The following is a 115,343-nucleotide window of genomic DNA, read 5'->3' on the forward strand; positions in this document are numbered from 1 at the left end:
TTGTTAGTGTGAATCGGTTGGTGCGTATCTGTGCGTGCTGTTTTTCTGTGGGTTGTCTGACCCTCAGATCCTGCGAGAGATTTCAGGATCTGTGAAAGCAGAAATCAGCGTTAGCGACCAGATGCGTTTTTAAAGAGAGAACGTGTGACGTGCTCGGATGCATCATGCGGGAACTCGGAAGTGTCACTTTGTGGCATGGATGGTTTCTGTGCATGGGGCGAGTGAGCGCGATAAGGGCATTCGGTGGATGCCTTGGCACCAGGAGGCGATGAAGGACGTAGCACGCTGCGAAAAGCTACGGGGAGCCGCGAGCAGGCTTTGATCCGTAGATATCCGAATGGGGCAACCCACCCGCAAGGGTATCGTAGTCTGAATACATAGGACTATGAGGCGAACCCGGGGAACTGAAACATCTCAGTACCTGGAGGAAAAGACATCAATTGAGATTCTGCTAGTAGTGGCGAGCGAACGCGGAACAGGCCAGTGGTCTTTGGAAGAGAAGCAGAACACTCTGGAAAGGGTGGCCATAGTGGGTGATAGTCCCGTATGCGTAGCGCTTCTGAAGATCCTTGAGTAGGGCGGGGCACGTGAAACCCTGTCTGAACATGGGGGGACCACCCTCCAAGCCTAAATACTCCCTGGTGACCGATAGTGAACAAGTACCGTGAGGGAAAGGTGAAAAGCACCCCGACGAGGGGAGTGAAATAGACCTGAAACCGAATGCCTACAAGCAGTCGGAGCCTCTTATGGGGTGACGGCGTACCTTTTGTATAATGGGTCAGCGAGTTTCTGTTTGCAGCAAGCTTAAGCCGGTAGGTGTAGGCGTAGCGAAAGCGAGTCTGAATAGGGCGTCTAGTTGCTGGCAGAAGACCCGAAACCGAGTGATCTAGCCATGGCCAGGCTGAAGGTGCGGTAACACGCACTGGAGGGCCGAACCCACGCCTGTTGAAAAAGTCGGGGATGAGCTGTGGCTAGGGGTGAAAGGCCAATCAAACTCGGAAATAGCTGGTTCTCCGCGAAATCTATTGAGGTAGACCGTCAGGAATTTACCCCGGGGGGTAGAGCACTGGATGGGCTAGGGGGGCCCAAAGCCTTACCAAACCTAACCAAACTCCGAATACCCGGAAGTATTAGCCTGGCAGACAGACAGTGGGTGCTAAGGTCCATTGTCGAGAGGGAAACAGCCCAGACCACCAGCTAAGGCCCCTAAATCGTGGCTAAGTGGGAAAGGATGTGGGGATTCCAAAACAACCAGGAGGTTGGCTTAGAAGCAGCCATCCTTTAAAGAAAGCGTAATAGCTCACTGGTCTAATAGAAACCCTGCGCCGAAAATGTAACGGGGCTCAAGCCACGTGCCGAAGCTGTGGGTGCATATCTATGATATGCGCGGTAGCGGAGCGTTCCGTAGGTCTGTGAAGGAAGCGGGGTGACCCCTTCTGGAGATATCGGAAGTGCGAATGCTGACATGAGTAGCGACAAACAGTGCGAGAAACACTGTCGCCGAAAGTCCAAGGGTTCCTGCGCAAGGTTAATCCACGCAGGGTTAGTCGGCCCCTAAGGCGAGGGCGAAAGCCGTAGTCGATGGGAATCAGGTGAATATTCCTGAACCTGCCAGAAGTGACGAATGCAATATGTTGTCAGTCCTTATCGGATTGGACTGGCTTTTGGCGCATTCCAGGAAATAGCTCTGGCATATAGACCGTACCCGAAACCGACACAGGTGGACTGGTAGAGAATACCAAGGCGCTTGAGAGAACGATGCTGAAGGAACTAGGCAAATTACTCGTGTAACTTCGGGATAAGCGAGACCCGTTAGTGGGCAACCATTGGCGGGTGGCACAGACCAGGGGGTAGCGACTGTTTAGTAAAAACACAGGGCTCTGCGAAGTCGAAAGACGACGTATAGGGCCTGACGCCTGCCCGGTGCCGGAAGGTTAAGAGGAGGTGTGAGAGCACTGAATTGAAGCCCCGGTAAACGGCGGCCGTAACTATAACGGTCCTAAGGTAGCGAAATTCCTTGTCGGGTAAGTTCCGACCTGCACGAATGGCGTAACGACTTCCCCGCTGTCTCCAGCATCGGCTCAGCGAAATTGAATTCCCCGTGAAGATGCGGGGTATCCGCGGTCAGACGGAAAGACCCTATGAACCTTTACTGCAGCTTTACAGTGGCATCAGAGACATTCTGTGTAGGATAGGTGGGAGGCTTTGAAGCAGGGGCGCCAGTTCCTGTGGAGCCATCCTTGAAATACCACCCTGAATTTTTCTGATGTCTAACCGCGGTCAGTTAGCCTGATCCGGGACCCTGTATGGTGGGCAGTTTGACTGGGGCGGTCGCCTCCCAAAGTGTAACGGAGGCGCGCGATGGTGGGCTCAGGCCGGTCGGAAACCGGCTGCTGAGTGCAATGGCATAAGCCCGCCTGACTGCGAGAGTGACAGCTCGAGCAGAGACGAAAGTCGGCCATAGTGATCCGGTGGTCCCGCGTGGAAGGGCCATCGCTCAACGGATAAAAGGTACTCTAGGGATAACAGGCTGATCTCCCCCAAGAGTCCACATCGACGGGGAGGTTTGGCACCTCGATGTCGGCTCATCACATCCTGGGGCTGGAGCAGGTCCCAAGGGTTCGGCTGTTCGCCGATTAAAGTGGTACGTGAGCTGGGTTTAGAACGTCGTGAGACAGTTCGGTCCCTATCTGCCGTGGATGTTGGAGATTTGAGAGGATTTGTCCCTAGTACGAGAGGACCGGGATGAACATACCTCTGGTGCACCGGTTGTCGCGCCAGCGGCACCGCCGGGTAGCTAAGTATGGACGGGATAACCGCTGAAAGCATCTAAGCGGGAAACCCACCTCAAAACTAGATCTCCCTGAGAGCCGTGATAGACCATCACGTTGATAGGCCAGGTGTGGAAGCGCAGTAATGCGTGTAGCTAACTGGTCCTAATCGCTCTATAGGCTCACTCTCATACTGTCCCCTTAAAAGGACAGCCCGTGCACAGAAATCATCCATGCACGCGTCACACACAAAAAAATTCTCTCTTTACCAACCGCATCCACACCACCCCACTCAGGGTGGACTGGATGACCTGGTGGCCATGGCGGGGAGTGATCCACCCGATCCCATCCCGAACTCGGCCGTGAAACCCCCCAGCGCCTATGATACTGCGGCTTAAGTCGTGGGAAAGTCGGTCGCCGCCAGGTCTTCCAGTCTACCCTAATCAACACCACCGCGGGGTGGAGCAGCCCGGTAGCTCGTCAGGCTCATAACCTGAAGGCCGCAGGTTCAAATCCTGCCCCCGCAACCATATCCCCTACAAAGAAATCCAAACCCTAACCCGATGCAGAAATGCAGGCGGGAAATAGCGCTTTGGTTAAGGCCAAAACACACGTAGGCCTGCTGTAGGCGACGTAGGCTATGCTTCAAAGCTGGGCCCGATTGGTCAACAACATGAAAAATTCAGGCTTGAAACGAGCAAGATGCAGCGCAGAAATACTGCCTCACTGCCTTCTGATCCGGCTGCATCACCAAGGACAATAATTTACGGTATGAAAGAGGCTCTCTACTAAGCACAGAGTGATTTGGTGAAAGCCCTCAGAGGCATAGACGCATGCATAAGAGAGCGAAGAGTATTGCGGGGGACTCCTCTTCCTCGTAAGTCACTTCCTTCCATCCGTATCGCGAAAAGCAAACTCAGGTAGTGATGGTAACGAATAATGTGTCCTTCAAATTTGTTGTGATGTTTTAACATTCTGTTATGACAGAATGACACCAGCACAATAGAGCAGAAAGGGTGAAACGCTCGTTATGCGTTTACGTCAGATCGAAGTTTTCTATGCGATCATGTCCACAGGTTCCCTGCGTCGTGCTGCCGAGGTCCTGCATGTCTCCCAGCCCGCTGCCAGCAAGGTGCTGCGCTATGCAGAGCAGTCTTTAGGGTTTGCGCTGTTCGAGCGCACCGGGGGGAGGCTGGTGCCCACGCGGGAAGCGCGGATCATGTTGCCTCATGTGAACACGATCTTTGAGAAAATTTCTGATCTCAAAAGATTAACGGAAAACCTGCGTTATGCGCGGGATGGACACGCCATCAGCATCGGCTGTGTGCCAAGTCTGGGGCTGAGCGTGGTCCCGCGGGTCATTCAGCGCTATCACGCTGCCCATCCGGGAAACGAGCTGACAATCGATACCCTGCATGGGCCGGAAATTGTCTCACGCATTCTCAATCATGATCTTGATCTGGGGATTGTGTTTGGGACGTATGAAAAGCAGGGGCTCACGGCCAGCCATATTGCAGACGTCCCTCTGGTGCTGATTGATCAGGAGACGGTCGCAGGCCCGGTCGCGTTGGAAAACATTAATCCTGCCCGCTATATTGGTCTGAGCGAGAATGATCCTACTGCCCGCCTTCTGGATATGGTGTGGGAAGAGGCCGGCCTTTCGACCGTGCCAGTCGTGCGGGTGCGTACACATTATATGGCAGCGGAACTGGTCCGGCTTGGCGGTGGCTGCGCCATTGTGGACGGGTTGACGGCTTTGCATCATCCGGGTTTGCCTGTGCCGCTTCCGCTCAAGCCCCCTCTGGGCATTTCCTGCACGGTTCTCTTTCGTGCTGATTATGCACTTTCACATATTTCACGTGATATTTTAGAACTTCTTAAAGAAGAAATTCAGAAAGATCTTGCCGGCCTGCCAGCTCTGTAACGGCAACGGTATCCCTTAACCATTGGCTAATGGGTCATGACATTTTTGACATAGACAGATCCCGCTTTTCTTCTGATCATTCCGATATCGTATTTACGTGGTGATCGGACGAGAAGATGCATCCTCCCCCTTCTCTCTGTATGGTTGTCTCCCTACTGTTTTATGGCATGTACCATAAAAAATCTTTCTAAGGCTTTAGCTTTCCATGTTTCATTCAAACGTCTTCCTCACACTGCGGCAGCATCCCACCAGAATGAAACAGCGTGCAAACATCGCTATGCAGTGTGGCACGCTGGCTGCGCTGTTGATGGCGTTGAGTGGCACATCAGTTCAGGCTGCAACACCAGCTTTGCCTGATGGTCTGACAGAGCAGAAGATTGATGATGTTGTCAGCAGAGCGCAGAAGGCTTTTGATGTGCCGGGTATTGCCGTTGGTGTGATCCATGACGGTAAAATCGTTTTTGCAAAAGGGTACGGGCGCAGGGAAGATAATGAAAAAAGCGGGAAGGTGGATCCCAACACCCTCTTCGCCATTGGCTCCAACAGTAAGGAATTTACGGCGACCGCTCTGGCAACACTTGTGGATGAGGGTAAGCTGAAATGGACCGACCGCGTCATTGATGTCATGCCCGAGTTCAAGGTCTCTGACCCCTGGATTACACGCGAGTTCCGTGTGAGTGACCTGCTGACCCATCATAGTGGCATGGGGCTGGGGGCAGGCGATATGATGCTGTTCTCCCATAGCACTTTTACTCGCAAAGATGTTCTGGCCGGGCTTCCCTACATGCCATTCACGGGGCGCTTTCGGGCGGACTATGCCTATAACAATCTGCTCTATGTCGTGGCCGGAGCGCTGGTAGAAAAAATCTCTGGACAGACATGGGAGCATTACGTTCAGACGCATCTGATTGATGCGGCAGGTCTCCCGGCGTGCCAGAGCACATTCCCGGTTAAGGGGCAGACGGATGTTGCCGCAGGGCAGGGGAGTGATGGCGTTCTGCCGGACCGAGCCACGCTGGAACCGGTCGCCGTGGCACCCGCAGGTGGTGTGTGGTGCAGCGTGAACGGCATGAACCGCTGGGTGCAGACGCTTCTGAATGGCGGCAAGACCGTGGAGGGCCGCAAAATTATCAGCCTTGCTCAGCGTGATGCACTCTGGGCGCCTTCAGCGCTTATTCCGGTGCCCGACAGCGCCGCTAAAACGCAAAGCCACTTCCGTGCTTACGGCTATGGCTGGTTTATGGAGGATTTTTACGGTTTAAAACGCGTGTGGCACACAGGGACTATCAGCGGCATGGTCAGCTACGTCTCCATGCTGCCAGAGAAGAATAGCGGTCTGGTTGTGCTCACCAACCATTATGCGAACTCCGCAACCGCTTCCATCGCCCTGACTATGAGTTCCCTTATAGCCACCGGAAAAAGTGTAGACTGGGTCACATACTGGCAGGATGAGACTAAAAAGGCAGAGGATAAGGCAGCAAAAGGAGCGTCCACCACCGGGCCGGGCTCACCCGCGCGGCCCTTTATCGCTCTTCCGATGTCTGATCTGAAAGACTATGTCGGCCTTTATCATGATGCATGGCGCAGAGACATCCGCCTCTCTCTTAAAGGCAATGATCTGGTCATGACGTTTGGGAAGGCTGATGGTCTGTCCGGTACCCTGTCCGCCCTGCCGCATGATCTGTTTGTCGCAAAATGGCAGAACCGTGCCGAGGATGCAGAGGACGACAGCTACGTGCAGTTTGAGCGCAATACATCCGGCAAGGTCACGGGGTTCCATATGCAGGTGGTCGGGTCGGACTTCAGCTTTGATGCGCAGGATCTGCACCCGATCAAGGTTTCCGCTCAATGACAGTCTGGTTCCCTGCTTTCTCCCGTAGGGGTTTTTTGCAGGGATCATCTCTTCTGCTTGCACAGGCTGCTCTGTCCGCTTGCCAGGCGCCGCCTGAGGCTGACAGGTTTGTAAAAGCGGATGCGCTGATCCGGCAGGCGATCAGCAAAGGCGAGTGCCCCGGCGCAGTCTGGGGTGTGGGCCAGCAGGGGCGGCTGATTCACCGTAGCGTCTTTGGTGCGCGCAGCCTTGTGCCAACGCATGAGGCCATGACTTGGGATACCGTGTTTGATATGGCCTCCCTCACAAAACCGATGATCACCGCGCTGGCTGTCATGCAGCTTGCGGAAAAAGGGCTGGTTGATGTTAATGCGCCTGTAGCCCGTTACCTTCCGCAGTTTGCAGCCGCAGGCAAAGGGCAGATTACAATCCGGCTGCTGCTTACGCATTTTTCCGGACTGCAACCCGATCTGCCCCGCATGCCGGACTGGTGGGGGAAAGCCGCAGCAACGGACCGTATCATGCAGGCTGTTCCAAAAATCGCGCCGGGCAGCGGCTTTATTTACAGTGATCTTAATTTTATTGCCCTTGGTCTTCTGGTTGAAAAACTGACAGGCCAGACACTGGATGTGTACGCGCAGAATGCCATTCTTAGCCCGCTTGGTATGACGCAATCGGGCTTTCTGCCGCCCATTAGCGAACAGGCGCGTATTGCCCCCACGCAGTATGATGAACACGGCACGATGTTACGCGGTATAGTGCATGACCCCACAGCCCGCCGCATGAACGGCGTTGCGGGGAATGCCGGCCTGTTTTCTACGGCGGAAGATTTGGCCCGTTACGCACAGGCCTTGCTGGACAAACGGACCGGGCGACCCAGCGCATTTCCTCTCAGTCGCGCAACGCTGTTGATGATGACAACACCTCAGCAGCCAGCAGGACAAAGTAGCCTGCGTGGTTTCGGGTGGGATATCGCCTCGCCCTATGCCTCCCCAAGAGGAGAGCGGTTGTCCCATCATTCTTTTGGTCATACCGGGTTTACAGGCACGTCGCTGTGGATCGATCCGGATAATGATTGCTACGTTTTTATTCTGACCAACCGTGTCCATCCCAATGGTGGGCACAGTGTGGTGCATCTACGGCATGATGTGGCAACGGCAGTCGGGGAGGCGCTGGGGGTGCCGGAGGCTGGGCCGTAGGGAAGGACTGTCCGATTGGACTTAACCTGAGGTTAAGGGGGGCGGGCATTTTTTAAATGGCATGCCGGGGGATCTGTTTTTAGATTTTCTTCTGAGAAGATCCCGGAACATGGCATGCGCATGTTTGAGCGGGCTCATCATGATCATAAGGGATCGGTGGTTTTTATGCCTGCAAAGCGGACAATCACGGTAGTGGGTGGCGGCGTTATTGGCCTGACAACCGCTTATGCGCTCATTCAGGCCGGACACAGCGTGACGCTGGTAGAGCGGGAAGACCATGTTGGTGAGCAGGCCAGTTTTGGCAACGGCGGCCAGCTGAGCTACCGCTATGTGCGGCCCCTGGCGGATGCCGGAGTTCCGCTGGAAGCGCTCTCATGGATGCTTCAGGCCGACTCTCCCATTTCTCTCAGGCTTCGGCTCGATTGGAAGCAGTGGCGATGGCTGGCGGATTTTCTACTGGCCTGCAATGCCAGAACCAACAAGGCCAACGCAGCCAGGCTTTTGGCGCTCGCCCTGCAGGGGCAACAGGCTTTAAACCAGTGGCGGCAGGACGGGCTGGATGATTTTTTGTGGCGGAAGCCCGGCAAGCTGGTTGTGTATCGGAACGCCCATAAGTTTTCCAAAGCCGCCAAATCTATCAGTAACCCGCAGCAGGAACAGGTTCTGACCCCGGCGGAATGTGCGCAGGTAGAACCAGCTTTTGCGGGTCTTGCACCCACACTGGCAGGCGGCATCTTTTCTCCTGATGATGAAGTGGCAGATTGCTACCTGTTCTGTCAGGCGCTTCTCAAATCTCTTAAACAGAGCAAAGATTTTCAGCTTGTAAAAGGCGATGGCACACTTGAGGATGACCAGAGCGGCCGGTGCCGGGTACGGATCAACGGGGCGGTGTGGCAGACAGACCTTGTGGTTCTGGCGGCAGGACTGGCCTCCCGTGATCTGATGCAGCCACTGGGTCAAAGACTGCCTCTCTACGGGCTGAAAGGCTACAGTCTGACCGTGGAGGCAGATCCGGCCGTGCTGCCTGATGTGAGTGTCACAGATTATGACAACCGCGTTGTGTATGCCCGTCTGGGCGATCGGCTGCGTATTGCCGCCATGGTCGATATTGGCGCACTGAATGCCTTGCCTGATCCGCGCCGCATCGCCTCGTTGAAACATCTGGCAGAGGAAACGTTGCCGGCCGCCGGTCCTTACGCGTCCGCTGACACATGGGCGGGGATGCGGCCTGCCACGCCTACAGGGGTGCCTTTGGTGGAGCGGACGCAATGGCGTAACCTGCTGCTCAATATTGGTCATGGGGCTTTGGGATTCACGCTCTCCTGCGGGTCCGCCCTGACTATTCGGGACCTTGTTGAAGAGATGCAGCCGTAAGATGAGACACGCCTCCACGCTTACCCGTCGTCATGTTTTGCTGGGGGGTGTTGCTGCCGGTTTGGCAGGACTGACCTCCCGCGCTCTGGCCGGAAAAAAAGCAGCCTCCCGCATGGTGGGGCTGGAGGGACTAAAGGCCCCGGTTGAAGTGCTGGAGGACCAGTGGGGCGTGCCGCATGTGCGTGCCGCTTCCGTGCAGGATGCGTTTTTTGCAAATGGCTATCTGATTGCGCGGGACAGGCTGTGGCAGCTCGATTTTGAGTATCGCCGGGCTCTGGGCAGACTGGCGGAAGTTTACGGGCCTGATTGTGTGCCGTCAGATACGGCAAGCAGACTGTTCTTGTTCCGGGGTGATGCACAGGCAGAGTTTGCAGCGTTGCCGCCCACCGTGCAGGCCTGCGCCCGAGCCTATGTGGCGGGGATCAACGCCTCTCTTGCCCGAATCAACACGGGTGAAGAAAAACTACCCGAAGAATTCGATATTTTTTCCTATCATCCGCTTGAATGGGATGTTCTGGATCTGGTGCGTATCCGGGCGGAAGCAACGGGGAATACCAAAGCTGAAATCCGGCGTGCCCAGTTGGCCGCGCAGGATGCGCTGGACTATGATGCGCTGATCCAGCCCTTGCGACCCGCCCACACGCTTAGGGTGCCGGATGGGCTGGATGTTCATGCGGTTACGGAGCAGGATCTGGGCCTGTTTGGTGTTTTGCAGGATGGCCCCTCTCTTTCCGGCCTGCATGCGGTGCCGTCTCCCAGTGAGGGCGACCACCGGCGCGCCAATGAGGGTAGTAATGCGTGGGTCATTGCGCCTACGCGCACGGCTACTGGTCGGCCCATTCTGGCGAATGACCCGCATCTCAGTTTTGGCTCACCCGGGCCGCGTCATGTCATCCATCTGACAGCGCCGGGGCTGGATGTTATTGGCGGCGGGGCACCGGGTATGCCGGGCGTCATGCAGGGCCATAATGCGCATTTTGCTTTTGGACGCACTAATTTTCATATCGATCAGGAAGATCTGTTCATCCTGCGCACGCATCCCGACCATCCTGACCGCTATTTTCATAATGGGCGCTGGGTGGAAATGGAGCATGAGGAGATCTCCATTGCTGTGCGCGGTGGGCCTGCGCAAAACGTCACCCTGCGTTATGCAGCACAGGGGCCGGTTGTTTCCGCCGATGCTGCGCGAAACAGGGCAGTGGCAGTTTCCGCCACATGGCTCTATCCGGGTGCGAACGGCATGCTCGCCAATATCGGCATCAATCTTGCCAGCGACTGGGATAGTTTCCGAAAAGCTCTGAAACTTCATACCAGTCCAACAAATTTCACCTATGCGGATACCGCTGGAAATATCGGCTGGCAGGCCGCAGGCGGACTGCCGGAACGCCGCAACGGTTATGATGGCCTGCTCCCAGCACCGGGTGATGGGCGCTATGACTGGAAGGGCCTCCAGCCGTTGGATGCGCTCCCTAACAGCTTCAATCCGGCCCATGGCTGGTTCGGCACGTCCAATGAACTCAATCTGCCAGCGGATTACCCGTATAAGGAACGCTGCGTCAGTTATGAATGGAAAGATCCTTACCGTTACAAGCGTGTTGCAGAAGTCCTTCAGGACTCTCCGCATGCCACAGTAGCGGATAGCGTGGCGTTGCAGCATGATACGCTCTCTCATCTGGCTTTGTCCGTGGTGCAACTTCTGCCGGAAGTGCCTGCGTCCGTGCAGGCAGAAGCCGCGTTGCTGCGCCGCTGGGATGGGCGCGTAGAGGCGACAAGTGCTGCCGCCGCGTTGTATGAGGTGTGGTGGACCCGGCTGAATACTCTGTTCTATCAGGCTCTGGTTCCGGAAAAATTGCGTGCTCTTCTGCCTCAACCGCTTAATGCATCTGTTCTTCTGGCTCTCCTGCAAAAGTCCGATGGCCGACTGGGGGAAACGCCAGAGGCGCAGCGTGATGCCCTGCTTGTCAAAGCGTTTCAGCAGGCCGTGGAAGAGTTGCGCGACCGTCTGGGGCCGGTGGCAGCGGCATGGCAGTGGGGCAGTCTGCATACCGTGCGGCTTCGTCACCCGCTCCATGGCGTAAAAGCGGTAGCAGAAGCGTTTCTGCCCATAGGGGGAGAAACGGCCCGGAGTGGGGGAGACCCATACACGGTCATGGCGCGCTGGTATAATCCGGACGTATCAGAAACAGCGCTTGCGCAGGGCCATAATCCGTATGCTGTAACAGGCGGGGCCAGTTATCTGATGGTGTGTGATGTTGGGGCGTGGGACAACTCGCTGTTCCTTAACTTCCCTGGCCAGTCTGCGTTGCCGGACAGCGGGCATTATGCGGATGTTCTGCAACTCTGGCTTAAGGGCGCTATGCAGCCCCTTCCGTTTTCTGCAAAAGCCGTTCAGGCCGCAGCCAGACATCATGCTGTCTTGTATCCAAAAGGAAAAACGCTATGAAATTTAAAGTCTGTTCCGTTCTGGCTCTGGCGTTTTTCAGCACAACAGCTCTGGCGCAAACAGCGACCGATAAAAAAATGGATGCCGTGTTAACGCACGGTGAACGCCAGCCTCTGGCGGCACTGGCTGCCGTCAAGCTGGAACACGGTCAGCCTGTTTACCAGTATTATGGCGGGTTTGCGCGGCGTGATGGTGCCCAAACTGTTCCGGTTAAGCAAGAAACTCTCTTCCGTATTGCGTCCATCTCCAAGGTGGTGACCACTATCGGGCTGATGGAACTGGTTGAGCAGGGCAAGATCAATCTCGATCATGACGTCTCGGAGTATCTCGGTTTTCCTTTGCGCAATCCGGATTTTCCCAACACCCCTATCACCGTGCGGATGCTTTTAAACCATACCTCCACCATTCGGGATGGCGATGTGTATGTATTGCCGCCCGGTAAGTTGATGCGTGATTTCTTTGATGAAAGTCATAAACCCGGAAGCCAAGACTATCATTTCTCTTTTCATGATAGCCACGAACCCGGAACGTATTTTACCTATTGCAATCTGTGCTACGGGCTTGTCGGCACCATCATCGAGCGGGTCAGCGGGGAGCGGTTTGACCGCTATCAGAAGCACCATGTTCTGGAACCGTTGAAAATTGACGGTGGCTATAACGTCGCGGAGCTGGAGCATCCGGAGCGTCTGGCCACGCTTTATCAGTATGTGCCCTCAGGTTATGAGGCTGCAGTTGATAGCCAGCCTCTTAAAGTCTGGAGAAAAGAGGATTTGGCGTCCTACAAAATTGGCAGTAATGGAAGCGTATTTTCTCCACAGGGTGGACTCCGTATTTCTTTGCAGGGGCTCACACGTCTGGCACAATTCATGATCCAGCGCGGCACGCTTGACGGTGTCAGGCTTCTGGCTCCGCAAAGCATCGAGGCGATGGAAACACCCACCTGGACATTTAATGGCAAGAACGGCGTCTGCCCGTACCCGCTCAGCACCTATGGCCTGAGCCTGTTCACGCTGACAGGCACAAATGACACCAATGGAAAGCCTGCCAGCCCTTATGTCGGGTATCAGGGCGGCCTGCGTGGCCATCTGGGGGATGCATACGGGCTCCATTCCGGCTTCTGGTATAATCCGCAAAACGGAGAGGCCTATCTGTTTGCCGCAGACGGCTACCCTGACTATGAGCAGGAGAATCCCGGGCAGTATTCTTCTTTCTCCAGAGTAGAAGAAGAAATTTTCACAACTCTGGCGGGGAAATGACCATGATGATCCGTTCTGCCTTTGCCGCAGCCCTTCTTACTGCTGGTTTATACTCTGCCTCTCTGGCAAGTGCTGCGCCGCTTGATGAGGCCGGAGCGCGCCATCAGATCGCAGCACTTCTGTCCATGCCGTTTGCCACAAATCTAGTCGGAGCCAGCAACGCGAACCGGTTTGCGTGGGTGGAAAAACGCAATGGTGTGCGGAATATTCTGGCAGCGGATGCGGCAGGTACACCAAAAGCCCTGACCCATTTCACGCAGGATGACGGAACCAATTTATGGGGTGTGGCGCTTTCCCCCAACGGCAAGACGCTAGCCTATGTGCAGGGAGGGGATCCGGAATTTCCGGATGCCTCTTCTCCTAACCCAAACCTTTCAGAAACAGGAACGCATCAGAGCGTGAATGTAGTTCTGGAAAGCGGCAGGCAGATGCGGATAGGGGAAGGCTGGAATCCCACTTTCTCTCCAGATGGGGCGACGCTGGCGTTCTCGCGCAAAGGCTCTCTGTTTCTGGCCCCCGTTGGCAAGGTGGCAAAAGAAGTCATGAGCGTGCCGGGGAGCCTGACGTCCCTGCAATGGGCACCAGATGGCTCGGCGCTGCTCTTCACGCTGGACAGGGGCAGCCATGCGCTCATCGGTTTATGGCATGTCAAAACAGCGACCATGACATTTCTTGCTCCAGCACTTGGGCAGGATAGTCTTCCAACATTTTCTCCGGATGGCCGTTCTGTGGCGTTTGTGCGGGAGCACAGGCCGCTGACTGATAAGAAGACTGAAAAAGGCTCCTTCTGGTCTCTGCATGTTTATGATCTGGCTAGTAATACGGACCATGTGGTGTGGACACCCCCTGCCGGGACGGGGGCACGGTTTGCTGTGCCGGAGGGAAGCAGCCTGCTGTGGTCTGACAACGCCCATCTGCTCTTCCCGTGGGAAGGAAGCGGCTGGATGCGGGTTTGTACCGTGGCTGCATCCGGCACAGGGATCCCGACCTGTCTGACGCCCGATAAGGCGGAAGTCTCAGCCTATCGGTTATCTCAGGATCGCAAGACGCTTTTTTACACGAGCAATGTCGGCAATGTGGATTCCTGGCATGCATGGCGGCAGGCTCTGGATGGGTCTTCTCCCCAGCGTTTGACCCAAACTGAGGATATGGAAACAGACCTTGCTGTGGCTGGAGGAAAGGTGGGCGTGATCGCCGCCAGTGTCACACAGACGGCGCACCCGGTGGTGGTTGGGCCGGAGGACGCAAGCACCCCGCTTATTTCTCCGCAAGCGCCGTCAGATGTGCATTTTGTGACGCCGCAAGTGGTTGTGTTCCACAGCGCAGATGGCGTGGAGGTGCATGGACAGCTTTTTGTGCCGGAGGGCGATACCAAAACACTGCGCCCTGCACTGGTGTTTGTGCATGGAGGGCCACACCGCCAGACGCTCCCGGCCTTTAATGGTATGGACTATTATTCCAATGCCTATGCCATGAACCAGACCTTGGCGGCGCAAGGTTATGTTGTTCTGTCCGTCAATTACCGCAGCGGGACAGGCTATGGCGAAGCCTTTCGGAATGCTTCTGAAACCGGCGGGCGTGGAGCCAGTGAATATCGGGATGTCTTTGCTGCTGCTACGTATCTCAAAACCAGAGCGGATATTGATCCCGCCCGTATCGGCATCTGGGGTGGAAGCTGGGGCGGCTATCTGACTGCACTCGCTCTGGCTCGCAATAGTGATGTTTTTGCTGCCGGCGCGGATTTTCATGGTGTGCATGATATGATCGACCCCGACACATATGGCCTTTCTCCTGAGGAGAACAGAAAGGCGCATGAAGTGGAATGGCAGTCCTCTCCCGCGGCGGATATTGCCCACTGGCACGCGCCGGTTCTGCTGGTGCATGGTGATGATGATTATAACGTGGAATTTGAGCAATCGACCCTTCTGGCAAAACTGCTGTCAGAGCAGGGCGTGCCGTATGAGGAACATTCCTTTCCCAATGAGCGTCACACCTTTCTGCGCATGCAGGACTGGCTGACGGCCTATATGTGGATGGATACGTTCTTTGGCCGCACGCTGACGTCTCATAAGCCCTGATCAGAAAGGGTATCGTCTTAAAACGCTTATAGGCAGCACGGTATGGTGCATGACAGACCAGGTAGGAAAAAGATGATGAAGACGCTGAGAATTTCCATCGTTCTGGCAAAAGCGTTTTTAGCCGGAGTCGTCCTGCTGTCTCCTCTGGCCAGCGCGGCTTCTCCTGCGGCTACAGAGCCGCTGGCGCAGATCATGGCGAAAACTGTCACGAAGCAGCCGGGGCACTTTGCGGTTTATGCGGGGCGCAGTGGTCAGGCGCCAGATGTGTGCCTGAACTGTGATGATCTGATTAATGCGGCCAGCACCATCAAGCTGTTTGTGCTGGATGCAGCTTATGAAGCCTTTACAAAAGGTACCTTGCGCCCAGAGGACACCATGACAGTCCACAACCATTTTCATTCTCTGGTGGGGAAGGGGAGCTTTGCGCTCGAGCAGAAAGAGGATTCTTATGACCCTCTTTACACGCAGGCAGGCAAGCCGGTGCCTGTTTCAGAACTTCTGCGCGTGATGATCCAGTATAGCAGTAATCTGGCAACCAACCTGATGATTGAAAAGCTGGGGGTGTTGCCCATCCGCGCTGTCGTGAAAGCTCAGGGCCTTAACGGCATCGTTTTTGGCCGCATGATTGAAGATTTTGATGCGAACGATCAGGGAATTCGGAACCGGGTTTCAGCCCGCGGGTTAGGCGACTTTCTGCAAAAGCTGGATAGCGGTCAGATTGTGGGTAAGGCGCAAAGCCAGAGCATGATCCAGATTATGCTGGGGCAGAAATTTAATGACATCATTCCCCCCGGCCTGCCTGCAGGCACACCCGTGGCACACAAAACCGGCTGGGTTGATGGCGTGCGGAATGATGCCGCCATTGTCACCCTGCCAGATGGCAAACGCTATATTCTGGTGGTGCTGACGTCTGACCTGCCGGATGAGCAGGCGGGTATCAAAGTGCTGAATACACTGTCGCATCAGGCCTATACGTATTTTCTTAAAAGAGACTGAATTTGTAAAACTGCGGTTATAAAAACTATTTTAAATAGCGGCCGGTATAGAGTTTTACAGTCAGGCAGGATGCCGCCATACAGCTCGCTATTTTATAAGCCCAGACTGTTGAAAATCTTTCTACTTTTATTGCGAATGTGTGACATCAAACTGTCATTGTAACGTCATCAAACTACAACACACACACCAAAACAAGACGATAGGCTGCGCAGCGTTATCTAACCCCCTATTGGGAGCCTCGGCATGAGGGATCGCGCTGTATGAAACAGAATAAACTGCTGCTTCTGACAACATGTATGAGTTCCTTACTGTTTCATTATGCCAGGGCTGAAACTGTCTCAGCCACCACCCAGCCTGGAAAGGTTGAGCAGGCAAGCACCAAACCGGCAGCCAAAAGCAAAACCGCACAAGCTCCCAAAAAGGTAAAAGTGACATCCACACAGGACGATAAAGCTGAGTCCATTGTTGTCTTGGGTGCGGGGGCTGCCCGTGAGACGCAAAAGCTCTCCCACATGGCTCTGCAACAGGTGGCTCCCGGCACCAGCCCCCTGAAAACCCTGTCTAAATTGCCGGGCGTCATGTTTACGTCATCCGATGCGCTGGGATCTTATGAATGGTCCCAGCAGATCATTATCCGTGGGTTTGACCAGAGCCGCCTTGGCTTCACTATGGATGGTATTCCGCTGGGCAATCTGGCCTACGGGAATGATAACGGCCTTTCTATTGGTCGTGCTCTGCAAACAGAAAATAACGGAACGGCCACACTGGCGCAGGGGGCTGGCTCCGTAGGCGTTGCGGCCTCTAATGACCTTGGCGGCGCGCTCGAATTTACATCTATCGACCCGACCGAAAAATTTGGTGCGGATGTGGCAGCTACAGGCGGCTCCTACGGTACCTGGCGCACGTTTGCGCGCGTCAATAGCGGCACGCTTCCCGGTGGCGGCCGCCTGTATGTGTCTTATGATTATCAGGATGGCAACAAGTGGAAAGGGAAGGGGATTCAGCAGCAGCAGCAGGCTAACGCCAAATTCGTGCAACCGCTGGGTGATAAGGTCAAGCTGACGCTGTTTGGAGATTACAGCCAGCGCGCCGAAAATGATTATCAGGATATTTCAAAAGAGCAGATCCGCACAATCGGTTATAAACTCGATAATATTACCAATAACTATGGTCTGGCTAAAGATATCGCCAGAGCCTACCAGAACGGCACAGCCTTTCCTGCTGGGATCAAGGATCAGGATCAGTCCTACTACAACTCAGCGGGTCTGCGTGAGGACGTGCTTGGGTATGGCAAACTTGATTTCAAACTGACTGATCGCCTGAAAGGCTCCGCAACCGTTTACGGTCATACCAATACGGGTGAAGGGATTTACGCGACCCCCTACACGCCAACGCCTGAGTCTCTGGGCGGGTCTCCGCTTTCGGTGCGCACCACGGAATATGATATTCATCGTGAAGGCTTTATTGGCAGCCTGTCATACGAAATTGGTCATCATACGATTGAGGGTGGCTTCTGGTTTGAAAATAACGATTTTGAGCAGGCGCGTCGCTTCTATCCGCTGAGCGAAAGCGGTTATACCGGCAGCTCCGTCCACTGGTTCCGGGGTAATTCCTTCGCAACCCAGTGGCAGAGTGCATTCAATACCAAAACCTATCAGTTCCACTTGCAGGATACCTGGCAGATTACTCCGGCGTTGAAGCTGAATTATGGCTTCAAATCTCTGGTGGTGGATAACCGTGGCCGCCAGCTGGAAGGGAGCGAGATGGGCGTGCCGGTGGCGACGAATACCTATGCCGGTGGTTCCATTACGTCTGCCAATGGCTTCCTGCCGCAGATTGGTGCCAATTACCGCATTAACAAGCATAATGAAATTTTTGCAGATTTTGCAAGAAACATGGCGGCCTTTGATAACTCTTCCACCGGTGCAACCAGCCCGTTCGCCATGACGAGTGCGGCCTATGCCGCAACGAAAAATTCTCTGCGTCCGGAAATGTCTTATAGTGAGGAAATCGGTTATCGCTTCCATAACCGCCGTATTCAGGCGTCTCTGACCGGCTATTACATTGAATTTGAAAACCGCCTTCTGTCCATCACTCCAAATGCAACCAACAACGTGCAGGGGATTCCCAGCATTCTGGTCAATGGTGGCGGTGTGACAGCCCGTGGTATTGATGCCGCATTCAACTACCACTTTACCGATAACTGGTCCCTGTATGTCTCCTACGCCTACAACCAGTCGACCTATAATGATGATCTGACAACGGGAGGCGTTACCTACAACACGCGCGGCAAGAGCGTGGTGGCCATGCCGCGGAATCTGGCAAACGTTCAGATTAGTTACGATGATGGGTCAATCTGGGGTAATTTCGGCATGCAATATCAGGGCCGCCGGACTTATACTTATACCAACGACCAGTGGATCAAACCGAACGATATCTTCAACCTGAATGTCGGTTATCGCTTCCATAGCCAGAACTGGGCACTACGCGGTCTGGACATGCAGATTAACGTGACCAACCTGTTCAATAAACGCTATGTGGCGACTGTGGGGAGTGCCGGTTTCCGTCCGACCGATCCGACCGGCAGCCTGCAAACACTTCAGGCAGGTTCTCCGCGGATGGTGTTCTTTACCGTGCGTAAGCATTTCTAAAACCGTTTTTTACATTCTGTTTTATGTCTTCTGTGACGGATAATTCCATGCTTCGTGCCCCTAATCGTCGCCAGTTTCTAAAGTTTGGTGCGGCTGCAACAGCGGGGGCCGCCCTGCCGGAAAACCTCAAGCGGGCGCTTGCCGTGGCGCCCAACGCGGCAACCGGCACCATTCGGGATGTGGAGCATGTGGTTATCCTGATGCAGGAGAACCGCTCTTTCGATCACTACTTCGGCTGTCTGCAAGGCGTGCGTGGTTATGGAGATCCACGGGCTGAAAAACAGTCTGATGGAAAAAGCATTTTCGCGCAGCCTGACGGAAAAGGCGGCCACGTGCTGCCATTCCTGTTTAATACAGCGCACACTTCCAGTGCCTGTCTGGCCAGTCTGGACCATAGCTGGAAAAATACGCAGGCTGAATGGAATAACTGGGATACATGGGTGCCGCATAAAACGCCCATGACCATGGGGCATTTTACCCGTAAAGAAATCCCTTATTACTACGCTCTGGCAGATGCTTTTACGATCTGCGATGCCTATCACGCGTCCATTTTCGGGCCGACAAATCCGAACCGCCTCTATTTCTTCACCGGCACCAATGGCCTGGCTGTGGGCAATGCCGGCAAGCAGGCTATAGAAAATGTTGATGACGGCAACTGGTCTGCCGACATGGCGCATGACCGTGCCGATTTTAAGCCGTTTGACTGGACGACCTATCCTGAAAAACTTCAGGAGGCAGGTGTGTCCTGGAAAGTGTATCAGGAATACGACAACTTTGGTGATAATCCTCTGGCGTCTTTCGCGGCATTCCGCTCTGTCGGGAAGGATACGTGGGCGTATCGTGGGGCGCGCAGTATTGTAGACGGCTCTGGCCCTGCTGACATGCAGGATACAGAAGGACGCTATCTGATTACCGCGTTTGAGCACGATGTCGCGCAAGGCAAATTGCCTCAGGTTTCATGGATTGTACCGCCCACGGCTCTGAGCGAACACCCCAACGCGCCGCCGGGCTATGGCGAATATCTGATTTCCCAGCTGATGGATGTATTTGTTCGGCATCCGGATGTCTGGGCTAAAACGGTTTTCATTCTGAATTATGATGAAAATGACGGCTTTTTTGATCATGTTCCGCCCCCAGTTCCGGCGCTGCATGCGCAGCAGGGGATGTGCACGGTTTCGACTGATGGGGAAAGCTATTACGACCAGCCCGTCGGACTGGGGCCACGCGTGCCCGCTCTGGTTATCTCTCCGTGGACCAAAGGTGGGTGGGTCAACTCACAGGTTTTCGACCACACGTCCGTTTTGCGTTTTCTGGAAGCACGTTTTGGCGTCAAGTGCCCTAACATTACGGCATGGAGGCGCAGTGTGTGCGGGGATATGACATCACTCTTCGACTTCGCTCAGACCAACCGCCAGTGGGAAGCATCTCTGCCCCGCACGGACACCTATCTGGCAGACACACGCAAATCCTGCGCCTTGCCCAAACCGATAGTGCCTGCCCGGCAAACTATGCCAAAGCAGGAAACCGGGCAGCGTCCGGCCCGCGCTCTGCCCTATGTGCTGCATGCTAACAGGCGGGCTAATGGAGTGTTGGAGCTTGCTAATGAGGGCACGCAGGGCGTTGTGCTCCGCATCAGGAACGGCCAGACAGCCCGCCATTATACGCTTGCAGCAGGCCAGAGCCTGTCGGTGCCTCTGGAGGCCAAAGCGGACCAGCCGATAACGGTGCATGGGCCGAACGGGTTCTTTCGGGCGTTTTATGGTCAGGATCTGCCGGACTGTAGCCTGCGTTATGACCCCGCTCAAAACAGCGCCTTTCTCTCCTTGCGTAATCTCGGCCAGATAGCTCGCATGCTGCGAATTGAGGATGGTTACAACCATCTCAAGCATACCCTCACGGTGCCATCAGGGGCGGCAACAGAAACATCATGGCAGCTTGTAGCATCGGACAACTGGTATGATCTGAGTGTGTATGATGCGCATGATGGCAGGCTGCTTGTGCAGCTGGCCGGGCATATGGAAAATGGAAAACCCAGCCGCACGGACCCGCATATGGGCCGTTAAAGTATAAGCTGGGGGCGGCGGAGGGGCGCGTTGCGCTCTGCTCCGCCAGTTGCGCGTAGCCCCACGGTTGCAAGCGGGGCTACGGCGAAACGGTTTTTAGTCAATAACGACTGTGGCTTCATCCGTCAGAACGCGGAACAGGAAGCTTTCCTGCAGGTAGAGTTCCACGGTGGTGGCTGTGTGGCTCAGATAGCCGATGGAGAAGTCCTGCCCGATATCCAGTGCCAGATCACCCCCGCGCATGGAGATAAGGAACGCGCCCTCGATAGCCGGTGCCCAGATGATCTTGCCGTCAATCATGCTCTCAATGTGCTTGATGATCGGATAGCCATCATCCCCGCCGCCTGTCACGGCCTGATAGGCCTGCGCACCCAGAATGAGTGAATAGGGGCCATTCACGCCCGCAAGGCGCAGGCTGCTCAGCGCATCGGCCACCACACCCGGATAGTTCTTGGCAGATGTGGGTAGTTTGAGATGGGCGTTGGAGCTGCGTCCACGGATGCCGGCCATCCCAGCGGCTTCATAGCCATTGAAAATGGCGCGATCTTCAAAGAACGCAATTTTTTGCGCGGCATCTTTCACAGGCTGCCAGTCGGCATCCAGCGCGCCCCGTTCCACGGCGTCAATCTCCTCGCGGGAGAGGGTGAAGGGCACGCGCACTTCCACCGGCGGCAGAACTTCGCGCTTGACCGCACGAATACCATCGTCCGGCGTGGCAAGGGCGGTGGCCCGACCCGTGCCCACGCCAGAAAAGGCGGTGCCTTTGGGCTCGGACGTATCTACCACGCGGCGGCCAGCCAGATTGCGGCGGATGGTGCGGGCGGCTTCTTCCTCAATTTCCGCCCAGGCGGCGCTGGAGACAGGAGCCAGATGTTTATGCAGATTGTTCATCGTACGTGTCCTTACTTCAGGGAGCCAATGCCAAGAGAGCCATCCTGCGGGGCGGCCTCGGGCGTTTGTGTATCGGTCGGTGCGGAGGGGGCTGGTTCCGCGGCATCGGTTGCCATATCGGCGGCGTTATCGAGGAAGTCTGACGTCGGGATGAAAAACAGCGTCCCGGTGACAGCTGTGCTGACATCCAGCAACCTGTCGTAATTCCCGGCAGGTTTCCCCACAAACATGTTTTGCAGCATTTGTTCCGTGCGGGCCGGGGAGCAGGAATAGCCGATAAAGTAGGTGCCAAACTCGCCTTTGCCCACTTCACCAAACGGCATGTTGTCCCGCACGATCTGAAGCTGCTGGCCATTTTCTTCAATATTGGTCAGCACATTATGTGCATAGCTGGGCTTGGCGACGTCCTGCAGCTCGATATCAGAAACCTTCTTGCGACCAATGATATGTTCCTGAACTTCAGTGGGAATAGCATCCCATTTTTTCAGGTTGTGCAGATATTTCTGCACAATCACATAGCTGCCGCCTGCAAAGTCAGGGTCTTCATTGCCAATCAGGGTTGCAACTTTGGCAGCCTGACCTTCCGGGTTTTCCGTGCCGTCCACAAAACCAAGCAGGTCACGGGAGTCGAAATATTTGAAGCCATGCACCTCATCAATCACCACGGCGGCCCCTTCCAGCCGGGAGACAATGGCGGCGGCCAGCTCAAAGCACAGATCCATGCGGGTGGCGCGGATATGGAAGAGGAAATCGCCCGGTGTGGAAGGGGCGTGATGCACGCCGTTGATTTCCTGAAACGGGTGCAGCTCCTTGGGGCGGGGCTGGCCGAACAGGCGGTCCCACGCGTGGGAGCCAATGCCGGTAATGCAGCTCAGCCGACCATCGGGAATGCGGAAGCCTACTCCGCGCACGAGGGAGGAGAGGTCTGCGAGCAGGTCCACCACCTGCGGATTAACGGACTCATCCTCGTTCAGTGTCAGGACGAGGAAAACTGCGGCCTGAGTCAGTGTTGTATCAACGGGCTGCGGCGTGACCAATGGCTTGAAACTCCCTGCTTATGGCACCTGCCTGAAAAAAGCAGGTGTATCAGACCATAGGCAGATCGCTTCGTCTGGCAAGGGAGGGCAGGGCTGAAAAAGCCGAATGGGAGGCCAAAATAGGCCCCTGATAACTCAGGCTGATAATGCCATAAATCCGGTTGTCAGGGGGTGGATGCGACCCCGGTGGCGCGTCAGAGCTGCGCCCACTGTCTCAACAGGTTGTGATAGGTGGAGGTCAGCCCCAGCACGGCGGCGCTATCATCCGGCAGAAGTTTGCGGGTTTCTATAATGGAGAGGTCAAACTGGTAGAGCAGGGTGCGCTGAGTATCATCCGGCACCATGGACTGAGACCAGAAGAACGAGGCCCAGCGTGAACCGCGCGTAACCGGGCTGACACTATGCAGGCTGCTGGAAGGATAGAGCACCATATCTCCGGCCGGAAAGCGGACGCTCTGCACGCCAAATGTATCCTGAATCATCAGCTCGCCACCGTCATACTCTTCCATCTCGCTCAGGAACAGCGTGGAGGACACATCCGTCCGCATCCGGAAACCAGTGCCCGGCACGGGGCGGATGGCATTGTCCACATGGGCGTGGAAGCGCATGCCCTCATCATACCGGTTGAAAAGCGGCGGGAAGACACGCAGCGGCAGGGCGGCACTGTTGAAGGTGGGGTTGCGGCCAAGGGCACGCAGAATGATCTCGCCCAGTTCCCGCCCTTCCGCGCTGTCCTGCGGGATCTGAAGGTTGAATTTCGCCTTGGCGGACTGGTCCCCCGCCGTCACCTTGCCATCCACCCATTCGGATTTCTCCAGCCTGGCGCGGCAATAGGACACTTCTTCTGGTGTCAGAACATTGGGGATATGAACAAGCATGAGGGCGAAGTCCGTTCAGGAAGGTTGTCTGTTGCCGTGGCGGTGTGCGCCACCATCATGCTGCTGCGGGAGCAGACTAAGCAAAATGGCAGAGGCCTGCTGCCCACTGGCCGCAGCAATCTGGTCCAGTGTGTCGGTCGTATCATGGACTGTGTAGCCAGAGTGGGTCAGGCGTTCAACCAGCGCATCCGGGGAGCGATGCAGGAGGGGGGCCAGATCCGTCAGCGGAGCCTGCGTCAGCACAGGGAAGACCCGCATGGCCGGATTGCCGCCTCTGTGCCCGGAGGTCAGCATAAATCCCCCTGCGGCTACAAAGGAGAGCAGGCAGGCTGCCAGCATCGATTTATTGCGGAAATACAGCAAAAACTGTGACCAGTTGCGCCATAGATGCAAAAAGAATGGCAGCAGCAGCACCATGCTCAGCCAGATATGCATGGAATGGAACCAGCCGGACTGCCAGTGGAAAAACAGCGCTGTGCCGGAAATGGCGGAAACAAGAAACAGGCCCGTAATCAGCGGGGTCGAATATTTCTTAATGACCAGATTCATGGAAAACGTCATCCTGTGGGGGCATATACGCGGTTAGAGGGACAAAGGTGTATCAGCGCGCAGTGGCAGGCCGCGAGCGCTGGCTGGCCTGTTCTGCAATGGCGCGCAGGCGTGGGTCTGGATGATCCTGCAGCAGAGTTTCAAGAGCTTTGAACACATCACGAAATCCCTCTTCCAGAGCGCGGGAAAACCACTTTATGGCAGCTTCGGTGCGGCCGGAAGACAAATCGTTGCGGGCTAAGTTGAGATATCCCCAGCAATCTCTGGACTGGGCCGCGGCCAGAAAGAAATCCTGCGCTTTTTCAGGTTCAAGTTCGGGGAGACTGCCATTTTCCGCAATCAGCCCCAGCATGTTGAAAGCTTTTGAAACACCGTTCTGTGCGGCGGAAATATAAAGAGAGTAAGCTTTTCTGATGTTCTGAGGCACACCCTCGCCAGCCAGATACAGGTCTGCGAGGTTGAACATGGCCCATCCATCCCCATCGGCAGCGGCCTGCGTAAAATAGGCGCAGGCTGCTGCCGGGTTGCGTGCCACACCCCAGCCGCGTTCATACGCGCGGCCCAGCATGTTCAGGGCGCGCGGGTCACCCGAGCGGGACGCAACCTCAAACAGACTGAAGGCTTCCGCAGGTTTCCCCTTATCCAGACAGATCTGGCCTAAAAGCAACTGCATGGTGACAGGGGAGAGAGGGGCCGGGGAGGCGGAGGGAGAAGAAGCCCCCCTCTCCTTCGGGCGTTCAGCCAGAACCAGTGTCATAGGGTTAGAACGACACCCCAACATTGCCGATGAAATACCGCCCGGACGCCGGAACCACGCGGGAGCCGGAGAAGGAGGAAGAATAGTTCAGGCGGTTGGTAATATTGTTGGCATTGAAGGACACACGATAATGCTTGAAATCCCAGGACAGCATGCCGTTCAGCACGAAGTTATGCGGAATACGGGCCGTGTTTGTCGTATCCGGACCGGCCCAGTAAGCGGAAGAATACTGGGCTCCACCGCCAATTTTCAGCGTCCCCCACTCGGGGTTCAGAATCAGGCGGGAAAGGTCATAGGAACTCCAGACAGACATGGAGTTATGCGGAACCTGTGGCGCCGTCTTGCCATTATCCCCGGTGGTGCTGTGGGTCACAATGCCGTCCATGTAGGAATAGGAGGCAAAAACCTGCCAGTCCTGCGTGATCTTGCCAGTCGCACTCAGTTCCACACCGCGCACACGGCGTCCGCTACCGGAATCAGAAAAGCCGGTTTCCATATCGCCATTCACATCATAGTAGCGCGAATTGTTTTCGCTGATCTGGAAGAATGCAACCGTTGTGCCAAGGCGTTTGTGGAAGAAGTCTGACTTATTCCCGACTTCAAACAGATCGCTCCGCTGCGGGGAGAGGTTTACACCCTTTTGCGCCACGTCCCCGGCCTGCGGTTTGACAGTCACCAGAGAAGAGACGTCTGTACCCACCGGCTTATAAGACCGTGCAAAGGTGAAGTAGAAGGAGGTGTTTTTAAGGGGTGAATACATGATGCTGGCGGAGGGGCTCCAGCGATCAGACTTCTGCTCTGCACGCCCCTGCGATGCTGTCGAGCGTTTGTAATAGGTGCTGCTAAAGGAATCCCAGCGCCCGGTGCCGAACAGGGAGAGCTGTTTGGTCAGCTGAATACGGTCTGCAAAGAACAGCCCCAGATCACGCGCGTTTGCATTCCCATACCCGGAATCCGGGAAGCTGAGAGACGTGCCCGGAGAACTATAGCTGGGGTTGATAATGGTCTGGTTGTTGTTGCGGTTGGTAAAGCTGCCCGGCCAGCGGGAATCACTGGCATAGTTGATGTCAACACCAGCTTTGATGTCATGATGCATGAAGCCGGTCTTGAACTGTGAGCGTCCCATCAGCACGTTTTGCACACCCCAGCCTTCCTGACGATACGCCGCACCACCGCCTGCGCCATATGGCAGGGCATAGTTCTGGCCAGAAAGGATAGCGTTCGCACACGCGCCGGAGCAGGCGGCTGGTGTGGTGGCGGTATAATCACGGTCATACATGCTGAGCCGCGTATCGTTGGTGATGGTCAGCCAGCGAGAGACTTCCGACTTCAGCGCAGAGGTCAGCGTGTGGATATTGGAGCGGTCAAAGTCAAAACTGCGAGTGTAGCTGGTGTTGCGGGGCACACCATATTCCGTGATCGGGCGGTAAATGCCGTTCACCTGAATCATGCTGACGCCATAATCCGGCTTGCTGTCACTGTTCAGCCACTGCCACGTCAGATGCCAGGAGGTTTTGCTGCGCAGACCCACCCCGAAATCAACAGCCGCGCCGTAGCGGTTGGACGTAACATTGTTCCGGTCCACCACATCCTGCTTGTTGAACATGCCGTTCACACGAATGGCCATGTCATCATTGATCTGGTAGTTAATGTCCCCAACACCTCGGAACAGAGGTCCACTGCCAAAAGACTGATCGTAATTATAGGAATTTCCCAGATGCGCATGTTTCTGGCTCTGGTTGATCACGCCGCCGACGTTCCCCGCGCCAAAATACTCGCCTGATGGCCCTTTAATGACTTCCACGCTTTCCGTATTGAAAACATCGCGGGTGTAGGTGCCAAAATCGCGCAGCCCGTCCGTATAGATATCCTGCCGTGCCTGTAAGCCGCGGATGCGGAACTGGTCCCCGTTCAGGCCGCCCGCGCCTTCCCCGGTGGAGAGCGTAATGCCGGGCACGTTGCTGAGCGCCTGATCCAGCGTAAAGGCCCGCTGCTGCTTCATCAACTCCTGCGGCACAACCGTAATGGTCTGCGGCGTATCACGCACGGAGCCGGGCATACGGGAAATATTGAGTGTCTGGCTGTTGGTATTGCCAGCGCTGTAAGAGGCTGCGTCAGAATCGTCATGATGGCCGCCCACACGCACCGCTGGCAGTTTGATGGTGGTGTCGGTCGTTGCGGGCTGCGGGGGCTGAGTCGTATCGTCTGCGTGGGCTTGTTCTGTAGCGCCCAGCCCGACAGACACACCTAAAGCTACAGCAAGCTGAAGGCCAATGCCTTGAGATGGTGGAAGGGGCAACTCTGTGCGACTCATGCGTCGTGCTCCTGATGAACCATGCTGCCGGTTCGTATGGTGAAGATAAGAAATGCGGCCTTTTGATATGAGCTCAAACGTCAAGATGCAAATGATTATCAATAACTAAAGGGGGCGTTTTTCCGGTGTGTGGCGCAGTTGCCACAGGGGAGGGAGGGACACAAAAAAGTGAGCATTTTGAAGAGGGATTAGAAACATACGATATTTCAATAAGTTATATCGGATTTTTCATCTGGAAGTTCGTGCGCGTTGCAGAGCCTCGCTTTGGCAGAGCCCATCCGGGCGCAGATTTCTGTCTATATGATAGTGATTCTCACTTGCATGATGGTGGGAGCCTTGTTATCGCTGGCCTGATTGTCCCTGCGGGAAAAGCCGTCATCCGGCCCTTTTCCGCACGGTTTCCCGCCTGACATCGTTGTAAACGCGCAGGATTCTTTAATGCCCTCATCACCCGTTTCCGTCGTGAATGCCGTCTCTCTTTCTCCATGGGAGATGTTTTTGAACGCAGGCCCGGTTGTGCGCTGCGTGATGCTGCTTCTTGCCTTTGCCAGTCTGGTGACATGGACCATCCTGATTGCAAAAACTGTGGAAATTGTCCGTTTGCGTCGGGAACTTTCTGAGGCGGAAGACAATCTGGAGCAGGCTGAAACGCTGGAACGGGGCGAGGGTCTCACGCAGGACTGTCGCATTGCCCGCACTCTTGTTGTGGCAGCGGAAACGGAGCGGATGCGCTCTGTCGATATCCCGGATGATGAGGAGGGGCTGAAAGAGCGTATCGTCCTGCATCTGGAGCGGCTGGAAGCGGCAGAAGGCCGCCGCCTGCTGCGTGGCACCGGACTACTGGCTACCATTGGCGCGACGTCTCCGTTTATTGGCCTGTTTGGTACGGTGTGGGGCATTATGTCCTCCTTCACCGGGATCGCGGCAGCTAAGGCGACCAGTCTGGCGGTTGTGGCGCCCGGCATTGCCGAGGCCCTTCTGGCGACTGCGCTGGGGCTGGTGGCGGCCATTCCTGCTGTTATTATCTACAACCATCTTGCCCGCCAGTCTGCCGGGTGCCGTGCGCAGGTGGCGGATATTACGTCGCTCATCATGCGTCTGGTCTCGCGGGATCTGGGGCGTCTGCGCTCCCAGCGGGCGCGGGGCACGGTGGTGCGCTTCAGTCAGCGTGACCAGCAGGCCGTGGCGGAATAGGGGGCGCAGATGGCCATTCGTATCCGGCATGCGGACGAGACGCTGAAGGAAGCGCATGAGATCAACGTCACACCGTTTATTGATGTCATGTTGGTGCTACTGGTCATTTTCATGGTCACAGCTCCGTTGACTACCGTGAATGTGCCAGTCGATCTGCCCTCCTCAACCCAAAAGCCAGCCCCCCGGCCGGATGATCCGGTCTTCCTGACCGTCAAAGCCGATCATGGCCTTGCGGTGGGAGAAGAAGACGTCGCTGCGGAGGCCCTGCCGTCCGCACTGGCCAGTGTGACAAAAGGCAATAAGGACCAGCGTATTTTCCTGCGGGCGGACAAGACTGTGGATTACGGCACGCTGATGGGCGTGATGGATAAGCTCCGCTCTGCCGGATACCTCAAGGTCGCTCTGGTCAACCTGCAAGGGCAGGAGGAAGGGGCCGAAGCCGGGGCTGCCCCATGAGTGCAACCCTGACTGAGGGGAGCGGGTCCGTCAGCCCCCGCTCTGGCGCATTTGCCGTCTGGCGTGCGGAACAGATGCGCCGCGCACGGAAGGAAGAGCAGCACCGCTGGGGTGTCTCTTTGCTGGTGGTGTTGGTTGTGACTGGCGGGGGCGTGGGGGCCATGCTGCGTCTTCCTGCTGCTAAGGTGCCGGTTTCGGAACCGCCTCCCGCCGCGATTGCGATTGATCTGGCCCCCGAACCCGTTTCCACTCCGGCGCCCGTCTCCGATGTGCCGCCCGGTCCACAGCAAACGCTCTCCACGCCGGCCCCGGCGCCGGAAGACCCGCCGAAGGTTTCCGCGCCACCATCCCCCGCACCCAATCCGCCCGTTCCGGTGCCTAAGCCGGAAAAGCTGCATAAGGTTGTGAAGAAATCCAAACCCGCCCCGGTTTTAAAAAAGCCGGTTCCGGATAAAACACCGCCTGCGGATCAGACCACGGCTCCCCCTGCGGCGGAAGCGCCTCCAGCCTTAAATCAGGCGGCTCCTGCGCCGGGGGCGTCGTCCTCGCATGCGTCCCAAAGTCCGACAACATGGCAGGGGGCGCTTCTGGCTCGTCTGGAGCGGTATAAACGCTACCCGGCAGAAGCTATGGCGGACCATCAGGAAGGCGTGCCCATGCTGCATTTTGCCATGGACCGCCATGGGCATGTGCTTTCGGCCCGTATCCAGCGTGGCTCGGGCCATACGCTGCTGGATCAGGAAGCACTGGCGCTGGTGCGGCGTGCGGAGCCGTTGCCCAGCCCGCCGGATAGCGTAGCGGGAGACCCGGTGGTGCTGACGGTGCCGATTGAATTCTATATGGAGCAGGAGGGGCATTGAGGGCGCAGGCGGCCTGATCGCGCGCTCAATTCGGCGTCAGGGGAGGGAAGGGGATTCCTTCCGGGTAGAAGTGTCTGTAAAAGCACCTTTTAACCCGGGCATCCTGCCGTAATTGAGTGATCTGTTCCGTATGCCAGCATCTCCTACCCCGGTACGCCGTCGCACACAGGCTGACCGCAGTGCGACGACACGGACAAAAATCATTCAGGCGACTGTCACTCTGCTGCAAACACAGGGTTATGCCGCTACCACTATCCAGCGTATTGCCAAAGCCGCCGGGGTTAGTCTGGGGGCTTTGCAGCACCATTATCCGGCCAAGGCCCAGATTATGGCCATGGTGCTGCGGCATTATGCCCTTAAGCGCACGCGGCTGTATCGCCCGGCCATGCGGCATAAAAGCCTGCCGGAACAGCGGGTGGACGCCATGCTGGAGGCCATGTGGACTTTGGTGACAGAAGGCCCGGATTTTATTGCGACAGTGGAAATTGAGCTCGCCCGCCGGAGTGACCCGGAGCTGGCGGCGGCCACCGAGCCCGTGCTGGCCCGTATTGATCAGTTCATGACACGCTGGCTGTCTGGCAGGCAGCACGGCCAGCCAGACCCGAAATTTGTCACCCTGCGCCTGCTTAACTCGACGTTCCTGCGAGGCGTCGCCATTGAGATTGCGCGAGGCACCCCTCTGAGTGATCTGCAAGAGGCGTATCAGATCTGGTGCGGGTTCTCCCGCGCCGAACTGCTGAAGATCGTCAAAGAAACCGACTGACGGCAGAAAGCCAATAAATGCCTTGACGGCTCATAAACAAGTAGGTTGTATTGTTTGTTATGTAAGCTTCCGGGGCGGCCTTCCTGCGGGAAGGGCGGTCTGAACGCCAGAAAGGGTATAACGTGACGATGCCATCTTTGAGTGCTCATCAGGTTTCCAGTCAGGAAATTGCCGAACGGATCAAAAAGGTTCGGGAGAAGATGGAAAAAGCGGGTTTTTCTGCTTACATCTCGTTCAACCCCGATAACGTTTATTACCTGACAAATTTTGCAAATTTCGTGCATGAGCGGCCATTTGTGCTGGTGATTACCCCGACTGATATCACGTTTATTATCCCTCGTCTGGAAAGAGCGCATGTGGAGCGCCACAAGGTGGGGGATGAGCTGAAACTGGTGGAGTATGCGGAATTCCCCGCAATGGCTGGCACGCGCTGGTCTGACCGCCTGCAGGATGTGCTGCCGGCACAGGGCACGATCGGGATGGAGGGCGCATGCCCGGCTTACCTGAGTGCTCTGGTCAGCAACCAAACACAGGTTCTGAATGTGATTGATGTGGTGCGGGAAATTAAGTCTCCGCATGAAATTTCCCGCATCGCCTGGACCAGTGATGTCATGACAAACGCACTCGGCATGATGCTGGGCGCGGTCAGGAACGGCACTATGGTGGCGCAGGCCATTGCAGGTGTTACGCCGTATTTCTATCAGCGCTGCCTGACGGAAGCCCCGAATTATAACGTGATGTCCACCCACGCGGCGGGACTGATCCAGCCGCCAGCCTATACGGATGACCCCCACAACTTCTCCTGCCTGACCGCTCCGTGTGAACCGGGAGGCCCCTTCCTCGGGCTGGTTGCCGGAAAAATTAACGGCTATGGTGCAGAGATTGAGCGGACGTTCTTTCTGGAACACGTGCCAGAAGAGGCGCGTAAGCCTTTCGATACCATGATGGAAATGCGTCATAAGGCGTATTCCATGCTGAAGCCGGGCGCAGTTGGTTCGGAAATTGATGCGGCTTGTCTGGCAATTGCGAAAAAGGCCGGATATGACACCCCTCTGCACCGCACGGGGCACAGCTTTGGTGTCACCAGTCATGAAGCTCCTTTCCTGGCGATTGGTGGAGATAATATGATTGAGCCGGGAATGTTGTTCAGTATTGAGCCGGGTATTTACATGAGGGGTCAAGCCGGTTTCCGCCATTCCGACACCGTGCTTGTAACGGAAACAGGCTATGAAATTCTGACAAAATATCCTGATGAGAAAGAAGAACTGACGTTATCCTGAAAAGGAATTCGAGAAGTCTGTCTGCACTTCGGCAGGCTTCCCCTTAAGGTCAGCTTTACCCAAGTGTTCTCAATACTATTCCGGATCAAAATCATCTGTTGTGCGGAAAACTGTCTTCATATCGTTCTTCAGCATGGAAACTTTGCGCTACAACACACCGCTTTATGCCACGCCGTTTGATACGCGCTATGGTCGATGCGGCGTGCTCACCAATCAGTTTTCAGGGATGGGCGGCATTAAACACTCTCTCCTCTGTTCTGAGTGCAAACGCACCCCATATTTAGAAAGGATTGCTCAGAACAGAAGGAGCCAGAAGCATGAAAATCGGTATTATTGGCGCAGGTCATATTGGCGGCACACTGGCCCGTCGGCTGGTGGCAGTTGGGCATGAAGTCAAAATTGCCAATTCCCGCGGCCCCCAGACATTAGGGGATCTGGCGCGTGAGAGCGGCGCAAAAGCCGTTACTGTTGCGGACGCCGTCAAGGATGTCGGCCTGATTATTGTCACCATCCCCGAAAAGAATATTCCGGTATTGGGGCGGTCTGTCTTCGAGCATGTCCCTGCAGATGTGGTGATTGTGGACACCGGCAATTATTACCCGCGTGAGCGTGATGGCCGGATTGCTGCGATTGAAGACGGTATGCCGGAAAGTGTCTGGATGTCCGGGCAGATTGGCCGCCCTGTCATCAAGGTATTTAACAATATCTACGCGCAGCATCTTCTGGAAAACGGAAAGCCGCATGGTGCTGCAGGGCGTATTGCGTTGCCGGTTGCCGGGGATGATGCCTCGGCAAAAAAACAGGTGATGGCGCTTGTTGATCAGCTGGGTTTTGACCCGGTGGATGCTGGGAGCCTTGCAGAGTCCTGGCGTCAGCAGCCCGGAACGCCGGTTTATTGCGGAGATTTTGATGCCGCCGGTGTGCGCAAGGCTCTGGCGGAAGCGAGCCCGGAGCGGACTGAGGCGTTTAAGGCGCAAGCCTGAATACTCAGAACGGGTGGCAGGGAGAACTCTTCCTGCCACGCAGTCTGGATGTGGCTTTATTCAGGTGTTGGTGTGCACTGCGGCGTCAGTGGCTGGTCGGACATGACAGCTTTTGTAAAAGCCTCTGAATCTGGCAGGGACGCATTCACTGTCTGATCATGGTTCAGGCCTTTATAAATATGCGCCTGTACCACCGTTCCGGCCGCGCATGCGGCTTTGACCAGACCAAGCTGAAGCGGCGGCGGCACATCCTGATCGATTTCGCCTGTGCCGACAAACAGCGGCTGCTTTAGCTTCATGGTCGGATAAGCCATGGCGGCCAGCGCCGGAGCCAGAGCTTGCTGATAACCGGGTTTGAGGGCGTTGCTGAAGTTGAGCCCCTCGGTCCGCGCTTTGTCTGTCAGCGGATGCACACACAGATCAGCTGCTGCCTGATAAGCGGGCATCGCTTTGTTGGTAAAGACGGTTTCCGGTTTGAAGCTGGAATCGTAACCGCTCAGCCCCTGCGCCAGATAAAGCGTGTAAACAATAACCGGGTTAAAGCCTGTTTCCTGTGCGCCAGATGAGGTCATCTGCTGGAGCAGTTCCTGTGACACATAGGGCGCGCCTGTTGCTACGGTTCCGCGAATATTCAGCTCTGGCGCATAGTCCGGCGCGTAGGACGCAGAAGCAAACGCTGCACCGCCACCCTGAGACTGGCCAACAATCATAATTTTGTTTTGCAGGCCGGGCACGGAGGACAGGGCTGCCCGCACACCATCCAGCACGCTGTAGGCTTCTACACGCGTGTTCAGGTAAGCGTGGATGCCCGGTGTGCCCAAGCCCTGATAATCGGTGCCCACAACAGCAAAGCCGCGCTTCATCCATGCAGACATATACTTGCGATTACGCTCGGACCACGGATTGCAGGAGGGGGCGCAATGGTCCGCTACCCCACTGGTGCCATGCGCCCAGGCCACAATTGGCCAGCCACCCGGAGGAGCCTTGCCTGCGGGCAGGATGACTTCCTCAGTCACTGGAACCAGTCCCTTGCCGGTAATCCCGTTGGTGGAGAGATAGGTGATGCGCAGAGCGCGCCCGGCATCCGGCAGGCTCAAGGCTGCGGGCAGAGGGGCTGAGGCCGTCATCGTGCCGGGCTGGTCGGCTGTCTGCGTGGTAGCGGCATGGCCGGGGGAGGCCAGAGGAGGAAGGCTCAGACCTGCCATAAGACAGGTGCCAGCCATAAGAAGGCGGTTTAAGCGCATGAATAACCCTTTCAGAATGGAAACTTATTTTCTTAACATCAAAATATTCAAATTGACGGTGTTCAGATGATCGTCAGAGGGTGGGTTTGTCAAGCAATGTACGTGTATGGAAAATCACTATGAGAAGACGGCATAAATTTTCATAAAATTTTAACGGATTATAAAGAGAAAAACAGTTTTTTAGGATTTGTTATGACATGTTTCGCGGAATGCTTTTTCATGTCGGATATGAGGTGAGGGGGAGGCGCTAAAATTTCTTTTATGCGGTTGGGGTGTGGCATCGTTTCTTAAAAGAGACAGGGCTTTGAGATAGGTCAGGTTTTTTTGATGAAGTGACGTTCAGTGCAAAGAAAACTTAGTAAAATCCTGAACGGAAAAGTAGAGTTCTCTTTATAAATAATGATATCAAAGCATCATATTTTCAAAAATATGAAAATAAGAAAATGCTGCATAAGGTGCATGTTATGGCAGAATAAAAAGCGTTACGACGTACCTCACGAGCAATGCGGAAGTGTGTTCAGTTCTGACTGCTCGGCTGTGTCATATCAGCGCACCAGCAGAAGCAGATGGTCTTGTATGCCCTGCGTTCAGGTTGGCAGTCGGCGGGAAATTCGTTAAATCGTGCATTCTGAGGTCGAAATGGAGATGACGTTGTTCGTGACTAACACTGCTGTTATGCGCCTTGTTGCCAGGTCTGTTATGCATGTTTCTGTAGGTTCCATGCTGCTGGGCCTGGGCGGGTGCGGGTATTATGCGTCCCGCACAGCGCATAAGGCTCAGGTCACCATGATCGGCATGACGGAGCAGGATGTTCAGGCATGCGCGGGGATTCCAACCAAGACGCAGACTATTGATGATCACGTTAAAATTTTTGAATACCAGCGTGGCCGCAATATTGGCACTGCGACAACCTCCACATTGATCCCGGTACAGTCGGTTGTAAATATTGTCAGAGATGTTGGGGGCGGGGATGGCAATAGCTGCATTGCTGATTTCCGCATCGTCGATGGTAAAGTGCGGGACGTGTACTATAGCGGGGATGATGACATGCTGGTCGGCACAGATGGCGTCTGTTCCAGCGTTGTGCGCGGCTGTGTCCGTCGGGCTGTGCCAAGTGGCTCACCACCTAATTTCTGGAGAACATCGGCCTTCATCCAGCCGCAGCCTGCCAAACAGCCATTAGCTTCAGTCGCACCGGCTCCCGCTTCTGCGACGGATGCCATTTCCGGCGCGGCCCCCACAATGCCTACGGTAGCGCCGGGCACGACACTTCCCGTAAAAGTCCTGGCCGTAACCCCGGCGACAGTACCTTCTGGAACGCCCGCGCAGGTGCCCCAGACAAGTGCAGCGACTGTTCCGGCAACAAATGCGGTACCCACGCAGCAGAAATAACCTGCCATCCGGGTGGAGTCAGTCTCCGTCCGGATATCTCCTTGTTGCGTGATAAGGAATTATCAGGTCGTCCGAGTATATCTGGTGGTCTGACTGCATTTTTCCTAAAAATATTAGAGTGATGCGACTGCCTGCCCGACGCGTGGCATCCCACCTCATAACAGGATACTCTTGACGAGACTTATATCATAAGCCATATCGTAAGATACTAATTGCGCCGCGATAGTAGGCACATCCTGTTTTATAGAGAGTAAGGAAAAGAGTATGATGACGACTCAAGTCTCAGGATACGAAGGCCGCGCTCCTGAAATCCAGCGTGTGCGTCATGAACTTCGGCGGCGCAGTCTGCGTGTGGAGGCAGTTGAGCGCCTGACCCCGAATATGATCCGCATTACTCTGACCGGGAATGATCTGGTCGGGTTTGTGAGCGCCTCACCGGACGATCATATCAAGATTTTTATTCCCGGTCTGGATGGTATCATGACACGTCGGGATTACACGCCGCGCCAGTATGATGCTGAAAAAGGCCTGCTCGTTCTGGATTTTGTTAATCATGATGGAGGGCCTGCCGCAGCCTGGGCGCGGGCGGCGCAGGTGGGCGATACACTGGAGATTGGCGGCCCTAAAGGCTCGCAGGTTATGGCTGGGCCGGTTGATCGCTGGCTGCTGATTGGCGATGAAACCGCTCTCCCAGCCATTGGTCGGCGTGTGGAAGAACTGCCCGCACAGGCCTGTGTGACAACGGTGATTGCCGTGCCGGGTGTTGAGGATGAGCAGACTTTTACCACGTCAGCCCGGCATAGCGCCCATTGGGTTCATCGCCCGATGGATGCGGCAGATCAGGCGCAGGACATCCTGAAAACCCTCGATACAGTAAGTATAGAAGACGGAACTTTTGTCTGGGTTGGAGCAGAAGCCCGTGTGGCAAAAGCCGTGCGCCAGTATCTTCTGGAAACTCGCAAGGTGCCGCTGCAATGGATCAAGGCATCAGGGTATTGGGTGAAGGGGCAGGCTGATGCGTCCGTGAAGGATGTCGGAACGGCCTGACGTCGACGGGCCACGCTTCCAGCTATCAGGCTGCTGGAAGTGTACCGAGCGGGAGTGAGATATGGGCGCGCAGGCCATGTGGCTCAATATTGCTGAGCAACAGCTGGCCATTGTGGCGGGTGATAATGGCATCGGCAATGGAGAGCCCCAGTCCCAGGCCGCCATCCGAGGCCCGGGCAGGGTCCAGTCGGTAAAAAGGCAGGCGTGCGGAGGCAAGCAGGTTAGCCGGAATGCCGGGGCCGTTATCGCTGATATCAATCAGCGCGCGGCGTCCTTCTGTGCGGAGGGTGATTCTAACTTCCGTCCCATATTTCAGGCCGTTTTCAATCAGATTGCTAATGGCGCGTTCCAGCGCCGTGGTCTGGCAGATGCAGATTAACTGCGTGGGGCCGGTGTAGTGAATGGTATGGCCCACCACATTGAATTCATGGCACAGGCTTTCCAGCAGGGAGGCGAGGTCAATCGCTTCTGCTTTTTCAGCATCTGTTTGTTCCCGTAAAAAATGTAGGGCACCGTTCAGCATTTTTTTCATCAGGGTGAGGTCATGCTTCATGGCGGCGGGGGAGGCTTCCTCTCCGCCCAGTTCCAGTCGCATGAACAGGCGGGTGAGTGGGGTGCGCAGATCATGCCCGATGGCAATGAGCATCCGTGTGCGTTCTTCCGCCGAGGCCGCAATGCGGGCCTGCATGCGATTAAAGGCATGCGTGAGGCGCCGTACTTCTGTCGGGCCATGCTCGGGCAGGGGGTCTGGCGCAATGTCATACCCAAATGCATCGGCCTGCGTCGCAATGTTTCGCAAAGGGCGGCTGATATGCCAGATGCTCCAGAATGTGAGCGAGAGCGTGATGGTCAGCAAAGACACCAGAGACACCGTGAGCGGCATGGTCCAGCGCAGCATGTGGCCAAGATGATGGTTGGGGGTGTTGGAGACCAGAATGCTGATGTTATCGCGCGGTAGATAGAGATAAGAGATCGGCATGCCAGCGTCATGCGGCGCACAGCTTTTGGCGCGCAGGGCGTGGCGGGTCACATTGCCCCGGTAGACCAGCATGCGTTGCAGAAAGTCCGTGATATGGTCGGTCGGCACCGCCACGCAGGGGGCAGGCTGACCGACAATAAACGTGATTTCATTGCCGGATATTTTCTGGGCAATGGCTTCCCGGATCTGGGGTGGGGCGGCTTGCAGGGCCTCAATTCCGGTTTCAATCGCCAGAATATTTGTCCACGGTCCGGCTGGCAGTGGCGGCACCAGAGGCCGGAACGCATACAGCAAAAAAGAGGTGATGCTTAGCGTGAGAAACATGCACACGGACACCAGCATGACCATCTGGCCATAGATGGTGCGGGGGTAGAGCCGCGGAAATTTCTTCATGTGTTGCCGTCGTCAGGGTCGAAAATATACCCGCCCCCGCGAATGGTGCGGATCAGTTCCAGCTGCCGCCCTTCATGCGACAATTTGCGACGCAGGCGGCTGATCAGCAGGTCAATGGCGCGGGGGTCCACATTCTTCTCATCACCATGGATGCGGGCCAGCAGCTCTGTCCGGTTAAACACATGGTGAGCGTTCTGGCAGAAGACTAACAGCAAATCTGTTTCTGACCCTGTCAGCGCCACGCGGATGCCTGTTTTGCCGTAGAGCGCGCGTTTAGCGGGTTCAAACAGCCAGTTATCGAAGCGGTAATGCTGAACGCCCTGGCTTTCAGGCTGGGCAGCTTCAGGCTGAGCGCGTCTCAGCACGGCGCGGATGCGCGCGGCCAGTTCTTCCAAGTCAAATGGTTTGGAGACATAGTCATCCGCGCCCAGATCCAGTCCGGAAATGCGGTCATGAATATCATTCAGTGCGCTGACCATGATGATGCGCGTGGCGGAGGTCTTGCGGAGATGCTGGCACAGCGTGCGGCCATCTTCCTCCGGCAGCATGAGGTCGAGCAGGGTGAGGTCAACAGGGCGGCGCTTTTCTGCGGCATCAATGCCTGCGCGGTTAAGGGCTGTAGAGACCTCATAACCCAGCCGCTGAAGGTAGCGCTGCAATAACCCGCAAATTTCGGGGTCATCTTCCACAATCAGGATATGGATAGCCTGCGGGGTATCTGTCATGGCAGCGTGCGCTTCTGATGGTGTCGGCGAAGGGGAGGTGGGATGTGAAGACAAATGTGCTGTTCTCGTATCAGTCAGGCCTCATGAATCCGTCTATTAAGACGCTGCTTTTATAAAGGAACGCAAGGGAAAAACCGGGCAGCATGCAAAAAGGCACTTCCGGAGAAGTGCCTTTCTGTTTCATGCGCTCAGAACCAGATTAGTTCTGGTTGTCGCCGTTGTTCTGGCCGCCGTCACGGTTGCCATCGCGGCCTTCACCACCGCGGTTGCCACCATGGCGGTGCTCACCACCGTTCTGGTTGTCACCCTGATTGTTCTGATTATCAGAGTTGGAAGAAGAGCCGCCGCGATGGCCGCGATGCTCACCACCATGGCGGCGGTTGCCGTTTTCTTCACCATCATTGCTATTCTGGTTGTCAGAATTGCCGTTGTCGCTGTTCTGGTTGTGGTGGTGCTTGTGTTCTTCCGCATGAGACACAACAGGTGCCACAACACCCAGAGCAGCGGCGAGGAGAATAGCTTTTTTCATCATCATAAAACCCTTTATGCAGAGCGGGAGAAAAAGACTCTCTCGCCTGTCTGGGAGGAAACATAGGAGGAATTTTTTTTACTAAAAGGGGCAAAGCTGCAAATAAATGTAATATGTCAAATATGAAAAATAATAAAAATATACGATAAATATTATAGGATGAATAAGGTAAAAAACCCGCTCATATTTGCTTGAGGCCGCATGTAAACCTTGTGCCGGCCATAAATTAGCCTTGGTTTACAGGCGTCGGTCACACGCCGGTGTTCAGGGCTGGATAGAAACCGGGCGCTGTGCTGCGCGGTGCGCTCATTGTTTGTGGGGTACAGTATTTTTCAGGAAGCGTATCAACCTGCATGATCGAGCGCCGGATTTTATAATCCTCCTTATAGAGATCCATGATTTTCTCTTTCTGGAGGGGGCTGAGCTCTGTAGTGAAACGCTGTGTGGTGTTGATTTTCTTGATCTCGCCCGCATGCAGGCCCGGAACAAACGGATAGATCCGGTCAATATCCTTGAGATCAAACAGCATTTTCACGGCCATGTCACCGTGGCGGTCGGTCAGATACCAGTATTGCGGGCGCAGGACATGGTCCAGCTGATAGATGGAGGTTGTACCTTCCACATACTCAATCATGCGGTCCAGAGTGGTTAGGTCTGCATAGCGTTCTGCAAAGCCGGGATGCAGGCTGACATGGCTGCCACCGCCATTCCGGATGAAGTCATAAGAGGAGAGGAAGCGTTCAACCGGGTCCCGCCACAAGGCAAAGCTGGGCATGGTGCCGCACAACATCTGGCGCGTGCTTCTGATAATACCGGATGCTTTCATGCCGCATGCTACAGCCGTAAAGTTCCTGAGAGATGGCTGTTCCGGCATTTTTGGGCACATGGATAAACAGAACACCCGCGTTGCGGATAATCTCCAGACGCTGCTGCCTCTTTTTGCTCAGCGGGAGGGGCAGTCTCCAGTCTACATACCGTTCCTGCAGGTCTCCATGCAGGGTGACACAACATAATTGTTCCATTGTCTTCTTGCGGGTTTCCTGAATCTGTTCGCGCAGAGTGGAAAAGGCAGAAGACATTGCGGGGATCCAGTAACCAAACGTAGCACGCTACGCATCACGTCATTTCATGAGGCCAGAAATGAAATGATAGAAAAATAAACGATCTATTGAGAATCGTTTTTAAGCACAGATTTCTGGCTCTGGAATGCACAAAAATGAGAATTATCTTTTTATTTCAGTTCTGACAAAAAGACGACCAAAATAAGATGCCGCCGCAAGGACTGTTTAGCAATCGTACCAGCCCAATGTGCGCAGGGTTTCCAGCATGGTCGAGGGTAGCCAGCCCTCGTTTTGCATGTCTTCAATCATCCAGCCGCAGGAGGCCCCCATGTGCCCGTTCTGCTCGCCAAACCTCATGGCGTCTGCCATGGCGCGGGAGCCGGGCATCACGGCTTTCACAGCCTCTTCCGGCAGGCCCAGCCCGTTGGCGTTGAGCGGCCTGCTGAGCAGGTGCGTAATCTCGGGTGCGTGGGCCGGGTCATTACACAGGGCAATGGCCTCGGTCAGAGCAGCCCGTAGCCGGGCCGGGCCGTCAGGGTTCTGGCTTTTCCAGAGTTCTTTCAGCACCAGCATTTTTTCCAGATGGCCGGGTGCAATGGACGCAGAGCCTGCCACAATAAATGCCAGATCTTTCAGATGTGCATCTGCACCCCACGGTGGTCCTGCGCAAAATCCGTCAATCTCACCAGCGGCAAGAGCCTGGATCATGCGGGCTGGTGGCATGATGACAATTTCGGTTTCCGTATCACGGGAGATGGAGAGACTTTTAAGAAAGCGCGACAGAATAAGGTAGTGTGTAGAATAGAGGTGAACCACACCAAGGCGCGGCTTGCGGCCTAAAGCATTTTTCCAGTTGTCAAAAGCCCGGTGTTTATCCGCTTGCGCAGCCCACTGCGTGTGATCGACTTTCTGCCCGCGCAGCACAATTGTGTTGCCACCACGGCTAACCGGAAAGCCCGGACGCAAACCAATAGCCCGCCCGCGCTGGCCAAGAGCCGTCATAATAGCCAGCGGTGGGAACATCAGCGCGCCATCCAGCCCGTTCCAGACCAGCCCATCCGCAATATTGGCCCAGGAGGGCACCACCACGGCCTCAACATCCAGCCCGTGCCGGGTGAAAATGCCCATGCTGCGGGCCACAAGCACAGGGGCACTATCCGCCAGTTGCAGCAGGCCAATGCGGCAGGAGGTGCTCATTCTTTCGGGTTCCTGTTCTGGTGAGCAAGATAATCTGAGGCAACATCAATAATTTTTCGCGCCTGTTGCATGGCCTGTTTGCGGAACCAGCGATAGGCTTCATCTTCCTTACAACGTTCCTGCTTCATAAACAGGAATTTGGCACGGTCTATGGTCTCACGTTCTGAAAGTGTTTTTCTGGCCGCAAGAAGTTCTGCATTGGTATCCCGAAAGCGACGATACAAAGCAATGGCGGCGCGCAGCAGGGGTTTGACGTTTGTAACGGGCGCATCCAGCACATTGTAGGAACAGACGCCTGCGGCAAAGGCATCTTCCATCAGGCTTTCGTCATCTTCATCCACAAACAGGGCGACAGGCCGTTCCAGCCCGGAGGCGGAGAGGGCGCGCACGCTGTCCAGCGCATCACGGTCGGCACGGCTGATATCCACCAGCACAATATCCGGGGCATGACGGCGCACTGCATCAATCAGGCTGGTGTCCTCTTCCACCAGAATGACGTCCAGCGTTGCCTCGGCTTCCAGCAGGCGGGCCAGAGCGCCAGCACGGTGAGAATTTTCATCAGCCAGAAGGACTTTCATGCAGTCCGTCCTCCTTTCGTTCAATACACATCCCGCAGATAACGACCGCTACGGGTGAGGCCCGCCATAAAAGCGTCTGCCTGCTCACTTGTCATTGATCCATGTCGTGCGACAATCCTTTTCAGGGCACCGTCAACATCCCGCGCCATGCGGGCGGCGTCCCCACAGATGTAGACATATGCGCCCCGGTTGAGCCAGTCCCAGAGCATGGCGCCGTGTTCTTCCATGCGGTCCTGCACATAAATGCGTTCAGGCTGATCGCGCGAGAACGCAGTGTCCAGCCGCGTCAGGCAGCCTTCCGCCATAAAGGCTTCCAGTTCTTCACGGTAATAAAAGCCCGTGCGTTCATGCCGTTCCCCAAAGAATAGCCAGTTCGGGCCAGAAGCCTTTCGGACTGAGCGTTCCTGCAAAAAGGCACGGAAGGGCGCAATGCCGGTGCCCGGCCCGACCATGATAACGGGCATCGTTTCATCCGCAGGCAAATGGAAATGCGTTGTGGGCTGCACAAAAACGGGCACAGCGTCACCCACGTTCAGTCCTGCCAGCCATGTGGAGGAGACACCGGGGTAAGGGGAGGTGTTCACACCCACGGTCAGATGCACGCTGTCCGGGTAGACTGTGGGGGAGGAAGAAATGGAATAGAGCCGCGACTGCATCTGCCGGAAGAGTGCCGGCAGATCCTCCGGTGCCACGGGGGCAGGCAGGGTTGCGATGAGGTCTGGCAGATAGCCGCTTTCCGTGCAGCCCAGACGTTCCAGTAGCTTTGCAGACGGGCGGGAGAGGTCAAACCAGCGACGCAAAGCTTCGCCCAGCGGGGTGGGGCCGTGGTGGCGGAGCGTCAGGATGGTTTCTTCGGGCACCTGCAGGGCGGCCAGAACCTGCTGCACAACGCTTTCATTATTGCGCGGCCAGACGCCCAGCGCATCGCCTGCATGATAGTTTACGCCTGTGCCGGAAATATCCAGTGCAATGTGGCATGTTTCCTTATCGGGGTTATTACCGGTCAGGCGGGTCACGCTGGCAAGGCGCGCCAGTGCTGGGCTGGTGCGGGTAATGCCGGGGGCCAGAGCCGGGGCGAGCAGGGCAGGGCTGGTTTCAGATGGAGCCGGGCCGCCCAGAGCGGCCAGCAGATGGGGGCGCCAGTCTTCTACAGCGTCCTCATAATCCGGTTCACAGTCCATGCGGGGCAGGAGGGGGATGCCGCCGAGGGCGCTCAGCCGTTCATCCAGCGCGCGACCAAACCCGCAGAAGCTGGCGTAAGAGGAATCCCCCAGCGCCAGCACTGCATAGCGGAGGGCAGGCAAGGTGAGGTCCTGTTCCTTGAGTGCCTCCCAGAACGGAGCAGCACTGTCCGGTGGGTCGCCATCGCCAAAGGTGGAGACAAGGAAGAGCGCCGTGCCGGAGAGTGTGGCCGGGTCACACGCACTCAGTTCGGCCAGACGCACGGGATGTCCATTTTCCCGCAGCCAGAGCGCGGTTTGCGCGGCCAGTGCTTCCGTGCGGCCCGTCTGCGAAGCCCACCAGAGAGTGAGAGTGGGCGCAGCGGCATCCGTGGATGGAAGGGCCGCTGTTGCAACCGGCGTGCGGGAATACAGCCCGGCCAGTAGTCCATTAAGGTGCGTCCTCTGTGCGTCAGAAAGCGGGGCGGAGCCCGGCACTACCGGCACGCTGTTCTCTGGCGGGGCCATACGCAGACCATCCAGAAAACCGCTGAGCCAGCCAAGACTTTCCCCGGTAAAATCAGGTACTTTCTGTGTGCTGAGACCCAGATGGCGGGCAAGCTGCTCTGTGGGCATGGTCTCTGTGCTTTCCTGTGCGGGAGGGGCGGCAGTCTGAACACGCGTCAGGGAGACAGCGCAGTGTTTGATGCCGGGCTGGAGAGAGACGGGGTCAATCGCATCCGGTGTGACGGCATTGATGCAGAGTGCCTCGCCAAACCGGTCATTCCAGTGGAAGGGCGCAAAGCAGGTGCCGGCGGCAACACGCCGGGAAATACGAGCCGGGAGTGTGGCGCTCCCCCGGCGGGAGCGGATTTCAACCGTATCATTCTCGCTAATACCAAGACGTTTGGCGTCATCCGGGGTGAGTTCAAGAAAAGGACCGGGGTTGAGTTTGTTGAGCTGCTCGACCCGGCCTGTCTTGGTCAGCGTGTGCCACTGATGTTGCAGGCGGCCGGTATTCAGCAGGAACGGATAATCTTCATCCGGTTCGTCGTCCCGTGGCATCCATGGGCGCGCAAAGAACACCGCTTTGCCTGAGGGGGTGGCAAACACAGGCGGCGCGTCCGGGTTCGGGCGGTAGCGGATGGGATAGCGGGGGGCTGTATCGCCTGCCGGGGCGGGCCATTGTACAGGACCATCTTTCAGGCGGGCGTGGCTGACGCCGGAAATATCATAACCCGTCACAGGGTTTGCAAAACGGCTGGCCTCAGAAAAAACATCGGCAGCGGACGTGAAGGAGAACCCTTCCGCAAACCCCATGGCGCAGGCGACGCGGGCAATAATCTGCCAGTCCGGCATGGCATCCCCCGGAGGGGGCACGGCCTGACGGGCAAGGGTCATGGTGCGGTCAGAATTGACCTGCACGCCATCACCTTCCGCCCACAGCGCACCGGGGAGCAGGATATCGGCATAGGGGCCGGTTTCCGTATCTGCATAGGCATCCTGCACAATGACAAGCTCGGCTTTTTCAAGCGCGGCCTGAACCCTGCCACGCCGGGGCACGGTGGCGACGGGATTGGTGCAGATAATCCAGCAGGCCTTGATGTGCCCTTCCGCCATGTCCTGAAACAGGGCGATTGCACCATCACTGTTTGCATCCCTGATGGTGCCGGGGGGCAGATGCCATTGCTCTTCACAAAACGCACGGTCCTGCGCCGAGAGCGCGCTGCGCTGGCCGGGCAGACCGGGCCCCATATAGCCCATTTCCCGCCCGCCCATGGCGTTGGGTTGGCCGGTAAGGGAGAACGGCCCGGCCCCCGGTTTGCAAATAGCCCCGGTGGCCAGATGCAAATTGCACAAGGCATTGGTATGCCATGCGCCGGAGGTGCTCTGGTTGAGCCCCATGGTCCACAAAGAGAGCCATTCGCCCGCTTCAGCAATCCAGCGAGCGGCGGTGCGGATATCGTCTTCCGCAAGGCCCGTCAGACTGGCGACGCGTTCTGGCGTGTAATCAGCCAGAAAAGCAGGCATGTCCTCCCAGCCGGTGGTGCAGGTGGCGATAAAGTCCGTATCAAGCGCACCATGTTCCACCAGAAGGTGCAGCAAGCCATTGAGCAGCGCGAGGTCCGTGCCGGGGCGGATTTGCAGGAAGAGATCGGCTTTGTCCGCTGTGGCAGTGCGGCGTGGGTCCACCACAATCAGCTTTGCACCGGCCCGTTTGCGGTCCATCAGGCGCAGGAACAGGATGGGGTGACAATCCGCCATATTCGCCCCGATGACGAAAAACAGATTGGTGCAGTCAAAGTCTTCGTAAGAGCCGGGGGGCGCATCCGCGCCGAGGGAGAGTTTATACCCCGTGCCAGCGGCTGCCATGCACAGGCGGGAATTGGATTCAATATGCCGTGTGCGGAGGTAGCCTTTCACCAGCTTGTTGGCGAGGTATTGAGCCTCCATGGACATCTGGCCGGACACGTAAAGCGCAATGGCGTCCGGTCCATCGGTCTCAAGAATATGACGCAGCCGTCGGGCTGTTTCCGTAATCGCGGCGTCCATGGAAACGGGGGCCGGCGGTGTTGCGCGGTCTGGCCGAAGCAGGGCGCAGTCCAGTCGGGCGGGGGACGTGACCGGTTTGTCGCACGAGCTGCCTTTGGTGCAGAGCCGTCCGCCATTGGCCGGGTGCGCGGTATCCCCCCGCACCCGGACAATTTTCTTGTCTTCCACCTCCATCACAATGCCACAACCGACACCGCAATACGGGCAGACAGACCGGATTTCTTCCGCGCAGGCCATGCGGGTTACGCCATGGCGGCTTCCGCCGGGGCGGTCACTTTACGGGCGCGGATTTCTACACGGCCCTTATGCAGCCGGGCATCCCAGGCGTGGATGGATTTGGATGCATCTTCCAGACAGGTGCCGTCCTCCAGATTGAAGTGCTGCTTGTAAAGTGGGGAGGCTACAACCGGCTGCCCGTGGATATCCCCCATCAAACCACGCCCCAGCACATTGGCGTGGGAGAAGGGGTCATGATTATCCACGGCAAAAACCCGGTCTTCACCCTGATCGTCAGGCAGATAGAACAGGGCAATCTGCGTGGTGTTATAGAGCGCGACCACGCCGGAGCGGGGTACAAGGTCACTCTGCGCGCACAGGTCAGTCCAGTCTGCCGGGCCTGCGGAGATTGGCTGCTCCGGTTGATTATCCGCAGGTTTGACCTGATCGCGCTCCGGCACGGTGCGAATATTGGGGTCTGGGCGCGCATCATTCACAAAGGTGCGGAAGCGTTTGAGCTTTTCTTCATCCGTCAGAGCGTTTTTCCATTCGCACTGATAGGTATCTACAACAAGCTGCATCTGCTGCTCCAGCTCGTCACAGATGCCGAGACTGTCGTGGATGATCACATCTTGCAGATACTCAAGGCCACCTTCCAGATTTTCACGCCAGACTGAGGTGCGCTGGAGTTTATCGGCGGTGCGGATATAAAACATCAGGAAGCGGTCAATATATTTGACCAGTGTTTCCGCATCGAGGTCCGTTGCAAACAGTTCCGCATGGCGCGGGCGCATGCCGCCATTGCCGCAGACATACAGGTTCCAGCCATTTTCCGTGGCAATCACACCAACGTCCTTGCTCTGGGCTTCCGCGCATTCCCGCGTGCAGCCAGAGACTGCAAATTTCAGCTTGTGCGGAGATCGAAGACCTTTATAGCGGTTTTCCAGATCCAGCGCCTTGCCCACACTATCCTGCACGCCATAGCGGCACCATGTGCTGCCGACGCAGGATTTTACCGTGCGGGTGGATTTACCGTAGGCATGCCCCGTTTCAAAACCAGCATCCAGCAGTTCCCGCCAGATATCAGGTAGCTGATGCAACTGCGCGCCAAACAGGTCCACGCGCTGGCCGCCGGTAATCTTGGTGTAGAGGTTATATTTTTTAGCAACCTGCCCCAGAACAATCAGCTTGTCTGGCGTAATTTCACCCCCGGCAATGCGCGGCACAACGGAATAGGTACCGTTCTTCTGCATGTTGCCCATGAACGTATCGTTCGTATCCTGCAGCGGGATATAGAGCGGGTCCGTAATGGGTTTGTTCCAGGCAGAGGCCAGAATGGAGCCGACGGCCGGTTTACAGATATCGCAGCCCAGACCGCCATTGCCATACTGGGCCATCAGCTCTTCAAAACTGCGGATATTATGCACGCGGACGAGGGAATAGAGTTCCTGCCGGGTGTAGGAGAAATGTTCGCACAGACTATGGTCAACCGTAATGCCGCGTGCCGTGAGTTCTGTTTCAAAAACGCTTTTCAACAGCGCGGAACATCCGCCGCAGCCGGTGCTGGCTTTTGTATCTTTCTTGAGCGTGGCAAGGTCCGTGCAGCCCTGCTCAATGGCAGTGCTGATCGCCCCCTTGGTCACGTTATGGCAGGAGCAGATGGTGGCGGTATCCGGCAGGGCGTCTGCGCCAAGCAATTCCGCGCCTTCACCGCGAGGCAGGATCAGCACTGCCGGGTCAGCCGGGGGTGCAATCTCGTTCTGCACATATTGGAAAATAGTGTCGTAGTAGGAATTATCGCCGACCAGTACAGCGCCGGTCACGCGGCTACTATCCGCTGAAAGCACAAGGCGGCGGTAAGAGCCGTCTGCCTCACCAATAAAGCGATAGCTGGTGCAGCCCGGTTCCCGCCCGTGGGCGTCGCCAATCGAGCCGACATCCACGCCTTGCAGCTTCAGTTTTGTGGACATGTCCGCGCCGGTAAAGGCGGCTTCTGCATCCCCGGCCAGCAGCGCGGCCACGGTGCGGGCCATGGTATAACCGGGAGCGACGAGGCCGAAAATCTGATCTTCCCACAAGGCGCATTCGCCAACGGCAAAAATATCCGGGTCGGACGTGCGACACTGGTTATCCACTACAATGCCGCCACGCGGGCCGATTTCCAGCCCACAGGCGCGACCCAGAAGATCTTGCGGTTTGATCCCTGCGGAAAAGACAACCATGTCGGTTTCTAAGGCGGACCCATCAGCAAAAATCAGCTTATGGCGGTGCGTGGTGCCGGGTACAATTTCCTGCGTCTGGTGCAGGACGCGCACATCAATGCCGAGCGCCTCAATCCGCTTTTTCAGGGCGCGTCCACCCTCTTCATCCAGTTGGGCGGACATCAGATGCGTGCCAAGCTGGATCACACTCACATCCAGCCCCAGCACCTTGAGCGCGTTGGCTGCTTCCAGCCCAAGCAGGCCACCGCCAATTACTGTGCCATGCTGTGCCCCTTCGGCAGCAGCGCGGATCAGGTCCAGATCTTCCAGTGTGCGATAGACCAGCCCGGCCGTGCCGGTATTGCCCGGAACAGGTGGCACAAACGGCGTGGAGCCAGTTGCGAGAATGAGTGTGGTGTAAGGCAGGCTCCCGTTTTCTGTCGTGACGGTTTTTGCCGCACGGTCAATGTCAGTAATACGGCTGTTCAGGTGCAGCGTAATGCCGTGCGCGGTATGGAAGTCTTCCTGATGCAGCCGCAGGGCCAGCGCATCCTGCCCGGTCATGTAGTCGGTCAGATGCACACGGTCATAAGCGTGGTGTCGTTCTTCACCAAAGATGTGAATCTGGTGGGTTTCGTGCAGGCCGTGCATGACGAGCTGTTCCGCACAGTAATGGCCAACCATGCCGTTGCCGACAATAATGATGTTGTCTTTGGTGGTCATGGGTTTTCTCCCCTGCCTTTAAAACTTGAATTCGAGCGTCTGCATGTAAAGCGCGCCCTCTTTGGCGCCGACATCCCGCATCCCGCGGGAGAGCAGGATGCCTTCAATATCGTGCGTCCACGCCCAGTGCGGTGCAAAATTCCAGGACAGCTGGGTGTAGGGCATCACACCCGTAAAGCCGCCATGCAGATTATTGCGCCAGCTATAGATTTTGCCGTTTCCGCCATAAATGGCGTCCTGCGTGCTGGCACGCCAGAAGACGGGCACATGCAGCTTGAGATGCAGGGTAGGGAGCATGGTAAAGTTGGCGATGGGGCCAACACCAATCAGGTTTTGTGAGGTCAGAGAGAGCGAGAGGTCATTGTAATAGGGCAGCGGCACAAACGGCGTGGCAAACGTGCCGACGGCACCGCCCTGACTGCGGTCAGACCCGCCGGAGAACAGATCCCCCTGCACACCAAAGCCCGGCTTGCCAGCCCAGTCCGAGCGTGTGTACGTGATGCTGCCATTCACGGCATAAGCGCGCACAGAGCGGGTGCTCTGGGTAGTTTTGGCCGGGCGGAATTCACCGCCCTGAAAAATACCGGTCAGACTGGTGCTGAAAGGCCCGACATTGCCCCACAGCCGCATGCCCACATTGTCCCGCCGGGTGGAACCTTTCTGGGTGCCGCCAGTCGTTGCTGTGGGGATGGAGGCTGCTGCTCCGCCATACAGATAGCCGAGGAAAAACAGATCCGCGAACATCTGGCTTTTCTGCCCCATGAATTTGAAGGAGGGCAGAGCCGTGGAGCTGTAGGCCCCATACAGGCGGGCATTATAATTGGTGCCGTCTGCAAAAACCTTTTGTGGCAGCTTGTTGGTCTGCATGAAGTCGAACAGGTCAAGCCGGAACCGGTTCCAGACAGCATAGCCACGGAAGCCGTCCCATGTTTGCTGCACGTTGGTCAGATCGCGCGGGGATTGCATGGAAACCGGAGCATCCAGAAAGACCTGTCGGCCACCAATCACACCCATCTGTGCGCCGAGCAGTCGCCCTTTGACTTCCAGAAGCCCTTGCTGGAGGTCCAGACTTTCACGCTGGGTGCCGGTCTGGTAGCCGTAAGTATTGGACCCGCCTGCTACGCCATACAGAAATTCCGCATAGGCGCGCACATGTTCACCCAGATGCAGGTCCGCTCCATACTGGTTGCGCAACAGGACACGGCTGGCATCGGTTTTGCCAGCCTGCCCCTGCATGGGCTGATTTTCAAAAATATAGCGCAGGCGCTCTTCGCCGCTAAAGCTCATCCAGATGCTGCCGCTGTCATTCAGCCGCACATATTTCAGGCGATTGAACCAGTCATTTTTCCGAATGCTGGAGGGCGTGCGGGCCAGATCACTCCAGTCTTCCGACCACCGGGTCTGGCCATAGCCATTCACCACACCAAAGCCGGAGGCGGCATTGTTTCCGGCGTTAAAAATCTGCCAGTCCGGGTGGTAGAGAGAGCCTTTGAGCATTGCCTTTTTGTCCGGGATAGCCAGAACAGGCACAGGCACCACGGGGGCCAGCGGTGTGGCTGCTGCCGGGGGGACTGGTTTTTGCGCTTTAGGCTGCTTCTGGTTGTCTGCCCAGGCTGTGCCGGTGAGGGCGACACTCAGAACAAGGCTGCCTGTAACACGTTTCATTGAGCGTTCTCCGTCCAACGGCGATGACACGCCGTGACGCACCCGCAAGCAACGAGACAGACAAGTGCGAAGGTTAAAAAGCCGGGCCCGTAAGAGCCCGTCATCTGGCGGGCGGCCCCGAGGGACGAGGCGAGGTAAAACCCACCTACACCGCCAGCCATGCCCACAAGTCCTGTCAGAATGCCCACCTGCTGCGGAAAGCGGATGGGTACCAGCTGGAACACGGCCCCGTTGCCAAGTCCCAGTGTGAGCATGCCCAGAAAGAATGCGCCGAATGCCAGATAGACAGACGGCAGGCCGGTCGCGATCAGCAGGAAGATGATCCCGGCGAGCCCGTAGAGCAGCATCAGCGCCTTTGTGCCGCCCACGCGGTCCGCCATGGCGCCCCCAACCGGACGGATGAAGGACCCGGCAAACACCACAAAAGCCGTGCAGGCCCCGGCAATGGCGGGGGGCAGGTGATACTGGTCATTGAAGTAAATGGTCAGGAAGGCAGCCAGACCGACAAAGCCGCCAAAGGTGACGCTGTAGAAAAACATCAGCGCCCAGCAGCCGCCGGATTTCAGGATCGGTCCCCACGCAGCAAGGCTGGGCATGGTGGGGCGGGCGGCAGGCTCCCGTGCCAGAAAGAGGAAGGCAATCAGCACGATGACGAGCGGAATGGTGGCCAGCCCCAGCACATTCAGCCAGCCCAGCATGGCGGCCAGACCGGGGGCGAACAGGGAGGCAAGGGCCGTGCCGGAATTCCCCGCCCCGGCAATGCCCAGCGCAGTGCCCTGATAGCGCGGCGGGTACCATACAGAAGCCAGCGGCAGCGCAATGGCGAAGGAGGCTCCGGCAATACCCAGCACGAGTGCGACCCAGAACATGCTGGCGTAGGTGTGCGGGGCCAGAAACCATGTCAGCCACAGGCCAAGAATAACGCTGATCTGTGCGCCAATGGCGACCCGGCGGGGGCCGAACGCATCCACCAGCGCGCCGGCCAGCACGCGCAAGCCTGCGCCTGCCAGAACCGGGGTGGCGACCAGCAGACCTTTCTGGCCTGCATTCAGGTGCAGGTCATGCGCGATGGAAATGCCCAGCGGCCCGAGCAGAACCCAGACCATGAAGGAAACATCAAAATACAGGAAAGCGGCGATGAGCGTCGGGGTATGGCCGGCTTTGAGGAACCCTTTATCCACAGAACGTCTTCCAGATGGTCCGCCAGTTCTGCGCGGAAAACCATCGCTCCCATGAGCCAGCGAACCGCCGTTGATTCGCCCTGTGTGCCGTCTCTGCCTTTGGATAAGGCGCCGTGCCACCCCGCCGCCGTTGACGGAATGGTGAATATATTAAGATAGTAGGATCGGAATAATCCGAAGTCAAAATGATTTCGTAAAGATAAACGGATTTTTAGGAGAGGTAGTGCATGCGTAGGCTTCTGACTTTGACAACCCTGCTGGCAGGGCTGCCGCTGGCCGCCCCGGTCTGTGCGGAACAGGTGTTCTCCTTCCAGCGGGCGGCGGGGCAGTTGCCGAAAACTGTTGTGCCTGTCTCTTACGGTATCAATATCTCAACGGATACAGATAACCTTAAACTGACCGGGCAGGAAACCATTCAGGTTGATGTGCGCACGCCTACAGAGGATGTCACACTCAATCAGGCAGGCCTGCATCTGGCCGGGGCTGTTCTGGATAACGGTGTGAAAGCCACCATCACGCAGGACGATACGACCGAGACCGCAACCCTGCATTTTCCGGCAAAGGTCAGCAAAGGCGCGCATACGCTTGTCATCACCTATTCCGGGCCGATCCTGAAGACACCGAACGGCATTTATGTGGATGACTATACAGCCCCGTCTGGCGAGACAAAGCGGATGCTGGTCACACAGTTTGAGGTGGCGGATGCCCGCCGTATGTTCCCCGGCTGGGATGAGCCAGCCTTTAAGGCAACTTTCCAGCTGAATGTGACGCTGCCTAAAGAGGCTGTTGCCGTCAGCAACATGCCGGTGACGCAAAGCACGCCAGAGGGCACGAGCCAGAAGCGCGTCTCTTTTGCCACAACGCCGCGGATGTCCACCTATCTGCTGGCCCTCGTTGCGGGGGATATGAAGTCCGTGCAGGGGCTGGCGGATGGCACGCCGCTGGCGGTCTATGCACCGTCCGGTCTGGAGGGGCAGGGAGAGTATGCCCTGCATGCCTCGGAAAAAATTCTTCCTTATTATAACAGCTATTTTGGCGTGAAATATCCTCTGCCCAAAATGGACATGGTGGCCATTCCCGGTAACTATCAGGCCGGAGCGATGGAAAACTGGGGTTTGCTGACCTATATCGACAACGTCCTGCTGTTTGACCCCAAAAACAGCACACCGCGTACGCGTGAGCTGATTTATGAAGTTGTCGCGCATGAAATGGCGCATCAGTGGTCGGGTGACCTCGTCACCATGGGCTGGTGGGACAATATCTGGCTGAACGAAGGCTTTGCCTCCTGGATGGAGATCAAGGCGACGGACAAGATGAACCCGGACTGGGACATCTGGCCGCGCCAGCATGAAACGCGTGAGGAAACCATGGGCACCGACGCCCTGCCGTCCACGCACCCCATCCAGCAGACCATTCATAATGTGAGTGAAGCCAACTCAGCTTTTGACAGCATCAGTTACGGCAAGGGTGAACTGGTTATCCGCATGCTGGAAGGCTGGCTGGGTGAAGACCATTTCCGTGATGGGATGCGTCTTTACATGAAGTCTCACGCCTATAGCAGCACCACCAGTCAGGATTTGTGGCAGGCACTGTCTAAAACATCAGGTCTGGATGTTGGGCCTGTCGCTCGCAGCTTTACCGAACAGCCGGGTATTCCGCTGGTCAATGTGGCGTCTGCCTGTAAGGCCGGGAAAACAGTTTATACCCTGACACAAAGCCGCTTTACCATTCATGACCCCCATCCGGCGGCCCAGACATGGAGGGTGCCTGTTGTGGCGGGTGGCCCGGGTCTGGCAACGCAAAAGCTGGTTCTGGGTAAAGCACCGCAGACGCTCAGGGTTGCAGGGTGTGATGCGCCGCTCAAGCTGAATCTGGGGGAAAGCGGGTATTATCGTGTGCAGTATAGCGCCCCGGCCTTTGCATCTCTGCTGAAAAACGCAACGCATTTTGCACCGGTGGATAGGGCCAACCTGCTGGGGGACCAGTTTGCCCTGTTCCGTTCCGGGCAGGCGCCGCTTTCCGCTTATATGGATCTGGCAAACAGCCTGCTCTCTGCTCAGGAAAGCGATATTGCTGTTCTTGAGGAAATTATTGGCCGGTTTGAAACGCTGGACCAGTATCTGAAAGGTAGCCCGGACCGCGCAGCCTTCCGCGCCTACGCCCGTAAGCAGCTTGCCCCCGTTCTGGCGCGTCTGGGGTGGGACCAGAAAGTGGGTGAAAACGTGCTGGACACCATGCTGCGTCCGTCCGTTATTTCTGTAATCGGCAGGTTTGAAGATCCGGCAGTGGTGGCGGAAGCAGGGAAGCGCTTTGCCCGCTGGCAGGCTGACCCGGCTTCTTTAAAACCTGATCTGGTGGGTGTTGTGGCGCGTATTGCCATGACGCATGCGGATGAAAAAACCTATAAGGCCATGGCTGAAAAAGTTCGCACCACGCAGGCAACAGAGGTTAAGCTACGTCTGTTCAATGCGCTTGCCGCGGCGACAAATCCGGCTCTGATTGAGAAAAACGTCGCGCTGGCTTACAGCGGTGCTATTCCGAATGGCCGGATTGCCATGGCGCTGGGCCGTGTGGCGGATGAGAGTGAAAACCCGGATCTGGTCTGGCAGCTGGTCAAACAGCATGAGGCAGAGATCAGGACGCATCTCGCTCCCTGGTCTCAGGATGGATTTCTGGCGGCTATTGCTGCCTATTCTGATAATCCGGACGTAGCGCGTGCGCTTGAAGCGGACCCGTCTTCCAGCAAAACGACGGGTGGTAAAATTGCTACTGCAAAAGCACTGAGTGAAATTGGTGCGCGTAAGGAGGCCATGCAGGCGGCTCAGTCCCAGCTGCAGACCTGGCTGGGTGCGCAGCACTAAACGCTGACGCACCGACCGTTCTTGTAACGCTGTCCTCTGCCCATGAAGAGCATTCTTCTGGGCAGAGGTATTTGCGGGCTTTACAGAGCAGACAAACGTTCCACAATCAGGTCGTACACGCCGTCCACGTCAACTTCCCGCATGAACAAGGCATTTTTCTTTTTATCGGTGATGCCCCACCAGTCTACTACGCTCATGCCCAGCGTGAGTGCGCTGTCGGTCTCAATTTCGACATTGACCTGACGGCCACGGTAGAGTTCGGGTTTAAGGAGCCAGAGCACGGTGTTGGGGTCATGCAGCGGGCCGCCGTCCGTACCGTATTTTGTGGCTTCAAAACGTTTTTCAAACCGCAGCCATGCGGCCACAATCGGGCCAATCCGGTTGGGGATCGCTTCAATACGGTCAAGCCGCGCCTTGCTGGTATGGAGCTGATGCGTGACATCCAGCGGGAACACCACAATTTTCACACCGGATTCAAACACCATGCGTGCAGCATGCGGGTCCACATAGATATTGAATTCCCCGGTTGGGGTAATATTTCCAACCTCGGAAAACGCGCAACTCATCATGACAATCTGCCCAATGCGCTCACGCAGGGCAGGCTCTTTGGCTAGTGCCAGGGCGATATTAGTCAGTGGTCCGATTGTGCAAAGTGTGATGGCACCCGGCGGGTTTTCCATCACCGTGCGGATGATAAAATCAACCGCATGGCCGGGCGTTGCCTCACGGCTCGGCGGGGGGAGATCAACCCCTTCAAACCCTGTTTTGCCGTGTACATGCGTTGCCGTCACACCCGGGCGAATGAGGGGGCGATCCGCACCAGCATGAACGGGAATATCCGTCCGTCCTGCAAGATCAAGAGTCTTGAGGGCGTTTTCAGTCGTTTGCGCAACGGGCACGTTCCCGGCAACCGTCGTTACACCCAGAAGTTCAATCTCCGGGCTGGCGAGGGCCAGAAGGATGGTCAGGGCATCATCCTGCCCGGGGTCGGTATCGATAATAATCTTCATGTGGAGTTCCTGCAAAAGTCTGTCTGATAATGCGCGTCAGGCCGGGTTTTCGTCAGCGCCCGTCTCAAGGTTTTCAGGGCCGAAAGAATGGGGCAGGAGGGCATGAAGGTCGTCTTTAAACAACTCCGTGCCGTTTTCATCCACCACCAGAACACAGGTTCTCTGTGTTGCAAATTCACGGATTTTCTGGCGGCACCCACCACACGGCAAACAGGGGGCAGGCCCTTTGCCAGCGACCATAATTGTCGCAATCTTGCGGGACCCGCCTGCGGCCACCATGGCGGAAATCGCCCCGGCTTCCGCACACACGCCTTCCGGGTAGGCAGCATTTTCCACATTACAGCCGGAAAAAACCTGACCGTCTTCTGTGATTAAGGCAGCGCCCACGAGAAAACGAGAATAGGGCGCGTAGGCATTGCTGCGGGCCGCCAGTGCTTTCTGCGTCAGGGTTGCTACGGTTTTCTCATCCATGAGATGCGTCCTTTTTCTCAGCAGCGCCATAAATCAGGCCAGCCAGATCGGAGGCGGCAGCACGGAATGCGCTCAGGATATCATCCGCAATAGCGATGTCGCCGCCCGCCTGCCGGATGAATCCTTCCACCATGGCGTTTTGTAACAGGCCTTCCGAGTGTACGATCATGCTGTCTGCATCCAGCCAGCGCACTCTGGCCCCGTTGTGCGGGCGCTCTTCTGTTAGCGGTGTGTGCCAGGCCTGCTCAAAATAGGTCTGCACTTTTTCATGGTAAAAGCGGCCGTCCACCGTGTAGCCCGCCATAGGCTTGTTCTGGGCGGCCATATAGCCAATTTCCACGGCGGTGCCGGGGTCCATATCCGCAGCGCGGCGAAAGGGATCGATGCAGAAAAGGGCGGCGTCACACTCATCCATCAGGCCGCGATCCAGCCGGGCTATCAGCAGGCTGGTTTCTTTGCCGGGCGGCAGGGCCTCGACCTCATCCTGCCCATCAAAAGGCGAGACACCGTGCAGGCGGACGGCCAGACAGATCTCTTTAAAGGCTTTGAAAAGCTGTTGTGCGTTTTTCCTGAAGACAAGGTCTCCACCAAGGTAAACCTTGGGGTAATCCTGAGTTTCCGTCATAAAGTCTTCCCTGTTCAGATGGTCGTGCTGCTGTTCTGGCTGGCGCAGAGTGTTATACAATTTATGAGAAACAATACGTTTCCATTATAAAAATCATAGACACCGCACACGATGTAAGCAACACTAATAGCTTTGCACATCAGCAGGATAGCGCTTTTTCCTTTCCCCTTTCTGCGCAAGGATCAAATAGATTATGCGGGCAGTACAGTTTCTTTTTTCCGGCATGATGGCTGCCTGTTTTCTGCTGTCCGGGTGTGCTCAGCATCCTTCCGCACCGCCTGCGGGTGGGGCGGGGGATCTCTCGCTCACAGCGCCCCGGCATGGAGATTTTGGGCATTATACCCTTGCCCTCACATGGCAACCGGGCTTCTGCACCGGGCCGGAAGGGAACAGCTGTCGGGCCGATCAACCTCAAACGCCGCTTATCGGGTTGCATGGGCTTTGGGCGTCCCGGCCGTCTGACCTGATAAGGGCGCAGGTGCCCGTGACGACATGGTGGCGCAAAGGGTGCAGTCTGTATGACGGGGATACAGCCTCCGCATCTCCCACACTTTCCGATGGCTTGTCACATCGTCTGTCAGAGGTGGTGGCCCATACACACTCCAGTCTGGTGGCGCATGAATACACCAAGCATGTGCAGTGTTTCGGGATGGAAGGAGAGCAGTTTTTTTCCGTCGCGTCCCGCCTGCGGGATCGGTTTGCAGAGCTTCCCTCAGCACAGCATCTGAATGCCGAGGCTGGCACGCGCGTTACAAAAGCCGAGCTGACCAGCCAGATTGAAGCAGATACCGGCCCTCTGCCGGAACGGGGTGTGCAGTTCCAGTGTAACAAGACGCCGCAGGGGGAGGCCGTTCTCTCTCAGATCTGGTTCACCCTCAAACCCGCTTCTCTGGACACATTCCCAAAAACGGATGCTTTCCTCAGTAGTCCTCAGATGCAGGATAACTGCCCTGCGCAGTTCCTTGTTCCTCAATGGGCTGCTGCGGGTGCGCATCAGTAAAAGCCTGCTGCACGCACGCAAAGCAGGCACGTTTTTTGTCATCATGGGCTCAGGAAGTGTGGAAATGCAGACCTTGAGAGAAGGATCATTCAGTGCATAGTCGTGGATGCCTCGGTATTCTCCTGCTTCTGGGTATTGCGGTCTTGTTTTCAAAAGACCGTAAAAATATCAGCCTCCGCACGGTTCTGAGCTGCCTGCTGGCGCAGATTGCGATTGGTCTGCTTGTCCTGCGTGTGCCTGTGGGGCAGCAGATTTTGTGGTCTCTGTCCGAAGGTGTGACAAAAATTCTCTCCTGCGGAGATGAGGGGGCGCGTTTCCTTTTTGGCGCACTGGCCAGTGACAAGATGGCGACCGTCTTCCCGAATGATGGCTTTGTCTTTGCCTTTAGGGTGCTGCCCTCGCTGGTGTATGTCAGCGCGCTGATTGCCATCCTGTTTCATGTCGGCGTCATGCAGATTTTTGCCCGCACAACAGGAAAGATCCTGCAAAAAATTCTGGGCACCTCGCCGGTTGAATCTTTTGGGGCGGTCATCACCATTTTTATCGGTCAGAGTGAGTTGCCGGTTGCGTTAGGCCCTTATCTGCGGACAATGGCCCCGACGGAACTGTTCAGTGTGCTGTGTAGCGGTGTGGCCTCCGTTTCCGGCGCAACGCTGGTTGGCTATGTCGGGTTAGGGGTGCCGGCTCATTATCTGGTGGCGGCGTCTTTCATGGCCATTCCGGGCGGGATGATGTTTGCAAAGATCCTCGCTCCTCGCGCAGCAGGTAGTGCGGTGGATACGCTGGCCGCCGGGCGCTCCTCCTATAATCAGGCTTTTTTTGAAACCATTACCGAAGGCGCTTTGAAAGGCACCAAAACGGCCGTCGCCGTGGCGGCAACACTGGTGGCCTTTATTGGGCTGATTGCTCTGATCAATAGTGGGTTTCAGGCGGTGGGGCAGGCTATTCACAAGCCTTTTCTCTCGCTGGAATATCTCTTTGGCCTGCTGTTTTCCCCCATAGCCTGGCTGCTGGGGGTGCCTGCGGGGGAATGCACGATTGTTGGCTCTGTGTTGGGGCTGAAGCTCGTTATTAACGAATTTGTCGCTTATCTGCATCTCGGTCCGTCGCTGCAGAATGGAGCGCTTTCCGCCCGCAGTGGAGCGATTGCGACGTTTGCACTCTGCGGCTTTGCCAATTTGAGTTCCATCGGCATTCTTGTTGCCGCCTTTGGGAGCCAGTGCCCCGAGCGCCGCGCAGAACTGGCCCAGATCAGCGCCCGTGCGGTGCTGGCAGGGATGCTTTCCAATTTTATGAGTGCTGCGATTGCCGGGATTATTCTTGCGTAAGGTGGCACACGCCGTTTTCTGAAAAAAACGGGAGCGGCAAACGCTGAGAAACTCAGAGAAATTAAGGCTTTTTGCGCATCAGGCGAAAGGCCTGAGCAAAAAGCGTGCGGCTTTTCGGTCCATTTTCATGGATCTAAAATCGTCGCGTTAATTTTGGAATTTTTAGTAAACTAGCCAGTGTATCTTCAGAGAAGATATGGCGTCCCGTACGGGATTCGAACCCGTGTTGCCGCCGTGAAAGGGCAGGGACAAATAGGCAATTTCAGGCAGATGGGCGCAATTATGCACAACTTCTGGCAACACCAAAACGGCAGAAAACAGCTCCGCGCAACTGTTTAAAGGTCCCACTGGACCACAACGGTTTTCCTGCACTTAGCGTCCGCTTCATGCCTTGGTCGACAGGGCCGCCATCATCTGCTGCGCACAAAATAGACCATAAATTTGAAGGAAACAGGATCATGTATGAAAACCGCGAAATGCGCGAAGAGATTCGGGCCGGAATGAAAGGCCGCATCCGTTTTAACGCCGGCACGGATGCGATCGAAGTCATCGTAGGGGAAGATCATGAAGTGCCCAGATGGCAACCGATCAACCGGCACACGATGGTTCAATACCTGCCTCCACTGGTCATAGAACGTCTATGGGACATGTTCGCCGATGCTGCCGGGAGCGCCTATTATGCCGATGATCGTCTGGCGGGCGTAAAATTTCTTGGCGTGCATCGGGTCGCAGAGTTCATTGAGCAGGAAGGATGCTTCCAGATAGAGGAAGACAATGTGCCACCGCTTTCCCTCCCTTCGCAGAAGGCTGTCAGTGTTGAGAGCTTTCTGTCCGGGAAAATGAAAACGACACTGGCAGAAATCGCAAAGAATGTGATTGACCCTCCCTCAGAAAAAGATCTTGCAGAAATCCTCAAAAATGCAGGATGGGAGTCACGAAGGACCGCCACCGGGCGCTTCTGGGTGAAAACCAGGGGGTGAATAGCCGACATCGGATACGCCCGTCCGGCTTGGAGGGGCGTACCCGTTGAGAAGCCCATCCCTCGTAGGTTCCGTGCCTCAGCGAAAGTCGGCACGACTGTCACGAAGGATAATTTGAAGGCGCTTGGTGCGGACCGACTTGCGGACCTGCTTGTCGAACTGGCAGGGCAGGACACCGCAATGACCCGCAAGCTTCGCATGGCGCTGACAGCGGTTCACGCGAAGGACAAACTCAGTAAGGAGATCGAAAAGAGGCTGCGCACGATCCAGCGTTCCCGTGGGTTCCTGCCATGGGACCGGATCAAACCTCTCGCAGCCGAACTCGATACGCTGCGGCAATCCATTGTTGACGACGTTGCTACCGCCGATGTCGGGCAGGCTATTTCAGCCCTGCGGCTGCTCGTGGAGATTGCCCCATCCGTCTACGAGTGCTCGGACGACAGTTCCGGATACCTGTCGGACGTCTTCCTGGAGGCCGCTTCTGATCTCGGCGTTCTCTGGGGGCGACAGGCAAACCGGGATCCCGCAATCGTTGTCACAGACCTTCTCGCGCTTCTCGATCATGACGGGTATGGTACCTGCGATCGTCTGCTCGCCGCATGCGGCGCGGCATTGAGCGAGGCGGGCGCAGCCATGCTCAGAACTATCCTTCTGGCACGACTGCATGACCTTCCTGCGTCAAAGGGGAATAGAGATTATCATATCGACATCGCGCGTATGCAGGTGATCAGGCACCTGTGGGATCTGGCCGATGCCATGGGTGACGTCGATGCGTATAGTGAGGCTGTCAGCCTGAGTGACCGCCAGTATGCCTATACCGGCGACGTCGCACGCCGCTTGCTGGACAAGGGGCGCGCCCGGGAGGCACTTGACTGGCTCGACCGGGAAACTGAGGAGGATTCCCGCTTTTACAAGGAAAACGACGATCTGCGGATTGAAGGCATACGAGGCCGTTGGAGACAGAGACAAAGCCCAGGCCCTGCGATGGAACGTCTTTCGGGAACGCCTGAGCCTGCCGCACTGGAAAGCCTATCAGCGTCATCTCAGCGATTATGATGCGATCGACGCCGAAGAGCAGGCGCTCGATCACACCTGGAATTTCCCGAATAGAAGCGCGGCCCTGTCTACTCTACTGGAGTGGCCCGCGCTCGACGAAGCTGCCCGTCTCGTACGGCATCATACAGCGGAACTGGACGGACGGGATTACGAGACGCTGCGTCCGGCAGCGGAACGTCTATCTGAATCTTATCCCACTGAGGCAACCCTGCTTTATCGCCTGCTGGTCGAGGCTGTGCTGGAGAGGGCGCTTTCCCGTTACTACGCCTATGCTGCGAAAGATCTTGCGTGCTGTTGCCTGCTTGCACCCATGTTGACCATGGCAGAGGGCCTGGAATCCCACGAAACCTTCATGACCCGTCTGAAAGCTGCACATAAGCGCAAACTGGGATTCTGGTCATTGATCGCTGTGCCCTGAGAGCAGGCTTGGGGGAAAATGGTCTTGCCAGTATGGCGAGCGAATTCCATTGCTACCCGGCAAGAGTTTGGATATACTATCAGTATATCCAAATGGAGGTTAAGATGCTCACCCGCACGACGCTCTTTCTGTCCAATCGCTCCCAGGCCGTGCGTCTTCCCAAAGCGGTTGCGTTTGACGTCAGCCTGAAAGACGTCGTGATCATCCCGGACGGTGCGCGTCGCATAATCGCGCCTGCGAATGCCGCTTGGGACGATTTCTTTGCCGCTCCGGGCACTCCACTGCCTGAGCGCGATCAGCCGAGGATGCAGGAACGCGAAAGCTTCTGATGCTTCGTTATCTTCTGGATACAAATTTTTGCATCCGCGTCCTGCGCGATCGTCCGCAAGGCTTGCGTGAGCGTTTCAATGATAACGCCGAGGCGCTCTGCATCTCGGATGTCGTGCTTTATGAACTGCTCTACGGAGCCGAAAAATCTCACGATCCGGTAAAGACGCGGCGTGAGGTCGAACATTTTGCCGCGCGTCTGTCTGTTTTACCGTTTGATGATGACGCCGCAGCCCATACAGCGGAAATCAGGGCAGATCTGGAAACGCGTGGCTGTGTCATCGGCCCATACGATTTGATGATTGCCGGGCACGCTCGAAGCAGGGGGCTTGTCGTTGTGACCGGAAATCTACGAGAATTTACGAGGGTAGATGGGTTGCGATCTGAGGATTGGGCGGCCGGTTAAGGGATAAGTGGAGCTTCTGCTTCTGCCTCATGTCAGACGTAACAGGAATTGCTGGAGTTTTCTGAAAGCAGGCATATAGCGAGATGATAATATGCACATGGAAATGCGCATAAACATGTGCTATGTTTCAGTTCTCATGTAAATAGGATCAAAGCCATGGTTCGTGTGCACTCCACCAGCCCGTCACGTCGTCCCACTAATGTGACGTTACCTGCTCAGTTACTCGAAGAAGCCAGATCGCTTGATCTCAACATATCGCAGGCCTGCGAACAGGGGTTGAAGTTAGCGATTGCTTCGGTTCGTGCTCAACAATGGCTCGCAGAAAATCGCTCCTCCCTTGAAGCATCCCGACAGTATGTCGAAAAGAATGGTCTTCCTCTGGCGGATTATCGGAACTTCTGAATGGCCCGTTTTGATGTGTATTGTTTGGCCGGACGAGGGGAAGCGCGTTTCGTTTTAGATGTGCAGGCAGACCTGCTGGACGAGTTGGGCACCCGCATCGTGGTGCCTCTTTTGTCACAGAAAGTGGCACCCAAACCGGCAAAGAGACTGAATCCGGTTGTTGTAGTCGATGACCAGTCGTTCGTTATGATGACACAGTTTATGGCTGCTGTATCTGACCGTGATCTGAAAAAAGTCGTGACGTCATTGTCTCTTTATCAGGATGAAATCACTCAGGCTATTGATCTGCTTTTAACTGGTTTCTGAGAAACGGCTTTAGTCGGCTTCCGCCCTCATTCTGAACAGACAGCGGTACAGATCGTTTTCCGCAAAGCGGACACGACAAATGCGAGCGTGTGTTGCAACACCTCCACCGATCGCAAACAGGCATGCAGACACGGTTTTCCATCGTGATCTTTACGCCCGGTTAAGCAAGAGTAATTTGAGCCGGCGTCCGATCGCCGAAGGCAAAGTTCTCACACATAATACCAGTATGGGTAATTCTAAGGGTATGCTATTTTCCGCTCACATCTATCAGCGTTTTCGGTGAGGGTTCAATGCGCCTAACGGGTTTCAGAGTGACGAATTTTCGCTCAGTTGTGGATAGCGGATGGATTACGGCATCGGCGGTAAACGCGCTGATCGGAGTCAATGAATCAGGTAAATCGAACCTTTTACTGCCGTTATGGAAGTTAAACCCCGCGCGTGACGGTGACATCCAGCCGACTTCCGACTACCCGAAGACGCAGTATGCCTCCATCAAAGATGATCCTACGTCTGTAGTCTTTATTGAAGCAGAATTCCTGGCCGAAAAGCTCGGGGCAGAGATCGCCGAGTTGACAGGGCGCCCCGTAACCGAGATGGAACGTTGCCGGGTCACGCGTTCGTTCTCCGGTGACTACTGTGTCTCATTCCCTGATTGCAAGGTAGTCCGCACGTCCGAGCCTTCAGCGCTGCGAAGCACACTCGAAAATGCCCGCAGGGAACTCGACGGAATGGCTGGTAGAAGAAACGAGGTTGCATTTAAAGCCGCGCTTCTTCGAGCGATCGACGACGCCATAGCTACGCTGGAGACAAAAGATCATGTCACTTTCGAGGCCGTCTCAGAGGTGTCTGACCAAATAATTAACGCATTATCTACATTTAGTGACCACGGCGGATCGCTGCGGCAACGTTATACTGAGCTAATTGAAGAAGTAGAGGAGATGAAGGCCGGTCTGGATTCAACCCCGCCCGAGGACGTTGACGGCGTGAGCGACCTAATCATCAGAGGCATGCCGAAGTTCGTCTACTATTCGAATTACGGCAATCTTGATTCAGAAATCTACCTGCCGCATGTTGTGGAAAACTTGGGCAGCAGGAAGCTCGGATCTAGAGAGGAAGCCCGAGCACGCACATTGCGGACGCTGTTTAGCTTCGTAAGACTCAAGCCGGAAGAAATTCTTGAGCTTGGCCAAGAGGTCGAGATGACGGGGAAGGCGACGACAGACGAGGCAGAGATAGCACGGGTCGCCACACGAAAGCGCGAGAGGACAATCTTGTTGCACTCCGCCGGGGCGGACCTTACCCGCAAGTTTGCGCAATGGTGGAAGCAGGGCGATTACGTTTTCGACTTTCAGGCGGATGGTGACCATTTTCGGATATGGGTAAGCGACAGCCGACGTCCGGCCAAAGTAGAACTCGAAGACCGAAGCACTGGCTTACAGTGGTTCCTTTGCTTCTATTTGGTCTTCTTGGTCGAGAGTGAAGGCGCTCACAGCGGAGCTGTGCTTCTGCTCGACGAACCAGGCCTTTCCTTACATCCGTTAGCACAGCGCGATCTCTTCAAGTTCTTCGAAGGGCTTTCGGCCACTAACCAGATATTTTACACGACGCATTCACCGTTTCTTGTCGATGCCGACATGCTTGATCAGGTCAGGAAGGTGTATGTTGCGGAGGACGGTTCCACAAAGGCATCGGCGGATTTGCGACGAGGCAATGCGGACCCACGCGGGGCTGGTGCTGCCTACGCCATTCACTCTGCTCTAAATATGAGCGTTTCTGAAAGCCTACTCCTAGGCTGCCTTCCTGTGATTGTAGAGGGTCCCTCGGACCAGCATTACTTAACCGCCATCAAACTCCTTCTGATCAGTCAGAAGCGGATCACGCCTCGGCGAGACATTGTATTCCCACCTTCACATGGTGCAGCAAACGCTAGGGCGATCTCAAGCATACTGGCCGGCCGAGATGAGGATGTCCCATTGGTATTGCTCGACGGTGACGCTGCGGGGCGGAAAGCTGCCCGCGAACTGCAGAACGGTGCGTATCAGTCGAGCAAGGAACGGGTTCTCTCGACGGATACTTATTCTGAGATTGACGGCTCGGAAGTTGAGGATCTCTTTCCAGCAGCTTTCGTCGCAAACGCGTTAGACCGGATGTATCGCGGACGCACGAGTGATTTTGCTGACGTCCTACGCCCGGGCGAGCCAATCGTACCACAGATGGAAGCTTGGGCTAAGGAACAAGGAATAAAGCTTGATCCCGGCTGGAAAGTAGAGCTGTCGAAGTTGGTCAAGAGCAGATCGCTCGTCGCCCAGCCGGATACTTTCGATGAGGCTTGCCTAGCGCGATGGGAGAAACTGTTTGTGAATCTATTCGGGAACTAGAGAGCGATAGTGAACAGCGGAAGTAAAAAGGAGGCCTCAGCTTTTGACATATCTCGTGCAAAAGCGGGCCTTCCCATTGCGCTTTCATGTCGGTCACAAACGAACCTGTTCATAAATTCCGAACAACGGACTATTTTTAATGTAAGACGGTATCTTGAAAAAGAAAAATACATGCTTAGTTTGGCAAGGTTGAAAAGTCGTAGGATACTACTATTGCAAAATTGAAAACAGATTTTTATAATTGAGTGATGCCTAATATTTTCTCTGACCCAGATGATTTTTCCGACAGCATAAAGTCCTTTTCTTCGTATTCTGTCGCGATAGATTACTCGTTTAAGATACTAGAACGCACTGCTCTTTTAGTTCCTATATTTGCATTTTGGCAGAAAGGGCATAATTATTTTTTTCTTTTAATAGGAATTATTTTCGCGTCTCTTCTTATTTTAGATCTTTGGATTAAATTTTTTTGTAAAACGATCAATTACCCACATGCTCATATGAAAGGTTTTTTCTTCTCTAGATTTGGAAGAATTGCCCAATTTTTAATTTTGAGCGTTTCAGCTATTGCAATCATGTATTTTGGTTCTCGTTTTCTTGCTCTTTTTATTCAGTTACAAATAAGAAGCTGAATATCATGCATCGCGCTCTTGTTGGACGTAAAAAATCCACTTAATCGCGATAAAAGTGCAGAAGTTAATGATGAATCTGCCAATCAAGCAGAAGCTCCGTCAACCACGCGGACAGATCCAGACATTCCGCTTACGCCCTCTTGTCGGTCGTTCAGGGGCCAATTTACGTTTTCCGAAAGCAGACATGCACTACTGCTCAAAGACCAGGGATGTGGTCATCGAAATTCAGGATAGGCCCTCGATATGGACTGGTTAACAGAAAGAACCTGATGTAACGCTGACGCATGACTCCACGTGTTCACAGTTCAACTTACCTGCTGGCCTTCTGGCCTCTCGTATTGCTTGCACTGATTGCACGCCTGACATTTGGCGGAATTGCTTCTCCTGCTGCACTGATCGACGATCCCCTCAAAACTCTTACAAAGCTGAGTATTCTTTGCGACGATCAGAGTACATTGCCTGAGCCAGACGGACAGCACCATCGCTCAACCGCCCCCGATGATGACGGCTTTCTTCTGTCTGAGGCATTTGATCTGCTTATTGTAAGCATCGTTTTCTGCCTTTTTGTGGGACTGTGTGTTGCTGGCATTCGCCAGGCATGGATGTTCACATCCATCCGGGGCCCGCCAACACCGAAACGGACTTCTCTCTGTCCTCAGGGACCTCCTGCCTGACCTGAATTGAAAGAGTCGCTCACCTGCCATGCAGGTGAGCTTTTTGTGCTATCTTTTCAGGTTTCCTCACATGTTTCGTACTGCTTATTTTTCACTCCCGTCTTACGGGATACTGACGGCTGCCGCCATTTTCTCGGCTACCACTGCGCACGCTGCCGTCGGTGCGGGTAAGCCCCGTCCTCCTTTGAGCCTGCGTGCTCTTCCTGTGTCCAGAACCCAAAAAACTCCCGTCAAAACCGAACAGATTCTTGTAACGGGATTAAGCCGGTCTTCTGCTCTTACACGTCCTGCAGGCCAGACGACATATAGCTCGGACAGGCGTGATTTCGCGAACCAGATTGGCCAGAGCGTTGCGGATATGGTGGTGACCATTCCCGGCGTCAGTTTCACTCAGGGGAACGGTCCCCGTGATACGGTGGTATCCGTCCGGGGATCGGGAGACCGTCAATCCTATGGCCTTAAGAATCTGCAGGTGCTCGAAGACGGGTTTCCCATGACCCAGCCCGACGGGACTGCCCGGGCCGATCTGATCGACCCCCATGCCTATCAGGGGGTTGATGTTTTCGAAGGGCCGGCCTCCACCCTTTATGGCAATTACGCCATTAACGGCGCGATCAATTTCCACACCCGAAAGGGAGAGGATATCCACGGGCTGGAACTGGGCTCCGATTTCGGCAGCTTCGGAATGTTCAATAACTATGCAACCCTCGGCTTTGGCAACAGCCACTACGATCTGATGGTCTTCGGCAGCGATGTGCGCGGAAACGGCTTCATTCCCAACAGCCCTTATAATACCTCGACAGAAAATGTGCGGCTTCGCGTCAATCTGACGTCGTCCGACCGGCTTATTCTGAAATTCGTCAACAACGTCACCGATGCTTTCCTGCCGGTAAGGCTGTCACTCAACCAGTATCGCGCCAATCCTTATCAGCAGGGCTGTTACAATGCGTCCAGCGATGCAGCCGGTTGTGCGTCTGTCAATCTGCTGGTTAATGGCCGCTATGGCGCGAAGGTCGCCATGAGCCCTGAAGCCGCCGGTCTCGGGCGGTTTGATCGGCGGACGGTGGTTGGCCTGCGCTGGGAGCATGATTTCAACAGTCGCACAACGTGGCGCAACCAGTTCACCTACGATCAGCGTCATATCGATCAGCCGACCTCTCCCACGGCGTATGTCGGTCCGTATAATTCCTATAATGTGAGCAGTGACATCACCAGCCATGCCCAACTCGCTGGCAGAACGTTGGAAACGTTTGCTGGCGTCAGTTTTGATTATCTCGATTTTGGTTCCCAGACCTACAACATCATGCCTCTTGGCGGTGCAACACGAGGGGCCATGAGTTCCGAAAGCTATGGGCACCAATGGAATCTTGGCGCGCGCTTTCAGGAAGACTGGCATTTCGCACCTGACTGGCACATCGTGGTGGGGCTTGGCGGCACGTATTCCGATATTGGCGCAGCCGAAGCGCTTTATGGCTATTCCGCTACCGCAAACACCCGGCGCGCTATCACGGCCAACCGTTTCTATTTCAACCTCGCTCCGGAGGGAGCGCTGATTTATACACCATCAAAAGACTGGACGCTGCATACCCGGGTCGGCACGGCTTACGGCACGCCATCATCTTCCAATCTTTTCATTACCCCACAGGGAGAATACGGGAACAACACACAACTGAAAAGCCAGACAAGTGTCGGCATTGATCTGGGCGCTGACTGGCATCCCTCTTCCACGATCAGCATTCAGGCAACGGGTTTTTACGAGTTTTATAAAAATGAACTGGTCAGCCAGTCTGCCGGCGTCAACACCGTTGGCTCCTACACCTTCAACGCACCTGCGTCCGAACATCGTGGTGTTGTTCTGGGTGTGGAGTGGAAGCCGTTGCCGAAACGGCTTCCGGGCGGTCGGATCAAACTGAGCTATACGTACGATAATCAGGTTTACACTAATTACAGCGAGGTTCTTTCCAATAGCACGCTTTCACGCAGCTTCAGCCGTAAGGGGCATTATATTCCCGGGGTCATTCCCAATTTCCTCAATGCCCGCTTTCTTTACGACCAGCCTGACGGTCCTCTGGAGGGACTGGGCGGATACGCGGAAGTCACGTGGCGGGATTCCTACTGGCTGGATAACGCCAATCGCCTGAAAGCCCCGGGTTACGCGCTGCTTAATCTTGAAATGCATTATGATCCCCCCGCCCGGTTCGGCTGGGCGCATCGTCTGCACTGGTATTTCGAGGTGCAGAACGTCGCCAACCAGACCTATATCGCGGGTGCCACAAACATCAGCGATAGCCTGCAGGCAAATGGACACCAGGCCGGTGCTGCTACACTCATGAACAACACAGGCTCCATCTACGCAGGTTCACCCCGCGCCTATTTTGGCGGCGTGCGGATCAGGTTCTAAGAGCCCTTTTGGAAATTCATTATCCAACGCTGAACCGGCCTCACGGAGCACATACATGACGCTCTGAAATGCCGGTTTTTGGCCATTCTCCTCTTGATGCAGAGAACTGCTTCCATACTCATTTCGAGACTCTAAGCCATTTCCAAAAGGGTTCTAAGGAATATTGTGATGACCACACATACTGCCACTCTCTGGCCTGATCGTCGCACGCTCTGGCGCTGGCATTTCTTCGCAGGGCTGTTCTGCCTGCCTTTTGTGGCTTTTCTCTCTCTGACCGGAGCGGTTTATCTCTTCAAACCCCAGATTGATGACTGGATTGACTGGCCATATGACCATCTGCCCACAGCCGTGTCATCCTCTCCCACGCGCGACGTTCAGACAGCCTTGTCTGCAGTGCCGCAGGGGGCTTTTCTGGCTTATGAACTTCCCCGGACGTCGCAGAGTGCTGCGCGTGTCCTTGTCAGCAGGCCGGACGGGGAAGCCGTGCGGGTCTATGTGGACAGGAACACCCATACCGTTCTGAAAACTGTTCTGGAAGAAAGCAGATTTGAGCGGCTGGTTTTTCGGCTGCACGGTCAGTTGCTGTTAGGCAATGTGGGTTCTGTCATTATGGAAATGGTTGCATCATGGACCATTGTGCTCATCGTGACAGGCCTGCTGCTCTGGTGGCCACGCCATCAGTGCGGACTGGCTGGCGTTGTCTATCCACGCCTTGGAACAAAGGGACGAACACGCTGGCGGGATCTGCATGCTGTCACCGGAGTGTGGACGTCAGTGTTTCTGGTGCTGTTTCTGGTATCCGGTCTTCCGTGGTCCTTCGTCTGGGGACATGCCCTGCAATCGGTCGAAAACACGGTTGGCCGCCTGACCTCTGTCAAGGACTGGGAAATTGGCGCGGTTCCAGCCGCCACGGTCATTGCCGGACACCCGGTCGGGCAATCACAGAAGCAGCCCGTAACAGGCGGCATGGATATGCCCGGTATGGACAGGCCTGCCGTCACCACCTCTTTTCCTGACGGAGACTTCGTAAGCAGTCTGGATACTGTCGTACAGACTGCGAGCACTCTCTCCCTGCCTGCTCCGGTCATCATTACGCCGTCTGGTTCCATGTGGACTGTACGTTCCGACACGCAAAACCGACCTTTGCGGGAAAGTGTGACGGTGACACCCAACGGCCATGTGATGACACAGGCAACCTTCGCCGGAAAAGGCCTTGTGGATCGGATCATTGGCTACAGCGTTGCGGTGCATGAGGGCCAGCTCTTTGGCGGGATGAATCAGGCTATCAATCTTGTAGTGACAATGGGTTTACTGATGATGAGTAGTGCGGCAACAGTATTGTGGTTTAAACGCAAGCCTGCGGGCTCCTTGGGTGCTCCGCCCGCCTTGCGCTCTCAGAAATATGGGGTTGTCGGTATTGCAACCCTCATCATTCTGGGGCTGCTTCTGCCAGAACTGGGGGCCGCATTACTTGTTCTGGCTCTCGCAAACCGAATGTTTGCGAAATTACGACTGACCTGACATCAGGAGGATGGTAAAAGCCGTCTGAGTTCGCTTGCAATCTGAGTGGCACTGGCATCGACGGGAATCATGTCAACCAGATGGTTTTGTCCATCCATGAGATAAAGAAGCGAACTATGATCGACGAGATAGCCTGAACCATTGGGGGCATGACGCCGTGCCGAGACATGAAATGCCTTCATAACCGGCTGAAGCTGCATTTCGGATCCAGTCAGACCGACAATACGAGGGGAGAAACGCTCAACATACTCCTGTAAAATTTTAGGGGTATCACGTTCGGGATCAACTGAAATAAACACGGGAATAATGCTTTGTCCCTGCTTGCCAAGCTCATCAAGAGCGGCTGATACAGTCGCAAGCGTCAACGGGCAGACGTCCACACAGTACGTATAGCCAAAATACAGAAGCGTATAACGCCCCTTAAAAGCCGCCTGAGTGACCGTCTTCCCCTGACCATTAACCAGAGTGTAAGGCCCGCCAATCTGTGTATGCTGCTGCGACGTCAGAAATATCCTCAGTCCCGCAGCACCAGAAAACAGAAGCAAGACGATGCCAAGCAGAGGAAATATCTTTTTCCACTCCTGCCGTCTGGGAAGGGACGCTCGCTCGGTTGATGCAATTTTTATGGGCTTCTTACGATTCATCGTACCATCATAGCAAACGGTATGCCGAACGACAGCAATACATCCCCTTTCAATTTCCGCGGCTGCTTTTTATTGCATTCAAACATAAAGCCGACCTTCCGTTCTCCCCCCTTGGCTGGCATTGAAAAAGTCGAGATGAACTTACCAACCCGTATTCTGCTCGATACAAACGTTTGGAGCGCCTTCGCCAGAGACGGATTAGGGTCTGACTTATTCCGTGCTGTTAAAACCGCCGATGCTACCTTGGTTGTGCCTCCTTTAGTTCTTTACGAGGCGCTAGCGACGCCCTCTGCAGAGTCGCGACGGCGCCTCGTTAGTCTGCTGACAATGCGAACTTGGAAGCGCCTTATGCCTGAGGGATATACCCAATGTTTGGAAATAATTTCGGAAATTAAAAGACTTAGACCCGAATGGCTGCGGTCACACCCTGACATGCAACGCTTCACGAAGCAGCGTTATGATTGGACGAGAAAAACTGGCGGCCTCTGGGAACGTGCTCGCTTTCACACTGAAGAAACGCGGACCTTTTTAGGTATCAGTGATGGTTGGTCCCGTGCACTGCTCGAACAAGCTCGGTGGGGTTCACAAGAACAGCGACGTCTAGTTCATAGTCAGGGTATTAGGGCGATCGGGCCCCTCAAAAATTTCACCGCTACATTTCCCGACAATTCCCCCGAGGGGATAGGAAATGAGCCTTTCCAGCTATGGCGGGTGAGCACATGGAGTTGCACCAGAAAAGCATTGGAAATTCCAAGACATCCCTATCGAGATTGGCTCGAACCTCTTTTGAACTTTGATCTTATCGAATGCTCCGAGACATCTTGGAACCGGTTTTGGCTACGTGAGATTGCTGAAGCTGAAATGCCGCGCCTTTGGCTACAGTGGGCTTTCGAAATGCTACAGTCTACCCAGAAGGTAACACCTGGGACACCCGGCGACGCTGCACTGTCAAACTACCTACCAGAATGCGACCTCGTCATATCTGCGGATGCTAACTTCATCCGCAATGTCGCGCGTATCAGGGACGATGCGCCTTCCTATATTCCAGACGCGGCACACGTGCCCGCAGGGTCAGGGATGGTCGCAGAAACACTTACGCTCATCGGCGGTCGGAAGCATCAAAAGCCGAAGGCATCCCTCTGAATAAGTGACCTGCAAACCTATGTGCCAGAATATCGTCGACGTCTGCTGTCGTGCTATTATTGTCAGATAGCCGATTTTCCGCTTTTTCCCCAAAAACATTGGGCATCCTGCACTTCACCAAACTTGGGATCTAATGTTTGCGAAACTGGCCGCTAACCTCTTGCTGTAAAATAGCTATTTTGAGCTTCAATCTTTCGCGCTTGCACTCACAGAAGATCGAGTAGGAGGTCGTTGCGAATATCCGGGTCGAAGCCCACCTGATTGTCGCTCGACCAAGCTCCAAAAAAATCTTCGACTAGCCCCTCAGTTGCCATCCCAACGAGTGCTACCGGTCCCGTATATTTGCTGTGGAAGTAGCCGACGCGGTGATAATCGTCATCATCGATAAAATCCTGTGCAGCTGTCTTGTATCGTAGTGTGTGCCACATATCGTCGACCTTCGGGATAGAGAACGCATCAGACGTCTTCTTACTTATCTCCCCTTCGAGGCAAGCTAGGTTTAATTGGGCAAGTTCGGTGAACAAACGCGCGATGTCGATCGCGACGTCGAGATCGACAAGGCTCGCACCAAATAGTGACAAGCCGGTTGCTGGGAATCTGTATGAGAATAGATTGCGCTGCCCTTGTGCTATGCGGAGGATTGAGCCGCACCGCCGTTCCTCATTCGCGCTCAAACGCTTCAACTTATCGCTCGCGATGTTGAGGATATTGCTGTGCGTCGCTTCGATCGTTGCCTGACCCTTCCAGGGCACACACGGTAGGGTAAAGATGAAGGCCCGACAGCAATTTAGCATGAGATAGTAGCTGAGATAGGGCCTGACTGCCTGTAGGTTGTGGTCGCGGGCATAAAGAGCCGTATTGGCCAGCAGGGTGGAGGCGAGGATGAGCTTCAACGCGAGATAGCTTCGGATAAACCATTCGGCATTGCGTTCATCATTGAAACCGGTTGCGATCGGAGCCGCCAGTGAGCGAGTTCGTTCTATGTATCGTCGTATCTCGGCGTCGCTGGACTTGGAAAGTTCCTTATAACGATATTCGAAGTCGGAGCCCGTCAAGCGAGCAATATCGGCAGCATTTAGTTTAGTGGCAGTGCACATGTGCGTCGAGTCCGGGATCAGATTATTGGTCAAAAGCGCTTACGGTTTCTATGGGTGATACGAGTGATCCTGTTGGGCTGGATCCGTTGTAAGATAGGAGTCGTTATGAATGTGAGCACTACTAATGGCAGATTCTGATCAAGCCTCACCTATAGCAGACCTTCCTCTCTCCCCCGATCTGCCTGTCTGCTCAGCGATACAAGAGCAGACAGGCAGCACTCACCTCATCCCGGACGTTGATGATCTTTACTCGCTTTCTGCATAGCGGACATCGTGGTTCAAAGATCTACCGCCGAGTTGGAACCGCTTTCAGAATGGCAGTTCTCTGCTACCTCGGGAATACAAACAGGCAACACCCTGCTAAAATTTGGAATAGTCTTTGCATCGCACCCGCAGGCTAAAGATCCCCTGACGCGATCTGCGTCAGACGCCTTCCCTGTAGTCTCATTAGGTAGAGAGCCTATTTTTTACCTCCGTGACGAAGCGGGACTGATTAGCATAACCATACATAAGATGAACTTCGTGCCGAGCACGCGTGAAGCCCACATAGAAAAGCCGACGCGCCTCCCGAATATCTGCTGCGTTCGCGTAATTGCGTGGTAGTCGCCCCTCTTCCATGGCAAAGAGGATTACCACATCAAATTCACGGCCTTTTGCACTATGAAGCGTAGATAAATTCAAACGATCGAGACCAGAGCCGATGCCGGCAAATTCGCCGAGTGGAAAATCATCGACGTTACCAGTTGGCCCAAGGCGATCAATGAAAGTGTTCAGTGTCTCAAATTCGTCGGCTAGGGACCGGGCCTGAATCATACGCGGTTTGATGATTTTGTCTCGGAGAGCAGTGAGCCAGTCGTGGAGGCTGAAAGCTTCATCGCGACAATCCCATAGCGTTGCGATCAGATCGCGTTGGAATTCCAGCCGATCGTCATCGGTTGCAAGCAGTTCGTGGAACAGTCCGGCACCTTCGCTGATCACGCGCGAGACGCGTGGCTGCCCAGACCGCCAGCCGCCACAGCACCACATTGCGCATTGTTCTAGCCAGCGCATCAGACGACTACCGCGCGGGTAAAGCGCGTTGCCGTCTGTGCGGATCACGCCATAGCCGTGGCTCATCGCGGCAGTGGCGACTTCGTCCCCGATAAAAGCTGCGGGATAAAGGATGGCGATTTCACTGAGATTCAGACCAGGACGCCTGGCAAGTATCTCGGGGATCAACTGTTCCATCAGATACCGCGCTTGTCCTGGATAACCGCCGGTACACGGATGAAAATAGATTGTACCTCCATGGGCACCGTCGGGTGTCCGGTATCCGCGTACTTCTCCTAGGGCATATTCCGAGGCGGTGACGATCTGCGAGCCGCAGCGATAGTTTAGCCCGAGCCGAACGGTTTCGACATCGTCTCGCTCGGATAGTTTGCGCAACAATTCGGGGTTTGCGCCGGTAAAGCCGTATATCGATTGATCGAGGTCGCCGACCGCAAACAGGCGCATGCCGGCGCTGAAGCACAGCCCCATCACCATTGCGTGCAACGCCCGACCGAGATCCTGATATTCGTCTACCGCCAGGATCGGATATTTGGCGGCTATGGCCTTACGCAGCCAGGCATGATTAGCAAGCGCACACAGCGCAAGCAGGGGCATATCGTCGAAGTCGATCACGCCCATCTGCCGCAGTTCGGCTTCATAGGTTTCGGCGAGCTTGGTCAACTGCGGGTCGGCGGTTCTCCAGGCGTCGACATCACGATTGAGAAACCGCCGCCTGTGCTGACCGAGCCGGAAGTCCCAAGTCTGCGGGTTCTCAGGCCCTTTGATTACCTTGGCATGAGCATTTTCGAGCGCGATACGCGTCTGGCGACGAGTGGCCACCTGGAAATTATCAGGTAGACCAAGCTTGGCGACTTTCGCGTAGGGCAAGAGAATTTGCGTCAGCGAGAAGCTATGTACGGTGCCGATGAACACGCGGCCTCCCGGTGCGATGCCGAGGGCATCAAGCCGCGTCTCAAGCTCGCGGGCGCATTCATTATTGTAAGTAATGCAGGCGATTCCGCGGGGTTCCTCGACATCCTCGCAGAGCATTCGGGCGAGTTTGACCGTCAGCGTCTTGGTTTTGCCGCTGCCTGGTCCGGCCAGCAGGACGCAGTGGCCGACCGTTTCATACGCCTGCCACTGTTTGTCATTGGGCCGCAAGTCTTCGGCAGCCTTCAGATAGAGCGCCCGATCAGACAAGGCCGACCACATAACTGATAGCGTCAGCGATATAACGCGGCACTTGCAAGCCAGCTTTGCGTGACGCGAGACGCTGCGCAAAGCGGCCCTTGCCCATCTGCTCGATCATTTTGATCAGGATCTCGTCGTCGACATCGGACGGCTTAGCCTCCCATGTATCGAGAAGAGCCAACCGCTGAGCGCCGAAATTATGCTCTCGCAAGGTCGCGATCATTGCTTCGGCATAGTCACCGCCAAACATTTCGGTTTCCAGCGTGCTGTCGTTGACGAACAGGCCGAACTCTTCAAATTTATCATAGGATTTAGCGTAGCTATCCATGGCCTTGATGTCGTCGATTAAACCATCGGTATCCGGTCCACCGCGCGCGGTATCAATAATCCGAGTAAGTTTCAGGCAGCGTTTATAGGATCGCGGGGTGCCGTTGATGTCGTCGAAATCCGTAATCACGGCGAAAGGAATGCCTAGGGCACACAACAACTTGACATACGGCTGAAAATTGGTACCCGCCACAGAACAAACTGACACTCCATGCTCGTCGAGCGATATGCCCAATTCATCAGCGAATGCAGGAATGAGAAAGCGTTCGGCATCACCCTCAACGAGAATTACACCACGAGCAAACACCATCTCTGCGCGCGTGACGTCAAGATAACGGCTTAAATCCTCTTCTTCCGATCCGGAGAATTCGGTAGCCGCAGTCGAATAGCCCTTTGTCCCATGATTGACGTCGGACCTTAACAATAACAGAGATTTCAGTGGCGCGACGCTCGCGATATGAGGCGAATGAGTAGTTAGAATAACCGATATAGGCTCGCCGCTGTCCGTGTCGGCTTTGTCTGCGCTCTCTACGATCGTTTCGAAAAAATGCTTGTACACCTGCCGTTGAAGATGAGGATGAAGGTGCGCCTCAGGTTCCTCTATAGCGAGTAACGAATGGTCACGTTTATTGTTCTCAATTAGCCGCTGAAGGTCTAACAGCTTGAGCGTCAAGAAAATGAGATTGGCCGACCCCAAGCTGGCATCGGCAATGCCGCGCCGCCCCTCATCTATGAGCAGTCGAATCTGTCGGTTGATGCGGGCGGCATCAGTAGGCGAGAAACCGAGTGACGGCTTCACGTCTTGCTTGGCCCCGGCCATTGCAAGGAACAAGTCCGCAATGCGGCCTTCGAGCGTCTTCACCTCACCGAACTGGATCGCGGCTTTACTTGCCTCCGCAATCTTTTCACCGATCTCTTCGAGCTTTGTGGCATCAATAGCGACGAACGCGTCCTCGACTAGAGGCCGAAGGGGGGAGCGTCGCCAAGCGGCAAGATCACCTTCGGCGTCACGTAATGCGGGTAATAGATCCATCGTAACCCGCCGCCGCAAATCGTGACCGAAACGCTTTGCCTCGCTATCCCCGCCAAAACAGACAAACGAAAAATCATCATCGCTGGTTGGTGCATTTTCGAGACTTGGCGATGCCTTCAATTGATAGGTCAGTCGGACAGTGTTGGGATCATCGTCGAGTCTAAAATCGGTCAGAACGGCTAGGACATCAGGATCACTTTCGAAATCTTTGATCTCGACGGAGATGCTAATCGCCGCATCCGCATCGATCGCGTCTAGCCCATCCCAGAAATCAGAGAGCCCCAATTGCCGACTGCTGTCCGGCAAAGAAGGATCAAAGATGAGTCGCAGTCCGAAGAGAAGGTTGCTCTTTCCGACACGGTTTTCACCGACAATAACGATATTGCCACCAAGAGCGACATCGAGATCGCTAAAATTTCGAAAATTTCGAATCGTTATCCGCGACAAATACATGACGACTTCCCTCTTCTGAGATGCCTATAACGCACATTGATTGCTCGTAGCAGGGGGCTTCCTCGGGATGCTTTAATTGGAGGCAGTATCGTGCGGAACATTGCGCGGCAGCCCTTTATTGCAAGAAACTCGCAACTAAGGGACCGACCGCTTTCAGAACTACACGTTACCGCGAAGCGGTTGACACGGGGCGTTGCGGACAACACCGAAGACACCGGAAATAGCAGCTTTCTAGCCTCATCGTCCAATAACAGACCTTCCGCTCGCCCCCCTTGCAGTCAAATAGAGCTATTTTTGCAGCATCATTTCGGCCATCCCGTCCAGCCGTGCCTTATGGCGTTCCCAGTCCGGCATCACGCGCTCCAGAAGTGACCAGAAGGCAGGTCCATGGTTGTGCTCCTTTAGGTGACACAGTTCATGCAGGATGACGTAATCAATGCAGTCACGCGGGGCTTTGATCAGATGCGGGTTCAGCGTGATAGTGCCGCCCGGTGAGCAATTGCCCCATTGTGTCTGCATCACCTGAAGCTTCGGAACTGGAGGTGTTCTGACCCACAGCGTTGTGGGGAGGAGGGCAGACAGGCGATGGCGGAACACCTCCTGCGCCCGCGCAAAATACCAGAGTTCCAGCAGCTTCTGAATCCGCAGAGCGTTGCGCTCCTGCACGGACACCTCCAGCCGCCCACGCAACATCCGTACGGTCTCAGGCGCATCAGGCTGATGATGCACTTTCAGCAGATGTCGTCGCCCCAGATAGAAGTGGCTTTCCCCGCTGACATACGTACGCGGCGTGGCATGTTCCTGCACCGCCCGGAAGTCCCGCAGTTTCTGCCAGATCCAGCGGGTCTTCTTTTGTAGTGCCTTGTCCAGATCAGCCTCTGTTGTGCCATCTGGGACAGAAGCCTCCACACGCAGGTCAGGATGCACCTTGATTCGCAACGTCGTGCTGGCGCGCGCTCGGGGGATCAGGTTTACGCAGATCCGCTCCCCTCCATAGGTCAGGACGCGAGTGGGAGTTTCTTCCATGCTCAGCCGCGTAGGGTATCAGCAGGACCAGCCCGCATGATCTGGATGACCTGCTCAATGATCTCCTGTGCCTTGTCCACACCAAAGCCCGCTTTCTGGCCCGTGCTGAATAGAAGCGGCAGCAGTTCTTTCTTGACCGCTTTTTCCATGTCCGGGCGACTGAGGGAGTTCTCCCGCACGGCCTTGTCCACCACTGTGTCAATCTGGAACGCCAGATCAATCCAGCGCTGGTTCTCCTCATCCGTCTGCTTATGGTTGAAGATGGCCGCGAGTGTTTTCAGGAACACGCCATAATAGGCCTGTGCATGGCGGTGCCCGTCAAAAACAGACGGAATATTTTCCAGCTTGCGGTTGGCCACCTGTTCCTCAAACTCCTGAAACAGCATGAACTGCTTGAGCGGATGATCGAACAGGCTTTCCACTTCCGCGATGACCTTGCGCAGCAGGGCTGAGAACGCTTCCTTCGCATACGGATCGTCCTGCATCTCGTGGTCGATCATTTTTGTCACACGGGTGCGGATCAGGTCCGTCTCGTTGCGGGTTTTCTCCTCGGTCCAGTTTTCTGGCTCGTTGTCGTCCGGCTTCTGGCCCATCTTGCCGACCGCATAGAGCCCCTGGGAGTCATGGACCTTCACACCCGCCACATGCCGGTCCAGCAGTTTCTTGACCTGTTCGGCATACTGGTCGAAATCGACTGTTTCCCCCGTATCCTGCATCACCATCTGGCGCAGGCTGGTCAGTTGCTTCAACGTCTCCTTGTAGGTGGCGCGGTCTTTTTCCGTGAAGCTGGTGTCCTCAAAGAACGCCACGGATTGCAGCGCCACTTTCAGGCAGGCGGCAAACTTCGTCAGAGCCTCATAGAAATCATCCCGGCGCTTGAGGTTCACGTCCACCATCTGGCCGTGCTCCTCCACCATGCGCGGCATCAGCACGGCGCGAAGCTGCTGGAGGTCGCTTCTGTTCTTCACGCCCTCAAAAATGGCCCACAGCGCTTTGTGCAGGGCCGGGAGTTCGCGGTATTCCGTGCTCATCTGGCTATAGAGCCCGGCAATATCCTTCGGATCATATCCGCCGACATTTTCGGCGGCCAGTTCGTCATAGCGGGCCAGAGTGGTGTCCAGCTCTGCCAGAATGCCGCGATAGTCGATCAGTAGCCCATGCTTCTTCTGGTCATGCAGGCGGTTCACGCGGGCAATGGCCTGGAGCAGATTGTGCTGCTTCAGCGGCTTGTCGATATAGAGCACCGCGTTCTTTGGTTCATCAAAGCCGGTCAGCAGCTTGTCGACCACGATGATCAGCTTCAGATCCGGGTCTTTTTCGAAGCGCTCTATGATGCCGCGTGTGTAGTCATCCTCGCTCTGGCTGCCAACATTGTCCCTCCACCAGTCCTGAATCTCGGGCTGTTTGCGTTCATCCACTTCCGTATGGCCTTCGCGCGTATCGGGCGGGCTCATGACGATGGCGCTCTCGAACAACCCGACCTCATCCAGATACTGTTTGTAGCGAATGGCGGAGAGCTTGCTGTCACAGGCCAGCATGCCCTTAAGGTCTTTATCAATATTGTTGTCAAAATGCGTTGCCAGATCCATGGCGATCAGCCGGATGCGGTCATCCGCCTTGTAAACTTGATTGGCGCGGGCAAAGCGCTTCTTGAGGTCCGTAATCTGCTCCTCGGTTAGCCCCTGTGTGATGCGCTCGAACCAAGCATCAATGGCTTCATCATTAACGTTAAGATCGGGCTTGCGTTCTTCATAGAGCAGGGGTGTCACGGTCTTGTCCGAGACGGCCTGCTGCATGGTGTAAGAGTGGATGATCTTGCCAAAGCGGTTGGTGGTCTCGCTGCCTTTGAGCAGCGGCGTGCCGGTAAAGGCGATGAAGGCGGCATTGGGCAAAGCGTGCTTCATGCGGGCATGGTTCTCACCGCCCTGACTGCGATGGCCTTCATCTACCAGCACGATGATGTCCGCGCTGTCATTATGACATTCGGGTAGAGTGGTGGCGGTGTGGAACTTGTTGATGAGCGAGAAGATGATGCGTTCCTGCCCATGCCCGATCTGCTGCGCCAGACGGCGGCCAGAGGTGGCGAGTGCTTCTTCCTTGTCCTTCTTGTCTGCTAGCTCGCCCCCCGTGGAGAAGGTAGTGCTGAGTTGACGTTCCAGATCCTTGCGGTCTGTCACGACAATAATGCGACATTGCTTGAGATCGTCATCCAGAATGAGGGCGCGGCTGAGGAACACCATGGTGAAGGACTTGCCAGACCCCGTGGTGTGCCAGACCACACCGCCCTCACGCCCGCCATCGCTGCGGCGGGACTTGATGCGCTCCAGCAAACGCTTGATGCCAAAGACCTGCTGATAGCGGGCGACGATCTTGCCTGCCTTACGGTCGACCAGCGTGAAGTATCGCGTCATTTCCAGTAGGCGCTGGGGAGAGAGCAGGCCAATCAGCAGCCGATCCTGATCAGAGACATGCAGCGGGCGGGAGGCCCAGTCCTCGAACCACGCCCGGTCAGACGCCTTGCGCTCGGCAAACAGCGCGTCTTTTTGCGTACCCGAAAGCGGCGTGTTCTTGAGCGTCTCCATCCGGCTTTCGGGAATGTCCTCTTCCTTCCAATTGGCCCAGAACTTCTTGGGCGTGCCACAGGTGCCATAGCGTCCGTCATGCCCGGTTATGGAGAGTAGAAGCTGACTGTAGGCAAAAAGTTGGGGGATTTCACCCTTGTTCTGGTTGCGAATACTCTGGGAAATCCCGGCGTCCACGGTCGGGCCTTTGCCCGGCTGGCCATCGGGGCGCTTGGCCTCGATCACGGCCAGCGGAATACCGTTGACGAAGCAGACAATATCCGGCCTGCGGGTCTGCGTCAGATCCGTGCGCAGGACGCTGAATTCTTCGGTAAAGGTGAAACTGTTGTTCTCCGGGTTCTGCCAGTCGATGAGGGCGATGGTCGGGTTGGCTTTGCGCCCGTTGATGAACTCGGTAATAGCAATGCCGAACAGCAGATGCGTGGTCATCTTGTCATTGGCATCCCGCAGGCCGGACACAAAGTCCGGATGCATGACGTGTGACACCAGCGCATCAATGGCCTGATCGGACAGGGCATGCTCCTGACCTTCAAACGTGAAGCGGCGTTTTTTCAGCTCCGCCCGCAGGAGTGAATCCAGCACCACGGCACTCTGCTTGCCGCTCCGCAACGCTAGCGCCTTGGATGGGGGTAGAAACCGCCAGCCGAGGGTGCTGAGCAACGCCAGTGCCGGAAGTTTGGCGCTGTATTCTTCCTGAAATTTCGGGGTGGAAACCATAATGTTCAAATATCCTGTAGCTGAAATACCTTAATCGACCTTCACGCGGCGCTTGCCCGTGAGAAGCTGCTGCATCAGGGCTTTCTTTTCCTGACGCAGGCGGGCTAGGTCGGATTCAAGGGTCGTGATTTCTTCGTCTGCTGTGCTCAGGACAGCAGCGATGGCTTGCTGTTCAGAAAAATCACATGGGATTCTAATTTTTGTTGCTAAAAAAGGAGAAATTTTTACAGCTTTTCTTTCCATTAAAGTACCTTCTATCATCGAAGAAAATTTTTCGATTTGGAAAGGACTCATAAGATACTGATATATTAGATCAGGGAAAAACCTTTCTATGTTGTTCACATAAAGCACTTCATATATTGGAGAAACAACAACTTTATGAGGAATGCGACTGTAATTTATAGCCCCCCATCGTAAATTAGCTGGATTGTAGACGAGATCTCTTGGGTAAACTACTTTATATTTTTTTTCATTTTTGTTTTTAACTAAAAATTCCCTATTATATCTATCTGTTTTTGATGTAATTCCACCATCAATTGTCAAAGAAAATAGCGGGATTTTATTTGATGGAAGCGACTTTTCTTTCCTAACATTTAATATATTTTCTAATGTATAATTCTTCCACTCCCCTGAGAACCCCGGCAGGCGCTTTTTGCCTGTGAGGAGTTGCTGCATGAGGGCTTTTTTCTGCTGCTGACTGTTGGCCAGAAGCTTCTCCATCCCCTCAATCGCACGATCCCACGTCGAGAGGATCGCCGCGATCTTCTTCTGTTCGGGGAGAGGGGGAAGTTTTACCGGAAAATTAAGAAAAGAATTAGTGTCAATGCTTTCGACGGTTGTTCCGTCTTTTGCACATACATTTAGAATTTCGCTGTTGAAGCACAGAATGTAATTATAAACGTATTCTGGAGAAAATTGTTTGTCATATGGTAAAACTTTGAGATCCTGATTAACTGTTACAGGTGATTCTGCGATAGCAACAGGAAGTTTTTTTCGTAATATACCGCTTCGAGTAACAATCATGACTGATCCAGAAGGATATAGTCGTGTTGCCGAATTTTTTATCGCTTCTGGCGTAATATAATCTTCGGTATCGCAGATTTTTCCAGAAGTCATATCTTTGGGAGAAACCCAGGGAATTGTCCCTCCCATCCAAAAAGAATCATTTGCTTTGGATGGGGTTCCACCACCTGTCCATTTGCCAATTGATCCAAAATCACCAAGTTTCCACCCATTAGGAAGCATAACCCAGCTCCTTCAGATAGACGTCCATCTGTGCTTCCAGCTTGCTCAGTTCCTCCTTGATCTCTGCCCGTTCCTTGCGCACGGCGTTCAGATCAATCTCTTCTTCCTCCTCAAACGTATCGACATAACGCGGAATGTTCAGGTTGTAGTCGTTTTCTTTGATTTCATCCGGCGTGGCGAGATGGGCGTATTTGTCCACGTCCTTGCGGGCACGGTAGGTGTCCACAATCTTCGTGATGTTTTCTTCGGTCAGCACATTCTGGTTCTTGCCCGCCCGGAACTCGCGGCTGGCATCAATGAACAGCACGTCCTTCGTCTTGCGGTCCTTGCGGAAAATCAGGATGGCGGCCGGAATCCCGGTGCCGAAGAACAGCTTTTCCGGCAGGCCGATCACGGCATCCAGCAGGTTTTCCTCAATCAGCTTCTGGCGGATTTTCCCTTCCGAACTGCCCCGGAACAGCACGCCATGCGGCACCACCACGCCCATGCGACCCGTGCGGTCTTTCAGGGTGCTGATCATGTGCAGAATAAAAGCGTAATCGCCCTTGGTCTTGGGCGGCACGCCACGGGCAAAGCGGTGATGCACATCCTGCTCAGCCTCGTCATGCCCCCATTTGTCGAGGCTGAAGGGCGGATTGGCTGTCACCACGTCAAAGCGCATCAGGTGGTTTTTATCATCCAGCAGCTTGGGGTTGCGGATGGTGTCGCCCCATTCAATGCGATGATTGTCCTCGCTATGCAGGAACATGTTCATCTTGGCAAAGGACCATGTGGAGCCAATGGCTTCCTGTCCATACAGGGCGTAATCCTTGCTGCCCTTGTGGTTCTGCGTCACCTGCTTGCCGCACTTCATGAGCAGGGAGGCCGAACCACAGGCCGGGTCACAAATGCTCTCACCCGGCTGCGGGCTCAGAATACGGGCCAGCAGTTCACTGACTTCCGGCGGGGTGTAAAACTCCCCGGCCTTCTGTCCGCCGCTGGCAGCGAAGTTCTTGATCAGGAATTCATAGCCGTTGCCGATCACATCCAGATTGCCGACGCGGGAAGGGCGCAGGTTCAGGTCCGGCTTGGCAAAATCTTCTAGCAGATGCCGCAGAATGGTGTTTTTCTGCTTTTCATCGCCAAGTTTGTCAGAGTTGAAGCTGATGTCCTGGAAGACGCTTTTGCCTGCGTCCTTCAGCTTGGTGCCGTTGGCTTCTTCAATGGCGTGCAGAGCCTTGTCGATCCGCTCACCATTTCCGGGAGCGTTGCGCTCTTTATAGAGCGTATAGAAATCCGCCCCCCTGGGCAGAACAAAGCGTTCCTGCGCCATCATCGCTTCGATCAGATCGGGATTGTCCCCATATTCCTTTTTGTAGCCGTCATAATGGTCCTGCCACACATCGGAGATGTATTTCAGGAACAGCATGGTCAGCACGTAATCGCGATAGGTGTCTGGGCTGACAGTACCACGGAAGGTATCGCAGGCACTCCAGAGTGCTTTGTTGATAGTGTCTTGTGAAATCTGCTCGGTCACGAACTTAAATCCTGTTTCAAAACGTCAAGGGAGTGTCAGCCCGCCAGAAGGTCTCTGGCAAGTCCGGTCATGATCTGCTGGTTGGTCTGGCGCAGGCGGTGCAGAAGCTCTTCCTCGCGCTGCATGGCGTTGGCCAGACTCACAATCTGTTCCTGTCGGGACAGGGGAGGCAGCACGACGGGCGTGGCCTCCAGTACTGGCCGGGCGATGTTGCGGACCAGGGTCGAACTCTGGGCGTTCTGCTCCAGATGCCGCTGTGCTGGCTCCTGATTGAGCCACCATGCCAGATAAGCAGGCAGCACATCCGGATGCATTACGCGCAGAAGAAAGAAGTGCGGGGCCGCAACGGCCTGAAGGCTGCCGATGTGTGCATCGATCAGAACTGCCAGTGACAAATTGCCACGCGCAGGGAAAAGAATATCGCCCGGACGCAGCCAGTCTGGCTCACGCCGTCCGGCCACCTCGGTGCGCACGCAGGACGTCCAGTCCACGCCCGAAGGCGAAGTGTCCCGCATCTGCACGACAGCTGTTTCCGCACCCGCAACGGGGTCAATCCGTCCTCTGAACGGGTGCCCCGCCGAGATGCTGGCGACCGCCATCAGATCCGTTTTTTGTGCGCCATTTGGTTTCATGTGATTTAGGTAAGCGATCGGGAGAGAGTCGTCAAGGACATTTTACCATTGCCTTTGGTGCAAAGAAATACTCCCGTAAATTTTATCTTCATGGGGTGGTGATGCCGTCATGACGGTGTCATGTGGGTGTCATTTCTATCGCACCTTTGGTGCTCCCTGAGGGGCCGGGATGACGGTGTCATGACGCCACCTTAAATGGTGTCATGGGGCCAGTGACACTGGCTGGAGCTGTCACTGCAACTGTCATGACGGGGCCATGACAGGTGTCACGCAAAGTGTCATTGGCGTCATCATTTCTGGAAAATGGCAGAAAACAGCCGTTTTTCCTTTTTCCGGCGTGTTCCGGCTTTGGTGGATGTGAAGGCACGCTACCTCAATTTCATATGCATGCTGCGCAAGCCTATGAAATCGCTACGTTTTTTTCTTTTCTATCGCGGCATTTTTGCGACGCAAAAATCAAAGCCGCTCTTTTTCTCCACTTCCACTGCTCTTGCACCTGCGGTGCGCCCTGATGACGGGTGTGACGGTGTCATTTTTCGGGGTGGGCGTTGTGAGGCGCATGACCCTTATTGCCCCAGGGGAGGTCGGTTGCTCCGGCTTCGTTTCTGTCTTGGCGTAGGTCGTGGCGTCTCATCCTTATCCCTCAATCGGAAAGACCCCAAACCCATGTGTAAATCTCATATGCCCTGTGACGTCTTCGATGCGCTCGCCCTCCATCGCATCGAGAGCTTTTTGCTGTCGGAACTGCTGAGTAGTGGCAGCCCGGATCTCGCGCTGATCGAAGGGCTCGTCATCCTCAGCCGCGAGGTTGACCGCAAACTTGGGCAAGCCCTGAAAGTGGATCAGGATCCTGCGGTCGGTTAAGCGCATCGCCCGACAGCTACGTCTCCTTCTTCATTCGTAATTAACGGCCCTGAATGCCGTTTTTATCCTCCGACATGATGTGGGGCAGTGCCCCGCGTCATGACGCGACATCAGGAACCTCTCATGTCATCGATATCGTCTTCGCAGTATTCTACTCGCGCATGTGAAATGCGTGGAAAGAACGACTTTTTCCCGGATCATGCCGATCTTCAAACCTATTACGATTTCGCCGTGGAACTGGGGGCACCCCCCAACCACCAGATGTGTCGCTATCGGGGTGTGCGGGCCCAGCACCTCGTCTTCCTCGGGGAAAGTGGCACGTATGCCTGGGCGCGGATGGACGCCATGGCCCGGCAGCGCTGGCCAGACCTGCCGGTGGCAGGAAAGGTCGCCGCTGACAAAACTCTTCTGGCATCGCTACCAGAGCGGATTATTTATCAGTTTCTAACTGCTGGCCGGTTTCCTGGCGTTGCAATTGACCTCCATCAGCCCATCGACGACAGATCGGATGATTTTCGTGCCGATATTACGCTGCGGTGTCGTGATGCCGCCCATTTCATCGAAGTGGTGGGCTGTTGTGCCAGAGACCGTGTTGTAAGGAACGCCATTGAAAGACGTGGTCTGATCAGAACGGAACTGCGCGAAAAATTCTATGAAAGTCAGGGCATCCAGCCCACCTTGATTTTTCTTGATGATTTTGCTCACCCGGAAGAATTGAGGGGCTTGTGTACTGCGTTGATCCAGCGTGTCAGGGAGGAAGCCGTGCAACTCCCCTATGGCCCCAATAGAGGTCTTTAGAAAAGAAGAGGCATTTGTAACGAGGTGGATGGCGGATCATGCGGGTAGCTTTTTCCGAAATGCACCTGTCGTTCATACCGGCAATCGTCCAACGGCCGGAGAAGGTCCTTCACTTTGATATCGTGAAAAGTTCTTTTTCAGTGTTTTTGTCGGAGCCAGAGTTACTGGAATACTATCAGATTATAGTCATTCCAGTGGCCATGTGTGTATTTCGTGAGCGATCAGCCATCAAAGAGTCCATTAGCAAGATTACTAATAGCGTAATTATCGCGTTTTATGGTTGTTTGTGTATTGAAAGCGTTGTTGATCTTGTTAGTATGATGCTTCCTGTCCAGATGAAACGGATTATCCCGAATGCGCAAAACACCAAGAGCGACCCAATCTGCGGCGAGGGAGGAAGATGAGCAGAAAGCCGCCGTGCGGGCCGTTATCGGCGCTGCTATCAGGAAGGCCAGAATAAATGCAGGCCTGCGTCAGCCTGAGCTTGCGGCGTCGCTTGGCGTCAGTGTGACCGCAGTCAGCGAATGGGAACTTGGCAAGAAGCAGCCCTCATTGGCACGGCGTCAGCAGATCGCCGAGCGACTTGGTGTGGAGCCAGAGACGCTTGGGCCGGCAGTTTCACAGATTGACGCGACATGGTCGCACGGGGACACGAATTTTGTGCGGCTGAAAATGGCTGACGGCAAGACCAGAACGGTCGTGATGGGACCCAACGAAAAACAGACAAGCACTTCGGTACCATCATCTGAACGCTCTTCTTCCTTTCTTGTCGAGGCAGGGAGGCTACAAGGTCTATTAAGTGCCTGGAATGATGAAGAAAAAAACCTTCTGGAGCAGTTGGAAAAAGGGGATGATATAACTTCGTCACAACGCCGGGATATCATTCAGAAACTTCAGCAGAGCAGATCTCGGCGGGAGAAGGCAGTCAGCGAGTTTATTGCTAAGCTCGCATAAGATTATTTTAAGCGAAATAATGCTTGAAACCTGAAAAAATAAGCCATATATAATCTTTCAGTGGTTTGCTGGAGGAAAGCATGTCTTCATCGATCTCTTCCCTGGCTGAATTCATTACCGTCAGGCGACTGATGACGGTTCAGGAGGTAGCAGGCATTATCTGCTGTGATGTGGAAACGGTTCGGCGTTCCATTCGCAATAATCAACTGGCTGTCTACAGGGTCGGGGGGTGTCTTCGCATCGCCTACGATGACCTGATGGCCTATCTGGAGGCTATGAGGTGCCCCGCATCCGCAACGACAAACCGCATCTTGAGAAAAGGCGTGGCAAATGGGCCATTGTCTGGTGGGCAGACGGTAAACGCCGAAGACTTTCGACGGGAACGGATGATGAGAAAAATGCTCGACAAGCCTTAGTTGATTTTGAAAATGCGCTTGAAAAGCAACCGCTCAAAATGTCGCTGTCGACGGCTTTTGAGCGGTATGTGGCCTCGCGTAGCGGAAAGATCTCGGATCTGAAGCGCCTGCAAGAAGCCATTGTGCCGTTGAGTCAGGCAATGGGTTATCTGCGTGTCGATCAGGTCGATCAAAGGGCTTGGGACACTTATGCAGCAAACCGCTTTAAAAAAAGCGGACGATCGGAAGCCGAGAATATTCCGGTTTCGCCGGGGACATTGAGGCGCGAGTTCAATGTTTTGCGTGCGACCATGAGGCGGGCGTGGAAAGATGGCTTTTTGCTCAGGCCGCCTGAAATTGAGCCGCCACGGGATTCTGCGCCGCGGGATCGGTTCCTCACTAAAGAGGAAGCTCGGCGTCTGTTGGATGCGTGTGAAACGCAGCATGTTCGTACTTTCATGGCAATCGCGCTTTTTACAGGGGCACGTAAGGGGTCAATCCTTGCCCTGACCTGGGATCGTGTGCACTGGAAAACCGGACTAATTGATTTCCAGGAACCGGATCGGCCTATTACCAACAAGCGCCGTGCGGTGGTGCCAATGACTCGAACATTGAGAGAGGAATTGGAAAAGGCTCAGAGTATGGCGAACGGGCCGTATGTCGTGCATTGGCACGGTAAGCCTGTTCCCACCGGTCTGCGCTGGTCATTTGCTAAGGCCTGCGCACGTGCAGGGTTAACATGGAAGCCAACGCCACATCACATAAAGCACAGCGTCGCATCGTGGTTTGCCATGGATCGAGTCCCAATCGATCAGGCCGCAGACTGGTTGGCCACTGACCCGACGACTCTTCGCCGAGTTTATCGGAAGTTTGATCCGGCATATTTGCGGGAGATAGCAGATGCCTTTGAACTGTAGTGGTCCATGTGGACCAGTAAGCCATCTGTGGATAAGTAAAATTATCCAGCAAAATCAATGGCGTCCCGTACGGGATTCGAACCCGTGTTGCCGCCGTGAAAGGGCGGTGTCCTAGGCCTCTAGACGAACGGGACAAGAGGCTGCGTTGGGCCTTGATCTAGAGGGGTTTTCGGGGACCGTCAAGCAAGATTTTCAGATTTTTTGATTTTTTTTATGGAGCGCGAAAAGGGGCCGCAGAAAAGCCGGGAACAGTGGGCTTCTCCCGGCCCACGTGCGGCCTTGCCAGGATCCGTCAGACAGTTGGGGAAGATGTGCCGTGTTTGGTCGGTCGGCACGGGAAGGGCCGTTGTGCCGGAGAATAAGGGCAGAACCGCATCGTTATGGTCAGTCTGCACAGGCTACGCTACGGAGGGGACATTAACCGGTTGGGAGAGAAAGCCATGCAGCGCACACGAAAGGAACGAAAACGCCCGCTCTATCGGCTTCTGGTGTGCATAGCGCTGTGTGGGGCGTGTGCGTGGGGGGAGGCCGGTCTGGCGGCTGAGAGAAATGATGTGGGCGGTACCATGAAGACCCCCGGAGGCATCGCCCGGTGTGACCTGACAACCGGGCGTCCGGCATTCTGTGATGGCCCCTATAGCGGGCGGGCTATTCTGCCGCAGGACGGCGCTTACCATCTGTGTGATGTCACGCTCGGCACAGCCCGGTTCTGTTACGGGCTTTATACCGGGCGCGCTGTGGTCCGGCAGGCGCGCGGAGGCTATGCGCGGTGTGACCTCACACTGGGGCGCATTACGTTCTGCGAAGGTCCGTACACAGGAACGGCGGTTATTCCGCAAAGCGCAGAATAACCGCCGTAAGACACCCTGAGGGCAGGGCCTTAGTTTTTGGAACCGTTCAGGCCACGGAACGTCAGCATCGGGCCGATATCCGGGTCCTTGCCATAGAAGGCGCGGAACATCGGGCCGTAATCCTGCGTATGGCCGCGGGAGAGGATCATGTCACGGAAGCGTTCGCCATTCTTGCGGGTCAGGCCACCGTTTTTCTCGAACCATGCGAACGTGTCATCATCCAGCATTTCTGTCCACAGGTAAGCGTAATACCCAGCTGAATAGCCGTTGGACCAGATGTGCAGAAAGTAGCTGGAGCGGTAGCGCGGCGGCACCAGATCTGTTTCCAGCCCCATTTTGCTCAGAGCGGATTTTTCAAACACATCCACATCCTGCTTTGGCGCATCGGCACCAAGGCTGTGCCAGTCCATATCCAGCTCTGCCGCGCTCACGACTTCACCCAGACGGTAACCCTGATTGAAGGTTGCAGCCTTTTTCAGCAGCGCTACCAGATTTTCCGGCATCGGTGCGCCGGTTTTGTAATGGTGGGCATAGTGGGCCAGCACCGGGGCGTTCAGCGCCCAGTGTTCGTTGAACTGGGAGGGGAATTCCACAAAGTCCCGCGCCACGGAGGTGCCGGAGATAATCGGATAGGTCTGTTTGGCAAACAGGCCGTGCAGCGCATGCCCGAATTCATGGAACATGGTGGTCACATCATCAAAGCTGATCAGCGCGGGTTCGCCCTGAGCCGGTTTGGTGAAGTTGGCCACGTTATATACAACAGGCTTGGTGCCCAGCAGAGCAGACTGCCCCACAAAGTTGGACATCCATGCGCCGCCGTTCTTGTTGTCGCGCTGGAAGTAATCGAAATAGATCAGGCCGAGTTCGGACCCGTCTTTATCGAACACTTCAAACACCATGACATCCGGGTTGTAGGTCGGAATATCCGTGCGGCGCTTGAAGGTGACGCCATACAGGCTGTTGGCGGCAAAAAACACGCCGTCCTGCAGCACTGTATTCAGCTCGAAATAGGGTTTGACCTGATTTTCATCAAAGTTGAGGCGCGCCTTGCGGACCTGACCGGCATAGTAGGGCCAGTCCCACGGCTTGAGCTCAAAGGACGCACCGCTTTTGGCAATGGTCTTCTGAATGTCGGCGGCTTCACGCTTCTGTTCCGCGGCAAGGGCCGGGACAATCTGTGCAATAAAGCTGTGGACGGCTTCCGGCGTTTTGGCCATCTGGTCCGCCAGCACATAGGCAGCATAGTTCTTGTAGCCAAACAGGGCGGCTTTCTGGGCGCGCAGCTGGGCGATGGTGGCAATGGTGTCACGCGTATCGCCGTCACCGCCTTTTTCCACACGGGTCCAGGACTGCTCGAACAGGGCCTGACGGGTTTCACGGTCCGTCAGGGTTTCCATGGCGGGCTGCTGCGTGGTGTTCTGCAGCGGCAGGAGCCATTTGCCATCCAGCTTGCGCTCGGTGGCAGCTGTCTGCGCAGCCGTAATGGCGGCGGCATCCAGACCGGCCAGTTTGGCTTTGTCCGACACAACCAGAGCGGAGGCTTTGGTGCCTGCCAGCAGCTTCTGCTGGAACACGGTTTCCAGCTTGGACAGGCGGGTGTTCAGGTCGCGCAGCTTGGCTTTGTCATCATCAGAGAGCTGAGCGCCGGCCTGCACGAAGTTCTGGTAATAGACGTCCAGAGCCTGCTTCTGTTCTGCGTTCAGCCCCAGCGTGTCCTTGCGGGCGTGCAGATACTGGATTCGTGCAAACAGTTTGGGATTGAGGAAAATGCTGTCTTCATGCGCGGACAGTTTCGGCCCGACCACTTCCTGCACTTTATCGAGCACAGGATTGGTGTTGGCGGAATACACACCGCTGAAGGTTTCCAGCGTGCGGTCCAGCAGGCGGCCGGAGCGTTCCATGGCGGAAATGGTGTTTTCAAACGTCGCCGGTTCGGAACTGTTGGCGATTCGCTCCATCTCTTCAGCCTGCTCGGCCATGCCCTGCTCAAGCGCGGGCTGGTAGTCCGTGTCCTTGATCAGATCAAAGCGCGGGGCGTGGTAGGGCAGGGTGCTTTCTGCGGCAAACGGGTTGGACGCCGGCAGGGTGGCGGCAGTGGCGTCTGTGCTCCAGCCTGCGAGGCAGGTTGCGGCTGTCGCGGCGTAAAGCCAGGGGCGACGGATCATTCTTTTTCTCCTCGAATGCCCCCGGAGCGCGCCAGAATTCCACCGTGCCAGAGGGCTCTTACTTTCACGGTTAGGGGGCGCGGGAGGAGCGAGTCAAGAAAGCTCTGTGGCATCTGGGTGACAGAAAGAATGGATTCAAAACGATTTTTCTTTTCGGAAAGAAAACATTGAATCAAAAGATATTTTTGATCGATTTGAGTCGGGTTTCGGAAACAAAGTGACATCGTTACGATAGTGGTGTGTTTTTAATGCCGCATATTTCGAGAAAAGGTTTTTGTATCGAAATTTAAGCGTGACACGCGCAGAGCTGTTTCTTAATTCGGAGATACTAACGTAATCAAAATGTAATATCGCGCAGGAAACACCTATGTCCCATACTGATCGCAGAAAGAAGCGCCTGCCGCTCTCTTTCTCCCTCCTTTATGCGTTGCCGGTTTTTGCTGCGGTGTCGCCTGCCATAGCTCAGGCTGCGGATGTTGAAGCAAAAGCTGGCAAGACAACGGTTGCCAGCAAAACAGCTCCCCGCACGACTTCCAAAACAACAGCACAGCCTGTTGCCCGGAAAGTAACGGCCACCAAAAAGAATGGTGCGACACTCAAAAGCGTTGCCGATACGTCCCCCAAGGAATCCAACAGCCCGGAAAACGTGGTTGTGACCGGCTCCGCCCTGCGCTCTGGCCGCTACAACCCCAACCCGGTGCAGACGGTTACGGCTAAAGAAATCCAGCAGACGTCTGCTACGACCATTGGTGATTATCTGCAGCGTCTGCCCTCCATTGGCAGCAGCGGCACACAGAACACCACACAGAATGGCGGCGGCGGCATGTCCTGCGCGGATATCCGTAACCTTGGCTCCAGCCGCGTTCTGGTGCTGATTGACGGCAAGCGCATGATTCAGACCATGGGCAATGGTGCGGCCTGTGCGGATCTGAACAACATCCCGTCCGACATGGTTGAGAGCATCGAAATTCTGAAAGATGGTGGCTCTGAACTGTACGGTGCTGACGCTGTGGCGGGTGTGATCAACGTCAAGCTCAAGCATAACATTCAGGGTGGCAACATCACTGTGCGTGGTGGCATCACCGATGTGGGCGATGACCGCACCGGCAAGATTTCCGGCCATTACGGGTTCAACTTCGATCACGACAAGGGCAACATCTCCGTCTTCGGTCAGTATATGACGCAGGGCGGGATCATGCAGAAAGACCGTGATTACCTGTCCAAACCCTGGGCGACAGACCCGGCGATTGGCAGCAATCCGACGTACGGGTCCGGTATTACGGCTGGCTCCCGCATCATGAATGACTCGACAGGGCTGGATGTTGTGGCCAACGCCAATGGCAACGGCACACATCCTTTTACATCGGCTGATCGCTATAACTACGGCAGCACGTCATCTCTGCTCAGCTATCTGGAACAGGGCTCTCTGAACGGCGATGCGCATTATGATGTGAACGAACATTTCAAGCTTTATGCCAATGTTCAGTACACCCATAAGGCCTCTTCCCAGATGATGGCGGGCATGCCGGTGACGGGCAGTGTATACCCGTCCAACCTGGTCAATCCGCTGACCATGCCGACCAACGCTCCGTATTATGACAGCTCCTGGGGTGACAACTCCTATATGTATCGCCGTTACACTGAACTGGGCGGTCGTGAGAGCAATCAGGCGTCTGACACCTATCAGGTGACGGCTGGTGCCAAGGGCAAGATTGTCGGCAACTGGGAATATGATGTTTCCATGAGCTACGGCGATAGCCAGACGACGTACAACACCCTCAATCAGATCAACTACAATCATCTGATGCAGGTCTATGGCATTCGTCAGCTGGACCCCACGAGCTCCAGCAGTGCGGTCACGTATGACCCTTCCGTCTGTCAGGCATCTGCTGGCTGTGCGCTGGCTGACCCGCTGCAGAATCTGACGGGTAAGGCCAAGCAGTACGCCACGTTCAACGAGCATGATCATGCAGACTACCAGCTGCGTGACTTCAACGCCCGCGTTCACAACGATAAAGTTGTGAAGCTGCCTTACGAGCATGGTGGCACGATTGGTGTTGCTGGTGGTATCGAACACCGCAGTGAGCAGGCCAGCTACCATGCTGACCCGCTGACCATGAACGGCGATTCCGCAGGGAACTCCTCCTCCAACACTGGTGGCGGGTTCAACGCGACGGAAGTCTATGCAGAAGCAAAAATCCCGCTGCTGCGTGACGCTTTTCTGGCAAAAGATCTGTCTGTTGACGGACAGGGCCGCTGGTCTCACTACAACACCTTCGGTAGCACCCAGACTTGGAAACTCTCTATTGACTGGGCACCGGTGCGTGACATCCGGTTCTATGCAACGCTGGGCACGTCCTTCCGCCAGCCGAGCGTGAACGAGCTGTATGGTGGTCAGGGAATCAGCTACGACACGGCGAATGATCCCTGTGCACAGGCATCCTCCTACGGTTCACAGTCTGCTGCTGTTACGGCGTACTGCCAGAAGATGGGCATCAACACTGCAACCTTCAAACAGCCAAACAACCAGATTTCTACAGTAACAGGTGGGAACTCGCACCTGTCTCCGGAAACGGCACGGACCTATACCATCGGGACGACTGTTACCCCCCGCTGGATTCCTGGCCTGACCGCAACGGTTGATTACTGGCACTACACGATCAAGAACATGATCGGCACGCTGCCGACGCAGTACATCGTTGATTCCTGTGCAACCGGTAATTCCTACCAGTGCCAGTTTGTGAACCCGCGTAACTCGACGGGTCAGCTGACGACGGTGGATAATATCTATCAGAACGTCGGTGGCCTGCGGACCAGCGGTATTGATTTTGATCTGACCTACCGCCTGCGTCTGGGCTGGCAGGACATGATTGTTCTGAACAACAACTTCCAGCAGCTGGTGTCTTACCTCCAGCAGAACGAGCCGGGTGGTGAGTGGAACAACTATGCTGGTCGTATGTTCTATCAGGGCTATGGCTCAGGCCAGCCGCGCGTGCGTGACTATGCGACGGTCACCTGGAACCATAACAACTTCCGTCTGACCTATATGATGTCCTACATGGGCGGCATGAAATGGAATGACGGAACGAGCGATGTGTCCTGCTCCACGTATGCCTATTGCAAAACGCCTGGTATCTTCACGCATGATGTTACGGTTGGCTACACCATGGGCCGCTGGAACCTCTCTGCTGGTGTGAACAACATTCTGGACAAGAAAGCCCCGTTTGTTGCTGACGGCGCAACCAACACCAATGCTCAGCTCTACGGGTCTGAAATGATTGGTCGTTATGTGTTCATGCAGGTTGGGGCAGACTTCTAAGCTCTGGCCAGCCGGAGCGGGTTTTCCCGCTCCCACGGACATAAAAAAAAGCCTCCTTCGTTAAGAAGGGGGCTTTTTTTATGGCCGAAGAGGTTTTTAAAGCCCCAGTAGCGTCAGCTCTTTCTGCAAATGGGGCGGCAGGTTTGAGCTTTGTGTGCCGGAAAGATCTGGCGGGGCATCGGCAGGTTTCAGGTAGCGCCACCCCTGAAAGGGGCGCATGGCGCGGGGTTCAACCCGGATGATCTCTGGGGAGAGCAGGATGAGCGTGCCCTGTGTGCCATCTGCCCGCGTTTCGGTTTGCAGGTCCAGCACCTGCTGGCGGCACTGAATCAAACCGCTGATAACCCGATAGAGAGAGCCACCCTGCAGGATTCCCTCACTCTGGCGGGGGAAGGTGCGGGTATGCACCACCGGCAGGCGCGCGCTGTGGTGCGGGTGCTGCCGGGTGTTGTGAGGGTCTTTCTGCCGTTCCGCCAGTTCTTCAACCGAACTGACACCGACAACCAGTTTAATGAGGTTGAGCATGCTGCCAGCCTACAGCAAGTCGAGCGGATTTTGAAAATCCGGCTGGCAAGGGCGGCAGGGTGTGGGGCTTGCCAGCACACCCTGCCAGCGTGAAGGGAAGGGCTTTACAGACCCTGCGCCTGCTTCACGAAGTTTTCCTGAAACTTCTCAGCATCAATTTTCTGCACCAGTGTTACTTCCCGCACGCCCATGGCAACCGGGGCCAGATTTTTGGGCCAGACATGGGCGTGGCCGTAGCTGTAGCCTTTGGCGGTTTCCACATCCATGTAGGCTTTGACGGACTGTTTCACGAGGGACGGGTCAGCCGCAATGGCGGCGGCCATTTCATCCCACAGCGGCAGCGGTGAGAAGTTACGGCTCATATAGCTGGTCACCGGCGTGTTTTTGCTGGCAATGCGGGCCATGTAGGGCTTTGTCATCATGATGTCGTTAGAGACATTCCCTACCACGGTGATGGACGGCCATGCGGCGGTCAGCGTGATGTGGGCGGCTTCCGGGTCAAAAATCATGTTGAAATCAGACGCGAAATTCGCACTGCCGGTGATGGACATCATGCTGGTGTCAATCAGCCCACCCATAAACACCAGCTGCTTGGCGGTAGCGGCAAACGTCGGGTCCAGACGGATGGCCAGTGCCAGATTGGTCATGGGGCCAGCTTCAAAAATCGTGACCTGATGCGGGTGCGCATGCACCATGCGGATCAGGAACATGGCGGCCGGTTCTGCAATGGCCGGGGTTTTGGGCGCGCCTTCTGTAAATTTGGGCAGCGGCGGCTGGATGGAGGGCACATTGTCCATGGAGCCGGGGCCACCCCATGCGCCTTTCCACGGAATGGCACCATATTGCTTCTCCCGCAGGCGCATGAGTTCCACGCTGTTAATCAGCGGATACACAGCGCCGTCAGCAACCGGAATATCCTCATGGTGGGCAATTTCCAGAAAGCGGCGGAGGTGAGCGGATTCCGCATTCTCCCAGTCATCCCCCGCGCAAACGGTAAAGCCCAGAACCTTGATATGCGGGTTGGCCAGCAGCGGGATGGTGGACTGAATGTCTGACCCGCCCGGGCCGAGAAAATCGTTGTCTTCAATCACCAGTTCCGGGGCGTCGGCTTTCTCGTCCGCACGGGCATGGGGGGCGGCGCACAGCACGGCCAGCGTTGCGGCAAGGGCGGAAGTCAGCCGCAGAAGAGGGCGATGGGTGGGGGGACGCTGACGCATGAAAAGCCTCGGTTGGTTAAGAAGAGCACCCGGGTGGGTAACATGCCGCAAGCGTATCGTTAAATGGAATGGGAAGGGAATATGGCAGTTCAAAAATTCTGCCAGATAAAGCGCTGTCGCCCCGGTCTGTGGCCGGCTGCCTGCGTGGCAATAAAGCCGCTTTTTTCCAGCAGAGCCCATGAAGCCTGATTTTCAGGCCGACATTCCGCAATCAGGGTTCGGTGCGGGAAAAGGCTGCTGAGTTTGGCCAGAAGTGCAGAAAGAGCTTCCCGCGCAATGCCTTTGCGGTGTTGCTGCGGGTGCACCCAGTAGCCGATTTCAATCTCGTCGTTGTCCCGCAAATGGACGCCCATGACAGCCACCATATCGGGCTGACCATGGAACCAGACGCCGACAAACCGGTCCTGCCCGTCTGACCGGCCTGCAATCAGCTTTTGCGCATCCTGCACGGAAAAAGGCGTGGGCAGGAAATGCACGATCTCGGTGATTTCCGGGTGGTTTGTCAGGCTTTGCAATGCCTGAGCATCCACATCTGTCAGCCCCCTGAGGAACAAACGCGATGTCTCAAAGGACGGGAAGGAGGTCAATGTCTCTATCACGCAGGCTCCATAGTATGGGGCTTCGCTTACAGCACCAATGCCCCGAGCAGGGCTTCCAGTCGCAGGCGGCCTTCCGGGGTGGCGCGGAGGGTTTCGGCGGTTTGCTCCAGATAGCCTTCTTCAAGTGCTGCTTCCAGAATAACCGGGTCCAGCGCGTCGTGCAGGCTCAGGCCGGTGCGGGCGGTAAAGCGGTGGGCGTTGATGCCTTCCGTGACGCGCAGGCCCATCAGCAGCATTTCCCGCGCGCGGTCCGTCGGGTCCAGCGCATCCTGCGAGGTCTGGCCGGTACCGGTGCGTTCCACCAGATCCGCCCAGGGTTCCGGCGCACGGTGGCGGCGGGTGGCAAACAGGGCGTCACCTTGCGTGATGCGTCCATGCGCGCCGGGGCCGAGGCCCAGATAATCGCCATAGCGCCAGTAGGTCAGGTTATGGCGGCTTTCACTGCCGGGGCGGGCGTAGTTGGAGACTTCATAGCCCGCCAGACCGTGCCGTGCAGTAACCTCGCTGGTTTCCTGATACAGTCGGGCGGCGGCGTCTTCATCCGGCAGGGTGAACGCGCCGGTGCGATACAGGGCTTCAAATTTGGTGCCGGGTTCAATGGTCAGCTGATAGAGCGAGACATGGTCTGCCACCAGACTGAGTGCGGTATCCAGTTCGGCCTGCCAGTCAGCCAGCGTCTGGCAGGGGCGGGCATAAATCAGGTCAAACGTAATGCGGGGGAACAGGCCACGCGCAATCTCAAGCGCGGCGAGGGCCTGCTTGGCCGAATGTTCCCGGCCCAGAAACTTGAGCGAGGCATCATCCAGCGCCTGAATACCTAGCGAAACCCGGTTCACTCCCGCCTGCCGGAAGGCGCTCAGGCGGCCAGATTCTACGCTGGTCGGGTTGGCTTCCAGCGTGATTTCAAGGTTGGGCAGCGGCTCGAAAAGCGTTGTGGCATCGGCAATCAGCGCGGCCACACTCTCGGGAGCCATCAGGGAGGGCGTGCCCCCGCCAAAGAAGATGGAGCCGAGTTTGCGGCGGCCCAGCCGCGCGGCCTCATGCGCCAGTTCCGTGCGCAGGGCAGCCGCAAAGCGAGCCTCCGGCATCCGTTCCCGCACGTGTGAGTTGAAGTCACAGTACGGGCATTTGGCCAGACAGAATGGCCAGTGGATGTAGAGCGCGAGAGGCTCGGCGCTTGAAGGTGCGAGGGCGGTCAGATGGCCACCTTCACGCCCAGCTGCACCACGCGGTCCGGCGGAATACGGAAAAATTCCATGCTGGAGGTGGCGTTGCGTGCCATGAACAGGAACAGGGACATCCGCCAGTGCGAAATGCGCGGCACGGAAGAGCGGGTAATGAGTTCGCGGGATGTGAAGTAAGAGGCCTGCAGGGCGTCAAAATCCACGCCGTTGGACTTCAGGTCTTCCAGTGCGCGCGGGATGTTCGGCATTTCCATAAAGCCGTACCGCAGGATGACGCGGTAGATATTGGGGGCCAGTTCTTCCACCGCCACGCGGTGGCCACGGTCGGCTTCCGGCTGGTCAAGGTTCTGCACTGTTACAAACAGCACGTGGTCATGCAGGATCTTGTTGTGGCGCAGGTTATGCAGCAGGCAGGGCGGCACAAAGTCCGGCGTGCCCGTCATGAACACGGCCATGCCCGGCACGCGGATAATGCGGGACTGCGGCAGACGCGCAATGAAGGAGCCCATGGGCAGGCTGTCCTGCCGCTGGCGGGCCACAATCAGGCCGCGGCCCTTCTTCCATGTGGTCATCATCAGGGTCAGCACACAGCCCAGCAACACCGGCACCCAGCCGCCATCGGGGATCTTCAGCGCATTGGCGGCAAAGAAGGTGCTGTCCAGCGCCAGGAAGCCGCCAAACACAAGGGCCACCTGCCAGACAGGCCAGTTGAAGTGTTTACGGAACACCACAATGGCCAGAATGGAGGTGCAGATGAAGGTGCCTGTCACGGCAATGCCGTAAGCCGAGGCCAGAGCGTCGGAACTGCGGAAGGCCACAACCAGCAGCACGGCGCCCACGGCAAGAAAGCGGTTGAAGTCCGGCAGATAGATCTGGCCTTCTTCTTCCGCATTGGTGTGGGTAATGCGCAGGCGCGGCATGTAGCCAAGCTGGATAAGCTGACGGCAGATAGAGAAGCCGCCGGAAATCCCGGCCTGACTGGCAATAACGGTAGCGAAGGTGGAAAGCACCACCATCGGCCCCTGCATCCAGTGCGGGCACATCAGGAAGAACGGGTTTATCAGCGCTTTGGGATCAGCAATGACCAGCGCGGCCTGACCAAAATAGTTCAGCACCAGCATGGGCAGCACAAAGAACAGCCAGGCGTAGCGGATGGGTGCGCGGCCAAAATGGCCCATATCGGCATACAGCGCCTCCGCCCCGGTGACGCACAGCACCACGGAGCCAAGGGCGAGGAACGAAAGCCTGCCGTGATAGAACACAAATTCCAGCGCATAGGTGGGGGAAAGCGCCATCAAAACCCCGGGGTGATGCAGGATCTGCACAACGCCCAGCGCCCCCAGCGTGCCGAACCACAGCAGCATGACCGGCCCGAAAATGGTCCCGACCTTCCCGGTGCCGATCCACTGCACGCTGAACAGACTGATAATGACCAGAATGGCAATGGGGATCACAAAGTCATGCGCGGCAGGCACGCTGACTTCCACCCCTTCAATAGCCGAGAGCACCGAAATGGCCGGGGTAATAATGCCATCCCCAAAGAACAGACAGGCCCCGACAATGCCCACCAGCCCAAGTGCCCATCGGGTCCTGGGGTTGGTGGCCATACGCTGGGCGAGGGACATGATGGCAAGAATGCCGCCCTCGCCATTATGGTCGGCCCGCATGATCAGGATAACGTATTTGACCGTCACGATGAGGATCAGCGTCCAGAAAATAAGACTGGCGACCCCCATAATTTCCCACGGGGCGACGTTATGGTGCCCGGAAATCACTTCCACTGTGGAGCGGAAGGCATAAAGCGGGCTGGTCCCGATATCCCCATACACAACGCCCAGCACACCCAGCAGAGCGGCAAAGCCCACAGGGGCGGCCGCATGTTGCGGGTGGTCGGCGTCAAATTCCGTAATCTGTGGCTTTTCAGCCTGAGCCGGAGCGGGTTGTGCCGCGGCGTGGGGTGGGGTGCCAGACTGCGGGTCTGTTCCGGGGGTTTTAGCAGGGTCTGTCATGTCAGTTCTGGCTCCACGTCGCTCGTGGGAAAATGTGTCCCGGCGTTTGCATAGGGGGTGTAGCCGGGGAATTGCAAGTTATCTGGTCTCCGCCCGTCAGGCGGTGGGTGGGCGCGGGCCAAAAATGGCTGTGCCCACGCGCACCAGTGTCGCGCCCTCGGCAATGGCAATCGGGTAATCGGCGGACATGCCCATGGAGAGCACGGGCAGGCCATGCGTCTGCGCCATGCTGCGCAGCAGCCGGAAATGTGGGGCGGGGTCTTCTTCCGCTGGCGGGATGCACATCAGGCCCCGCAAACTGGTGCCAAAACGCTGGCGGCAGGTGCGGATAAAACTGTCGGCTTCTTCTTTCGGGACGCCAAATTTCTGGGGTTCGTCGCCCGTGTTTACTTCAATCAGCAGTTCGGGCATCCGGCCCACACTGTCCGCTGCGCGGGCGAGGGCATCGGCCAGCGCAGGGCGATCGAGGCTCTCAATCATATCTGCAATGCGTACGGCGTCTTTGGCCTTGTTGGTTTGCAGGCCGCCGATCAGATGCAGGCGCAGCGCCGGGTTGTGCTCCCGCAGGGGCGGGAATTTGGCGGCGGCTTCCTGCACGCGGTTTTCACCAAACACCGTCTGGCCTGCGGCAATGGCCTCCTGCACGCTGCTGGCAGGGTGGAATTTGGAGACCGCCACCAGAGTGACAGAGGCAGGGTCTCGCCCGGCATCGTGCGCTGCTGCGGTGATGCGGGCGCGGACATCAGCAAGCCTGTCCGCAAGAGAGGAAGATGGGGCCATAAAAAGCGAAGCTTCTCAAAGAGAGGGATCAGATCTCTTCTTGTAGCGAAAAAAGCCCCATGAGGGGAATGGCCGTGCGGGCATGGCCCCATGAGCAGCCTCGCACGGGCCGCGCATCAGGCTTTTGGGTCGGGCACCAGAATAATGCGGCCCAGATGTTTGTTGTCTTCCATCATCTGGTGGGCTTCTGCTGCTTTGGAGAAGGGCAGGACGGTATCAATCCGCGGGCGGATGGTGCCGCTGGCCAGTAAGGGCCAAACCTGCGCGTGCAATTCCCGCGCAATGCGCGCTTTGGTTGCGGTATCCCGCCCGCGGAGGGTGCTACCGGTGACGATCAGTCGCCGGGTCATGATGCGCGCCAGATCAGCCTGTTCCGCCTTGGCTCCGCCTTGCAGGGCGATAATCACCAGCCGCCCGTCCATGGCCAGACTTTTGATGTTGCGGTCAAAATACGCGCCGCCGATCATATCCAGAATGAGGTTGACGCCATTGCCATCCGTCAGCTCCCGCAGGCGGGCGGCAAAATCTTCCTCATGGTAGTTGATGGCAATGGCCCCCAGCTTTTCACACAGGGCGCATTTTTCCGCACTGCCTGCCGTAACGTAGGGAATGGCCCCAAAGGCCCGCACCAGCTGGATGGCCGTCACACCAATGCCGCTGCTGCCGCCGTGGATCAGCACGCGCTGGCCCACAGCCGGAGGGGCGGGCATGAACAGGTTGGACCACACTGTAAAGAAGGTTTCCGGCAGGGATGCGGCCTGCACGGCATCATACCCTTTGGGCCAGGGCAGACATTGGCCGGCAGGCACCAGACAATATTCCGCATAGCCGCCACCATTGGCCAGCGCGCAGACGGTGCTGCCAATTTCCGGCATGGGGGTGCCTTCCAGCGGCGCACCACAGCCCACAATCTCCCCGGCAATTTCCAGACCAAGGCGCGGATTGGCTCCGGGCGGCGGGGGGTAAAGTCCGGCACGCTGCATCAGGTCTGGCCGGTTTACGCCTGCGGCCTGCACGCGTACCAGCACCTCGCCCCGCCCCGGCTGTGGGATGGGGAGTGTTTCACAATGCAGCACGTCCGGCCCGCCCGGCTCTGCAAAGCAAATGGCCGTCATGGTGCTGGACTGAGTGGGGCGGTGGGAAGCTGTCATCAATGCGCCTCGCGGAGGAAAAGCCATGAGGCAGCATGAAGCCCGATTTCTCAATCCGGCAAAAGAGGGGGGCACTTCACGTCTGGGATAGGCGAAGGCCGGGCACCGGTTTTCCGCCAGCGCCCGGCCAGCGGGATTACAGACCCAGAACCCGCTTCAGGCCCGCGCAGTATGCATCAGCAAAGCGGCGGGAGAGTTCGGCGTCCGGCACATACATGTCGAACACATGATAGGCCCCGGGCACGACCATGACTTCTGTCGGCACACCTGCGGCCATCAGCCGTTTGGCGTAATCCAGATCTTCACACAGGAAGAGGTCCATGGAGCCGACCCCAATAAAGGTGGGGGGCAGGCCTGTCAGATCCTTCGCACGGGCGGCGGACGCATAAGCCGGGGTGTTGGCGCCCCCGGCGTCGTTCCCCAGATAAGCCTGCCATGCAAATTTATTGGCGGAGCGGGTCCAGACAAATTCGCCAAAGTCTGCGGCGGGGTCAGACGTCGTGGCCGTGCGGTCATCCAGCATGGGGTAGATGAGCAGCTGATACGCCAGCTTGTACTCCTTCTTGTCCCGCGCCATCAGAGAGAGGGCAGCGCTCAGGCCACCGCCAGCGCTTTCCCCGGCCACAACAACCTTTTCACGGTCAATGCCCAGTTTGTCGGCGTTTTCATGCACCCATTTCAGCACAGCATAGCAATCTTCAATAGCGCCGGGATATTTCACTTCCGGGGCCAGACGGTAATCGACGGAAAAAACCTTGAAGCCCATCTTGCTGGCCAGCTGCTGGCATTTTGGGTCATCCACTTCCGGGTGGCCGGACACAAGGCCGCCGCCGTGGATATAGATCATGGCTGGTGCCTTGGGGGCGGGTTTGCGGGGGCTGTAGGTCAGAATACGCACATCCGGCGCGTTGTTCAGGCCGGGCACATACTCTTCCTGTGCTTCCACATCCGGCAGAGGCTTGCCTTCTATAAGGCGCACGGAGGTCAGGAATGTTTCCCGCACTTCCGGCAGGGACATGCCCGAAAGACCATCAAAAGACGGCATTTTTTCAAGCACAGGAAGGAATTCGGGATTTACGACAGATTTCGGCATGGTGCGTCATCTCCTTTTAACAAGCGACATCACAGATCGTCTTGCTGAAAGAAGGTATAGCGTGCGTGTTACGTTTTTTATTTGATGGAAGTCAAACTAAACAAACGTATTTTCAATATGAACTATAGCCCTAGAAATTTTTATTATGTGACTAATAAAGAAGTTCTATGTCTAATCGTCAAATTTCTTACTGCGCCCCTGCTTGATGCTGGAGCGGCGGGATTTGCCGTCCAGCCGCCGCTGGCGTGCGCCTTTGCTGGGGCGGGTAGGCACCCGGTAGGCCTGCTTATGCGCGGCCTGCCGGATCAGTTCGGCCAGACGCTGGGTGGCGTCTTCCCGGTTCTGCTGCTGGGTGCGGTAATTGCGAGCAGTGATGACAATCACCCCGTCCCGCGTGGCCCGGCTGCCTGCCAGTGTGAGCAGGCGGGTGCGCACCCGCTCGGGCAGGGAGGGCGAATTGGCAGCATCAAACCGCAACTGCGCTGCGGTGGCGACCTTGTTTACATTCTGGCCGCCGGGGCCGGAGGCCAGAATGTAGGTAAAGGAGAGTTCCGCGTCATCCAGCGCAAGGCTGGGGGTGATGGCAATTTGCGCCAAGGGTCCGTCCTACGTCCTGCTCAGGACTTTTTCTTCTTCTCTTTTTTGTCTTTCTTGTTCCGTTTTTCCTTCGCAGCACGCTGCGAGGGGGCGGCCGTGCCGCCACGGGCGCGTTCAATCACAAAGCGGGCGTAGTCATCCATATCGCCATCAAACGGCACAATGGTGTTGTCTGCCGCCAGCCACAGGCGGTCGGCGACCAGCTCCATCAGGGAGCGGTCATGGGTGATCAGCAGCACAGCGCCTTCATACGCATTCAGCGCATCCAGCAGGGCGCGGCGGCTGTCGATATCCAGATGGTTGGTCGGTTCATCCAGAATCAGCAGATGCGGGGCGGCCATGGCGACCATGTTCAGCAGCAGGCGGGCGCGTTCCCCACCGGAGAGCGCCTCCACCTTGGTGCCCTGCTTTTCAAAATGGATACCAAACTGCGCCAGTCGGGAACGGTGAGACTGGTCACTGTCCGTCGGGCGGGCTTCCCGCATGATATCCAGCGGGGTTTGCTGCGGGTCCAGCGCTTCAATCTGATGCTGATGGAACCAGCCCACTTCCAGTCGCGCCGAGCGGGACACACGGCCGGACCGCGCCTGCAACGCACCCGCCACCAGCTTGGCGAAGGTGGATTTACCGGCCCCGTTCACGCCCAGCAGGCCGATGCGGTCGTCCACATCCAGCCGCAGATCAAGGTCTTTGAGAATGGCGGGGTCATCCCCGTAGCCTACTTCCACATTTTCCAGCCGCAGCAGCGGCGGGGCCAGCGGGCGGGGCGGAGAGGGCAGGATGAAGGGGGAAACCTGCGCCTCGATGGTGGTTTCAATCGGCGTCAGCTTGGCCAGACGTTTCACGCGGCTCTGGGCCTGCGCGGCCTTGGCGGCGGAGGCTTTAAAGCGATCCACGAAGGATTGCAGATGTGCCCGCTCGGCTTCCTGCTTGGCGCGCGTGGCACTTTGCAGGCGGATTTTTTCTGCTCGCTGATGCTCAAAGGAATCATAGCCGCCGGTATAAAGTTCCAGCTTGCCTTCCGTGACATGCAGCGTGAAATCCACCGAGTTGTTCAGCAGTTCACGGTCATGGCTGATAATCAGGGCACAATGCGGATAGCGTTCCAGCCGGGCTTCCAGCCAGAGCGCGCCTTCAAGGTCCAGATAGTTGGTCGGTTCATCCAGCAGCAGCAGGTCAGGCTCGGAGAACAGGGCGGCGGCCAGCGCCACACGCATCCGCCAGCCACCGGAGAATTCCGCCATCGGGCGGTCCAGATCCTCGGTGGAAAAGCCAAGGCCGTTCAGAATTTCCGCAGCGCGGGAGGGGGCGCTGTCGGCATCAATTTCAATCAGCCGCATCCAGATATCGCCCATGCGCTCCGGCTCGGCGGTTTCCAGCTCGGCCATCAGCGTGGCGCGTTCCAGATCTGCTGCCAGAATGGTTTCCAGCAAGGTGACATCCGTGGCCGGATGTTCCTGATCCACCGCTGCAATGCGGGCGGCCTTGGGGATGGAAATTTCACCGGAGTCCGGCTGCAACTCGCCTTTAATCAGCTTGAACAGCGTCGATTTCCCAACCCCGTTCCGCCCCACAAGAGAGACCTTGGAGGGGTTGGGCAGGCTGACGCTGGCACGATTAAAAAACTGGCGTCCCCATGCGTTGAACACGAGGCTGTCGATCTGGAGCATAAAGCGAGAGGTCCGGTAACAGGGAAGGGCCGGACCTCTCTATCGCGTTTTAGACGCTCTCCGCCACCCAGTTCTTCTTTTTAGTGGCCAGACCAATGCCCGGGTTCATGCAGTTGCAGGGGTCCAGCTCCCGGTAATGCGCCAGCATGATATCGGGGGCCTGATAGAGATGGCCCACGTTATGTTCCGCCGGGTAGCGCGCGCCGCGCTGGTCCAGACCGGGGAGCATGCTGTGCTCCACGGCCATGGCGTTGTAGCCTTTTTTGATGACGTAATCCTGATGCATCACATGGCACAGGAAGTGGCCGTAATAGAGTTTGACGATAATCTTGTCTTCAATCTCTTTCGGCAGTTTTTCAAACCAGTTGCGGTCGTTGCGGCGCAGGGCAACGTCCAGCGCCACAATGTCTTCCGCCTCACGGTGATGCACGGCGCGGTAGCGCACAGCGGCACCGGCAGCGGCAAAGCGGTGCAGGAAGGCGCGGGAGCCTTCATCGGGCGTGCATTCAAAGAATTCACCGGTCGCCTTGCTGAAGAACTGCTCCAGATAGGCCTTCATCGGGCCTGCCAGCGTGGCGGAGGTTTTCAGCATCAGGTGGTGTTCAAACTTGTCCCGATATTCCAGCATCCGGTTGGGCAGCTGGTTGGGGATGAACACGCTGAGCGCCTGCATGATGCGGTCACTCAGGTTTTCAGGCAGGAAGCCGAACTGTTTGGCAAAAATGTCAAAGCGGGACTTCATGGCGAACATTTTCGGCAGGAATTTCGTGCCGAATTTGCGGATGACCGCAAACGTGTCCTTGCCGTATTTCTCGGCAATGTTGAACGCATCGCGGTGGATGTATTCGCCTGAAATTGGCAGTTCTTCAAACCCTGTCAGCATATGGCGGCGGAGATCTTCCAGCTCGTCCGTGCTGTTGGAGCCGATGTAGAACACTGCCGGGTCTTTTGCTGCGGGGAAGGTGTCCAGACGCACGGCAAACACCACCAGCTTGCCCGCGCAGCCTGCGGCTTCATGCCAGCGGGCCGGGTCTGCGTTAAAGCGGGCGGGGGTGTCCGCATCAATATCGCGCACGTGAGTGATGTAGTTGTTGTCATGCCCGCGGCCAGCATCCCAGTCGATGTCGGCATCGGAGAACGTGCCAGCCTGCAGCTTGTTCAGAATGGCTTCCGGGTCATTCCCAAGCTGGATGCCCAGATGGTTGACGAGCTGGAGCTTACCGTCTTCCCCCACCTGACCAAACACGGCCATTTCCGTATAGGCCGGGCCACGCTGCACCAGCGCCCCGCCCGAGTTGTTGCTGATGCCGCCCAGAACGGACGCGCCAATGCAGGATGAACCGATAACGGAATGCGGTTCGCGCCCAATGGCGCCCAGCATGTTTTCCAGCTCATACAGCGTGGCGCCGGGCAGGCAGACAACCTGCTTGCCGCCGCCAATCATATGCGCGCCGGTCAGCCGGAGGGTGCTGATGAGCACGATCTCACGGTCATAATCGTTACCATCCGGCGTGGAGCCACCCGTCAGGCCGGTATTGGCGGCCTGCATGATGATAATCTTGCCCGCATCCACACAGGCCTGCGCCACCCGCCAGAGTTCCACCAGCGTGCCGGGCTGCACCACGGCCAGCACCTTGCCCGCGCCAAAGCGGAAGCCATGGCGGAAGCGGTAGGTTTCGGCCTCGCTGGTCAGCACGTGGCTGTGTCCGGCAATGTCCTTCAGGCGGCCCAGAAGAGACTGGTTCGCCGGGGTCTGGGCTGGGGCGGTCATAAAGAAAAGGCTCCGTCTGGATCAGGCTTAAAAAGGATGATGTGTTATAACACTGTTCTGTATCCATACCAGATCACAGATATGCGTTTGCGTTGGTACGGCCTCCCGTTCCGTGCGGGAAAGGCCGCCGCATCAGAGCGCTGCCGGTGCCATGGGGGTAAAGTCAAACACCACGACCTTGGCCAGATACGGTCCGGCAAAGGTTTTGAAGGCATCATGCGCCGGGTCAAAGTGCCCTGCCTCGGTGACAATCGGGCGGCCGACGTAAAAGTTCCTGTCCCCTTCAGACGGGAAGGTGACCAGATAGCCCTGCTCCAGACCGAGGTCTGCATTTTCCCCGCTGTTCTGCGCCCCGGTCTCAATGGACGTCACGACTGTCTTGCCGTCCGGCCTGCGGGAGAGGGTGGTGAGGGCTATAAAGCGCCGGGTGACCTCCGCGCGCTGTGCCGCTGTGGTGCCGGGGCGGAAGGTGAACATCACCATATGGCGCACCACACCGGACTTGTAATCCGGGGCGGTAAAGCGCGTAGCCCCGACGGATTTCAACTCGGCCCGCACAGCCCGAGCGGCAGCATCTAAAGCGGGCGTGGTGGCAGGCGCGGTTTTAGCGGTCGGGGCGCTCAGGGCGGGGCCAGCCAGCCCGAGGGCCAGAGCAGCCGGGGCGCAGGCCAGCAGCAGGGTCTTCAGAGAAGCGGGGCGAGACATAGAGGGTTCTCCTGACTGAAATCATCAACGCGTCACATGGTGCAAAGTGCACACCCGGTTAAACCCGGTATTTTTCCCCCGCCAGCTCTCGCCGGGTGCGCTCCAGTTCTTCCGCATAGCGGCGCAGCACGTAGCGTTCGCTCAGCAGGCCGAGAATGTGGTTGTCGTCATCCACCACAGCCAGCGCCGGGCGGGCCAGCCGCTCGAACGTATCAATAGCGGTGGAGAGTGAGAGGGTCGGGGTCAGCGCCAGATCATCGGGGGCCACAAGCTCAGCCAGCGGCGTGGTTTCCGGCACACGACTGGCGTGAAACAGAACGTTTTCCACCAGTCCTTTATAGTGGTTCTGTTCGTCACACAGAATGATGTAGCGCGGCGTCTGGTTGGGGAAGGCAAGGCGGGCGGCCTGCACGGTTTCCGTCGCGGGGAAGGTGGCGACTTCCGTGCGCATCATCCGCTCCACTGTCAGCGTGCGCATCCAGCCTACATCCACGCCGGAGCGGATATTTTCCCCGCGCAGATGGAAGCGCCATGTGGCGAAGGAGTAGCCAAAGGTCCGCCGCACCGTCATGGAGGAGACAATGGCCGAGACCACCACAGCACCCGTCAGCGGCAGGCTACCGGTCGTCTCCAGCGCCAGAAAGATCATGGTCATGGGCCCGCCAATAACGGCCACGGCCAGCGCGCACATGCCCACAATGGTGCAGACGGAAACCGGCAGCACGGCCAGCGGAGCGAGTGCCCCGGCAAAGACCGCGCCCGTCAGCACACCCAGATACAGCGAGGCAAAAAACAGCCCGCCGCGAAAGCCCGAGCCAATGGAAATGGCGGAGGCCAGCGCCTTAAGCCCCAGCAGGCCGAGGGCGAGCATGAAGGGCGGCGAGCTGATCAGTCCGGCCCGCATGGCCATATGGCCGGAGGAGAGCACGGAGGGGGAAATAAGTGCCAGCCCACCCACCAGCAGGCCACCCAGCGCGGGGCGCATCCAGACCGGCATCGGCAGGCGCTGGAAGGTATATTCCGTCAGCGTGACGCCGCGCATCAGCATCACCCCCACCAGTCCGGCAAAAATGCCCAGCAGGATAATGGGGAAATACGCCAGAAGCGGGATGCCCTGCGGTGTAGCCACCCAGACGGGCGGCAGCACGGTGCCGGTCAGATGCACCACGCCAATGCCACAGATGGCAGCCAGCGCCACCGGAGCCAGCGCGGTAAAGGTGTAGGAGCCGATAATCAGTTCAAACGCGTAAAACGCTCCGGCCAGAGGCGCATCAAACGCAGCGCCAATGGCCCCGGCGGCCCCGCAGCCGACCAGCAGGCGCACATCCGCCCGGTGCATGCGCAACTGCCGCCCGATGCGGGAGCCAAAGGCCGCACCCAACTGACTGAACCCGGCCTCCAGCCCCAGTGACGCCCCGCAGCCATTGGAGAGAATGGTCTGCCCGGCCAGAATCAGACTGTCCCGAAAGGACATGCGGCCCCCATGCAGGGCGTTGGCCTCAATCGGGTCTGCCGGGCGGAAGCGGGTTTTGCGGGCCAGATACAGGCTGGTCAGTCCCAGCAGCAGCCCGCCACACATGGGCACCAGCAGGGCGCGCACCGGGTTGACAGTGGTCAGGCCGGACAGGCGGCCAGAACCCGGGGCCAGCAGATGATGTGCGAGGAATGTTGCGGTGGTCATCAGGCTGACAACACCACCCGCCAGCACGCCAACAAGGGCGGCCAGTGCGATAAGCCACAGGGTATCTTTGCGAACAAGCGCCCTGAGCGCCGCCAGAAGCCGGGGCGGCGTGTTGTGGGTGCGCATATGGTCCAGCAAGCCGGTCATGGCGGCGCTGAAACAGGCAGAGGGGCGTCTGTCTGGTGTCTCACGCTGTCCCTAATGCCTGTTTTCTCCTGCGGGAGGGAAGGGCTAATTTCATTCCAACAGTAAGAGAACGGCGTCAGTCCCGCAGCGTTCCCCATCCGCACTCAGGCGCGGGGGCTATCCTCAGGGCGTGGCGGGCGGCTGGCCTGCCAGAATCCGCGTTACGTCGTCCTCCGTCAGAGTGTAGCGGAAGAACTGTTTATAGAACGCTTTCAAGTCCCGGCGCAGGTCGATGTCCTTGAAAATCTCTGGCTGAAAGTGCTGGGCGGCCCATTCCAGCTGAAGCAGGACTTCACAGCCGTAGCGATCCCACGGGAACACGCCTTGTGGGTTGGTCCACGCCTTGCCGTTCTGGAAGGCCGCGAGGGTGCGCAGCGGTGCGTCTGCCGCCAGCGTTCCAGCATTGGCCCCGATGACAATCATGTCCGGGTTCCAGGCAGCAATCTGCTCAAACGTGACGGGGCGATGGTTGCCGGAAACCTCGGCTGCCGCATTGCGACCGCCCGCGGCCTGAATCCACGCATCAATCAGCGTATCCGTGCCGTCAATCTGCAAGGGGTTCAGGCGGGCAATATGCAGCACGCGCGGGCGGGCGGATGCGGGCAGCGCGGCCGTGCGGGCATGCAGGATCTGCTGCAACGCTTCCAGCTTCTGGCGATACACGCTGGCGATCTCATGCGCATAGGGTGTGGCCAGTGCGTCGGCCGTCATGTCCACGGACGTGAGCATCTGCGGCAGCGTGGTGTAGTGCGCATCCAGCGTGGGCAGGCCGGTTTTGCGCAACTCTTCTGCCTTGGCGTGGGTGGGCACAAAGACCAGCCCGATATGGCGGTTCAGCAGGTCTTCCGGGTTCACACTGTCCGGGTGGATGCCGGTTTCCGCCGAGCGCAGCATCGGGGCGACCTTGAACAGCCAGGGCAGATCTGCCGGTTTGTCCGCCGAGACCTTGATGCGCTCCGCCCCGCCCAGCATGACGGTAATCTCGTTATGGGCAAACCAGAGGTCCGCAATGTTGAGGGCACTTTTGTCCAGCGCAACGCTGGTGCCACTCATATCCGTAACCGTACGGGGATAGACCGGGATATTATTGACCGCCGGCATGGTGGCTACGGCCTGCGCGACAACGTGCGCGCCGGGGCCTGCTGCGGGATGCGCCGCTTGTGCGGCAGCCTGACCGGACACAGCCAGAGGGGCAGCCAGCCCCACGCCCAGCAGGCTGAGCATGAGGGATGAGGAGCAGAGCAATCTGCAACGGAGCATGAGAGAGCGCATGAGTATCCCGGACCTGATCGTATTATATACGTTAGAATACAGAAGGCGCGGGTGCAATATGGCGGCTCTCCGAACACGAAAAGGGAAGAACCGGTGCGACAACACAAGGTAATGCTGGGGGATAAAGTGCTGTATCAGGCCGCGCAGCTAACCCACGCGGAACGCTTTGCCGCAGCGCGCCGGGCGGAGGGCGTGCCCTGCCATGTGGTGCCGGACGCCACGCCCAAACCGCCGCGCCGGGAACAGATCAATCCGCTCACCGGCCAGCCCCGCAAACGTGGGCGGGTGCGTTAAGCCAGCACCGTCCGGTTGCGTCGCCATGCGTCTTCCAGCGCATCCGCGGGGTCCTGATGCGCGTCACTCCACGCGCCCTCGGCAGCTTCTGGTGCGTGAACCGTGGCGCGCCATGTGGCGGTGTCCGTCGCACGCTCCATCTTGATAGCCCAGGAGGGGGGAATGCGCGTGAGCAACCGTTCCATCTTCTGGCCAGATGTTAGCGGTTTTGCGTAATTATGGCCCACCACGCGTTCCCCTTTATCTTCAATCAGGCGGTTTTCAGATAGGATAGAATTTCCGCAATGGTTTCAGCCGGATTGGCCTCTGCGGAGATGCTGAGGGCATGCTCATCTGTCCCGGGTGCTTCCAGTGTCTGCAACTGGCTGGGCAGCAGGGTGGGGGGCATGTAATGGCCCCGCCGGCGCTTCAGCCGTTCCAGCAGAACGGATTCCGTTGTGTGCAGGTAGATAAAGATGGGGTCCAGCCCGCCTTTGCGCAGCACATCCCGGTAGGAATGTTTCAGCGCGGAGCAGGTGAGAATCCCGCCGGTGCCAGCCCGTTCACACTCGGCCAGCCATTCCTGGCAGCGGGCCAGCCAGGGCCAGCGGTCTTCATCATTCAGCGGGATGCTGGCGGCCATTTTGGCAACATTGGCGGCGGGGTGCAGGTCATCCCCTTCCTGAAAAGGCCAGCCCAGCTCATTGCGCAGACCTTCCGCAATGGTGGTCTTGCCGGAGCCTGAAACGCCCATAATCACCAGCAGACGCTTTTTAATGCCTTCCGCCACAGGTTGCGTCGGCAGGACGGTCTTGCTGCTGGCGCTCTGGTTCGGCATGGGCGGCACGCGGGTAACGGGGGCTGCCGGGTCTAGCGCCGGGGTGGCAATCAGCCCGTCGGACACGGTAGGGGTAATCACGCGGATCCCTTCAGGCCCGGCAGTAATGGCCTGTGTCGCCATGCTAATAAACAGCCCGTGTTCCACCACACCGACAATGCTGTGGATATCCGTGCCCAGCTTGTGCGGGTCTTCAATCGGGCCGAACACGCAATCCATAATCAGGTTCTTTTCATCCGTCAGATAAAAAGACCCGTCCCTTTTTTTGCGCGGGGTGACATGCGCGCCCATGCGGCCCAGCTGGACAGCAACATTTTCCCAGCCGAAGGGAATGACTTCCACCGGCACCGGGCAGAGCATACCCAGATGGTCAACATACTTGCTGCTGTCGGCCACAATCACAAACTGCTTGGCCGCGGAGGCCACAATTTTTTCCCGCAGCAGCGCGCCGCCCCGGCCTTTAACGAGATTGAGCGTGCGCGGCTCGATCTCATCCGCGCCATCAATGGTGATGTCCAGTTCAGGATGTGCGCCAAAGGTGGTGAGCGGAATGCCTTCTTCCCGCGCCTGTGCTTCCGTGGCGTCGGAGGTGGGAATGGCGCAGATTTTCAGCCCTTCCTCCCGCACGCGGCGGCCCAGTTCCGCCACGACAAAAAACGCTGTGGAGCCTGTTCCAAGACCGACAGCCATCCCGTCCTGCACCAGTGCTGCGGCCTTGATGGCGGCTTGCTGTTTCAGGTTGGCGGCGGGGTCTGGTGTTTTGTCGGTCATGGAGCTGTTCCTTGTTCTTGTTTTTTATCGGTCAGATCTGGTCAGGCCGTGCGTGTTTTATACGTCTGCGGGGGCGGCGTCACGGTCCAGCACCCAGGTCAGATCCCCCATGGCGGTAATGGCGCTGGCCGGGCAGGCGGGGTCCTGCGCACGGACTTTGGCCACGGTCTCCCGCTTGGACGCACCTTCCACCAGAAAGACAACATGGCGGCTGGCATCAATGGCCGGGTAGGTCATGGTCAGGCGCGTGTAGGGAGCGACGGGCGGCACGCAGGTGGAAACCCACGCCGTCCGCTCCTTCAGCACCGGCTGGCCGGGGAACAGGGAGGCCGTATGGCCATCGCTGCCCAGCCCGAGCAGATTGACATCAAACAGCGGCTTGCCGGGCTGGAGTGTTTCGGCCCCGTAAAACTTTTTCAGTTCGGCATCATACTCTTTGGCGGCCTCTTCCGCGGTGCCAGCCGTGGGGATGAGATGCACATTTTCTGCGGGCACCGGCACGCGGGAGAACAGCAGGCGCTGGAGCATGCCGGAATTGCTGTCCTCATGGTCATGCGCCAGAAAGCGGTCATCCCCCAGAAAGAACTCCATGCGTGCCCACGGGAAGCGGCTGGCATACGGCTCGGACGCCATCATGCTGTAGAGCAGTTGCGGCGTACTGCCGCCGGACAGGGCAATGCTGAACGGCCCATCCTTTTTGGCCAGCGCCTCCAGCAACAGCCAGTCGGCCAGATGGCGTGTGGCGGCTTCTCTGTCTGCAAAAACGGCAACCTTGCCAGTGCGGGTGTTCTGTCCGGTCATGATATCAGTCCTCTCCGAGCACAAACCGTTCAATGCCTTTGGCAAACCCGTCCTCTTCAGAAGACGCAGTTGTCCATGTGGCGCTGGTTTGCACGCTTTCTGTCGCCTGCCCCATGGCAATGGAGGTGCCACTGGCGCGGAACATCAGCACATCATTTGGCTGATCCCCAACGGTGAGCATGGCAGTGGCGGGTATTTTCAGCAGGCGTTCCAGTGTGTGGACAACGCCGCCTTTGTTGGCATCCGGGTGGGTGATGTCAACATAATAGGGTTGAGACAGGGCGGCGGAGGCCGAAGCCCCCAGCTCCTGCGCCAGCGTGTCGGCCACGCGGCGCATCAGCTCTGCGTTATCACTCACGCCGGTAATCTTGATGACGTCATCCAGTACGTCGTCATAAGAACGGGTGACACGCGGCGGGAATTTGACCGTCCACTGCTCTCGCGCAACATGCGGGGCGGAGGCATCCGGCACCAGCCAGTCCTGCGAGGTGTAAACCCAGGCGGGCACCCCATGCTCTTTCAACAGGGTGAGGGTTTTTTCCGCCACCGCACGAGGCAGCCGCAGGGCGCTGATAAGCTGCATATCCGGCTGCACCATCATGCCGCCGTTAAATCCGGCCAGCGGGGTTGTCAGCCCCAGCGGCTCAATGAGCATGGCCATGCCACGGGGTGGCCTGCCGGACGTAATGGCAAACAGAATATCCCGCTCCTGCAAGGCCTGCACGGCCCGGATGGCTCGCGGGGTGAGAATTTTCTCCCGCGTGACCAGTGTGCCATCCACATCAGCCAGCACCAGCCGGATGTCATGCGGCGGGCGGGGCATGGGTCAGGCTCCGGCAGGCGTGCCGTGGGATGCGGCAGGCGCGCTGGCGGGGTGATCGTTCAGAGAGACTGCACGGGGCAGCACGATGGATTCAATGGCCTTGGACCAGCCCTCATCCGTGTTGGCGGCTGTCACAAAATGCGCCTGCGCTGCGACGCCATCGGAGGCCTGCCCCATGGCGATGGCAAGGCCTGCGACTTTGAACATCGGCACATCGTTGTCCATATCGCCAATGCAGGCCACTTCTGAGGGATCAATTCCGTAGAACTCTGCCAGATGGCGGAGGGCGTTGCCCTTGTTGGCATCCTGCGGAG

The 115,343-nt window shown here is 56.5% G+C and carries 88 protein-coding genes, 3 tRNA genes, 2 rRNA genes and 3 pseudogenes (1 of these 96 only partly in view); 43 read left to right on the forward strand and 53 right to left on the reverse strand.

Annotated features, from left to right (window positions below):
- Positions 1-219 precede the first annotated feature (219 nt).
- The 13 genes from ACHQGU_RS01760 to ACHQGU_RS01820 all read left to right on the forward strand — a co-directional run bounded on the left by ACHQGU_RS01760 (position 220) and on the right by ACHQGU_RS01820 (position 20,586).
- A 23S ribosomal RNA gene (locus ACHQGU_RS01760) occupies positions 220-2,961 on the forward strand.
- A gap of 120 nt (positions 2,962-3,081) precedes the next feature.
- Positions 3,082-3,197: ribosomal RNA gene (gene rrf, locus ACHQGU_RS01765) — 5S ribosomal RNA — on the forward strand.
- A 27-nt stretch (positions 3,198-3,224) separates the two neighbouring features.
- Positions 3,225-3,301: transfer RNA gene (locus tag ACHQGU_RS01770), tRNA-Met, on the forward strand.
- Between the two features lie 500 nt (positions 3,302-3,801).
- Positions 3,802-4,695, forward strand: coding sequence for a LysR family transcriptional regulator (locus ACHQGU_RS01775; protein ID WP_395495660.1), 894 nt, complete (start codon positions 3,802-3,804; stop codon positions 4,693-4,695).
- Positions 4,696-4,948: 253 nt separating this feature from the next.
- Positions 4,949-6,547, forward strand: coding sequence for a serine hydrolase (locus tag ACHQGU_RS01780; protein ID WP_395495661.1), 1,599 nt, complete (start codon positions 4,949-4,951; stop codon positions 6,545-6,547).
- Positions 6,544-7,725, forward strand: coding sequence for a serine hydrolase domain-containing protein (locus ACHQGU_RS01785; RefSeq protein WP_395495662.1), 1,182 nt, complete (start codon positions 6,544-6,546; stop codon positions 7,723-7,725). The genes ACHQGU_RS01780 and ACHQGU_RS01785 overlap by 4 nt, the downstream gene beginning before the upstream one ends.
- Positions 7,726-7,890: 165 nt before the next feature.
- The gene (locus tag ACHQGU_RS01790) at positions 7,891-9,099 is read left to right on the forward strand and encodes an FAD-dependent oxidoreductase (RefSeq protein WP_395495663.1); all 1,209 of its coding nucleotides are present in this window, start codon (positions 7,891-7,893) and stop codon (positions 9,097-9,099) included.
- A 1-nt stretch (position 9,100) separates the two neighbouring features.
- Positions 9,101-11,542: a penicillin acylase family protein gene (locus tag ACHQGU_RS01795; protein WP_395495664.1), complete on the forward strand. Its 2,442-nt coding sequence runs from the start codon at positions 9,101-9,103 to the stop codon at positions 11,540-11,542.
- The gene (locus tag ACHQGU_RS01800) at positions 11,539-12,798 is read left to right on the forward strand and encodes a serine hydrolase domain-containing protein (protein ID WP_395495665.1); all 1,260 of its coding nucleotides are present in this window, start codon (positions 11,539-11,541) and stop codon (positions 12,796-12,798) included. Before ACHQGU_RS01795 ends, ACHQGU_RS01800 begins: the two co-directional genes overlap by 4 nt.
- Before the next feature lie 2 nt (positions 12,799-12,800).
- Complete coding sequence (locus ACHQGU_RS01805; protein ID WP_395495666.1) at positions 12,801-14,876, forward strand: alpha/beta fold hydrolase; 2,076 nt, start codon at positions 12,801-12,803, stop codon at positions 14,874-14,876.
- A 72-nt stretch (positions 14,877-14,948) separates the two neighbouring features.
- Positions 14,949-15,872 carry a serine hydrolase gene (locus ACHQGU_RS01810; RefSeq protein WP_395495667.1) on the forward strand — a complete coding sequence of 308 codons (924 nt, stop codon included), beginning with the start codon at positions 14,949-14,951 and terminating at the stop codon, positions 15,870-15,872.
- Between the two features lie 296 nt (positions 15,873-16,168).
- On the forward strand, positions 16,169-18,523 hold the full coding sequence (locus tag ACHQGU_RS01815) for a TonB-dependent receptor (protein ID WP_395496356.1): 2,355 nt from the start codon (positions 16,169-16,171) through the stop codon (positions 18,521-18,523).
- Positions 18,524-18,570: 47 nt separating this feature from the next.
- Positions 18,571-20,586 carry a phosphocholine-specific phospholipase C gene (locus ACHQGU_RS01820; protein WP_395495668.1) on the forward strand — a complete coding sequence of 672 codons (2,016 nt, stop codon included), beginning with the start codon at positions 18,571-18,573 and terminating at the stop codon, positions 20,584-20,586.
- A gap of 96 nt (positions 20,587-20,682) precedes the next feature.
- Here ACHQGU_RS01820 and ACHQGU_RS01825 read toward each other — a convergent pair whose 3' ends face one another.
- From ACHQGU_RS01825 to ACHQGU_RS01850, 6 genes are all read right to left on the reverse strand, one after another.
- The gene (locus ACHQGU_RS01825; protein WP_253558272.1) at positions 20,683-21,477 is read right to left on the reverse strand and encodes a family 1 encapsulin nanocompartment shell protein; all 795 of its coding nucleotides are present in this window, start codon (positions 21,475-21,477) and stop codon (positions 20,683-20,685) included.
- An 11-nt stretch (positions 21,478-21,488) separates the two neighbouring features.
- Positions 21,489-22,514, reverse strand: a complete 1,026-nt coding sequence (locus tag ACHQGU_RS01830) for a Dyp-type peroxidase (protein ID WP_395495669.1) — start codon at positions 22,512-22,514, stop codon at positions 21,489-21,491.
- A gap of 194 nt (positions 22,515-22,708) precedes the next feature.
- On the reverse strand, positions 22,709-23,392 hold the full coding sequence (locus ACHQGU_RS01835; RefSeq protein ID WP_395495670.1) for a Fe2+-dependent dioxygenase: 684 nt from the start codon (positions 23,390-23,392) through the stop codon (positions 22,709-22,711).
- Between the two features lie 15 nt (positions 23,393-23,407).
- Complete coding sequence (locus tag ACHQGU_RS01840; RefSeq protein ID WP_215754378.1) at positions 23,408-23,941, reverse strand: hypothetical protein; 534 nt, start codon at positions 23,939-23,941, stop codon at positions 23,408-23,410.
- Positions 23,942-23,993: 52 nt separating this feature from the next.
- On the reverse strand, positions 23,994-24,698 hold the full coding sequence (locus ACHQGU_RS01845) for a tetratricopeptide repeat protein (protein ID WP_395495671.1): 705 nt from the start codon (positions 24,696-24,698) through the stop codon (positions 23,994-23,996).
- Between the two features lie 4 nt (positions 24,699-24,702).
- The gene (locus ACHQGU_RS01850; RefSeq protein WP_395495672.1) at positions 24,703-27,012 is read right to left on the reverse strand and encodes a TonB-dependent receptor; all 2,310 of its coding nucleotides are present in this window, start codon (positions 27,010-27,012) and stop codon (positions 24,703-24,705) included.
- 438 nt (positions 27,013-27,450) lie between these two features.
- Between ACHQGU_RS01850 and exbB the strand changes: the two genes are divergently transcribed.
- The 6 genes from exbB (at position 27,451) to ACHQGU_RS01880 (ending at position 32,548) form a co-directional block, all read left to right on the forward strand.
- Entirely contained in the window at positions 27,451-28,206 is a 756-nt protein-coding gene (exbB, locus tag ACHQGU_RS01855) for a tonB-system energizer ExbB (protein WP_062143694.1), read from the forward strand.
- A 9-nt stretch (positions 28,207-28,215) separates the two neighbouring features.
- Positions 28,216-28,662 carry a TonB system transport protein ExbD gene (gene exbD, locus ACHQGU_RS01860; RefSeq protein WP_062273462.1) on the forward strand — a complete coding sequence of 149 codons (447 nt, stop codon included), beginning with the start codon at positions 28,216-28,218 and terminating at the stop codon, positions 28,660-28,662.
- On the forward strand, positions 28,659-29,522 hold the full coding sequence (locus ACHQGU_RS01865; protein ID WP_395495673.1) for a TonB family protein: 864 nt from the start codon (positions 28,659-28,661) through the stop codon (positions 29,520-29,522). Before exbD ends, ACHQGU_RS01865 begins: the two co-directional genes overlap by 4 nt.
- A gap of 130 nt (positions 29,523-29,652) precedes the next feature.
- Positions 29,653-30,285, forward strand: a complete 633-nt coding sequence (locus tag ACHQGU_RS01870) for a TetR/AcrR family transcriptional regulator (RefSeq protein ID WP_253558245.1) — start codon at positions 29,653-29,655, stop codon at positions 30,283-30,285.
- A 128-nt stretch (positions 30,286-30,413) separates the two neighbouring features.
- On the forward strand, positions 30,414-31,565 hold the full coding sequence (locus tag ACHQGU_RS01875) for a M24 family metallopeptidase (protein WP_395496357.1): 1,152 nt from the start codon (positions 30,414-30,416) through the stop codon (positions 31,563-31,565).
- A gap of 317 nt (positions 31,566-31,882) precedes the next feature.
- Positions 31,883-32,548, forward strand: coding sequence for an NADPH-dependent F420 reductase (locus ACHQGU_RS01880; RefSeq protein ID WP_062273466.1), 666 nt, complete (start codon positions 31,883-31,885; stop codon positions 32,546-32,548).
- Positions 32,549-32,604: 56 nt separating this feature from the next.
- Here the strand turns inward: ACHQGU_RS01880 and ACHQGU_RS01885 are convergent, their stop codons facing one another.
- Positions 32,605-33,792: a lipase family protein gene (locus ACHQGU_RS01885; protein WP_395495674.1), complete on the reverse strand. Its 1,188-nt coding sequence runs from the start codon at positions 33,790-33,792 to the stop codon at positions 32,605-32,607.
- 699 nt (positions 33,793-34,491) lie between these two features.
- On the opposite strand from ACHQGU_RS01885, the gene ACHQGU_RS01890 reads away from it, so the two are divergent.
- Both ACHQGU_RS01890 and ACHQGU_RS01895 read left to right on the forward strand, forming a co-directional pair.
- Positions 34,492-35,184, forward strand: a complete 693-nt coding sequence (locus ACHQGU_RS01890) for a hypothetical protein (RefSeq protein WP_395495675.1) — start codon at positions 34,492-34,494, stop codon at positions 35,182-35,184.
- A gap of 267 nt (positions 35,185-35,451) precedes the next feature.
- A complete protein-coding gene (locus tag ACHQGU_RS01895; protein WP_395496358.1) occupies positions 35,452-36,231 on the forward strand; it encodes a siderophore-interacting protein in 780 nt (259 codons plus the stop codon).
- A gap of 25 nt (positions 36,232-36,256) precedes the next feature.
- Here ACHQGU_RS01895 and ACHQGU_RS01900 read toward each other — a convergent pair whose 3' ends face one another.
- The 11 genes from ACHQGU_RS01900 to ACHQGU_RS01950 all read right to left on the reverse strand — a co-directional run bounded on the left by ACHQGU_RS01900 (position 36,257) and on the right by ACHQGU_RS01950 (position 51,392).
- Positions 36,257-37,603: an ATP-binding protein gene (locus ACHQGU_RS01900; RefSeq protein ID WP_231866415.1), complete on the reverse strand. Its 1,347-nt coding sequence runs from the start codon at positions 37,601-37,603 to the stop codon at positions 36,257-36,259.
- Positions 37,600-38,328: a response regulator transcription factor gene (locus tag ACHQGU_RS01905; protein WP_395495676.1), complete on the reverse strand. Its 729-nt coding sequence runs from the start codon at positions 38,326-38,328 to the stop codon at positions 37,600-37,602. The genes ACHQGU_RS01900 and ACHQGU_RS01905 overlap by 4 nt, the downstream gene beginning before the upstream one ends.
- 199 nt (positions 38,329-38,527) lie before the next feature.
- Positions 38,528-38,863: a hypothetical protein gene (locus ACHQGU_RS01910; RefSeq protein ID WP_062143718.1), complete on the reverse strand. Its 336-nt coding sequence runs from the start codon at positions 38,861-38,863 to the stop codon at positions 38,528-38,530.
- A 244-nt stretch (positions 38,864-39,107) separates the two neighbouring features.
- Entirely contained in the window at positions 39,108-39,632 is a 525-nt protein-coding gene (locus ACHQGU_RS01915; protein ID WP_395495677.1) for a hypothetical protein, read from the reverse strand.
- A complete protein-coding gene (locus ACHQGU_RS01920) occupies positions 39,598-39,936 on the reverse strand; it encodes a hypothetical protein (RefSeq protein ID WP_395495678.1) in 339 nt (112 codons plus the stop codon). Before ACHQGU_RS01920 ends, ACHQGU_RS01915 begins: the two co-directional genes overlap by 35 nt.
- 207 nt (positions 39,937-40,143) lie before the next feature.
- On the reverse strand, positions 40,144-41,115 hold the full coding sequence (locus ACHQGU_RS01925) for a CmpA/NrtA family ABC transporter substrate-binding protein (RefSeq protein WP_395495679.1): 972 nt from the start codon (positions 41,113-41,115) through the stop codon (positions 40,144-40,146).
- Entirely contained in the window at positions 41,112-41,693 is a 582-nt protein-coding gene (locus ACHQGU_RS01930) for an ANTAR domain-containing response regulator (RefSeq protein WP_062143727.1), read from the reverse strand. Before ACHQGU_RS01930 ends, ACHQGU_RS01925 begins: the two co-directional genes overlap by 4 nt.
- A 20-nt stretch (positions 41,694-41,713) precedes the next feature.
- Positions 41,714-45,643 carry a molybdopterin-dependent oxidoreductase gene (locus ACHQGU_RS01935; RefSeq protein ID WP_395495680.1) on the reverse strand — a complete coding sequence of 1,310 codons (3,930 nt, stop codon included), beginning with the start codon at positions 45,641-45,643 and terminating at the stop codon, positions 41,714-41,716.
- Between the two features lie 5 nt (positions 45,644-45,648).
- The gene (gene nirB / locus ACHQGU_RS01940; RefSeq protein WP_395495681.1) at positions 45,649-48,546 is read right to left on the reverse strand and encodes a nitrite reductase large subunit NirB; all 2,898 of its coding nucleotides are present in this window, start codon (positions 48,544-48,546) and stop codon (positions 45,649-45,651) included.
- An 18-nt stretch (positions 48,547-48,564) separates the two neighbouring features.
- The gene (locus ACHQGU_RS01945; protein ID WP_395495682.1) at positions 48,565-50,211 is read right to left on the reverse strand and encodes an alginate export family protein; all 1,647 of its coding nucleotides are present in this window, start codon (positions 50,209-50,211) and stop codon (positions 48,565-48,567) included.
- Positions 50,208-51,392, reverse strand: a complete 1,185-nt coding sequence (locus ACHQGU_RS01950; RefSeq protein WP_062143628.1) for a NarK/NasA family nitrate transporter — start codon at positions 51,390-51,392, stop codon at positions 50,208-50,210. The genes ACHQGU_RS01945 and ACHQGU_RS01950 overlap by 4 nt, the downstream gene beginning before the upstream one ends.
- A 227-nt stretch (positions 51,393-51,619) precedes the next feature.
- On the opposite strand from ACHQGU_RS01950, the gene ACHQGU_RS01955 reads away from it, so the two are divergent.
- The gene (locus tag ACHQGU_RS01955; protein ID WP_395495683.1) at positions 51,620-54,253 is read left to right on the forward strand and encodes a M1 family metallopeptidase; all 2,634 of its coding nucleotides are present in this window, start codon (positions 51,620-51,622) and stop codon (positions 54,251-54,253) included.
- Positions 54,254-54,333: 80 nt separating this feature from the next.
- Here ACHQGU_RS01955 and ACHQGU_RS01960 read toward each other — a convergent pair whose 3' ends face one another.
- Genes ACHQGU_RS01960 through ACHQGU_RS01970 form a run of 3 tightly spaced genes read right to left on the reverse strand, consistent with a single transcriptional unit; the run spans position 54,334 to position 56,359 of the window.
- Positions 54,334-55,263: a nucleoside hydrolase gene (locus tag ACHQGU_RS01960; protein ID WP_215754359.1), complete on the reverse strand. Its 930-nt coding sequence runs from the start codon at positions 55,261-55,263 to the stop codon at positions 54,334-54,336.
- A 36-nt stretch (positions 55,264-55,299) separates the two neighbouring features.
- Positions 55,300-55,734, reverse strand: coding sequence for a cytidine deaminase (gene cdd, locus ACHQGU_RS01965; RefSeq protein ID WP_062143620.1), 435 nt, complete (start codon positions 55,732-55,734; stop codon positions 55,300-55,302).
- Positions 55,727-56,359 carry a nucleoside 2-deoxyribosyltransferase gene (locus ACHQGU_RS01970; RefSeq protein ID WP_395495684.1) on the reverse strand — a complete coding sequence of 211 codons (633 nt, stop codon included), beginning with the start codon at positions 56,357-56,359 and terminating at the stop codon, positions 55,727-55,729. Before ACHQGU_RS01970 ends, cdd begins: the two co-directional genes overlap by 8 nt.
- Positions 56,360-56,552: 193 nt before the next feature.
- Here ACHQGU_RS01970 and ACHQGU_RS01975 point away from each other — a divergent pair, with 193 nt between their 5' ends.
- On the forward strand, positions 56,553-57,359 hold the full coding sequence (locus tag ACHQGU_RS01975; protein ID WP_395495685.1) for a ribonuclease T2 family protein: 807 nt from the start codon (positions 56,553-56,555) through the stop codon (positions 57,357-57,359).
- A gap of 92 nt (positions 57,360-57,451) precedes the next feature.
- Entirely contained in the window at positions 57,452-58,687 is a 1,236-nt protein-coding gene (locus ACHQGU_RS01980) for a NupC/NupG family nucleoside CNT transporter (protein ID WP_395495686.1), read from the forward strand.
- 197 nt (positions 58,688-58,884) lie between these two features.
- On the opposite strand, the gene ACHQGU_RS01985 is transcribed toward ACHQGU_RS01980, so the two are convergent.
- Positions 58,885-58,993 (reverse strand) — tRNA-Glu (locus ACHQGU_RS01985).
- 152 nt (positions 58,994-59,145) lie between these two features.
- Between ACHQGU_RS01985 and ACHQGU_RS01990 the strand changes: the two genes are divergently transcribed.
- The 10 genes and pseudogenes from ACHQGU_RS01990 to ACHQGU_RS02035 all read left to right on the forward strand — a co-directional run bounded on the left by ACHQGU_RS01990 (position 59,146) and on the right by ACHQGU_RS02035 (position 70,185).
- On the forward strand, positions 59,146-59,667 hold the full coding sequence (locus tag ACHQGU_RS01990) for a hypothetical protein (RefSeq protein WP_395495687.1): 522 nt from the start codon (positions 59,146-59,148) through the stop codon (positions 59,665-59,667).
- Positions 59,668-59,676: 9 nt separating this feature from the next.
- Positions 59,677-61,141 (forward strand): annotated as a pseudogene (locus ACHQGU_RS01995) (DUF6880 family protein).
- Between the two features lie 104 nt (positions 61,142-61,245).
- Positions 61,246-61,470, forward strand: coding sequence for a type II toxin-antitoxin system VapB family antitoxin (gene vapB, locus ACHQGU_RS02000; RefSeq protein ID WP_025829388.1), 225 nt, complete (start codon positions 61,246-61,248; stop codon positions 61,468-61,470).
- Positions 61,470-61,874 (forward strand): tRNA(fMet)-specific endonuclease VapC, encoded by a 405-nt coding sequence (gene vapC, locus ACHQGU_RS02005; protein WP_395495688.1) that lies wholly within the window; start codon positions 61,470-61,472, stop codon positions 61,872-61,874. The genes vapB and vapC overlap by 1 nt, the downstream gene beginning before the upstream one ends.
- Before the next feature lie 201 nt (positions 61,875-62,075).
- Positions 62,076-62,276, forward strand: a complete 201-nt coding sequence (locus ACHQGU_RS02010) for a type II toxin-antitoxin system CcdA family antitoxin (RefSeq protein WP_395496359.1) — start codon at positions 62,076-62,078, stop codon at positions 62,274-62,276.
- A complete protein-coding gene (locus tag ACHQGU_RS02015) occupies positions 62,277-62,582 on the forward strand; it encodes a CcdB family protein (RefSeq protein WP_395495689.1) in 306 nt (101 codons plus the stop codon).
- Positions 62,583-62,893: 311 nt separating this feature from the next.
- Entirely contained in the window at positions 62,894-64,960 is a 2,067-nt protein-coding gene (locus tag ACHQGU_RS02020; protein ID WP_395495690.1) for an AAA family ATPase, read from the forward strand.
- A 913-nt stretch (positions 64,961-65,873) separates the two neighbouring features.
- Entirely contained in the window at positions 65,874-66,263 is a 390-nt protein-coding gene (locus ACHQGU_RS02025; protein WP_395495691.1) for a hypothetical protein, read from the forward strand.
- 70 nt (positions 66,264-66,333) lie between these two features.
- Positions 66,334-68,664 carry a TonB-dependent receptor family protein gene (locus tag ACHQGU_RS02030; protein WP_395495692.1) on the forward strand — a complete coding sequence of 777 codons (2,331 nt, stop codon included), beginning with the start codon at positions 66,334-66,336 and terminating at the stop codon, positions 68,662-68,664.
- A gap of 168 nt (positions 68,665-68,832) precedes the next feature.
- A complete protein-coding gene (locus ACHQGU_RS02035; RefSeq protein ID WP_395495693.1) occupies positions 68,833-70,185 on the forward strand; it encodes a PepSY-associated TM helix domain-containing protein in 1,353 nt (450 codons plus the stop codon).
- A gap of 2 nt (positions 70,186-70,187) precedes the next feature.
- Here the strand turns inward: ACHQGU_RS02035 and ACHQGU_RS02040 are convergent, their stop codons facing one another.
- On the reverse strand, positions 70,188-70,829 hold the full coding sequence (locus tag ACHQGU_RS02040) for an SCO family protein (protein WP_395495694.1): 642 nt from the start codon (positions 70,827-70,829) through the stop codon (positions 70,188-70,190).
- Positions 70,830-70,850: 21 nt separating this feature from the next.
- Here ACHQGU_RS02040 and ACHQGU_RS02045 point away from each other — a divergent pair, with 21 nt between their 5' ends.
- Complete coding sequence (locus tag ACHQGU_RS02045; protein ID WP_395495695.1) at positions 70,851-71,972, forward strand: type II toxin-antitoxin system VapC family toxin; 1,122 nt, start codon at positions 70,851-70,853, stop codon at positions 71,970-71,972.
- 206 nt (positions 71,973-72,178) lie between these two features.
- On the opposite strand, the gene ACHQGU_RS02050 is transcribed toward ACHQGU_RS02045, so the two are convergent.
- The 8 genes from ACHQGU_RS02050 to ACHQGU_RS02085 form a co-directional block, all read right to left on the reverse strand.
- The gene (locus ACHQGU_RS02050; RefSeq protein ID WP_395495696.1) at positions 72,179-73,069 is read right to left on the reverse strand and encodes a hypothetical protein; all 891 of its coding nucleotides are present in this window, start codon (positions 73,067-73,069) and stop codon (positions 72,179-72,181) included.
- 447 nt (positions 73,070-73,516) lie between these two features.
- Positions 73,517-75,298: an ATP-dependent helicase gene (locus ACHQGU_RS02055; protein WP_395495697.1), complete on the reverse strand. Its 1,782-nt coding sequence runs from the start codon at positions 75,296-75,298 to the stop codon at positions 73,517-73,519.
- Positions 75,291-77,102 carry an ATP-dependent nuclease gene (locus ACHQGU_RS02060; RefSeq protein WP_395495698.1) on the reverse strand — a complete coding sequence of 604 codons (1,812 nt, stop codon included), beginning with the start codon at positions 77,100-77,102 and terminating at the stop codon, positions 75,291-75,293. Before ACHQGU_RS02060 ends, ACHQGU_RS02055 begins: the two co-directional genes overlap by 8 nt.
- 288 nt (positions 77,103-77,390) lie before the next feature.
- Entirely contained in the window at positions 77,391-78,128 is a 738-nt protein-coding gene (locus ACHQGU_RS02065; protein WP_395495699.1) for a M48 family metallopeptidase, read from the reverse strand.
- A 2-nt stretch (positions 78,129-78,130) separates the two neighbouring features.
- Positions 78,131-81,427, reverse strand: coding sequence for a type I restriction endonuclease subunit R (locus ACHQGU_RS02070; RefSeq protein WP_395495700.1), 3,297 nt, complete (start codon positions 81,425-81,427; stop codon positions 78,131-78,133).
- 30 nt (positions 81,428-81,457) lie between these two features.
- A complete protein-coding gene (locus tag ACHQGU_RS02075; RefSeq protein WP_395495701.1) occupies positions 81,458-82,672 on the reverse strand; it encodes a restriction endonuclease subunit S in 1,215 nt (404 codons plus the stop codon).
- Positions 82,662-84,188, reverse strand: coding sequence for a type I restriction-modification system subunit M (locus ACHQGU_RS02080; RefSeq protein WP_395495702.1), 1,527 nt, complete (start codon positions 84,186-84,188; stop codon positions 82,662-82,664). The genes ACHQGU_RS02075 and ACHQGU_RS02080 overlap by 11 nt, the downstream gene beginning before the upstream one ends.
- 35 nt (positions 84,189-84,223) lie before the next feature.
- Positions 84,224-84,820 carry a restriction endonuclease subunit S gene (locus tag ACHQGU_RS02085; RefSeq protein WP_395495703.1) on the reverse strand — a complete coding sequence of 199 codons (597 nt, stop codon included), beginning with the start codon at positions 84,818-84,820 and terminating at the stop codon, positions 84,224-84,226.
- Between the two features lie 303 nt (positions 84,821-85,123).
- Between ACHQGU_RS02085 and ACHQGU_RS02090 the strand changes: the two genes are divergently transcribed.
- The 5 genes and pseudogenes from ACHQGU_RS02090 (at position 85,124) to ACHQGU_RS02110 (ending at position 88,748) form a co-directional block, all read left to right on the forward strand.
- Entirely contained in the window at positions 85,124-85,684 is a 561-nt protein-coding gene (locus ACHQGU_RS02090) for a hypothetical protein (RefSeq protein ID WP_395495704.1), read from the forward strand.
- 123 nt (positions 85,685-85,807) lie between these two features.
- Entirely contained in the window at positions 85,808-86,482 is a 675-nt protein-coding gene (locus ACHQGU_RS02095) for a hypothetical protein (RefSeq protein ID WP_395495705.1), read from the forward strand.
- Between the two features lie 354 nt (positions 86,483-86,836).
- The gene (locus ACHQGU_RS02100; protein WP_395495706.1) at positions 86,837-87,436 is read left to right on the forward strand and encodes a helix-turn-helix domain-containing protein; all 600 of its coding nucleotides are present in this window, start codon (positions 86,837-86,839) and stop codon (positions 87,434-87,436) included.
- Between the two features lie 131 nt (positions 87,437-87,567).
- Positions 87,568-87,654 (forward strand): annotated as a pseudogene (locus ACHQGU_RS02105) (hypothetical protein); the annotation flags it as partial.
- A 62-nt stretch (positions 87,655-87,716) separates the two neighbouring features.
- Complete coding sequence (locus tag ACHQGU_RS02110) at positions 87,717-88,748, forward strand: tyrosine-type recombinase/integrase (protein ID WP_395495707.1); 1,032 nt, start codon at positions 87,717-87,719, stop codon at positions 88,746-88,748.
- Between the two features lie 58 nt (positions 88,749-88,806).
- Here ACHQGU_RS02110 and ACHQGU_RS02115 read toward each other — a convergent pair.
- Positions 88,807-88,882, reverse strand: a tRNA-Glu gene (locus ACHQGU_RS02115).
- 246 nt (positions 88,883-89,128) lie between these two features.
- Here ACHQGU_RS02115 and ACHQGU_RS02120 point away from each other — a divergent pair.
- Positions 89,129-89,599, forward strand: coding sequence for a hypothetical protein (locus ACHQGU_RS02120; protein WP_395495708.1), 471 nt, complete (start codon positions 89,129-89,131; stop codon positions 89,597-89,599).
- A gap of 29 nt (positions 89,600-89,628) precedes the next feature.
- On the opposite strand, the gene ACHQGU_RS02125 is transcribed toward ACHQGU_RS02120, so the two are convergent.
- On the reverse strand, positions 89,629-91,764 hold the full coding sequence (locus tag ACHQGU_RS02125; RefSeq protein ID WP_395495709.1) for a M3 family metallopeptidase: 2,136 nt from the start codon (positions 91,762-91,764) through the stop codon (positions 89,629-89,631).
- A gap of 367 nt (positions 91,765-92,131) precedes the next feature.
- Here ACHQGU_RS02125 and ACHQGU_RS02130 point away from each other — a divergent pair, with 367 nt between their 5' ends.
- Positions 92,132-95,083 carry a TonB-dependent receptor domain-containing protein gene (locus tag ACHQGU_RS02130; RefSeq protein WP_395495710.1) on the forward strand — a complete coding sequence of 984 codons (2,952 nt, stop codon included), beginning with the start codon at positions 92,132-92,134 and terminating at the stop codon, positions 95,081-95,083.
- A gap of 96 nt (positions 95,084-95,179) precedes the next feature.
- Here ACHQGU_RS02130 and ACHQGU_RS02135 read toward each other — a convergent pair whose 3' ends face one another.
- The 14 genes from ACHQGU_RS02135 to ACHQGU_RS02200 all read right to left on the reverse strand — a co-directional run bounded on the left by ACHQGU_RS02135 (position 95,180) and on the right by ACHQGU_RS02200 (position 111,511).
- Complete coding sequence (locus ACHQGU_RS02135; RefSeq protein WP_395495711.1) at positions 95,180-95,608, reverse strand: DUF1489 family protein; 429 nt, start codon at positions 95,606-95,608, stop codon at positions 95,180-95,182.
- Between the two features lie 104 nt (positions 95,609-95,712).
- The gene (locus ACHQGU_RS02140) at positions 95,713-96,825 is read right to left on the reverse strand and encodes a nucleoside hydrolase (protein ID WP_395495712.1); all 1,113 of its coding nucleotides are present in this window, start codon (positions 96,823-96,825) and stop codon (positions 95,713-95,715) included.
- An 89-nt stretch (positions 96,826-96,914) separates the two neighbouring features.
- On the reverse strand, positions 96,915-97,424 hold the full coding sequence (locus tag ACHQGU_RS02145; protein ID WP_395495713.1) for a GNAT family N-acetyltransferase: 510 nt from the start codon (positions 97,422-97,424) through the stop codon (positions 96,915-96,917).
- Positions 97,425-97,450: 26 nt separating this feature from the next.
- Positions 97,451-98,623 carry a radical SAM family heme chaperone HemW gene (hemW, locus tag ACHQGU_RS02150; RefSeq protein WP_395496360.1) on the reverse strand — a complete coding sequence of 391 codons (1,173 nt, stop codon included), beginning with the start codon at positions 98,621-98,623 and terminating at the stop codon, positions 97,451-97,453.
- Positions 98,620-100,617: a potassium transporter Kup gene (locus ACHQGU_RS02155; protein ID WP_395495714.1), complete on the reverse strand. Its 1,998-nt coding sequence runs from the start codon at positions 100,615-100,617 to the stop codon at positions 98,620-98,622. The genes hemW and ACHQGU_RS02155 overlap by 4 nt, the downstream gene beginning before the upstream one ends.
- Before the next feature lie 96 nt (positions 100,618-100,713).
- Complete coding sequence (locus ACHQGU_RS02160) at positions 100,714-101,397, reverse strand: YggS family pyridoxal phosphate-dependent enzyme (RefSeq protein WP_253558640.1); 684 nt, start codon at positions 101,395-101,397, stop codon at positions 100,714-100,716.
- Positions 101,398-101,513: 116 nt separating this feature from the next.
- On the reverse strand, positions 101,514-102,548 hold the full coding sequence (locus tag ACHQGU_RS02165; protein ID WP_252353902.1) for an NAD(P)H-quinone oxidoreductase: 1,035 nt from the start codon (positions 102,546-102,548) through the stop codon (positions 101,514-101,516).
- 136 nt (positions 102,549-102,684) lie between these two features.
- The gene (locus ACHQGU_RS02170; RefSeq protein ID WP_395495715.1) at positions 102,685-103,641 is read right to left on the reverse strand and encodes an alpha/beta hydrolase; all 957 of its coding nucleotides are present in this window, start codon (positions 103,639-103,641) and stop codon (positions 102,685-102,687) included.
- 171 nt (positions 103,642-103,812) lie between these two features.
- Complete coding sequence (arfB, locus tag ACHQGU_RS02175) at positions 103,813-104,238, reverse strand: alternative ribosome rescue aminoacyl-tRNA hydrolase ArfB (RefSeq protein ID WP_301273827.1); 426 nt, start codon at positions 104,236-104,238, stop codon at positions 103,813-103,815.
- Positions 104,239-104,258: 20 nt separating this feature from the next.
- On the reverse strand, positions 104,259-105,908 hold the full coding sequence (locus ACHQGU_RS02180) for an ABC-F family ATP-binding cassette domain-containing protein (RefSeq protein WP_395495716.1): 1,650 nt from the start codon (positions 105,906-105,908) through the stop codon (positions 104,259-104,261).
- A gap of 49 nt (positions 105,909-105,957) precedes the next feature.
- On the reverse strand, positions 105,958-107,679 hold the full coding sequence (gene dld / locus ACHQGU_RS02185) for a D-lactate dehydrogenase (protein WP_395495717.1): 1,722 nt from the start codon (positions 107,677-107,679) through the stop codon (positions 105,958-105,960).
- Positions 107,680-107,811: 132 nt separating this feature from the next.
- A complete protein-coding gene (locus ACHQGU_RS02190) occupies positions 107,812-108,384 on the reverse strand; it encodes a Dabb family protein (protein WP_395495718.1) in 573 nt (190 codons plus the stop codon).
- Positions 108,385-108,442: 58 nt separating this feature from the next.
- Entirely contained in the window at positions 108,443-110,212 is a 1,770-nt protein-coding gene (locus ACHQGU_RS02195; protein ID WP_062272222.1) for a chloride channel protein, read from the reverse strand.
- Positions 110,213-110,374: 162 nt separating this feature from the next.
- Positions 110,375-111,511: an ABC transporter substrate-binding protein gene (locus ACHQGU_RS02200; protein WP_395495719.1), complete on the reverse strand. Its 1,137-nt coding sequence runs from the start codon at positions 111,509-111,511 to the stop codon at positions 110,375-110,377.
- 105 nt (positions 111,512-111,616) lie between these two features.
- On the opposite strand from ACHQGU_RS02200, the gene ACHQGU_RS02205 reads away from it, so the two are divergent.
- Complete coding sequence (locus ACHQGU_RS02205) at positions 111,617-111,817, forward strand: hypothetical protein (RefSeq protein WP_197463952.1); 201 nt, start codon at positions 111,617-111,619, stop codon at positions 111,815-111,817.
- Here the strand turns inward: ACHQGU_RS02205 and ACHQGU_RS02210 are convergent.
- The 6 genes and pseudogenes from ACHQGU_RS02210 to ACHQGU_RS02235 form a co-directional block, all read right to left on the reverse strand.
- Positions 111,814-112,047: a hypothetical protein gene (locus ACHQGU_RS02210; protein ID WP_395495720.1), complete on the reverse strand. Its 234-nt coding sequence runs from the start codon at positions 112,045-112,047 to the stop codon at positions 111,814-111,816. The genes ACHQGU_RS02205 and ACHQGU_RS02210 overlap by 4 nt on opposite strands.
- Before the next feature lie 20 nt (positions 112,048-112,067).
- On the reverse strand, positions 112,068-112,634 hold the full coding sequence (locus ACHQGU_RS02215; RefSeq protein WP_395496361.1) for a gluconokinase: 567 nt from the start codon (positions 112,632-112,634) through the stop codon (positions 112,068-112,070).
- A 69-nt stretch (positions 112,635-112,703) separates the two neighbouring features.
- Positions 112,704-113,405, reverse strand: a pseudogene (gene rpiA, locus ACHQGU_RS02220) (ribose-5-phosphate isomerase RpiA); the annotation flags it as partial.
- 57 nt (positions 113,406-113,462) lie between these two features.
- Positions 113,463-114,206 (reverse strand): 6-phosphogluconolactonase, encoded by a 744-nt coding sequence (gene pgl, locus ACHQGU_RS02225; protein ID WP_395495721.1) that lies wholly within the window; start codon positions 114,204-114,206, stop codon positions 113,463-113,465.
- A gap of 4 nt (positions 114,207-114,210) precedes the next feature.
- Complete coding sequence (locus ACHQGU_RS02230; RefSeq protein WP_395495722.1) at positions 114,211-115,029, reverse strand: Cof-type HAD-IIB family hydrolase; 819 nt, start codon at positions 115,027-115,029, stop codon at positions 114,211-114,213.
- A gap of 3 nt (positions 115,030-115,032) precedes the next feature.
- A protein-coding gene (locus ACHQGU_RS02235; RefSeq protein ID WP_395495723.1) for an HAD family hydrolase crosses the window boundary here: on the reverse strand, positions 115,033-115,343 show its 3' portion. It continues 604 nt past the right edge of the window; only the last 311 of its 915 coding nucleotides appear in the window; its start codon lies off the right edge, out of view; its stop codon occupies positions 115,033-115,035.

It is taken from the genome of Acetobacter sp. KSO5 (genome assembly GCF_044094635.1).
GTDB lineage: Bacteria > Pseudomonadota > Alphaproteobacteria > Acetobacterales > Acetobacteraceae > Acetobacter > Acetobacter cerevisiae.

What these genes read in the sequence shown, in the direction of transcription:
- ACHQGU_RS01775 (WP_395495660.1), top strand. Translation starts at nt 3,802, where the DNA reads ATGCGTTTACGTCAGATCGAAGTTTTCTATGCGATCATGTCCACAGGT.
- ACHQGU_RS01780 (WP_395495661.1), top strand. Translation starts at nt 4,949, where the DNA reads ATGAAACAGCGTGCAAACATCGCTATGCAGTGTGGCACGCTGGCTGCG.
- ACHQGU_RS01785 (WP_395495662.1), top strand. Translation starts at nt 6,544, where the DNA reads ATGACAGTCTGGTTCCCTGCTTTCTCCCGTAGGGGTTTTTTGCAGGGA.
- ACHQGU_RS01790 (WP_395495663.1), top strand. Translation starts at nt 7,891, where the DNA reads ATGCCTGCAAAGCGGACAATCACGGTAGTGGGTGGCGGCGTTATTGGC.
- ACHQGU_RS01795 (WP_395495664.1), top strand. Translation starts at nt 9,101, where the DNA reads ATGAGACACGCCTCCACGCTTACCCGTCGTCATGTTTTGCTGGGGGGT.
- ACHQGU_RS01800 (WP_395495665.1), top strand. Translation starts at nt 11,539, where the DNA reads ATGAAATTTAAAGTCTGTTCCGTTCTGGCTCTGGCGTTTTTCAGCACA.
- ACHQGU_RS01805 (WP_395495666.1), top strand. Translation starts at nt 12,801, where the DNA reads ATGATGATCCGTTCTGCCTTTGCCGCAGCCCTTCTTACTGCTGGTTTA.
- ACHQGU_RS01810 (WP_395495667.1), top strand. Translation starts at nt 14,949, where the DNA reads ATGATGAAGACGCTGAGAATTTCCATCGTTCTGGCAAAAGCGTTTTTA.
- ACHQGU_RS01815 (WP_395496356.1), top strand. Translation starts at nt 16,169, where the DNA reads ATGAGTTCCTTACTGTTTCATTATGCCAGGGCTGAAACTGTCTCAGCC.
- ACHQGU_RS01820 (WP_395495668.1), top strand. Translation starts at nt 18,571, where the DNA reads ATGCTTCGTGCCCCTAATCGTCGCCAGTTTCTAAAGTTTGGTGCGGCT.
- ACHQGU_RS01825 (WP_253558272.1), bottom strand. Translation starts at nt 21,477, where the DNA reads ATGAACAATCTGCATAAACATCTGGCTCCTGTCTCCAGCGCCGCCTGG.
- ACHQGU_RS01835 (WP_395495670.1), bottom strand. Translation starts at nt 23,392, where the DNA reads ATGCTTGTTCATATCCCCAATGTTCTGACACCAGAAGAAGTGTCCTAT.
- ACHQGU_RS01840 (WP_215754378.1), bottom strand. Translation starts at nt 23,941, where the DNA reads ATGAATCTGGTCATTAAGAAATATTCGACCCCGCTGATTACGGGCCTG.
- ACHQGU_RS01845 (WP_395495671.1), bottom strand. Translation starts at nt 24,698, where the DNA reads ATGACACTGGTTCTGGCTGAACGCCCGAAGGAGAGGGGGGCTTCTTCT.
- ACHQGU_RS01850 (WP_395495672.1), bottom strand. Translation starts at nt 27,012, where the DNA reads ATGAGTCGCACAGAGTTGCCCCTTCCACCATCTCAAGGCATTGGCCTT.
- exbB (WP_062143694.1), top strand. Translation starts at nt 27,451, where the DNA reads ATGCCCTCATCACCCGTTTCCGTCGTGAATGCCGTCTCTCTTTCTCCA.
- exbD (WP_062273462.1), top strand. Translation starts at nt 28,216, where the DNA reads ATGGCCATTCGTATCCGGCATGCGGACGAGACGCTGAAGGAAGCGCAT.
- ACHQGU_RS01865 (WP_395495673.1), top strand. Translation starts at nt 28,659, where the DNA reads ATGAGTGCAACCCTGACTGAGGGGAGCGGGTCCGTCAGCCCCCGCTCT.
- ACHQGU_RS01870 (WP_253558245.1), top strand. Translation starts at nt 29,653, where the DNA reads ATGCCAGCATCTCCTACCCCGGTACGCCGTCGCACACAGGCTGACCGC.
- ACHQGU_RS01875 (WP_395496357.1), top strand. Translation starts at nt 30,414, where the DNA reads ATGCCATCTTTGAGTGCTCATCAGGTTTCCAGTCAGGAAATTGCCGAA.
- ACHQGU_RS01880 (WP_062273466.1), top strand. Translation starts at nt 31,883, where the DNA reads ATGAAAATCGGTATTATTGGCGCAGGTCATATTGGCGGCACACTGGCC.
- ACHQGU_RS01885 (WP_395495674.1), bottom strand. Translation starts at nt 33,792, where the DNA reads ATGCGCTTAAACCGCCTTCTTATGGCTGGCACCTGTCTTATGGCAGGT.
- ACHQGU_RS01890 (WP_395495675.1), top strand. Translation starts at nt 34,492, where the DNA reads ATGCATGTTTCTGTAGGTTCCATGCTGCTGGGCCTGGGCGGGTGCGGG.
- ACHQGU_RS01895 (WP_395496358.1), top strand. Translation starts at nt 35,452, where the DNA reads ATGACGACTCAAGTCTCAGGATACGAAGGCCGCGCTCCTGAAATCCAG.
- ACHQGU_RS01900 (WP_231866415.1), bottom strand. Translation starts at nt 37,603, where the DNA reads ATGAAGAAATTTCCGCGGCTCTACCCCCGCACCATCTATGGCCAGATG.
- ACHQGU_RS01905 (WP_395495676.1), bottom strand. Translation starts at nt 38,328, where the DNA reads ATGACAGATACCCCGCAGGCTATCCATATCCTGATTGTGGAAGATGAC.
- ACHQGU_RS01910 (WP_062143718.1), bottom strand. Translation starts at nt 38,863, where the DNA reads ATGATGATGAAAAAAGCTATTCTCCTCGCCGCTGCTCTGGGTGTTGTG.
- ACHQGU_RS01915 (WP_395495677.1), bottom strand. Translation starts at nt 39,632, where the DNA reads ATGCCCAGCTTTGCCTTGTGGCGGGACCCGGTTGAACGCTTCCTCTCC.
- ACHQGU_RS01920 (WP_395495678.1), bottom strand. Translation starts at nt 39,936, where the DNA reads ATGTCTTCTGCCTTTTCCACTCTGCGCGAACAGATTCAGGAAACCCGC.
- ACHQGU_RS01925 (WP_395495679.1), bottom strand. Translation starts at nt 41,115, where the DNA reads ATGAGCACCTCCTGCCGCATTGGCCTGCTGCAACTGGCGGATAGTGCC.
- ACHQGU_RS01930 (WP_062143727.1), bottom strand. Translation starts at nt 41,693, where the DNA reads ATGAAAGTCCTTCTGGCTGATGAAAATTCTCACCGTGCTGGCGCTCTG.
- ACHQGU_RS01935 (WP_395495680.1), bottom strand. Translation starts at nt 45,643, where the DNA reads ATGGCCTGCGCGGAAGAAATCCGGTCTGTCTGCCCGTATTGCGGTGTC.
- nirB (WP_395495681.1), bottom strand. Translation starts at nt 48,546, where the DNA reads ATGACCACCAAAGACAACATCATTATTGTCGGCAACGGCATGGTTGGC.
- ACHQGU_RS01945 (WP_395495682.1), bottom strand. Translation starts at nt 50,211, where the DNA reads ATGAAACGTGTTACAGGCAGCCTTGTTCTGAGTGTCGCCCTCACCGGC.
- ACHQGU_RS01955 (WP_395495683.1), top strand. Translation starts at nt 51,620, where the DNA reads ATGCGTAGGCTTCTGACTTTGACAACCCTGCTGGCAGGGCTGCCGCTG.
- ACHQGU_RS01960 (WP_215754359.1), bottom strand. Translation starts at nt 55,263, where the DNA reads ATGAAGATTATTATCGATACCGACCCCGGGCAGGATGATGCCCTGACC.
- cdd (WP_062143620.1), bottom strand. Translation starts at nt 55,734, where the DNA reads ATGGATGAGAAAACCGTAGCAACCCTGACGCAGAAAGCACTGGCGGCC.
- ACHQGU_RS01970 (WP_395495684.1), bottom strand. Translation starts at nt 56,359, where the DNA reads ATGACGGAAACTCAGGATTACCCCAAGGTTTACCTTGGTGGAGACCTT.
- ACHQGU_RS01975 (WP_395495685.1), top strand. Translation starts at nt 56,553, where the DNA reads ATGCGGGCAGTACAGTTTCTTTTTTCCGGCATGATGGCTGCCTGTTTT.
- ACHQGU_RS01990 (WP_395495687.1), top strand. Translation starts at nt 59,146, where the DNA reads ATGTATGAAAACCGCGAAATGCGCGAAGAGATTCGGGCCGGAATGAAA.
- vapB (WP_025829388.1), top strand. Translation starts at nt 61,246, where the DNA reads ATGCTCACCCGCACGACGCTCTTTCTGTCCAATCGCTCCCAGGCCGTG.
- vapC (WP_395495688.1), top strand. Translation starts at nt 61,470, where the DNA reads ATGCTTCGTTATCTTCTGGATACAAATTTTTGCATCCGCGTCCTGCGC.
- ACHQGU_RS02015 (WP_395495689.1), top strand. Translation starts at nt 62,277, where the DNA reads ATGGCCCGTTTTGATGTGTATTGTTTGGCCGGACGAGGGGAAGCGCGT.
- ACHQGU_RS02025 (WP_395495691.1), top strand. Translation starts at nt 65,874, where the DNA reads ATGACTCCACGTGTTCACAGTTCAACTTACCTGCTGGCCTTCTGGCCT.
- ACHQGU_RS02030 (WP_395495692.1), top strand. Translation starts at nt 66,334, where the DNA reads ATGTTTCGTACTGCTTATTTTTCACTCCCGTCTTACGGGATACTGACG.
- ACHQGU_RS02035 (WP_395495693.1), top strand. Translation starts at nt 68,833, where the DNA reads ATGACCACACATACTGCCACTCTCTGGCCTGATCGTCGCACGCTCTGG.
- ACHQGU_RS02040 (WP_395495694.1), bottom strand. Translation starts at nt 70,829, where the DNA reads ATGAATCGTAAGAAGCCCATAAAAATTGCATCAACCGAGCGAGCGTCC.
- ACHQGU_RS02045 (WP_395495695.1), top strand. Translation starts at nt 70,851, where the DNA reads ATGCCGAACGACAGCAATACATCCCCTTTCAATTTCCGCGGCTGCTTT.
- ACHQGU_RS02050 (WP_395495696.1), bottom strand. Translation starts at nt 73,069, where the DNA reads ATGTGCACTGCCACTAAACTAAATGCTGCCGATATTGCTCGCTTGACG.
- ACHQGU_RS02060 (WP_395495698.1), bottom strand. Translation starts at nt 77,102, where the DNA reads ATGTATTTGTCGCGGATAACGATTCGAAATTTTCGAAATTTTAGCGAT.
- ACHQGU_RS02065 (WP_395495699.1), bottom strand. Translation starts at nt 78,128, where the DNA reads ATGGAAGAAACTCCCACTCGCGTCCTGACCTATGGAGGGGAGCGGATC.
- ACHQGU_RS02070 (WP_395495700.1), bottom strand. Translation starts at nt 81,427, where the DNA reads ATGGTTTCCACCCCGAAATTTCAGGAAGAATACAGCGCCAAACTTCCG.
- ACHQGU_RS02075 (WP_395495701.1), bottom strand. Translation starts at nt 82,672, where the DNA reads ATGCTTCCTAATGGGTGGAAACTTGGTGATTTTGGATCAATTGGCAAA.
- ACHQGU_RS02085 (WP_395495703.1), bottom strand. Translation starts at nt 84,820, where the DNA reads ATGAAACCAAATGGCGCACAAAAAACGGATCTGATGGCGGTCGCCAGC.
- ACHQGU_RS02090 (WP_395495704.1), top strand. Translation starts at nt 85,124, where the DNA reads ATGGCAGAAAACAGCCGTTTTTCCTTTTTCCGGCGTGTTCCGGCTTTG.
- ACHQGU_RS02095 (WP_395495705.1), top strand. Translation starts at nt 85,808, where the DNA reads ATGTCATCGATATCGTCTTCGCAGTATTCTACTCGCGCATGTGAAATG.
- ACHQGU_RS02100 (WP_395495706.1), top strand. Translation starts at nt 86,837, where the DNA reads ATGCGCAAAACACCAAGAGCGACCCAATCTGCGGCGAGGGAGGAAGAT.
- ACHQGU_RS02120 (WP_395495708.1), top strand. Translation starts at nt 89,129, where the DNA reads ATGGTCAGTCTGCACAGGCTACGCTACGGAGGGGACATTAACCGGTTG.
- ACHQGU_RS02125 (WP_395495709.1), bottom strand. Translation starts at nt 91,764, where the DNA reads ATGATCCGTCGCCCCTGGCTTTACGCCGCGACAGCCGCAACCTGCCTC.
- ACHQGU_RS02130 (WP_395495710.1), top strand. Translation starts at nt 92,132, where the DNA reads ATGTCCCATACTGATCGCAGAAAGAAGCGCCTGCCGCTCTCTTTCTCC.
- ACHQGU_RS02135 (WP_395495711.1), bottom strand. Translation starts at nt 95,608, where the DNA reads ATGCTCAACCTCATTAAACTGGTTGTCGGTGTCAGTTCGGTTGAAGAA.
- ACHQGU_RS02140 (WP_395495712.1), bottom strand. Translation starts at nt 96,825, where the DNA reads ATGCGTCAGCGTCCCCCCACCCATCGCCCTCTTCTGCGGCTGACTTCC.
- ACHQGU_RS02155 (WP_395495714.1), bottom strand. Translation starts at nt 100,617, where the DNA reads ATGACAGACCCTGCTAAAACCCCCGGAACAGACCCGCAGTCTGGCACC.
- ACHQGU_RS02160 (WP_253558640.1), bottom strand. Translation starts at nt 101,397, where the DNA reads ATGGCCCCATCTTCCTCTCTTGCGGACAGGCTTGCTGATGTCCGCGCC.
- ACHQGU_RS02165 (WP_252353902.1), bottom strand. Translation starts at nt 102,548, where the DNA reads ATGACAGCTTCCCACCGCCCCACTCAGTCCAGCACCATGACGGCCATT.
- ACHQGU_RS02170 (WP_395495715.1), bottom strand. Translation starts at nt 103,641, where the DNA reads ATGCCGAAATCTGTCGTAAATCCCGAATTCCTTCCTGTGCTTGAAAAA.
- ACHQGU_RS02180 (WP_395495716.1), bottom strand. Translation starts at nt 105,908, where the DNA reads ATGCTCCAGATCGACAGCCTCGTGTTCAACGCATGGGGACGCCAGTTT.
- dld (WP_395495717.1), bottom strand. Translation starts at nt 107,679, where the DNA reads ATGACCGCCCCAGCCCAGACCCCGGCGAACCAGTCTCTTCTGGGCCGC.
- ACHQGU_RS02190 (WP_395495718.1), bottom strand. Translation starts at nt 108,384, where the DNA reads ATGTCTCGCCCCGCTTCTCTGAAGACCCTGCTGCTGGCCTGCGCCCCG.
- ACHQGU_RS02195 (WP_062272222.1), bottom strand. Translation starts at nt 110,212, where the DNA reads ATGACCGGCTTGCTGGACCATATGCGCACCCACAACACGCCGCCCCGG.
- ACHQGU_RS02200 (WP_395495719.1), bottom strand. Translation starts at nt 111,511, where the DNA reads ATGCTCCGTTGCAGATTGCTCTGCTCCTCATCCCTCATGCTCAGCCTG.
- ACHQGU_RS02215 (WP_395496361.1), bottom strand. Translation starts at nt 112,634, where the DNA reads ATGCCGAACCAGAGCGCCAGCAGCAAGACCGTCCTGCCGACGCAACCT.
- pgl (WP_395495721.1), bottom strand. Translation starts at nt 114,206, where the DNA reads ATGACCGGACAGAACACCCGCACTGGCAAGGTTGCCGTTTTTGCAGAC.
- ACHQGU_RS02230 (WP_395495722.1), bottom strand. Translation starts at nt 115,029, where the DNA reads ATGCCCCGCCCGCCGCATGACATCCGGCTGGTGCTGGCTGATGTGGAT.